89 protein-coding genes and 1 pseudogene are annotated in these 86,006 nt (G+C 49.9%); 83 read left to right on the forward strand and 7 right to left on the reverse strand.

What is annotated here, in order from left to right; genetic code table 11:
* The 51 genes and pseudogenes from GPK90_RS19065 to GPK90_RS11335 form a co-directional block, all read left to right on the forward strand.
* Nucleotides 1-199: pseudogene (locus GPK90_RS19065) on the forward strand (tripartite tricarboxylate transporter permease); the annotation flags it as partial.
* Nucleotides 200-458: 259 nt separating this feature from the next.
* Nucleotides 459-1,526, forward strand: coding sequence for a tripartite tricarboxylate transporter substrate binding protein (locus tag GPK90_RS11090; RefSeq protein WP_215702998.1), 1,068 nt, complete (start codon nucleotides 459-461; stop codon nucleotides 1,524-1,526).
* Between the two features lie 97 nt (nucleotides 1,527-1,623).
* On the forward strand, nucleotides 1,624-2,088 hold the full coding sequence (locus tag GPK90_RS11095) for a tripartite tricarboxylate transporter TctB family protein (protein ID WP_215702999.1): 465 nt from the start codon (nucleotides 1,624-1,626) through the stop codon (nucleotides 2,086-2,088).
* 16 nt (nucleotides 2,089-2,104) lie between these two features.
* Nucleotides 2,105-3,574 carry a tripartite tricarboxylate transporter permease gene (locus GPK90_RS11100; protein ID WP_215703000.1) on the forward strand — a complete coding sequence of 490 codons (1,470 nt, stop codon included), beginning with the start codon at nucleotides 2,105-2,107 and terminating at the stop codon, nucleotides 3,572-3,574.
* Nucleotides 3,575-3,881: 307 nt separating this feature from the next.
* A complete protein-coding gene (locus GPK90_RS11105) occupies nucleotides 3,882-4,154 on the forward strand; it encodes a YabP/YqfC family sporulation protein (protein ID WP_215703001.1) in 273 nt (90 codons plus the stop codon).
* On the forward strand, nucleotides 4,147-5,403 hold the full coding sequence (locus GPK90_RS11110) for a sporulation protein YqfD (protein ID WP_215703002.1): 1,257 nt from the start codon (nucleotides 4,147-4,149) through the stop codon (nucleotides 5,401-5,403). Before GPK90_RS11105 ends, GPK90_RS11110 begins: the two co-directional genes overlap by 8 nt.
* Nucleotides 5,390-6,412, forward strand: coding sequence for a PhoH family protein (locus tag GPK90_RS11115; protein WP_118297927.1), 1,023 nt, complete (start codon nucleotides 5,390-5,392; stop codon nucleotides 6,410-6,412). The genes GPK90_RS11110 and GPK90_RS11115 overlap by 14 nt, the downstream gene beginning before the upstream one ends.
* Entirely contained in the window at nucleotides 6,409-6,906 is a 498-nt protein-coding gene (gene ybeY, locus GPK90_RS11120) for an rRNA maturation RNase YbeY (protein ID WP_021904350.1), read from the forward strand. Before GPK90_RS11115 ends, ybeY begins: the two co-directional genes overlap by 4 nt.
* Complete coding sequence (locus GPK90_RS11125; protein ID WP_215703003.1) at nucleotides 6,903-8,033, forward strand: DUF3048 domain-containing protein; 1,131 nt, start codon at nucleotides 6,903-6,905, stop codon at nucleotides 8,031-8,033. Before ybeY ends, GPK90_RS11125 begins: the two co-directional genes overlap by 4 nt.
* On the forward strand, nucleotides 8,023-9,687 hold the full coding sequence (locus GPK90_RS11130) for a polysaccharide biosynthesis protein (protein WP_215703004.1): 1,665 nt from the start codon (nucleotides 8,023-8,025) through the stop codon (nucleotides 9,685-9,687). Before GPK90_RS11125 ends, GPK90_RS11130 begins: the two co-directional genes overlap by 11 nt.
* Before the next feature lie 106 nt (nucleotides 9,688-9,793).
* On the forward strand, nucleotides 9,794-10,201 hold the full coding sequence (locus GPK90_RS11135) for a hypothetical protein (protein WP_118297931.1): 408 nt from the start codon (nucleotides 9,794-9,796) through the stop codon (nucleotides 10,199-10,201).
* Nucleotides 10,202-10,350: 149 nt separating this feature from the next.
* A complete protein-coding gene (locus GPK90_RS11140) occupies nucleotides 10,351-11,787 on the forward strand; it encodes a BaiN/RdsA family NAD(P)/FAD-dependent oxidoreductase (protein WP_215703005.1) in 1,437 nt (478 codons plus the stop codon).
* Nucleotides 11,699-13,306, forward strand: coding sequence for an NAD(P)/FAD-dependent oxidoreductase (locus tag GPK90_RS11145; protein ID WP_215703006.1), 1,608 nt, complete (start codon nucleotides 11,699-11,701; stop codon nucleotides 13,304-13,306). Before GPK90_RS11140 ends, GPK90_RS11145 begins: the two co-directional genes overlap by 89 nt.
* A gap of 70 nt (nucleotides 13,307-13,376) precedes the next feature.
* Nucleotides 13,377-14,222 carry a glutamate 5-kinase gene (proB, locus tag GPK90_RS11150; RefSeq protein ID WP_118297934.1) on the forward strand — a complete coding sequence of 282 codons (846 nt, stop codon included), beginning with the start codon at nucleotides 13,377-13,379 and terminating at the stop codon, nucleotides 14,220-14,222.
* A 150-nt stretch (nucleotides 14,223-14,372) separates the two neighbouring features.
* Entirely contained in the window at nucleotides 14,373-14,600 is a 228-nt protein-coding gene (locus GPK90_RS11155; RefSeq protein ID WP_118297935.1) for a DUF896 domain-containing protein, read from the forward strand.
* A complete protein-coding gene (locus GPK90_RS11160) occupies nucleotides 14,578-15,201 on the forward strand; it encodes a 5-formyltetrahydrofolate cyclo-ligase (protein WP_215703007.1) in 624 nt (207 codons plus the stop codon). Before GPK90_RS11155 ends, GPK90_RS11160 begins: the two co-directional genes overlap by 23 nt.
* Nucleotides 15,195-16,436, forward strand: a complete 1,242-nt coding sequence (locus tag GPK90_RS11165) for a glutamate-5-semialdehyde dehydrogenase (protein WP_252197431.1) — start codon at nucleotides 15,195-15,197, stop codon at nucleotides 16,434-16,436. Before GPK90_RS11160 ends, GPK90_RS11165 begins: the two co-directional genes overlap by 7 nt.
* 83 nt (nucleotides 16,437-16,519) lie before the next feature.
* Entirely contained in the window at nucleotides 16,520-17,950 is a 1,431-nt protein-coding gene (gene miaB / locus GPK90_RS11170; protein WP_215703009.1) for a tRNA (N6-isopentenyl adenosine(37)-C2)-methylthiotransferase MiaB, read from the forward strand.
* Nucleotides 17,951-18,045: 95 nt separating this feature from the next.
* Nucleotides 18,046-20,679, forward strand: a complete 2,634-nt coding sequence (mutS, locus tag GPK90_RS11175) for a DNA mismatch repair protein MutS (protein WP_215703067.1) — start codon at nucleotides 18,046-18,048, stop codon at nucleotides 20,677-20,679.
* A gap of 34 nt (nucleotides 20,680-20,713) precedes the next feature.
* Nucleotides 20,714-22,813, forward strand: a complete 2,100-nt coding sequence (gene mutL, locus GPK90_RS11180; RefSeq protein ID WP_215703010.1) for a DNA mismatch repair endonuclease MutL — start codon at nucleotides 20,714-20,716, stop codon at nucleotides 22,811-22,813.
* Nucleotides 22,813-23,763: a tRNA (adenosine(37)-N6)-dimethylallyltransferase MiaA gene (miaA, locus tag GPK90_RS11185; protein ID WP_118529787.1), complete on the forward strand. Its 951-nt coding sequence runs from the start codon at nucleotides 22,813-22,815 to the stop codon at nucleotides 23,761-23,763. Before mutL ends, miaA begins: the two co-directional genes overlap by 1 nt.
* Nucleotides 23,764-23,774: 11 nt before the next feature.
* On the forward strand, nucleotides 23,775-25,055 hold the full coding sequence (locus tag GPK90_RS11190; protein WP_118529789.1) for a methionine gamma-lyase family protein: 1,281 nt from the start codon (nucleotides 23,775-23,777) through the stop codon (nucleotides 25,053-25,055).
* A gap of 110 nt (nucleotides 25,056-25,165) precedes the next feature.
* Nucleotides 25,166-25,417: a DUF4321 domain-containing protein gene (locus tag GPK90_RS11195; protein ID WP_118297943.1), complete on the forward strand. Its 252-nt coding sequence runs from the start codon at nucleotides 25,166-25,168 to the stop codon at nucleotides 25,415-25,417.
* Nucleotides 25,418-25,527: 110 nt separating this feature from the next.
* Entirely contained in the window at nucleotides 25,528-26,235 is a 708-nt protein-coding gene (gene radC / locus GPK90_RS11200) for a RadC family protein (protein ID WP_118297944.1), read from the forward strand.
* Nucleotides 26,232-27,077, forward strand: coding sequence for a rod shape-determining protein MreC (gene mreC, locus GPK90_RS11205; RefSeq protein ID WP_118297945.1), 846 nt, complete (start codon nucleotides 26,232-26,234; stop codon nucleotides 27,075-27,077). The genes radC and mreC overlap by 4 nt, the downstream gene beginning before the upstream one ends.
* A complete protein-coding gene (mreD, locus tag GPK90_RS11210) occupies nucleotides 27,070-27,600 on the forward strand; it encodes a rod shape-determining protein MreD (RefSeq protein WP_346011246.1) in 531 nt (176 codons plus the stop codon). The genes mreC and mreD overlap by 8 nt, the downstream gene beginning before the upstream one ends.
* Entirely contained in the window at nucleotides 27,593-30,472 is a 2,880-nt protein-coding gene (locus GPK90_RS11215) for a penicillin-binding transpeptidase domain-containing protein (RefSeq protein ID WP_215703011.1), read from the forward strand. The genes mreD and GPK90_RS11215 overlap by 8 nt, the downstream gene beginning before the upstream one ends.
* A 115-nt stretch (nucleotides 30,473-30,587) precedes the next feature.
* Complete coding sequence (locus tag GPK90_RS11220) at nucleotides 30,588-31,253, forward strand: septum site-determining protein MinC (RefSeq protein ID WP_215703012.1); 666 nt, start codon at nucleotides 30,588-30,590, stop codon at nucleotides 31,251-31,253.
* A 230-nt stretch (nucleotides 31,254-31,483) separates the two neighbouring features.
* Complete coding sequence (gene minD / locus GPK90_RS11225) at nucleotides 31,484-32,275, forward strand: septum site-determining protein MinD (protein ID WP_118297949.1); 792 nt, start codon at nucleotides 31,484-31,486, stop codon at nucleotides 32,273-32,275.
* Nucleotides 32,276-32,560, forward strand: coding sequence for a cell division topological specificity factor MinE (gene minE / locus GPK90_RS11230; protein WP_118297950.1), 285 nt, complete (start codon nucleotides 32,276-32,278; stop codon nucleotides 32,558-32,560).
* Nucleotides 32,561-32,563: 3 nt separating this feature from the next.
* A complete protein-coding gene (locus GPK90_RS11235) occupies nucleotides 32,564-33,694 on the forward strand; it encodes an FtsW/RodA/SpoVE family cell cycle protein (RefSeq protein WP_118529795.1) in 1,131 nt (376 codons plus the stop codon).
* Nucleotides 33,695-33,705: 11 nt separating this feature from the next.
* Nucleotides 33,706-34,101, forward strand: coding sequence for a methylglyoxal synthase (locus GPK90_RS11240; RefSeq protein ID WP_118297952.1), 396 nt, complete (start codon nucleotides 33,706-33,708; stop codon nucleotides 34,099-34,101).
* Nucleotides 34,101-35,069, forward strand: a complete 969-nt coding sequence (locus GPK90_RS11245; RefSeq protein ID WP_215703013.1) for a D-alanyl-D-alanine carboxypeptidase family protein — start codon at nucleotides 34,101-34,103, stop codon at nucleotides 35,067-35,069. The genes GPK90_RS11240 and GPK90_RS11245 overlap by 1 nt, the downstream gene beginning before the upstream one ends.
* 22 nt (nucleotides 35,070-35,091) lie before the next feature.
* Nucleotides 35,092-35,319 (forward strand): hypothetical protein, encoded by a 228-nt coding sequence (locus tag GPK90_RS11250; protein WP_215703014.1) that lies wholly within the window; start codon nucleotides 35,092-35,094, stop codon nucleotides 35,317-35,319.
* Between the two features lie 20 nt (nucleotides 35,320-35,339).
* Nucleotides 35,340-35,759: a twitching motility protein PilT gene (locus tag GPK90_RS11255; RefSeq protein ID WP_118297955.1), complete on the forward strand. Its 420-nt coding sequence runs from the start codon at nucleotides 35,340-35,342 to the stop codon at nucleotides 35,757-35,759.
* 168 nt (nucleotides 35,760-35,927) lie between these two features.
* Nucleotides 35,928-36,269, forward strand: coding sequence for a YlxM family DNA-binding protein (ylxM, locus tag GPK90_RS11260; protein WP_015554334.1), 342 nt, complete (start codon nucleotides 35,928-35,930; stop codon nucleotides 36,267-36,269).
* Between the two features lie 18 nt (nucleotides 36,270-36,287).
* Nucleotides 36,288-37,652, forward strand: a complete 1,365-nt coding sequence (gene ffh, locus GPK90_RS11265; RefSeq protein WP_118529801.1) for a signal recognition particle protein — start codon at nucleotides 36,288-36,290, stop codon at nucleotides 37,650-37,652.
* A gap of 77 nt (nucleotides 37,653-37,729) precedes the next feature.
* Nucleotides 37,730-37,972 (forward strand): 30S ribosomal protein S16, encoded by a 243-nt coding sequence (gene rpsP, locus GPK90_RS11270; RefSeq protein WP_015554336.1) that lies wholly within the window; start codon nucleotides 37,730-37,732, stop codon nucleotides 37,970-37,972.
* Between the two features lie 14 nt (nucleotides 37,973-37,986).
* Complete coding sequence (locus GPK90_RS11275) at nucleotides 37,987-38,214, forward strand: KH domain-containing protein (RefSeq protein ID WP_015554337.1); 228 nt, start codon at nucleotides 37,987-37,989, stop codon at nucleotides 38,212-38,214.
* A gap of 153 nt (nucleotides 38,215-38,367) precedes the next feature.
* The gene (rimM, locus tag GPK90_RS11280) at nucleotides 38,368-38,883 is read left to right on the forward strand and encodes a ribosome maturation factor RimM (RefSeq protein ID WP_118297957.1); all 516 of its coding nucleotides are present in this window, start codon (nucleotides 38,368-38,370) and stop codon (nucleotides 38,881-38,883) included.
* A 12-nt stretch (nucleotides 38,884-38,895) separates the two neighbouring features.
* Entirely contained in the window at nucleotides 38,896-39,645 is a 750-nt protein-coding gene (gene trmD / locus GPK90_RS11285; RefSeq protein WP_118297958.1) for a tRNA (guanosine(37)-N1)-methyltransferase TrmD, read from the forward strand.
* Nucleotides 39,646-39,837: 192 nt separating this feature from the next.
* On the forward strand, nucleotides 39,838-40,185 hold the full coding sequence (rplS, locus tag GPK90_RS11290; protein ID WP_118297959.1) for a 50S ribosomal protein L19: 348 nt from the start codon (nucleotides 39,838-39,840) through the stop codon (nucleotides 40,183-40,185).
* A 132-nt stretch (nucleotides 40,186-40,317) separates the two neighbouring features.
* Nucleotides 40,318-40,863 (forward strand): signal peptidase I, encoded by a 546-nt coding sequence (gene lepB / locus GPK90_RS11295; protein WP_215703015.1) that lies wholly within the window; start codon nucleotides 40,318-40,320, stop codon nucleotides 40,861-40,863.
* A gap of 24 nt (nucleotides 40,864-40,887) precedes the next feature.
* Nucleotides 40,888-41,736, forward strand: coding sequence for a ribosome biogenesis GTPase YlqF (gene ylqF, locus GPK90_RS11300; RefSeq protein ID WP_118297961.1), 849 nt, complete (start codon nucleotides 40,888-40,890; stop codon nucleotides 41,734-41,736).
* Between the two features lie 41 nt (nucleotides 41,737-41,777).
* Complete coding sequence (locus GPK90_RS11305) at nucleotides 41,778-42,422, forward strand: ribonuclease HII (RefSeq protein ID WP_215703016.1); 645 nt, start codon at nucleotides 41,778-41,780, stop codon at nucleotides 42,420-42,422.
* Between the two features lie 127 nt (nucleotides 42,423-42,549).
* Nucleotides 42,550-42,897: a YraN family protein gene (locus GPK90_RS11310; RefSeq protein ID WP_118322637.1), complete on the forward strand. Its 348-nt coding sequence runs from the start codon at nucleotides 42,550-42,552 to the stop codon at nucleotides 42,895-42,897.
* Nucleotides 42,898-43,050: 153 nt separating this feature from the next.
* Nucleotides 43,051-43,917, forward strand: a complete 867-nt coding sequence (gene pgeF / locus GPK90_RS11315; protein ID WP_118298056.1) for a peptidoglycan editing factor PgeF — start codon at nucleotides 43,051-43,053, stop codon at nucleotides 43,915-43,917.
* A 151-nt stretch (nucleotides 43,918-44,068) separates the two neighbouring features.
* Nucleotides 44,069-44,284 carry an alpha/beta-type small acid-soluble spore protein gene (locus tag GPK90_RS11320; protein WP_118297964.1) on the forward strand — a complete coding sequence of 72 codons (216 nt, stop codon included), beginning with the start codon at nucleotides 44,069-44,071 and terminating at the stop codon, nucleotides 44,282-44,284.
* 485 nt (nucleotides 44,285-44,769) lie between these two features.
* Nucleotides 44,770-45,324: a 16S rRNA (guanine(966)-N(2))-methyltransferase RsmD gene (gene rsmD / locus GPK90_RS11325; protein ID WP_118322725.1), complete on the forward strand. Its 555-nt coding sequence runs from the start codon at nucleotides 44,770-44,772 to the stop codon at nucleotides 45,322-45,324.
* Nucleotides 45,325-45,467: 143 nt separating this feature from the next.
* Entirely contained in the window at nucleotides 45,468-45,965 is a 498-nt protein-coding gene (coaD, locus tag GPK90_RS11330; protein ID WP_118322729.1) for a pantetheine-phosphate adenylyltransferase, read from the forward strand.
* Nucleotides 45,966-45,986: 21 nt separating this feature from the next.
* Nucleotides 45,987-46,580: an ATP synthase subunit B family protein gene (locus GPK90_RS11335; protein WP_118297966.1), complete on the forward strand. Its 594-nt coding sequence runs from the start codon at nucleotides 45,987-45,989 to the stop codon at nucleotides 46,578-46,580.
* 87 nt (nucleotides 46,581-46,667) lie between these two features.
* Here GPK90_RS11335 and GPK90_RS11340 read toward each other — a convergent pair whose 3' ends face one another.
* Nucleotides 46,668-47,762: a hypothetical protein gene (locus tag GPK90_RS11340; RefSeq protein WP_215703017.1), complete on the reverse strand. Its 1,095-nt coding sequence runs from the start codon at nucleotides 47,760-47,762 to the stop codon at nucleotides 46,668-46,670.
* A 270-nt stretch (nucleotides 47,763-48,032) separates the two neighbouring features.
* Here GPK90_RS11340 and GPK90_RS11345 point away from each other — a divergent pair, with 270 nt between their 5' ends.
* From GPK90_RS11345 to GPK90_RS11395, 11 genes are all read left to right on the forward strand, one after another.
* Nucleotides 48,033-48,779, forward strand: coding sequence for a pseudouridine synthase (locus GPK90_RS11345; protein ID WP_118322720.1), 747 nt, complete (start codon nucleotides 48,033-48,035; stop codon nucleotides 48,777-48,779).
* On the forward strand, nucleotides 48,776-49,432 hold the full coding sequence (locus tag GPK90_RS11350) for an HAD family hydrolase (protein WP_215703018.1): 657 nt from the start codon (nucleotides 48,776-48,778) through the stop codon (nucleotides 49,430-49,432). Before GPK90_RS11345 ends, GPK90_RS11350 begins: the two co-directional genes overlap by 4 nt.
* Before the next feature lie 195 nt (nucleotides 49,433-49,627).
* The gene (locus GPK90_RS11355) at nucleotides 49,628-51,736 is read left to right on the forward strand and encodes a YgiQ family radical SAM protein (RefSeq protein ID WP_215703019.1); all 2,109 of its coding nucleotides are present in this window, start codon (nucleotides 49,628-49,630) and stop codon (nucleotides 51,734-51,736) included.
* 64 nt (nucleotides 51,737-51,800) lie between these two features.
* A complete protein-coding gene (locus GPK90_RS11360; RefSeq protein ID WP_215703020.1) occupies nucleotides 51,801-52,565 on the forward strand; it encodes an SDR family NAD(P)-dependent oxidoreductase in 765 nt (254 codons plus the stop codon).
* A 105-nt stretch (nucleotides 52,566-52,670) separates the two neighbouring features.
* Entirely contained in the window at nucleotides 52,671-53,243 is a 573-nt protein-coding gene (locus GPK90_RS11365) for an O-linked GlcNAc transferase-like protein (protein WP_243022229.1), read from the forward strand.
* An 11-nt stretch (nucleotides 53,244-53,254) separates the two neighbouring features.
* Nucleotides 53,255-54,253, forward strand: coding sequence for an RluA family pseudouridine synthase (locus GPK90_RS11370; RefSeq protein WP_215703021.1), 999 nt, complete (start codon nucleotides 53,255-53,257; stop codon nucleotides 54,251-54,253).
* Nucleotides 54,254-54,353: 100 nt separating this feature from the next.
* Nucleotides 54,354-54,911, forward strand: coding sequence for a Holliday junction resolvase RecU (locus tag GPK90_RS11375; RefSeq protein WP_118599784.1), 558 nt, complete (start codon nucleotides 54,354-54,356; stop codon nucleotides 54,909-54,911).
* On the forward strand, nucleotides 54,908-56,071 hold the full coding sequence (hflK, locus tag GPK90_RS11380) for an FtsH protease activity modulator HflK (RefSeq protein WP_215703022.1): 1,164 nt from the start codon (nucleotides 54,908-54,910) through the stop codon (nucleotides 56,069-56,071). Before GPK90_RS11375 ends, hflK begins: the two co-directional genes overlap by 4 nt.
* Nucleotides 56,072-56,947, forward strand: a complete 876-nt coding sequence (hflC, locus tag GPK90_RS11385; protein WP_015554456.1) for a protease modulator HflC — start codon at nucleotides 56,072-56,074, stop codon at nucleotides 56,945-56,947.
* 164 nt (nucleotides 56,948-57,111) lie between these two features.
* Nucleotides 57,112-58,353 (forward strand): peptidase T, encoded by a 1,242-nt coding sequence (gene pepT, locus GPK90_RS11390; protein WP_215703023.1) that lies wholly within the window; start codon nucleotides 57,112-57,114, stop codon nucleotides 58,351-58,353.
* Nucleotides 58,354-58,512: 159 nt separating this feature from the next.
* Nucleotides 58,513-59,262, forward strand: coding sequence for a YoaK family protein (locus tag GPK90_RS11395; RefSeq protein ID WP_215703024.1), 750 nt, complete (start codon nucleotides 58,513-58,515; stop codon nucleotides 59,260-59,262).
* Nucleotides 59,263-59,439: 177 nt separating this feature from the next.
* Here GPK90_RS11395 and GPK90_RS11400 read toward each other — a convergent pair whose 3' ends face one another.
* Nucleotides 59,440-60,327: a LysR family transcriptional regulator gene (locus tag GPK90_RS11400; RefSeq protein WP_215703025.1), complete on the reverse strand. Its 888-nt coding sequence runs from the start codon at nucleotides 60,325-60,327 to the stop codon at nucleotides 59,440-59,442.
* 177 nt (nucleotides 60,328-60,504) lie between these two features.
* On the opposite strand from GPK90_RS11400, the gene GPK90_RS11405 reads away from it, so the two are divergent.
* The 8 genes from GPK90_RS11405 (at nucleotide 60,505) to GPK90_RS11440 (ending at nucleotide 70,157) form a co-directional block, all read left to right on the forward strand.
* The gene (locus GPK90_RS11405; protein WP_117469570.1) at nucleotides 60,505-61,899 is read left to right on the forward strand and encodes a YfcC family protein; all 1,395 of its coding nucleotides are present in this window, start codon (nucleotides 60,505-60,507) and stop codon (nucleotides 61,897-61,899) included.
* Between the two features lie 18 nt (nucleotides 61,900-61,917).
* Nucleotides 61,918-63,666: a M28 family peptidase gene (locus GPK90_RS11410; RefSeq protein ID WP_215703026.1), complete on the forward strand. Its 1,749-nt coding sequence runs from the start codon at nucleotides 61,918-61,920 to the stop codon at nucleotides 63,664-63,666.
* Nucleotides 63,663-64,847, forward strand: coding sequence for a M20 family metallopeptidase (locus tag GPK90_RS11415; RefSeq protein ID WP_215703027.1), 1,185 nt, complete (start codon nucleotides 63,663-63,665; stop codon nucleotides 64,845-64,847). Before GPK90_RS11410 ends, GPK90_RS11415 begins: the two co-directional genes overlap by 4 nt.
* Nucleotides 64,848-64,943: 96 nt before the next feature.
* Nucleotides 64,944-66,245, forward strand: coding sequence for a CitMHS family transporter (locus tag GPK90_RS11420; protein WP_215703028.1), 1,302 nt, complete (start codon nucleotides 64,944-64,946; stop codon nucleotides 66,243-66,245).
* Between the two features lie 102 nt (nucleotides 66,246-66,347).
* Nucleotides 66,348-67,040, forward strand: a complete 693-nt coding sequence (locus tag GPK90_RS11425; protein WP_117483142.1) for a response regulator transcription factor — start codon at nucleotides 66,348-66,350, stop codon at nucleotides 67,038-67,040.
* 9 nt (nucleotides 67,041-67,049) lie between these two features.
* Nucleotides 67,050-69,209 carry an ATP-binding protein gene (locus tag GPK90_RS11430; RefSeq protein WP_215703029.1) on the forward strand — a complete coding sequence of 720 codons (2,160 nt, stop codon included), beginning with the start codon at nucleotides 67,050-67,052 and terminating at the stop codon, nucleotides 69,207-69,209.
* Between the two features lie 138 nt (nucleotides 69,210-69,347).
* A complete protein-coding gene (locus GPK90_RS11435) occupies nucleotides 69,348-69,497 on the forward strand; it encodes a hypothetical protein (RefSeq protein ID WP_182432913.1) in 150 nt (49 codons plus the stop codon).
* Nucleotides 69,498-70,019: 522 nt separating this feature from the next.
* On the forward strand, nucleotides 70,020-70,157 hold the full coding sequence (locus tag GPK90_RS11440) for a hypothetical protein (RefSeq protein WP_215703030.1): 138 nt from the start codon (nucleotides 70,020-70,022) through the stop codon (nucleotides 70,155-70,157).
* A 760-nt stretch (nucleotides 70,158-70,917) separates the two neighbouring features.
* Here the strand turns inward: GPK90_RS11440 and GPK90_RS11445 are convergent.
* Nucleotides 70,918-71,073 carry a hypothetical protein gene (locus tag GPK90_RS11445; RefSeq protein ID WP_215703031.1) on the reverse strand — a complete coding sequence of 52 codons (156 nt, stop codon included), beginning with the start codon at nucleotides 71,071-71,073 and terminating at the stop codon, nucleotides 70,918-70,920.
* Nucleotides 71,074-71,827: 754 nt separating this feature from the next.
* Here GPK90_RS11445 and GPK90_RS11450 point away from each other — a divergent pair.
* Both GPK90_RS11450 and GPK90_RS11455 read left to right on the forward strand, forming a co-directional pair.
* Nucleotides 71,828-72,148, forward strand: coding sequence for a hypothetical protein (locus tag GPK90_RS11450; protein WP_215703032.1), 321 nt, complete (start codon nucleotides 71,828-71,830; stop codon nucleotides 72,146-72,148).
* Nucleotides 72,149-72,150: 2 nt separating this feature from the next.
* Entirely contained in the window at nucleotides 72,151-72,633 is a 483-nt protein-coding gene (locus tag GPK90_RS11455) for a hypothetical protein (protein ID WP_215703033.1), read from the forward strand.
* A gap of 56 nt (nucleotides 72,634-72,689) precedes the next feature.
* Here GPK90_RS11455 and GPK90_RS11460 read toward each other — a convergent pair whose 3' ends face one another.
* Nucleotides 72,690-73,412: a hypothetical protein gene (locus GPK90_RS11460; RefSeq protein ID WP_215703034.1), complete on the reverse strand. Its 723-nt coding sequence runs from the start codon at nucleotides 73,410-73,412 to the stop codon at nucleotides 72,690-72,692.
* Nucleotides 73,413-73,705: 293 nt separating this feature from the next.
* Between GPK90_RS11460 and GPK90_RS11465 the strand changes: the two genes are divergently transcribed.
* Nucleotides 73,706-74,491: a ParA family protein gene (locus tag GPK90_RS11465; protein ID WP_215703035.1), complete on the forward strand. Its 786-nt coding sequence runs from the start codon at nucleotides 73,706-73,708 to the stop codon at nucleotides 74,489-74,491.
* The gene (locus GPK90_RS11470) at nucleotides 74,481-75,398 is read left to right on the forward strand and encodes a ParB/RepB/Spo0J family partition protein (RefSeq protein ID WP_215703036.1); all 918 of its coding nucleotides are present in this window, start codon (nucleotides 74,481-74,483) and stop codon (nucleotides 75,396-75,398) included. Before GPK90_RS11465 ends, GPK90_RS11470 begins: the two co-directional genes overlap by 11 nt.
* Before the next feature lie 206 nt (nucleotides 75,399-75,604).
* Here the strand turns inward: GPK90_RS11470 and GPK90_RS19580 are convergent, their stop codons facing one another.
* The 3 genes from GPK90_RS19580 to GPK90_RS11480 all read right to left on the reverse strand — a co-directional run bounded on the left by GPK90_RS19580 (nucleotide 75,605) and on the right by GPK90_RS11480 (nucleotide 77,686).
* Nucleotides 75,605-75,988 (reverse strand): hypothetical protein, encoded by a 384-nt coding sequence (locus tag GPK90_RS19580; protein WP_346011249.1) that lies wholly within the window; start codon nucleotides 75,986-75,988, stop codon nucleotides 75,605-75,607.
* 77 nt (nucleotides 75,989-76,065) lie between these two features.
* The gene (locus GPK90_RS19585; RefSeq protein ID WP_346011250.1) at nucleotides 76,066-76,311 is read right to left on the reverse strand and encodes a hypothetical protein; all 246 of its coding nucleotides are present in this window, start codon (nucleotides 76,309-76,311) and stop codon (nucleotides 76,066-76,068) included.
* Nucleotides 76,304-77,686: an AAA family ATPase gene (locus tag GPK90_RS11480; RefSeq protein WP_215703037.1), complete on the reverse strand. Its 1,383-nt coding sequence runs from the start codon at nucleotides 77,684-77,686 to the stop codon at nucleotides 76,304-76,306. Before GPK90_RS11480 ends, GPK90_RS19585 begins: the two co-directional genes overlap by 8 nt.
* A 442-nt stretch (nucleotides 77,687-78,128) precedes the next feature.
* On the opposite strand from GPK90_RS11480, the gene GPK90_RS11485 reads away from it, so the two are divergent.
* The 9 genes from GPK90_RS11485 to GPK90_RS11525 all read left to right on the forward strand — a co-directional run bounded on the left by GPK90_RS11485 (nucleotide 78,129) and on the right by GPK90_RS11525 (nucleotide 85,781).
* Complete coding sequence (locus GPK90_RS11485; RefSeq protein WP_215703038.1) at nucleotides 78,129-78,425, forward strand: hypothetical protein; 297 nt, start codon at nucleotides 78,129-78,131, stop codon at nucleotides 78,423-78,425.
* 311 nt (nucleotides 78,426-78,736) lie between these two features.
* Nucleotides 78,737-78,910, forward strand: a complete 174-nt coding sequence (locus GPK90_RS11490) for a hypothetical protein (RefSeq protein WP_215703039.1) — start codon at nucleotides 78,737-78,739, stop codon at nucleotides 78,908-78,910.
* Entirely contained in the window at nucleotides 78,907-79,299 is a 393-nt protein-coding gene (locus GPK90_RS11495) for a hypothetical protein (protein ID WP_215703040.1), read from the forward strand. Before GPK90_RS11490 ends, GPK90_RS11495 begins: the two co-directional genes overlap by 4 nt.
* Before the next feature lie 15 nt (nucleotides 79,300-79,314).
* A complete protein-coding gene (locus tag GPK90_RS11500; protein ID WP_215703041.1) occupies nucleotides 79,315-81,576 on the forward strand; it encodes a hypothetical protein in 2,262 nt (753 codons plus the stop codon).
* Nucleotides 81,577-82,214: 638 nt separating this feature from the next.
* Nucleotides 82,215-82,361 carry a hypothetical protein gene (locus tag GPK90_RS11505; RefSeq protein ID WP_215703042.1) on the forward strand — a complete coding sequence of 49 codons (147 nt, stop codon included), beginning with the start codon at nucleotides 82,215-82,217 and terminating at the stop codon, nucleotides 82,359-82,361.
* 354 nt (nucleotides 82,362-82,715) lie between these two features.
* The gene (locus tag GPK90_RS11510; RefSeq protein WP_215703043.1) at nucleotides 82,716-83,564 is read left to right on the forward strand and encodes a hypothetical protein; all 849 of its coding nucleotides are present in this window, start codon (nucleotides 82,716-82,718) and stop codon (nucleotides 83,562-83,564) included.
* Nucleotides 83,565-83,662: 98 nt separating this feature from the next.
* Nucleotides 83,663-83,926: a type II toxin-antitoxin system prevent-host-death family antitoxin gene (locus tag GPK90_RS11515; RefSeq protein WP_215703044.1), complete on the forward strand. Its 264-nt coding sequence runs from the start codon at nucleotides 83,663-83,665 to the stop codon at nucleotides 83,924-83,926.
* Nucleotides 83,923-84,276, forward strand: a complete 354-nt coding sequence (locus GPK90_RS11520) for a type II toxin-antitoxin system RelE/ParE family toxin (RefSeq protein ID WP_215703045.1) — start codon at nucleotides 83,923-83,925, stop codon at nucleotides 84,274-84,276. Before GPK90_RS11515 ends, GPK90_RS11520 begins: the two co-directional genes overlap by 4 nt.
* 149 nt (nucleotides 84,277-84,425) lie before the next feature.
* On the forward strand, nucleotides 84,426-85,781 hold the full coding sequence (locus GPK90_RS11525) for a transposase (protein WP_215703046.1): 1,356 nt from the start codon (nucleotides 84,426-84,428) through the stop codon (nucleotides 85,779-85,781).
* Nucleotides 85,782-86,006 lie beyond the last annotated feature (225 nt).

Consider the following 86,006-nt stretch of genomic DNA (forward strand, 5'->3'; position numbering starts at 1 on the left):
CCCGACAAGCCCGGCGATCCTTGGCCTGATCCTTGGACCGATGGCGGAGAAGAACTTCCGTACCGCACTCTTAAAGTCCAGCGGTAATGTCGGCGTATTCTTTAATACCCCGATCTGCTGGTTCTTCCTGGCACTGATCGCATTTACTCTCATCGGTGCAGTGCGCAGCCAGATAAAGCTAAAGAAGAAAGCAGAATGACAGCTGAAAAAAATATTGCATAAAAATTGACCATGTTCTGCCCGGATCCGGAATTCATTTCCAGCGGGCAGAACATTTTTTTGTCTAAAACTTACAAAAATCATGAAAAACAAAGGAAAAACGAAACTATCTTTTGTAAATAGCGCCAGAAAGGCGTTGACAATTTGTTCACAAACGGCTAAAATATCTTTTGTAAAAATTTCATAAAGAATCCTAAAAAATCGTTAAGAAAGTATTAGGAAAGAAAAGGAGTAGTTTTATGAGAAAAAGAGTAGTATCGCTCGCAATGGCAGCAGCTATGGCTCTCTCCCTGACAGCTTGCGGAAGCAGCTCCAGCAAAACAGAGACAACTGCAGCAGCGACAGAGGCAGCAAAAACAGAGACAACTGCAGCAGCTGAGGGGGCAGCAACAGAGGCAGCAGCTTCTGGCGTTGACACATCCGCATGGAAGGATAAAACAGTTACATGTATCGTTCCTTACGATGCAGGCGGCGGTACCGATACAGTTATGCGTGCTTTAGCAGACGCAGCGAAGGGTTCCTTCAAGAACATCTCCGTAGAGAACCGTTCCGGCGGCGGCGGAGCAACCGGTATGCTCGCTGGTGCAAACGCTAAGGCTGATGGCACAACCGTTACCATGATCACTGTAGAGCTTGCAACTCTTGAGGCTATGGGAACAAACGCTGGTCTTACATATTCCATGTTCAAACCGATCATGATGGTAAACAGCGCATGCGCAGCTATCACAGTAAACGCTAAGGATGATCGCTTCAACACGATCGAAGACTTCATCAACTACGCAAAAGAGAACGAGGTTTCCATGGGTAACTCCGGTAACGGCGCGATCTGGCACCTTGCAGCAGCAGGTCTTGCAAAAGAGACAGGCGCTCAGTTCAAACACGTTGCTTATGATGGAGCAGCAGGTGCGATCACAGACCTTCTTGGTGAGCACATCGACGCAGTAGCAGTTTCCTACGCTGAGGTTGCTAACTACGTTGAGTCCGGTGACTTAAAGGTTCTTGCAGTTATGAACGACAAACGTCTTGATTCCATTCCGGACGTTCCGACATGCCAGGAAGCTGGTTACAATGTAGTTCTTGGTACATGGAGAGGTCTTGGCGTTCCGAAGGATACTCCGGACGAGGTTGTTGAACAGCTCTATGAGATCTTCTCTCAGGCAGCAGAGTCTGACGCGTTCGTTGACTTCATGAACAAGTCCAACAACGTGATCGACGTTCTTGACGGCGCTACATTCGAGGAGCGTATCAAATCTGACCTTGAGACATACACAGCTCTGGTTACAGATCTTGGTCTGAAAGTACAGTAATATCAAACCGGCTCAAAGGGGAGTGGGGAACCACTCCCTTGTTTTGTCCGGAGCAGCAAACCGCTGCCGGACAGTTGTTTTAGAATGGAGTTTCAATATGAGAAAAGGAAATATTATTGCAGGTCTGATCTGCGCGGCAGTCGCTGTCTATGTGATCGTTACCTGTCTCGGATATCCGAGAGCAGAAGTTTACGGCACAGGTGTTCCGGGCCCGGGACTCTGGCCGGGGATCATCGCGGCGCTTCTTCTGATCTGTTCCGTTGGTCTGATCGTTGTGACACTGATGATGAAAAAAGACCAGTTCCCGGAGCTTCCGATGTGGACACCGGGTACAAAACGTGTATACATTTCCATGGCGATCCTGCTTGTATACATGCTGGTATTATCCACACTTGGATTTATCATTCCGTCCGTTATCATGTTATTCGGCTTTATCCAGTGGTTCCATAAGGGAGCGATCTGGAAAAATGCACTGATCTCTGTGATCGTGATCCTGGCAATCTACTTTGTATTCAAGAACTTCCTGAATGTGCCGATCGACTTCGGTATGTTCAGCATTTAAAGAAAGGGGTAGCAGAATGAGTTTCTTTTTAGAAGTATTTCAGAGCGCGTTCAGCCCCATGGTACTGTTCTACATGATCGTAGGTGTAGCAGCCGGAATCTGTATCGGAGCACTGCCGGGACTTACCGCAACTATGGGTGTAGCCCTTCTTCTGCCGCTTACATTCGGTATGGATGCCACAGCAGGTATCCTCATGTTACTTGGAATTTACGTGGGAGCAATCTATGGCGGATCTATTTCCGCGATCCTTTTACATACACCGGGTACACCGGCCTCCGCTGCAACCGCTATCGATGGATATCAGTTCTCCAAGCGCGGTGAGGCAGGACGTGCACTCGGTATCGCAACACTTTCCAGTTATGTGGGCGGTGTTGTCAGCGTTCTCTGCTTATGGCTCATCAGCCCGCAGCTTGCGAAGCTTGCATTAAAGTTCAGCTCTGCTGAGTTCTTCTTACTCGCGGTATTCGGACTCTGTATCATTGCCAACATCTCCGGCGAGAATATGGCAAAGGGCCTGATCTGCGGATTCTTAGGAATCTTAACAGCTACTGTCGGTATCGACAGTGTAACAAGCTACATCCGTTTCACAGACAACGCAAACCTTCTCTCCGGTATCCAGTACATCCCGGTTATGATCGGTCTCTTCGCGATGAGCCAGGCTTTCGAGACCATCGAGGATATCTACAGCACCGATGAGATCGATGCGAGCGTAACAAGACTTCTTCCGACAAAGGAGGATGTGAAGACGATCCTTCGCGTTGCTCCGGTTACCGGTCTCATCGGAACCATGATCGGTATCATCCCTGGTGCAGGTGCCGATATCGGATCCTTCGTTGGATACAACACAGCCCGCGGAATGTCAAAACATCCGGAACTGTTCGGTAAAGGAAGCCCGGAGGCCGTTGCTGCTTCCGAGGGCGGAAACAACGGTGTTACCGGCGGTGCAATGATCCCGATGCTGACACTCGGTGTTCCTGGTGATGCCGTAGCAGCGATCATGATCGGCGCACTGACGATCCAGGGTCTTACCCCGGGACCGATGCTTTTCAAGACAAACAAGGTTCTTGTATACACGATCTTCCTTGGAATGTTCGTTGCCAACACGATCATGGTACTCCTTGGATTCTCCTGCATCCGCCTTTTCACAAAGGTATTGAGCGTTCCGAAGACGATCTTAACTCCGATCATCTTCATCCTCTGCGTAGTCGGAAGCTATGCGATGAGAAGCAACTTCTACGATGTAGGAACGATGCTGATCGCAGGTGTCATCGGCTGGCTCATGGGTAAAGTAAAGATTCCGACAAGCCCGGCGATCCTCGGTCTGATCTTAGGGCCGATGGCTGAGAAGAATTTCCGTACTGCACTGTTAAAGTCCAGTGGTAACCCGGTCGTATTCTTTAACACCCCGATCTGCTGGTTCTTCCTGGCGCTGATCGCATTCACACTTTTTGGTGCAGTGCGCGGACAGCTCAAGAAGAAAAACTAACGGAAAAACCGCATTTTACGGTTGAAAATGAACATTATAACCGCATCTGCTTTTCGGCTATGTGCCGGAGAGTGGGTGCGGTTTTTTTATTTAACAGGAAATTCCGATGGAACTTCCTGTTAAACAAAAAGGCACTGCGTGCCTAAGATGCGCACTCGCGCGAAGATGAAGGTTGTCGCAAGCGACCGCGCTCGGCGCGAGAATGTGCCAAGGCACATTCTTATTTAGGAACATTCTTTGTTCTCCTGGAATAATAAAAAGGAACTGTACATAAACTTCTGTAAGGCATGATCCGGCGGAGCATGATATGAGAGAGCAGAAAAAGGGCGGCTTTCCCCGGCTGGACTCCGCGGGTGTGTTCGCGGATGCGGTGGGCGGGGAGACACTCCTGACGTTCATCGGGACGCGGGCGGTACATATTGAAAATTACAGGAGTATTCTTGTATACACGGATACGGAGATCCGGATCCAGTGCAGGCATTATATTCTCTTTGTTTCGGGAAAGAAGTTAAAGATCTGCTATTATGATAAGGATGAGATGAAAATATCCGGCCGCCTGGAGGTGATCCGGTTTGAATAGATTAAAAGATATGCGGGAGGGAAGCGTGAAAGTCCGGATCGAGGGGAGAGGGATGGAGCGCTTTTTTAATATTGCGGCCCAGAGAGAAATTGAGATCTGGGACATCGAGACTGAAGAAAGAGAGAAGAAGTGCGGAGGAAAACGGTCCGTGTACTTTAAGATCATGCCTCGGGATTTTAAACACTTAAAATCTATTGCCGAAAAGACCGGGGTTCGCCTGAGGATCACAGAGAAACACGGACTTCCCTTCTGGATGATCACCGGCCGCCGCCGGAGCCTCTGGGTCGGAGGACTTGCTGCTTTTTTTCTGCTGATCTTCGTCTCATCTTTTTATGTGTGGGACATCTCCTTTGACGGAAACTGCCGGTTTACGGATGAGACACTGCTGCACTTCATAGACGCAGTCCCGGTCCGGTGCGGGATGAGAAAGAGCGAAATCTCCTGTGCGGACCTGGAAAACAGGATCCGGAACGCTTTTCCGGAGATCAGCTGGGTGTCCGCGGAACTCACCGGCACAAGACTTACCGTCCATATCCGGGAAAATGACGGGATCCTGAAAGCAGAAAAAGAGCCGGAGACGCCCTGTAATCTTGCGGCGAAAGCGGACGGTACCGTGATAAAAATGATCGTGCGAACCGGGATCGCGTGCGTGAAAGCCGGTGACACGGTGGCGGCTGGTGATATCCTGGTATCGGGGAAACTTCCGATCTACGACGACTCGGAGACGCTCGTAAAGACAAATAAGGTGCATGCGGATGCGGAAATATATGCTGAGACGACAAAGACTGCCGGGTGGACGATCCCGGAGACGGAGGAGATCCGTGCAGCGACGGGAAAGAAACGCCGGGGACTCTTTTTGAAATTTGCCGGCGCAGAATTTTATTTTCTGATGCCGGACTTAAAAAAAGAAAGCACCTGGGAACTTTTTATGGAGGAGACCCAGCTCAGACTTTCGGAAAATTTTTACCTTCCGGTCTACGTCGGGATCCTCACCGCCAGGGAATATGTCCCCTATGAAAAAGTCCTCACAAAAACGGAAGTATCAGACGCTGCGGACCGTTATTTGAACGAATATATGCAAAATCTTACGGAAAAAGGTATACAAATCCTTGGTAGTGATGTTAAAATAGAGAGAAGTGGATCCCACTGGAAGATCCATGGAACACTGACGGTGGTGGAGGACATCACGAAAAGCTCCCCCATCCCGGAAGATCAGGAGGAGATTCAGACATTAGATGAGCATCATTGAGACAATCATAGACATTCCGGCAGAACATGAACGGAAAGTCTGCGGACAGTTTGACAGTTATCTGAAAAAAATTGAGCGGACACTTCACGTATCCATGGTGGCGCGTGACGGAGAGATCAAGGTCATCGGACCGGATCACGCAGTAAAGCGCGCAAAGAGCGTGTTTTCGACACTGCTGGAGCTCTCGAAGCGCGGCGAGGAGATCGGGGAACAGAACGTGGACTACGCTCTGGCGCTCTCCTTTGACGATAAGGATACGGAAATGCTTTCCCTGGACCGCGATATCATCTGCCATACCATAAACGGAAAACCGGTAAAACCGAAGACATTGGGACAGAAACAGTATATCGACCTGATCAGGAAAAAGATGATCGTGTTCGGCGTCGGCCCTGCGGGAACCGGAAAGACATACCTCGGTATGTCCATGGCGATCCAGGCCTTCAAAAACGGGGAGGTTGGCAGGATCATCCTGACGCGCCCGGCGATCGAGGCGGGAGAGAAGCTTGGCTTTCTTCCGGGCGACCTGCAGAGTAAGATCGACCCGTATCTGCGCCCGCTCTACGACGCTCTTTACCAGATCATGGGCGCGGACAGCTACCTCCACAATTCGGAGAAAGGCCTGATCGAAGTGGCGCCTCTCGCGTACATGCGCGGACGAACCCTGGACAACGCGTTCATCATCCTGGATGAGGCCCAGAACACGACCCAGGCCCAGATGAAGATGTTCCTGACGAGGATCGGTTTCGGTTCCAAGGTCATCATCACCGGCGACCAGTCCCAGAAAGACCTGCCTGCCGGTCAGGTGTCGGGGCTTGATGTGGCGCTTAAAGTATTAAAGAATATCGACGATATCGGGATCTGCCGTTTCTCAAACGAGGACGTGGTCAGACATCCGCTTGTTCAGAAGATCGTAAAAGCATATGATGAATATGAAGGCCGTGAGAAACCGGAGAGAAGATCTCGCGGGGAACATCAGAAGGACGGCCGGGAAGGACGGGAACAGAGATGACAGTGACAGTGGAGTACGAAGCGGAAGAAAAGCTGGATCTCCCGTACGAGGAGATCATAAAAAATGTGATCGAGGAATCCCTGGATTACGTGGAATGCCCGTATGACGCGGAGGTGAATGTCCTCCTGACGGACAACGCCGGGATCCACCAGATCAATCTTGACATGCGCGGGATCGACAACCCGACAGACGTTTTGTCGTTCCCGATGTGTGATTTTGAGACACCGGGCGACTTTTCCCATCTGGAAGAGACGCCGGAGGAATACTTCGACCCGGATACAGGGGAATTACTTATGGGGGATATTGTAATTTCCGTGGATAAGGTGAAAGAGCAGGCTGAGAAGTATGGCCACTCTCAGACGAGAGAACTGGCATTCTTAGTAGCGCACAGCATGCTTCATTTATCCGGCTACGACCATATGGAGGATGAGGAGCGGATCCAGATGGAGGACATGCAGAGAGAAATTCTGGAACGGAGAGGTTACAGGAGATGAGAAAACGGGGCAGAGCATTTATTATTGGTATTGGAATCATGATGGCAGCGGCAGCGCTCTCCGGATGCGGGAAGAAAGCGGAGGAAACAGCCGCGACGACGGAGGTGGAGACAGAGACGCCAGAGGAGACAAAAACGATCGTCCTCGAGACAGAGCCGACGACGGAGGCGGAGACGGAACCGGAAGGTCCGGAGGAACGCAAAGAAGTCGACGGAAAGATCCAGAGTTACCTGACCGGTGAGATGGTGGATGTGGCGAAAGCTAACAGACGCCCTGTTGCGGTCATGATGAGCAATGATAAAGCATCTCTGCCCCAGTACGGCATCAACCGGGCGGATGTTGTCTACGAGGCGCCGGTGGAGGGCGATATGAACCGCTACATGGCGATCTTCGAGGACTATGATGATATCGAGCGGATCGGTTCCGTCAGAAGCTGCCGTACCTACTATACATATTTCGCGAGAGAGTACGATGCGATCTATGCCCACTACGGACAGAGCACCTTCGCAGTTCCGTATCTGAAAAATGTGGACAACATCAACGGTGTCGATGGCACAGGCGGAAATGCGTTCTACCGCACAAAGGACAAGAAGGCACCGCATAACGCCTACACAAGCGGCGCGAAATTAAACAAGACCATCGGTCAGCTGGGCTACCGCACTTCCTACAGCGATACCTACAGCGGACACTTCCAGTTCTCAAAAAACGCTTATGTCCCGGCAGAATCAGACGCAAAGGACGCGTATAAGTTCTATCCGTCCTATGCGATGAACAATCCGTGGTTTGAGTACAATGAGGGAGACGGAAAATATTACCGGTTCCAGTACGGCGGAAAGCACAACGGAGACGGCGGCCAGATCGCTGTCAGGAACGTGATCTTCCAGTACGTGGAGTGGGGACATTACGCCAGCACCGATTATCTCAACATCAACGTCCACAAAGGCGGAGCGGGTTATGTCTTTACAGGCGGAAAGTGCGTTCCGGTCTCCTGGAAAAAGGATGGGGACTTCGGACCGACCCGCTACTATGACTCTGAAGGAAAGGAAGTTATGCTTAACAAAGGAAAGACCTGGATCTGCATTGTAGGAGCAGACAGGTTCGATAAAGCTGAAATTTATGGAAAGTAACAGACAGAAAAAGAAGAAGGAATCCAATTTCGTCGTCCAGGGAAGTATCCTGGCGGTGGCGTCCATCGTGGTGAGGATCATCGGTATCGCGTACCGCATCCCGATGATCAACATCATCGGCGATGAGGGAATGGGGTATTATGGAACTGCGTTTAATGTATACAATATTGCGCTGCTCCTGTCCTCCTACAGCCTGCCGCTCGCCGTGTCGAAGATGGTTTCCGCGAGACTTGCAGGAAAACAATACCGGAACGCCGCGAGGGTCCTGCGCGCGGCACTCTGCTATGCAACGATCGTTGGTGCATTTGCGGCCGCAGTGATCTGGTTCGGCGCTGATTTCTTTGCGAGAGACGTATTCTTTATGCCTTATGCGGCATTTGCATTAAAGACATTAGCCCCGACGGTCTGGATCATGGCGTATCTCGGTGTGTTCCGCGGATATTTCCAGGGACAGGGAACCATGGTGCCAACGGCCTTTTCCCAGGTCTTTGAACAGATCGTAAATGCCATCATCAGCGTGGCTGCAGGAAGCTTTCTCTTTAACGAGGCGTTAAAGACAGAAGTATTAAAGAACCAGACAGGAACCGGCTATTCCAACGCCTGGGGAGCTGCCGGAGGAACGATCGGTACAGGTGCGGGCGCCTTCACGGCGCTGATCTTTCTGCTTTTCCTCTTTGCGATCAGCAGAAACGTCCGCAGACGTCAGATCCGCAGGGATCAGACGGAATTTGTGGAGAGCTATAAGGAGATCACGAGAGTCCTGTTCTTCACGGTCGTTCCGGTTATCCTGAGTTCCGCGATCTACAACTTAAACAGCGTGCTGGATAACGGGATCCTCGCATACAACTTTAAGACTCTCGGACAGGGAGATGAATTTGCCTCCATCTGGGGAGTGTATACAGGAAAATACCATCTGCTGATCAATGTGCCGATGGCGATTTCCAATGCCCTTTCGTCCTCCCTGATCCCGTCCGTATCCAGGGCAGTGGCGATGGGAGACAAAAAGCTTGTGAGAGAGCGCGTGGCATCTGCGATCCGTTTCTCCTGCTTTGTGGCGATCCCGTCCACTGTGGGACTTACGGTACTTGCGGGACCGGTGAATAACCTGCTGTTCTCTGGAGATAATACTCTGGCGATCCGGATGACGATCTACGGTTCTCTTGCGGTCGTATTTTACTCCGTCTCTACGGTGACGAACGCGATCCTTCAGGGAATCGACAAAATGCGTCTTCCGATCTTTCACGCGGTGATCTCCCTTGTCCTCCATCTGATCGCACTTGAGATCATGGCGCTGGGATTCCATATGGGAATCTACAGCATGGTATTTGCGAATATCCTGTTCGCGGTGTTCATGTGCCTGATGAATGCGAGATCCATCCGGAATCTTCTCGGTTACCGGCAGGAGATGAAAAAGACCGTTGTGATCCCGGTGATCGCTTCTGCAGTGATGGGACTCTTTGCGTTTGGCTCCTATCAGCTTGTGCATCTCGCGGTAAAGAGCAATGCGCTTTCTACGATGTTTGCGATGATGGTTGCAGTGATCGTTTACGGTGTGCTCCTGATCAAGCTTGGCGCCCTGTCTGCGGCGGAACTTAAGACCATGCCGGGCGGAACGAAACTTCTCAGGGTGTTCAGAAAGCTTCATTTAATGTAAAATTTTTATTTAACGGGAAGTTCCATCGGAATTTCCTGTTAAATAAAAATATATGTTTAAAAAAGAAAAAGAAAGCAGATACTTTCATAAAAGGAGGAATATTCCTATGAAAAAGTATGTATCCTGCTTTCTTTTCTTTTTCTTTCTGACATCCGCCAGCCTGATCACGCTGTTCCTTATGACTGCGGGGGAGGAAGCCCGGGGAACAGAGGAGGTACAGATGCAGCAGTCTGTGGAAGAGCCGGTCTTCGCGAAGGAGACGGAGGAGATCCATGTGGTCTTAAACCAGGAACAGGTGGAACATGAGACGATGGCGGAGGACGAAGAACGATATTTTCTTGTTGCCGAGGAAGGATATCTGATCGTATACGATAAGGGAAAAGAGACCACGGATCTCTTTACCCACATGCCGCTCGCAGAATTTCCGGAGGAAGAACAGGAACGGCTGATGACCGGGATCTGGTTTCCGACAATGGCAGAAATATTCAGTTATCTGGAATCTTACAGCAGTTGATACTTGAAATTTTGCGTTCAGGTCGATATACTAATATAAATTGTAACCGTTCGGCGGGATGATCCCCGGATGATCTGTGATCGGGTTCCATGCGCGGATCGTCGCACAGATGAACGGTTGCCGTAAATCAGGTACAGGGGAGAGATAGAATGGCGGAAAGTTTCAGAGGACGGAAAGGGATCATCATCGGCGGCGGTGCATCAGGACTTATGGCCGCGATCACTGCGGCAAAACAGGGTGCGGATGTGACGGTCCTGGAGCACACGGCCCGACCGGGGAAAAAGATCCTGTCAACGGGAAACGGCAAGTGCAACCTGACAAACCTCTATATGGATCCGTCCTGCTACAGGAGTGATCAGAGCGGATTTGAAACAGCTGCCATCCGGAATTTTCCACCGTCAGCCGCGACAGCGTTCTTCCGGGAACTTGGTGTCCTGACGATGGACCGCGGCGGCTATATATATCCGATGTCCGGTCAGGCGCAGACGGTCCTCGATGCACTGCTCCGGGGAGCGGACCGTGCGGGAGTCCGGATCATTACGGAATGTGAAGTCCGGAACGCGAAAAGACAGAAAGACCGTTTTTCGGTCGAGACAGACCGTGGGATCTATACAGGTGATTTCCTGATCTTGGCGTGCGGTTCCATGGCGGCGAAAGGAACAGGATCCGACGGAAGCGGCTATGAGCTCGCGAGACAGTTTGGACACCGGATCATCAAGCCGCTCCCGGCGCTTGTCCAGCTGAAATGCGAAGGAAATCTCCTCCCGAAAGCCTCCGGAGTCCGGACGGACTGCCTTGTGGAGATCCGGACCGGGGACGGAAAGACAGCGGCAAAAGACCGGGGAGAACTCCAGATCACGGACTACGGGATCTCGGGCATCCCGGTATTCCAGGTGAGCAGGTATGCGGCGAAGCTTTTGGATCGGAAGCAGAAGGTGTCTGCAGTCCTGAACTTTCTGCCGGATCTGGATGAAGAAGAAGTCCAGGATCTTTTGAAGGAGCAGAGATCCTGCCTTTCGGGGGAAACTGCCGAGACATTTTTAAACGGTATTTTTAATAAGAAACTCGCGTCGGTGCTCTTAAAAGCGGCAAAGATCCGGCCCGAAAGACAGGCGGGACTCTTGACGAAAGAGGAGCTGAACAGTCTGGTTTCTGTGATTCGGGAGTTTGTGATCCCGGTGAAGGAGACAAATCCTTTTGAACAGGCCCAGATCTGTGCCGGCGGTGTCGATACAACAGAGATAGAAGCGGAAACTATGCAGTCAAAACGCGTTCCCGGACTTTACATGGTCGGGGAGCTTCTGGATGTCGATGGGATCTGCGGCGGATACAACCTGCAGTGGGCATGGTCATCCGGATATGCAGCCGGATCTCATGCAGCCGCAGGGGTCGTCCAAGGATACAGAAAAACTGTCCGGGGACAGGAAAAACAGGTGAAATTCTCCGGATCGGAAGGGAACAGAGCCCGGGGAAGACAGGAAAGGAAAAAACATACATATGATCCGGATCAATCAGCTCACACTTCCCGTGGATCACGCGGAAGAGGCGATAAAGAAAAAGGCGGCAAAGCTCTTAAAAATCGATGAATCGGCGATCGGGGAGATCCAGATCGTCCACCGCTCCATCGACGCGAGAAAGAAGCCGAATCTGCTGTTCAGTTATATTGTGGATGTGACACTTGCAGGCGGAAAAAAAGAGGCAGCAGTCATCAAAAAGGCGGCAAACCAGAATGTCCGGGCAGAAGACTCGAAACTATATGCGTACCCGGAACATGGAACGCAGGAGATGAGAAAGCGCCCGGTGATCATCGGGGCAGGTCCTGCCGGGATGTTCGCAGCGCTGGCACTCGCCGAAAACGGCTATGCCCCGATCCTTTTTGAACAGGGAGATGCCGTTGAGGAGAGAACGAAAAAAGTAGAGGATTTCTGGAAAAACGGGGATCCGGCGCTCGATATTCGCTCGAACGTCCAGTTTGGTGAGGGCGGAGCCGGAACATTCTCAGACGGAAAGCTAAATACACTTGTAAAAGATACTTCGGGAAGGAACGGAAAAGTCCTCTCCACCTTTGTGGAGATGGGGGCGGATCCGTCGATCCTTTATGACCATGCACCTCACATCGGGACCGACGTGCTGAGAGAAGTGGTCAGAAATTTGAGAAACAGGATCATCGCCGGAGGCGGAGAGGTCCATTTCCGCTCGGAAGTCACGGAGATCCTGGAGGAAAACGGCAGAGTTTCCGGAGTAAAGCTCGCAGATGGGACCGTGATCGGGACGGAGCAGGTGATCCTCTCTGTGGGACACAGTGCCAGAGATCTTTTTGAGAAACTTGACAGGATGAAGGTCTTTATGGAGCCGAAGCCGTTTGCGGTGGGACTCAGGATCCAGCATCCGCAGGCGCAGATCAACCGGAACCAGTACGGGCTGGAGGACGCCGGAAAACTCGGCGCCGCGCCGTATAAAGTGACCGCGAAGACAACCAGCGGCCGCGGCGTCTACTCGTTCTGCATGTGTCCGGGAGGAATGGTGGTGAATGCCTCATCGGAAAAAGGGCGACTGGCGGTCAACGGAATGAGTAATTTTAAGCGGGACAGCGGCATCGCAAACAGTGCCCTGATCGTGGCGGTCACTCCGGCGGATTTCCCGACAGCCGGTCCTTTGGGCGGCATCGCATTCCAGAGAACCCTGGAAGAGCGTGCATTCGCGCTCGGCGGAGGAAAGATCCCCGTCCAGCTCTACGGCGATTTCGCCGCAAACCGACCGACGGTGGCCCTGGGAGATGTGAAACCTGTGTTCTGCGGGGGATATTCCTTCGCGAACCTGCGGGAACTGATGCCAGAGGCCTTAAACGGAGCGTTTCTTGAAGGGATGGAGCAGTTCGGAAGACGGATCAGAGGATTCGACCGGGCGGACGCTGTCCTTGCAGGAATCGAGAGCCGTACGTCATCACCGCTCAGGATCTGCCGCGATGAGAGCCTTCAGAGCAGTTTAAAGGGGCTTTATCCATGCGGCGAGGGAGCCGGGTACGCCGGAGGGATCACATCGGCGGCCATGGACGGCCTGAAGGTTGCGGAAGAGATCATCAAGCGGTATGCAGCGGTAGGTTAAACTGTAAAAGCGGCAGTGCGCCGGAGAAAAAGGCGGTACTGCCTGATTCCGTTGGAAAGGGGACTTTCATATGACAGAGAGAGAATTATTAAAAGATAAAAAGAGGATCGTGATCAAAATCGGATCTTCCTCATTGACACATGCGGAGACCGGAGACCTGAACCTTGCAAAGATCGAGAAACTGGTCCGCGTCATCAGCGATATGAGAGGAATGGGAAAAGAAGTGATCCTTGTCTCCTCCGGTGCGATCGCGACGGGGCGCCAGACGCTCGGCGGAAAGAAGCCGGAGACGGTTGCCGAGAAACAGGCTTACGCGGCGGTCGGTCAGGCACGCCTCATGATGGTATATCAGAAACTCTTTTCCGAGTACAACCAGACGGCGGCACAGATCCTGATCACAAAGGCGACGATCCTGGACGATACTTCCCGCGCAAACGCGAAAAATACGTTCAATGAACTTCTAAAACTCGGAACGGTGCCGATCGTAAACGAGAACGATACCGTATCTACATATGAGATCAAATTCGGTGATAATGACCGCCTTTCCGCCATCGTTGCGGCTCTTGTCGAGGGAGATCTGTTATTCCTTCTCTCCGACATCGACGGGCTCTACACGGATGACCCGAAGAAAAATCCGGATGCAAAATTTATCAGCCAGGTGGATGACCTGACTGATGAGTTTATGGCGATGGGAAAAGGGACCACAGGAAGCGACGTCGGAACCGGAGGAATGGCGACAAAACTCCACGCGGCAAAGATCGCGACAGAGAGCGGTGCCGACATGGTGATCGCGAACGCAGACGATGTGGAAGTCATGTGGCGCATCTTAAAGGGTGAGGAGATCGGAACACTCTTTAAAGCAAATAAGAGCAGCGAATTTGCGCTGTTGGATTATATCCAGAGTATTCACGCGTAAAAAAGGTATCCCGGCATATTCGGGTGCCTTGCGCAGTCGCTTGCGTCGATCATCATCTTCGCGTGAGTGTGCATCAGATGGCAGGAACCTGCCTTCCGGAAGCGGGGAAACCGCAGATCCCGGAAACAAACAGAGAGGACAGAAAATTACATGAAACAGGAACAGATCGACAGAATCAATGAACTTTACCATAAATCCCAGTCCGTAGGACTTACGGATGAGGAGAAAGAGGAGCAGGCGGCGCTCAGAAAGCAGTATGTCGCTGACATCAAGGCAAGTCTCAGAGGCCATCTGAACAACATTTCGATCGTTGAGAAGGACGGCTCCGTGACAGACCTCGGAAAGAAATACGGAAATGTGGGAAACACAGAAAGCTGAGCTCAGAAAAGACATACGGAGCCGTCTGAAAGCGATGCCGGAAGAAGAAAAGAGGATCCTTGACAGGGAGATCGCGGAACGCGTCCTGGGTCTTCCGGAGATTGCAGAAACGAAAGCTGTGTATGGATATGCGTCCCTGAGCTGGGAGGCGGGGACCGGGGAGATTCTAGAGGAACTCCGGGCACAAAAATACATCATCTGTCTTCCGAAAGTTACCGGGGAGACGATGGAGTTTTTTGTGACGGAGTCGGAGCAGGATCTCTCGGAAGGGTCATTTCATATCATGGAACCAAAGAACGGATGCCGAAAAGCGGATGAGACCAGATCAGAAATCCTCCGGACGGCGCCGATCCTGGTCCCGGGAATGGGATTTGTGGAAACCGGTGCCCGTCTGGGAAAAGGCGGCGGATTCTATGACCGGTATCTGGAACAGCATGACGGTCATATGACGATCGCGCTGGCCTATGAGTTCCAGATCCTCGGGGAGATCCCGGTGGGACCGTATGATAAGAATGTAGATTTGATCGTGACAGAAAAGCGTGTGATCCGGTGCAAAGACCGGGATGCCGGAACACGGATCAGGGAGGAACAGCCATGTTAACAGAAATCGGACAGAAAGCAAAGGAAACTTCCTATGTTCTCGGAAAAATGGGGACAAATTTAAAGAATGCAGGACTTCTGGCAGCTGCTCAGGAGATCCTGGATGAGGAGAACGAGATCTTAAAGGCAAATGCGGCGGACGTTGCGAGAGCGAAGGAGAGAGGAATGGCTCCGGGACTTGTGGACCGCCTGGAACTGAACCATAAACGCATCGAAGGCATCGTGGAAGGCATGCGCCAGGTTGTCGGACTGGACGATCCGGTGGGTGAGGTCATCTCCATGAAAAAACGCCCGAACGGACTGCTGATCGGACAGAAACGCGTCCCGTTAGGCGTCATCGGGATCATCTATGAGGCGAGACCGAATGTGACGGCGGATGCGTTCGCTCTCTGCTTTAAAGCAGGAAATGCTGTGATCCTCCGCGGCGGGAGCGATGCACTGGAATCCAACAAGGCGATCGTCGCAGCGATCCGGAATGGACTGAAGAAGGAAAATATCCCGGAGGATGCGATCGCCCTGATCGAAGATACGAGCCATGAGACGGCGCGCGAGTTCATGCGGATGAACGGATATCTCGATGTCCTGATCCCGCGAGGCGGGGCCGGACTGATCCGCACGGTCGTGGAGAACAGCACAGTGCCTGTGATCGAGACCGGAACCGGAAACTGCCATATCTATGTGGATGAGAGTGCAGATCTCGATATGGCGCTCGACATCATCTTCAACGCGAAGACCCAGAGGATCGGCGTCTGCAATGCCTGCGAATCCACACTGGTGCACCGGAAGATCGCAAAGGAATTCCTGCCGCTCATGAAAAAGCGTCTGGATGAGAAGAACGTGGAGATCCGCGCAGATGAGGACGCCCGCTCGATCGTACCGGAATTTACGGCGGCGACGGAGGAAGACTGGGGGAAAGAGTACCTGGACTATATCCTTTCCTGCAAGATCGTGGATTCCGTGGACGAGGCGATCGCTCACATCAACCACTACAATACCGGTCACTCCGAGGCGATCATCACGAAGGATTACGAGAATGCCCAGAAATTCCTAAATGAGGTGGATGCGGCAGCTGTCTACGTCAATGCGTCCACAAGATTCACCGACGGCTTCGAATTCGGATTCGGAGCTGAGATCGGGATCAGTACCCAGAAACTCCACGCGAGAGGTCCGATGGGACTTCCTGCGCTGACGTCCACGAAGTACATCATCTACGGAGACGGGCAGATCCGGAAGTAAGGTGAAACAACAAGGTTGCATTTTCGGAGAATCTTGGTTATAATCATTCAGGATTGAATTTAGAAATTTGGAGAAACATAAGAATGACAGATAAAAATATCATCGCAGGGGCTCCGACGGAGGAACCGGCGAGACAGCAGTACTTTATGGAACAGGTGAAAAAGCTCGTGGAGGCGGAGAGCGCGAAAAAAGGACGCCCGCTCACCTGTTTTATCAATACATTCGGGTGCCAGATGAATGCCAGAGACTCCGAAAAGCTCCTTGGGATCTTAAAAGAAGCGGGATATGTGGAGGGAGCCGATGAGAACTCGGATTTCGTTCTTTACAATACATGTACCGTGCGTGAGAACGCGAACTTAAAGGTGTATGGCCGTCTTGGATATCTGAGCGGCGTGAAGAGAAAAAATCCGGATATGATGATCGCACTCTGCGGCTGCATGATGCAGGAGCCGGAGGTTGTCGCAAAGATCAAAAAGAGTTACCGCCATGTTGACCTGATCTTCGGAACCCACAACATTTTCAAACTTGCGGAGCTGCTCTACGAGCGCTTCATGGAAAAGAAGATGGTGGTGGATGTCTGGGAAGGAACCAATGAGATCGTGGAGGAACTCCCGGTCGAGAGAAAATATCCGTTCAAGTCCGGCGTCAATATCATGTTCGGCTGCAATAACTTCTGCAGTTACTGCATCGTGCCGTATGTGCGCGGACGCGAGAGGAGCAGAGAGCCGGAGGACATTATCAAAGAGATCGAAGAGCTTGTGGCTGACGGTGTTGTGGAAGTGATGCTTCTCGGACAGAACGTCAACTCCTACGGAAAGAATCTGGAACATCCGATCACCTTTGCGGAGCTCTTAAGAAGAGTCGAGAAGATCGAAGGACTGGAGCGCATCCGCTTCATGACTTCCCACCCGAAGGATCTCTCCGACGAGCTGATCGAGACGATGCGGGATTCGAAGAAGATCTGCAGCCATTTACATCTGCCGCTCCAGTCCGGCAGCAGTGAGATCTTAAAGCGCATGAACCGGAAATATTCGAAGGAACAGTACCTCGCACTGGTGGAGAAACTGCGCGCGGCGATCCCGGATATCTCCCTGACTACGGATATCATCGTGGGATTCCCGGGGGAGACTGAGGAAGACTTCGAGGAGACGATGGACGTGGTGCGCAAGGTCCGCTACGACAGCGCCTTCACCTTCATCTACTCCAAGCGCACCGGAACTCCGGCGGCGGCCATGCCGAACCAGGTTCCGGAGGATGTCGTAAAGAACCGTTTTGACCGCCTGTTAAAGGAAGTCCAGGACATTGCGGGAGAGGTCGTAAAGCGCCATGAGGGAACGGTACAAAAAGTCCTTGTGGAGGAGATCGATACCCACGAGTCCGGCTTTGTGACAGGAAGACTTTCCAACAACACAGTCGTACATTTCGCCGGGGACGCGTCCCTGATCGGAAAGATCGTGGATGTCTCTTTAGACGAGGCAAAGGGATTCTACTATATGGGTTCCCTTGTTAAATAATAAGGATGAAAAACATGTGACGCCCGGAGCCGAGTGCTTCGGGCGCTGTGGGCATGTTATGGAATAGGAGAAAAGACGTGGGACAGATTTCACCAATGATGACACATTATCTCGAGACAAAAAAGCAGTATCCGGACTGTATCCTTTTTTACCGGCTGGGTGATTTCTACGAGATGTTTTTTGAGGATGCGAAGACGGTTTCGAGAGAGCTGGAGCTGACACTGACGGGAAAGGACTGCGGTCTGGAAGAACGGGCTCCGATGTGCGGAGTCCCGTTCCATGCGGTGGAAGGCTATCTCACAAGACTCGTCCAGAAAGGTTATAAGGTTGCGATCGCGGAGCAGATGGAGGATCCGAAGCTCGCGAAAGGTCTTGTAAAGCGTGAAGTCATCCGCGTTGTGACGCCGGGAACGATCACGAGCTCCCAGGCTCTGGACGAGACAAAGAACAACTACTTGATGGCAGTTGTGTATACCGGAAACAATTACGGGATTGCGACGGTCGACATCACGACCGGCGATTTTTTTGTCACGGAGGTGACGAGCGAGCGGGCGCTTCTCGATGAGATCAACAAGTTCACGCCGTCGGAGCTTGTGTGCAATGAGGCACTCTTCATGTCCGGACTTGATATGGATGAGTTAAAAGAGCGGTATCATTTTGCCGTGACGGCACTGGAGAACCGGTTTTTCTCGGATGATGACTGCAGGAAGATCTTAAAAGAGCATTTCCATGTGATGAGTCTCGAGGGACTTGGACTCGGAGATTATGAGAATGGAATGATCGCATCCGGTGCGGTCCTTCAGTATCTCTATGAGACGCAGAAGAATGACCTGTCCCATCTGACGAAGATTACACCGTACACAACGGGACAGTTCATGATGATCGATACCTCCACAAGACGAAATCTGGAGCTTGTGGAGACTCTGCGTGAAAAACAGAAGAGAGGCTCCCTTCTCTGGGTCCTCGATAAGACAAAGACGGCCATGGGGGCGAGACTTCTCCGCTCCTTTATCGAACAGCCGCTGATCGACAAGACGGAGATCGAGCGCCGGCAGCAGGCGATCGAAGAGCTGAACATGAACTATATCTCCAGGGAGGAGATCCGGGAGTACCTGAATTCCGTCTATGACCTGGAGCGCCTGATGGGGCGGATCAGCTATAAGACGGCAAACCCGAGGGACCTTCTTTCCTTTAAGAATTCCCTGGAGATGCTGCCGTATATCAAAGATATTCTCGGGGAGTTTTCCTGTGAGCTTTTAAAGAAAATGAACGAGGATCTGGATCCGCTGCGGGATCTCTACGAACTCATTGACCGGTCCATCGTCGATGAGCCGCCGATCTCGCTCCGTGAGGGAAACATCATCAAGGACGGATACAGCGAGGAAGCCGACAAGTACCGGAAGGCAAAGACGGAAGGAAAGGCATGGCTGGCGGATCTTGAGACCGAGGAGAAGGAAAAGACCGGCATCAAGAACTTAAAGATCAAATACAACAAGGTGTTCGGATACTACTTTGAGGTAACAAACTCCTTCAAAGACTTGGTCCCGGATTACTTTATCCGCAAACAGACTCTGACAAATGCGGAGCGCTACACGACAGACCGGTTAAAAGAGCTGGAAGACATCATCATGGGTGCGGAGGACCGCCTGTACACTCTGGAATACGATCTGTTCTGCGATGTGCGCGATAAGATCGCTGCGGAGGTCCTGCGGATCCAGAACACTGCGAAAGCGATCGCGGGCATTGATGTCTTTACCTCCCTGTCCACAGTGTCCATGCGGAATAACTACGTGAAGCCGAAAATCAACGAAAAAGGACTGATCAACATCAAAAACGGCCGTCATCCGGTTGTCGAGAAGATGATCAAAGACAGCCTGTTCGTCGCGAACGACACATATCTGGATAACGGAAAGAACCGGATCGCCGTCATCACGGGACCGAACATGGCGGGCAAATCCACTTACATGAGACAGACGGCACTGATCGTCCTCATGGCGCAGATCGGAAGCTTTGTTCCGGCTGACGAGGCGAACATCGGGATCTGTGACAGGATCTTCACGAGAGTCGGCGCCTCCGATGACCTGGCATCCGGACAGAGTACCTTTATGGTCGAGATGACGGAGGTTGCAAATATTTTAAGAAATGCCACGAAGAACAGTCTCCTCGTCCTCGATGAGATTGGCCGCGGCACGAGTACCTTTGACGGTCTCTCAATCGCCTGGGCAGTCATCGAACACATCAGCAACCCGAAGATCCTCGGCGCGAAGACGCTGTTTGCGACCCATTATCATGAGCTCACGGAGCTTGAGGGGACCATCAGCGGTGTCAACAACTATTGTATCGCCGTCAAGGAACAGGGGGATGATATCGTATTCCTCAGAAAGATTGTAAAGGGCGGGGCAGATAAGAGCTACGGAATCCAGGTCGCGAAACTCGCGGGTGTTCCGGAGCCGGTGATCGCCCGCGCGAAGGAGCTTGTTGAGGAGCTCGCGAGCGCCGATATCACAGCCCAGGCAAAAGAGATTGCCCAGATGAGCGCGTCCCCGCAGCATAAGGCGGTGGCGAAGCCGGACGAGGTGGATCTCAACCAGATGTCGATCTTTGATACCGTGAAGGACGATGACATTATAAAAGAACTCGGGGATCTGGAGCTTTCCAGCATGACCCCGATCGATGCGTTAAATACCCTGTACCGGCTGCAGACGAAGCTGAAAAACCGCTGGCAGTAGCAGGGATTGAAAAAGAAAGAGAGGGAGAGAGACTATGCCGATTCAGGTTTTGGATCAGAGTACGATCAACCAGATCGCCGCGGGCGAGGTCGTGGAGCGGCCGGCCTCCGTGGTGAAGGAGTTAATGGAAAACGCCATCGACGCCGGTTCCACGGCGATCACTGTGGAGATCCGCCAGGGCGGCATCGGGTTTATCAGGATCACGGATAACGGCTGCGGGATCAAAAAGGAAGAACTGCCGTTGGCTTTTCTGCGCCACTCGACAAGCAAGATCCGGACGGCAGAAGATCTTCTTACCGTGTCTTCCCTGGGATTTCGCGGTGAGGCGCTTTCCAGTATCGCGGCAGTCTCCCAGGTGGAACTGATCACAAAAACCTCCGGAAGTCTCACCGGATCGAGATACCGGATCGAAGGCGGTGAGGAGAAAGGTCTCGAGGAGATCGGCGCACCGGAGGGGACCACGTTTATCTCCAGAAACCTCTTTTTCAATACGCCGGCAAGGCGGAAATTTTTAAAGACGGAGGCCACGGAGGGCGCTCATGTGGCGGATCTCGTGGAAAAGATCGCCCTGTCCCACCCGGGGATCTCGATCCGGCTCATCGTGAACAACCAGAGCCGTCTCCACACCTCGGGAAACCACAACCTGAAGGACATCATCTACACGGTCTACGGGCGGGAGATCGCGGCAAACCTTCTTCCGATCGAGGTGTCGACCGGGATCGTGAAGATCTCGGGCTTTATCGGAAAGCCGGTGATCGCCCGGGGAAACCGGAATTTTGAGAATTATTTTATCAACGGGCGCTATATCAGGAGCGGACTCGTCTCCAAAGCGATCGAGGATGGGTACAAGAGCTATATGATGCAGCATAAATACCCGTTCACGCTGCTGCACCTCACGGTGGAGCCGGAGTATATCGATGTGAACGTTCATCCTTCGAAGATGGAGCTTCGATTCAAAGACGGCGAGAATATGTACCGAGTGATCTCGCAGGCGGTTCTCGACGCGCTTTCCGGGAAAGAGCTGATCCCGAATGTGAGTCTTATGTCGGAAAAGGAAGAGCGCGAGCTTGCAAAGGAAGAAGCTGCCGTGGCACGGAATCCGGTGCCGGGGAGCGGAATGAATACGGTGGCGAAAAACGCCCATGGACCGGAGCCGTTTGAACACCGCCGCATGGAGGCGATGGGCATCCGCGAAGAACGCCCGACCTACGGGGAGAAGAAGCAGGAGAGCAAATGGATCCTGCCTCCGAAGCCGCTCACGAGGGAACTGAAACCGGAGCCGGCGGCCGGACAATCGACCGGACAGACGGCAGAGCATATCATGGCGGGTCTTCCTGGAATGGATCCGGCAGAAAGAAAAGTGGGAGCGCTTCCTCCGGGAGCCGGAATTTCCGGTGCCGTGACAAAGAGTGCTGACTCTGCGGACAGAAAAGATAGTCAGGAAGTACGGTCTGAACAGGACCAGCCGGGAATCACACCCCGGGCGGAAAAAACAAAAGACCTCCAGCCGACCCAGATGGAGATGTTCGACAACCGTCTCCTCTCGGAATCTGCGAGAAAGCGCCACCGCCTGATCGGGCAGGTCTTTGAGACTTACTGGCTCGTGGAATATGACGGTAGCCTCTATATCATCGATCAGCATGCTGCCCACGAGAAAGTGCTCTTTGAGAAGAATTTTGCGTCATTAAAGACGAGAGAGTACACTTCCCAGCTCATAAGCCCGCCGATCATCCTGACACTTTCCCTTCAGGAGGCGGACCTCTTAAAGCGCCACATGAAGGTGTTTACGGACATCGGGTTCGAGATCGAACCGTTCGGCGGAAATGAGTACGCGGTGCGCGCAGTGCCGGACAACCTGTTCTCCCTGGCAAAGAAAGATCTCCTGATGGAGCTCATCGATGGCCTTTCCGACGACAGCATGGGGAAGAATGTGGAGTCCGTCTACGACCGGATCGCCACCATGTCCTGCAAAGCTGCGGTAAAGGGAAACAACGAGCTGTCCTTCGCGGAGGCGGATCAGCTCATCGATGAACTGTTAAAACTGGAGAATCCATATAACTGCCCGCACGGGAGACCGACGATCGTTGCGATCAGCAAATATGAGATGGAAAAGAAATTCAAGAGGATCGTATGATGAAAAAGCCTTTGATCATAATCACCGGGCCGACAGCGTCCGGAAAGACCGCCCTCTCCGTGGAACTCGCGAAAAAGATCGGCGGGGAGATCATCAGCGCCGACTCCATGCAGGTGTACCGCCACATGGATATCGGATCCGCGAAGGTGACGAAGGAGGAGATGGACGGTGTCCGCCACCACCTGATCGACGTTCTGGACCCGTGGGACGAATTTAACGTTGTCGTATTCCAGAAACTCGCGAAAGAGGCTATGGAGGAGATCTACGCGGCCGGGCATATCCCGATCATCGCCGGAGGGACTGGATTTTATATCCAGGCGCTGGTGAATGACATCGACTTCACGGAAAACGACGGGGATACGGGATACCGGGAGGAGCTGGAGCGCCTGGCGGCAGAGAAAGGAGCTTCCGCTCTCCACGACATGTTAAAGGAAGTGGATCCGGAATCAGCGGAGGCGATCCATGAGAACAATGTAAAGCGTGTGATCCGCGCCCTGGAGTTTTATAAAAAGACCGGGACAAAGATTTCCGCCCACAACGAGGCGGAGCGCAAAAAGGAATCGCCCTACAATTTTGCCTACTATGTGCTCAACATGGACCGCGGCCGCCTGTATGAGAGGATCGACCTGCGGGTGGACCTCATGATGAAGAACGGGCTGCTGGCGGAAGTGGAAAAACTGAAAGAGATGGGCTGCACGAGGGAGATGGTATCCATGCAGGGGCTGGGATACAAGGAGATCCTGGATGCCCTGGACGGGACGATCTCTCTGGATGAGGCCGTCTACATCATCAAGCGCGACACGAGACATTTCGCGAAGCGCCAGCTTACCTGGTTTAAGAGGGAAAAAGAAGTGACCTGGGTGGACCAGGGGAACTTTGATTTTGACAGAGAAAAGATCCTCGCGTGGATGTTAAAAGATCTGCAGGACAGAGGAATCGTGATAAAGTAAAAGGAGAAGACATGGAACTTACAAAGATGTACGGAGAGCTTGGAATCTCTGAGAAAGTTTTAAATTACGGAAGAGAGATCGAAAAGAGTCTGCATGACCGCTTTGAGGCGATCGATAAAACAGCGGAGTACAATCAGCTGAAGGTCATCAAAGCCATGCAGGAGGCGAGAGTCAGCGATATTCATTTTGCCGGAACGACCGGTTACGGTTACAATGACCTTGGCCGTGACACGCTGGAAGAAGTATACGCAAAAGCATTTCATGGTGAGGATGCCCTTGTGCGGCCGCAGCTGATCTCCGGAACCCACGCGCTTACCATCGCCCTTTCCGGAAATCTCCGCCCGGGCGATGAGATCCTCTCCCCGGTCGGAAAGCCGTATGATACGCTGGAGGAAGTCATCGGGATCCGTGATTCCGTCGGCTCCTTAAAGGAATTCGGCATCACCTACAGTCAGGTGGATCTTCTTCCGAATGGAGATTTCGACTTCGAGAACATCAGAAAAGCGATCAACGAGCGCACAAAGCTCATCGAGATCCAGCGCTCCAAGGGATATGCGACGAGACCGACCTTATCCGTAAAGCGCATCGGCGAACTGATCTCCTTTATCAAGTCCATCAAGCCGGATGTGATCTGCATGGTCGATAACTGCTACGGGGAGTTTGTCGAGGAACTGGAGCCGACGGATGTAGGAGCGGACATGATCGTCGGTTCCTTAATTAAGAACCCGGGCGGCGGACTTGCCCCGATCGGCGGCTATATCGTCGGACGGAAGGACTGTGTGGAGAGAGCGGCATACCGTCTGACAGCTCCGGGACTCGGAAAAGAGGTCGGCGCCAGCCTTGGCGTCAGCCAGTCTCTCTATCAGGGACTGTTCCTCTCCCCGACCGTTGTTGCGGGAGCACTGAAAGGAGCGATCTTTGCTGCAAATGTGTATGAGAAGCTTGGATTCGGCGTCGTTCCGAACGGAACGGAGAGCCGTCACGACATCATCCAGGCGATCACCTTCGGCACACCGGAAGGCGTGATCAAATTCTGTGAGGGCATCCAGGCGGCAGCGCCGGTGGACAGCTTTGTGACTCCGGAACCGTGGGCGATGCCGGGATACGATTCCGACGTCATCATGGCAGCAGGCGCCTTCGTTCAGGGATCCTCCATCGAGCTTTCCGCCGATGGTCCGATCAAGCCGCCGTATGCGGTATACTTCCAGGGAGGACTTACCTGGTTCCACGCAAAACTCGGTATTTTGATGTCCCTGCAGAAATTAGTCGATGCTGGTATCGTGACATTGTAAATGTGAACTTTTTCTTAACTCATTGTTTTTGAGCCAGAAATATGCTAAACTTCTGTGCATAAAGTGCCGGGACTGCTATGCGGTCCCGGCGATCGGGAGGAATCAACAGTATGAAAAGTAAAAGCTCCTGGGTCCTGCTTCTCCTTCTGCTTTCCGGGATCGTTCTTGGAGGCTTTATCGGAGAGATGACAGCGAGAGTGCCGGGACTTTCCTGGTTAAATTTCGGGGAATCGTTCGGACTGAACGATCCGCTCGTCTTAAACCTCGGGATCCTTGTGATCACGTTCGGACTCAGCATCCGGATCACGATGGCGAGCATCATCGGCGTGATCGTTGCGATCCTGATCTACCGTTTCCTGTAGGAAGATCTGTTTTCCGGGAAACTTCTGTCAGCCGGGGAATGTACGGATGACAAAAAGGGGATATCTGCCGCACCGTGTACCTGGAGAGATCGGAAAGGCGGGATGTCAGTATGGAAAAGAAATGTGGAAAGACGATGAAGGGGCTGCCGGTCTCGGAGCGCCCTTATGAGAAGGTGCTGGAGAAAGGCCCGGCGTCGCTTTCTGATGCGGAACTCCTCTCCGTGATCCTGCGATCCGGGACAAAGAATATCCCGGTGCGGGAGATGGCGGAGGAGATTCTGAATTCCGGAAATCCACCGGGGCTGGCGGGACTCCTGCATGGCGCCGTGGAGGATTATAAAGAGATCCGCGGGGTCGGGGAAGTGAAAGCGATCCAGCTCGCGTGCGTCGGAGAACTTTCGGCGAGGATCTGGAAAACGGCGGCATCAGAAAAGACAGTCGTTTTTGATGCGCCGTCAAAGGTGGCTGCATTCTATATGGAGGAAATGCGCCATCTGGAACAGGAGAATCTGAAACTTCTGCTTTTGAATACAAAGAACATTCTGTTAAAGGATACAACAGTCTCGATCGGAACGGTGAATGCCTCCTGCGCGACGCCGCGGGAGATCTTTATCGAGGCGCTGCGGTCCAGGGCCTGCGGGATCATTCTGCTCCACAACCATCCAAGCGGGGATCCGACGCCGAGCAGGGAGGACTGCCTCTTTACAGAACGTGTCATGGAAGCAGGAAAGCTCATGGGAGTCCCGCTTCTGGACCATATCATTATCGGAGATAATTCCTATGTGAGCCTGAGAGAACGGGGAATTTTTGAAACATGAAAAACAATACGAAATATTTTCTATTTGGACTGTCGCTTCTCTGTATCTGTATGATCGGTATTACGACGATCAGGGGAAGCATCTTAAATCCGCTGCGGACCGCGGTGGGATATGTGCTGGTGCCGATCCAGTCCGGTGTGAACAGGGTCGGCGGCGGACTCTACAATGAACTGAGCAGCGTCGGAAAACTGAAGACGGCTCTGGCAGAGAATGAGACCTTAAAGACGAGAGTGGATGAGCTGACGGAGGAAAATACGAGACTCCGCTCGGAACAGTTCGAGCTGGAGCGCCTCAGAAGTCTCTATGAACTGGATCAGGAATATATGCAGTACCATAAGATCGGTGCCCGTATCATCGCAAAAGACTCGAGTTCCTGGTTTTCCGTATTCCGGATCGACAAAGGATCCGATGACGGGATCAAAGAGGATATGAACGTCATCGCCGGAGGCGGTCTTGTCGGTATCGTCACAGATGTGGGAGCGAACTACGCGACAGTCCGCTCGATCATCGATGACTCCAGCCGTGTGAGCGCCATGGCGCAGCAGTCCGGGGATTCCTGTATCGTCGCGGGAGATCTTCAGCTGTTTAAAGACGGCCGGTTAAAGCTTTCCTATATGGAAAAGGACGATGATATCAAGGATGGCGACATGATCGTCACTTCCAATATCAGCGGAAAATTCCTGCCGGGGATCCTCGTGGGGTATGCGACGGACATCACGGTGGATTACAACGACAACCTGACGAAATCGGGATACCTGATCCCTGCCGCGAGATTCGACAGACTTCAGGAGGTCCTGGTGATCACAGACTTAAAGGATGCGGGGCCGGAGATCAATGAATAGCAATATGAAGCGGATCATCGCGAGTTTTCTGCTGGTGATCCTGGCATTTATCGTGCAGACCTGTATTTTCCCGCTGCTGCCGTTCCTGGCGGTATATCCGAATCTCATGGTGATCCTTGTCTTTTCCTTCGGGTTTATCCGGGGAAGTGCCTGGGGGATGGGATACGGACTGATCGCGGGACTTCTGATGGACCTCTCGTCCGGAGGTCCGCTCGGATTTCACACGCTGATCTTTATCTGGATGGGCTATGTAAACGGAATCTGCACGAAGTATTATTATGAGGACTATATTACGCTGCCGCTGGTGCTTTCAGCGCTGAACGAAGTGTTTTATAATTTCTATCTTTATGTATTCGGCTTCCTGGTGCGGGGAAGATTACATTTCGGCTATTATTTCATCAACATTATCCTGCCGGAGACGATCTTCACCGTGGTGACAACACTGATCCTGTACCGGCTGTTCCTCTATATCAGCCGCAGACTGGAAGAGATGGAAAAAAGGAGAGACACAACGATTGTTTAACGATTTTTCTGAAATTCTGAAAGAGTTTATGAAAAAGCTGCTGTCGTCAAGACTTGTGATCCTGGCGGTGGTATTTGTGGGGCTGTACGCGATCCTTGGCATGCGCCTGTTCAATCTTCAGATCATGGAAGGAGAGCAGTACCAGGAAAACTATATGGAAAAGACGGAAAAAAAGATCAGTCTTGCCGGTACCCGCGGAAATATTTATGACAGAAACGGGAATCTTCTTGCATATAATAAACTGTCGTACAATGTGACGCTTCAGGATAACGGAGATTACAAAAGATCCAACGACAGAAACCGGATGCTCCTGGAGCTTGTCCGGATCTTAAACCGTCACGGCGAGAACGTGGAAGGAGATTTTTCCGTGGGTTATGACTCCTCCGGGAATATGATCTTCACGACCACCAGCGAGGCGGCGAGAAAACGCTTTTTGAGCGACTATTACGGATTAAAAAAGACGGATGAACTGGATGACGCGGATGGAAAATATCCGTCCGATGTGACGGCCAGGGAAGTCTTTGACGCCAGGGTAAAATATTACGGTCTGGACCAGCTGAAGGATGACAATGACAACCCGATCGAACTTACCGATGAGGAAGCTCTCGGGATCATCAATATCCGCTATACGATGGGACTCACCGCGTACCGGAAATATGAGTCCACCACGATCGCCTCTGACGTCAGCAAGGAGACGATGACGGATGTTCTCGAAAACTCCGCGAACTTAAAAGGCGTCGGCATCGAGGAATCAACGATCCGTGTATACAATGACAGCGTTTATTTTGCACCGATCATCGGATACATCGGAAAAGTCTGGGATGATGAGCTCGAAAAACTCCGGGAGACGAATCCGGACTATGAGCTGACGGACCTTGTCGGAAAGACCGGGATCGAGGCATCCATGGAGACGGAGCTTCAGGGAAAGAAGGGTTCCCAGACTATGTATGTGGACAGTATGGGACGGATCCTTGAAGTCGTTAAGAGAACAGAGCCGGAGGCAGGACATGACATCTACCTGACACTGGACCGGGATCTCCAGATCGGTGTGTATCATATTCTGGAGCAGCAGCTTGCCGGTATCATCACGGACAAGCTCGTGAACCGTGATCTTGATGACAACGATTACAAGAAGGCGGCAAATATCCCGATCCCTGTGAAGGATGTCTACTACCAGCTGATCAACAACAATGTCCTGGACCTTGCAGCGTTTTCCGCGCCGGAGGCGTCCCAGACAGAGAAAAACATCTATGCGAAGTACAGCCAGTCGAGAGAACAGATCCTCGCACAGATCCGGAGCGAGCTCACGGATGGATCCGCGAGAAAGATGGCAGACCTGCCGGAAGACATGTTTGCCTACATGCAGTATATCTATACGTTGCTTTCCGACCGTGGGATCATACAGACAGACAAGATCGACCAGGAGTCTGACACATACAACGCATGGAAGAACGATTCCATCAGCCTCAGGGATTACCTGTACGACGGGATCGCGGAGAGCTGGATCGACACGACAAAGCTGAAGATCGAGTCCAGATACTCTGATGCGGACAGTATTTACCAGACGATCGTGGAATATGTGATGGATGACCTGCAGAACGATGCGGCGTTCACGAAGAAGATCTTCCGCTACCTTGTCAATAACGGCACCGTGTCCGGAAAGGAACTCTGCCTCGCCCTCTATGACCAGAATATTCTGGCTTACGACGAGAATGAAGTCCAGATGCTGGAGGCGGGCGGAGATGAGTACGCATTCCAGTTTATCAGAAACAAGATCTCCGATATCGAGATCACACCTGCCCAGCTTGCCCTGGACCCATGTTCTGCCAGTGCCGTGATCACGGACGTCAACACCGGTGAGGTGCGGGCACTCGTGACCTACCCGAGCTACGACAACAACAAGTTCTCCGGAACCGTGGATGCGGAGTATTACAACAAGTTAAATAACGATCAGTCCCTGCCGCTCTTTAACAATGCCACACAGGCACAGAAGGCGCCTGGATCGACCTTCAAGCCAATCATCGCGGTGGCGGCTCTTGAGGAAGGCGTGATCGGGCTGAATGATACGGTGAACTGTACCGGTATCTACAAGGAGATCACACCGGCGCTGCGCTGCTGGATCTACCCGGGACAGCATGGACCTCTCGATGTGGTCCACGGCATCCAGAACTCCTGCAACGTGTTCTTCTCTGAGATGGGACACCGCCTCTCCATGGATGAAAACGGAAACTATTCACCGGAATTCGGTATCGAGAAGATCCGAAAGTATGCGTCCATGTTCGGACTCGATGAGACATCCGGAATCGAGATTGCTGAGAGAGAGCCGCAGATGACGACGGAGAAACCGGAGGCATCTTCGATCGGACAGGGTAAAAACTCTTACTCCAATATCCAGCTTTCCAGATATATCACGGCAGTTGCCAATAAGGGAACGGTATTCAAACTCAGTCTGCTCGACAAGATGACGGATTCCCAGGGAAATCTCTTAAAAGATTTCACACCGGAAGTACGTTCGACCATCGACGTCAAAGATTCCACATGGAACGCTGTCCACACCGGAATGCGCCGTGTAATCTCGGATGGTTCTGCGAGGAAGATCTTCAGTGACCTGGAAGTCGATATCGCAGGTAAGACGGGTACTGCCGAGGAGATAAAAAATGGACACCGCGTCAACCACGCGTTCTTCGTTTCCTTTGCTCCATACCAGAATCCGGAGATCGCGGTGACGGTGAATATCCCATACGGATATTCTTCCTCCAACGCGGCGACGGCGGCGAAAAATATTTACCGGTTCTACTACGGATATACAGACCTGAATTACATTCTGAATAACAGTGCGCTGAACTCTTCGAACGTAGAGATCGGAGACTAGTCTGCGCACTGCACAGACAAAATGCTGCAGCCCGGCGAAACTGCCGGGCTGTAAGGCGTTGACGGACCGGCGGTCTGGCGCACCTGTCAAAGTTACATAAAAGGGGGATTTCAAGATGAAAGAAGCTGTCGTAATCAAGGGAAATAAAGCCGGAATGGCGGTTTATCTGGAGAAAGACCTGGATTTTGAGAAAGTTCTTCAGGCGATTGCAAAGAAGTTCAAGGCGACGGCGAAATTCTGGGGAGCTGCCCAGATGACGCTGACCCTGGAGGGACGGGACCTGACTCCGGAGGAAGAGTACCGTGTTGTGCAGACGATCACGGAAAATTCCGATATCGAGGTGCTGTGTCTTCTCGACACGGACGGAAACCGGACGAGAAAATGTGAGAAAGCACTCAATGAGAGACTGATGGAGCTGTCTTCCCTCACAGGTCAGTTTTATAAAGGGAATCTCCGGGACGGGGACGAGCTGGAATCAGAGGCCAGCATCGTGGTGATCGGTGATGTGGAAAAAGGAGCAAAAGTCAGCGCAAAAGGGAACATCATCATTTTAGGAGCGCTCCGCGGGGCGGCCCATGCGGGGATCTGCGGAAATGAGGATGCGGTGATCGTTGCTTTTGAGATGGCACCGATATCGGTCCGGATCGCGGGACTTTCCCTGAAAAAAGCGGAGAAAGGACGCCATCTTGGGCGCGGTCCGATGATGATCCTCTCTGAGAACGGAAAAGTTGTCGAAGAACCGATCAAAAAGAGCTTTCTGAGTGCGCTGAATTTTATATAAAAGAGGTCCGTATCAGTTTCCTTTTATAAAGCTTTTATAAAATCTATTTTTTACTGGAATTTTTTGCTTTTTTCATGTAAAATATATCTTGTGGTACCAGGGGCAAAGATCAGAAAATGGGTGCAGGTCTGCCCGCAGGAAAATTTTTGAGCTTTTGCCAATCCGGTATCAATCTCTGAAAACAGAGGAGATGCGAGTACATTCATAACTTAATACAGGAGGATATTCTTATGAGTGAAGTCATTGTTGTTACATCCGGAAAAGGGGGTGTTGGCAAGACGACGACCTCAGCGAATGTCGGTACAGGACTTGCCATGCTCGGGGAGAAAGTGATCCTGATCGATACAGATATCGGTCTCAGGAATCTCGACGTGGTGATGGGACTGGAGAACCGCATCGTCTACAACCTTGTGGACGTCGTGGAGGGGAATTGCCGTCTGAAGCAGGCACTGATAAAGGACAAAAGATATCCGAACCTGTTTTTACTTCCGTCCGCCCAGACCAGGGACAAGTCCTCCGTGACTCCCGGTCAGATGCGAAAGCTGGTGGATGATCTGAGAGAAGAGTGTGATTATGTACTGTTAGACTGTCCTGCGGGGATCGAGCAGGGATTTAAAAACGCCATTGCCGGAGCGGACCGTGCTTTTGTCGTCACGACTCCCGAGGTATCGGCGATCCGTGACGCAGACCGGATCATCGGCCTGCTGGAGGCGGAAGAAATCTCAAAGATGGATCTCATCGTGAACCGGATCCGGATGGATATGGTCCGGAGGGGGGATATGATGTCGATGGAAGATGTGACGGATATCCTTGGAATCCCGATCCTCGGCGCGATCCCGGACGATGAGGAGATCGTGATCTCCACGAACCAGGGGGAACCTCTGGTGGGAATGAATTCCTTTGCCGGACAGGCTTATCTTAACATCTGTAAGCGGATACTTGGTCAGGAGGTGCCGCTTATGGGGCTTGAGAAAAACAAAGGATTCTTCCATATGTTTAGCGGCCTCTTAAAGAGGGCATAAATGAAAAAGAGACTGTTCCATATCCTGACAGGGAGAAATTCCGGAAGTATCGCGAAAAAACGGCTTGAATTTCTGCTGATTGCGGACCGGGCCGGATGTACGCCGGAAATCCTGGAGATGTTAAAAAACGACATGATAAAAGTCATATCAAGATATATGATGATCGATCCGGAACAACTGGAGGTCAAGGTGATCCACATGGATCAGAGAAAGGCGGGAGAAAAGCTCCCGGTCCTGTATGCCAGTGTTCCGGTTCGGGAACTGCTGGTTAAGGGGACATTTTAATACATGCTTTCAGAATACAATTTTAAAAACTTCAATTTCCGTCTGTTGTTCTACGCCCTGGCGTTAAATGTGATCGGGCTTCTTGTGATCAACAGTGCGGTAAACGGAGACAGAAGCTATATCAACCGCCAGTTGATCGGCCTTTTTGGCGGACTGGTGATCATGATCTTCCTGGCTCTGATGGATTACCACAAACTGATGCGCTGTACCGGCGTGATCTATCTTGCCTGTGTGGCGATCCTGCTGGCGATCATTGTCGCAGGACAGTTTGGAGGAGCCGGAACGGGTGCGAGACGCTGGATCACACTTCCTGTGATCGGACGCTTCCAGCCGTCGGAATTTGTTAAGATCGGTCTGATCATTTTCTTCTCCTGGTTTCTGCAGCGAAATCAGGAGAAGATCAACGATCCCCGCACATTGATCATCGTCGGGGCTTTTGCTGCGGTTCCGCTGCTTCTCATTATGAAACAGCCGGACCTGTCCACGAGTATCGTTATCGTGTTCATTATTGTATGCCTGATCTTTGTCGCAGGACTTAGCTATAAGTGGATCATCGGCGCGGCTGCTGTTGGGATCCCGGGGCTGGCACTCACGGTATTTCTTGCTGAGCGGGGCGCTGTTCCGTTCCTGACAGGATATCAGGTAAACCGAATCCTCGCCTTCATCAATCCGGGAAAATTCGCAGACTTAAATGTCCAGCAGGATAACTCAAAGATGGCGATCGGATCGGGAATGCTGTATGGAAAAGGTCTGCTCAACGAGACGGCCATTTCCGTAAAAAACGGAAATTTCTTATCTGAGGAACACACCGATTTTATTTTTGCCGTGATCGGTGAGGAGATGGGGTTTGTGGGCTGCATGCTTGTGCTGGTCCTCTACCTTCTCTTCGTATTTGAATGCCTGCGAATGGCAGGGAGAACGAGAGATCTGACCGGAAAGCTCCTCTGTACGGGGATGGCTGCTCTCGTTGGATTCCAGGCATTTACAAACATTGCGGTTGCCACCGGGATTTTCCCGAATACCGGACTTCCGCTTCCATTTATCAGTTATGGTGTAAGTTCTCTGGTAAGTCTTTATATCGGCATCGGCGTTCTTTTAAACGTCGGACTGCAGCAAAATAAACTGGAATTCTAGGAGGTATTCTTATGAATGTTGGACTGATCGCGCATGATTCCAAAAAGAAACTGATGCAGAACTTCTGTATCGCGTATAAAGGGATCTTAAGTAAACATAACCTCTATGCGACCGGAACGACCGGAAAACTCATTGAGGAAGTCACAAATTTAAATATCCATAAATTCCTTCCTGGCCACCTTGGCGGGGAGCAGCAGATGGGAGCACAGATCGAGAACAATGATATCGATCTTGTGATCTTCCTGAGAGACCCGCTGTCACCGAAGTCCCACGAGCCGGATGTCAACAAGGCGGTGAGACTCTGCGATATCCACAACGTCCCGCTTGCGACAAACCTTGCGACAGCAGAGCTTCTGATCAAGGCTCTGGATCGCGGAGATCTTGAGTGGCGTGAGATGTATAAGTAATGAGTAAGAAGAAAAGATGGATCCCGGGGATCGTGGGGTTCTGCCTGATTCTTGGCGCGACTGGCTGCGCCGGACTTGCAGATACGGGAAATACTTACGCCCTGGATCAGAGGATCGAGACGTTCGCATCTTCAGGCAGCGGAAGAACGGCGGACGGCTTTGCGGCAGACCTGGCGGTGGTAACGGATGGGATCGACGGAGACGGAACACTCACAGCGCAGTCTGCCGGGGTATTTCCGCTCGATGGGGGAAATGCCGTATTTGCGCAGGATGTTTTTGAACGCAGAAATCCTGCCAGCACGACGAAGGTTATGACGGCGCTTGTCGCCCTGAAATATGGAAATCTTGAAGATATGGTGACGGTTCCTCAGGAGTCGGTAATCACGGAGAGCGGTTCCTCCATGGCGGGGGTTGTTCCCGGAGATAAGCTGACACTGGAGCAGCTTCTTTATGGTCTTTTGATCCCGTCGGGAAACGACGCGGCAAACGCGATCGCAGTTCATATGGGCGGATCGATCGAAGGATTTGTTGAAATGATGAACGAGGAAGCAGCCCGGATCGGTGCCACAGGGACGCATTTTGCAAATGCCAACGGCTTGACGAACGAGGACCACTATATGACCGCCTACGACCTTTATTTGATGTTCCATGAGGCGTTAAAGTATGAGAAGTTCCGGGATATTATCGGAACGAAGACATACACGGCGTCCTATAAAGGGGCGGACGGATCGGATAAAACCGCATCCTGGAGTGTCAGCAATTACTACATGCTCGGAAAGAGGGAAATGCCGGATGGACTCTCCGTATTCGGAGGAAAGACCGGAACCACCCAGGCGGCGGGCTACTGCCTGATCATGGGGGAGAAGGACGCGGACGGGAAAGAGTACGCATCTGTCGTGATGCATGCGGACAGCCGCGATGCCCTCTATTCGGATATGTCGACGATCATGGAGAAGATCGACCGGTAGCAGAAAACAGGAGGAAGAATACGTGAATGAACAGGACATGAAAGTTTTCGGGGGATCCGAAGGTTTTCATGTCCTGTTTTTACTCCCGGGCAACCGTAAAGAACTGTCGACAGCAGATTCTGCCGGTGTTGGAAGTACATTCTGCTTTTGTATGAAATTATTTCGAAATTTAGAAATAATGGTTGCAAATTTTCAGCAAATAGTCTATAATAAATTTACAAACAAGAGATTTTTTATACAAAATATATAAAATCCAAGGAGGAGTGCATTATGGTTCAGATCATCGCAGGACGGAAGGGAAAAGGAAAAACTAAATATTTACTTGACATGGCTAACACAGCTGTAAAAGAGGCAAAAGGTTCAATCGTTTACCTTGATAAAAGTTCGAAACATATGTACGAGCTTAACAACAAGATCCGCTTAATCAACGTGGCTGAGTTCTCCGTAAGTACGGCTGAAGGCTTTATCGGTTTCATCTGCGGAATTATTTCCCAGGATCACGATCTCGAGGCTATGTATCTTGACAGTTTCTTAAAGCTCGCCGGTCTTGAGGGAGAAGATATCACTGCAACTCTCGCAGAGCTGGATCAGATCAGTACAAAGTACCATGTAAACTTTGTATTAAGCGTATCCATGGATGGTGAAGAACTTCCGGAATCTGCAAAAGATATGGTGCTGGTAGCATTATAAAACAATCGCTCCTTCCTATAAGTAAGAGTACATAAACACCTGCCTGATGGCGGGTGTTTATGTTTTATAAGCCGGAAATTCTACGCTGCGAAAAAAATAAATAAAATGTCAAGCAAAAACACTTGACAACCATCACCGTTTATAGTATGATATCGCAGGTGACCTGATATGGAAAAAATTGTAGCACAGGGTCTTCTGTATGATTTCTATGGAGAGCTCCTGACGGAGCACCAGCGGCGTGTATATGAAGATGTGGTATTTAATGACATGTCCCTCAGCGAGATCGCCGAAGAACAGGGAATCAGCAGACAGGGCGTGCATGACCTGGTGAAGCGCTGTGACAAGATTCTTTCCGGATACGAGGAAAAACTGAAGCTTGTCGAGAAATTCAACCAGACAAAGAAAATGGTAGAAGAGATTAAGGAACTGGCTGGCCAATATAAAAAGGACGGCGACCGATCCCTGATCGACAGGATCGAAGCGATTTCCGAAGAGATCGGGAAGCTGTAAGCCAGAGGGAGAGTTTTCATGGCATTTGAAAGTTTAGCCGATAAATTACAGAATGTCTTTAAAAACTTAAGAGGCAAAGGAAGACTGTCAGAGGCGGATGTAAAAGCTGCCCTGAAGGAAGTCAAGATGGCTCTCCTGGAAGCCGACGTAAGTTTTAAAGTTGTTAAACAGTTTATCAGTTCTGTACAGGAGAGAGCGATCGGACAGGATGTCTTAGAGAGCCTGACTCCGGGACAGATGGTAATAAAAATTGTAAACGAAGAACTCGTAAAACTGATGGGTTCCGAGACCACAGAGATTGCCTTAAAGCCCCAGAATGAGATCACGGTCATCATGATGATCGGTCTTCAGGGCGCAGGTAAAACAACGACTACGGCAAAACTTGCCGGAAAGTTCAAGGCAAAAGGCAGAAAGCCGCTTCTTGCGGCCTGCGACGTCTACCGTCCTGCTGCGATCAAGCAGTTACAGGTAAACGGTGAGAAAGTCGGAGTTCCGGTCTTCACAATGGGAGATAACCAGAATCCGGTGAATATCGCAAAAGCCGCTGTGGAACATGCCAGAAAAGAAGGCATGAATCTTGTATTCCTCGATACGGCAGGACGTCTTCAGATCGATGAGTCCATGATGGATGAGCTCGTCAACATCAAAGAAGCAGTCAATGTCGACCAGACGATCCTCGTTGTCGACGCGATGACCGGTCAGGATGCAGTGAATGTTGCCGGAAGCTTTAATGACAAGATCGGCGTCGATGGCGTGATCTTAACAAAGCTTGACGGTGATACACGAGGCGGTGCGGCGTTATCGATCCGTGCCGTGACGGGAAAACCGATCCTCTACGTCGGTATGGGCGAGAAGCTCTCTGACCTGGAACAGTTTTATCCGGACCGTATGGCTTCGAGAATCCTTGGAATGGGTGATATCCTTTCCCTGATTGAGAAAGCCGAGTTTGAGGTGAGCGAAGAGAAGGCAAAAGAAATGAGCCAGAAACTTCGCAAAGCAGAATTTGATTTTAACGATTTCCTGGATCAGATGCGCCAGATCAAAAAGATGGGCGGAATGAACAGCATCTTGAACATGATGCCGGGAATGGCCCAGATGAAGGGAAATGTTGAAATAGACGAGAAATCCATGGATAAAGTGGAGGCGATCATTCTCTCAATGACGAAGGAAGAGCGGGCGAACCCGTCACTCCTGAATCCGTCGAGAAAACAGAGGATCGCGAAGGGCGCCGGAGTAGATATTGCCGAGGTGAACCGGATCGTCAAACAGTTTGAACAGTCGAAAAAGCTCATGAAGCAGCTTCCTGGAATGATGGGAGGCGGAAAGCGGAAAGGGCTTGGCGGACTGGGCGGTATGCTTGGAAAGATGAAATTACCATTCTAAGTACCGCATTATGATAAGAAGGCAAATGCGATTCCCGCATGGCTGATAAACGAAAAAACCAAGGAGGTGAAATTGTCATGGCAGTTAAGATGAGATTAAGAAGAATGGGTCAGAAGAAGGCTCCTTTCTATAGAATTATCGTTGCAGATTCCCGCTCCCCGAGAGACGGTCGCTTCATCGAAGAGGTTGGATACTACGATCCGAACACAGAGCCGAGCACCATCAAATTCGACGAGGAAGCAGCTAAGAAGTGGTTAGGAACAGGCGCTCAGCCGACTGAGACTGTTGCTAAGCTCTTAAAGGCAGCCGGTATCCAGTAATCGAGGTGGATTCAATGAAGGAATTGGTAGAAGTTATCGCCAAAGCGCTGGTTGATAATCCAGATGAAGTTGTTGTTACGGAATCTGAAAAAGAAGAAGAGATCGTCATCGAGCTCAAGGTTGCCCCGACCGATATGGGAAAGGTGATCGGAAAGCAGGGAAGGATCGCGAAAGCCATCCGCTCCGTTGTGAAGGCGGCTTCTTCCAAGATGGATAAGAAAGTGATTGTTGAAATTCAGTAATCGTGAGGGACTGTGGACAGGATTTTTCCCGGCTGCAGTCCCCTTTCTGTTATCAGAGCCGGTTTCTGCGGGCAGGTATCAGCCGTGCCGTGCTTGATAGAATGACAGGAGCTGACTGCCCGGGTTCCCTCACAGTTACGATAGGAGACAAATATGGAAAAATATCTTCGTGTAGGCGTCATTACCTCCCCGCACGGCGTGCGCGGCGAGGTGAAGGTCTATCCGACCACCGATGACGCGATGCGCTTTAAAAAATTAGATCATGTGATCCTGGACCTCGGAAGAGGAGAAAGCCGGGAGTTAAAGATCCGTCAGGTAAAATTCTTCAAAAACATGGTCATCCTGAAATTCGACGGGGTTGACACTATGAACGAGGTGGAAGGATGGCGCCAGAAGGACCTTCTGATCACAAGAGACCAGGCAGTGCCTCTTCAGGAGGACGAATTCTTTATCACCGACCTCATCGGACTTACTGTTGTCACGGACGAAGGGGATACGCTCGGAACGCTGACGGATGTGATGGAGACAGGAGCAAACGATGTCTACTGTGTAAAGACACCGGAGGGAAAGGAACTTCTTCTCCCGGCGATCCACGACTGCATTCTCGATGTGGATCTTGATAAGGAAGAGATGCTTGTCCATGTTCTTCCGGGACTTCTGGATCTGTAAGGGGAGGCCGCGATGAATTTTCATGTACTTACCCTGTTCCCGGAGATGATCATGAACGGTCTGGAGACCAGCATTCTCGGCCGCGCGGCAGCGAAGGGGATCGTATCGTTTGAGGCGGTGAATATCCGCGATTATACGCTGGAGCGCCACGGAAAGGTGGACGACTATCCTTACGGCGGCGGCGCCGGGATGGTCATGCAGGCGGAGCCGATCTACCGCGCTTATGAGGCACTTGTCGAGAAGATCGGAAAGAAACCGCGTGTGATCTACATGACTCCCCAGGGAAAGACTTTCAATCAGAATATTGCGGAAGATCTCGCGAAGGAGGAGGATCTGGTGTTCCTCTGCGGTCACTATGAGGGGGTCGATGAGCGCGTTCTGGAGATGATCGCGACAGATTACCTCTCCGCAGGAGATTATGTCCTCACAGGAGGAGAGCTTCCGGCGATGATGATGATCGACTGTATTTCAAGACTTGTCCCGGGAGTGCTGAACAACAATGTGTCTGCGGAGTTCGAGACATTCCACGATAACCTTCTGGAGTATCCGCAGTACACGCGCCCGGAAGTGTTCATGGGCAAAAAAGTGCCGGATATCCTTCTTTCCGGGCATCATGCAAATGTCGAGAAATGGCGCAGGGAGCAGTCGATCATCCGCACACTGAAGAACCGCCCGGAACTTTTGGAGGACGCTGTCCTTTCGAAAAAGGAGCAGAAGTTCCTGGATGAATTGCTGAGACAGCAGGAGACCGAAAAACCGTGACTAAAAAATTGCACGATATATGAGAAAACCGCTTGCATTTTGGCTTGCGGTATGATAAAATACAAAACTGTGGTATCCGAAAGACGGGAGAACCCTGTCAATACGGAGACTTAAATCATAAGAGATGTTCCGCTGCCGCAGGAAAAGAAGATGCGGGTAAGAACATCGAATACTTTAAGGAGGTTCATATCAATGAACGACATTATCAAGAATATCGAAGCTGCACAGTTAAAAGAGTCTGTACCGAGCTTCAACGTAGGTGACACTGTAAGAGTATCCGCTAAGATCAAAGAGGGAAACCGTGAAAGAATCCAGATCTTCGAGGGAACTGTTATCAAGAGACAGAACGGCGGCGTTAGAGAGACTTTCACAGTAAGAAAGAACTCCAACGGTATCGGCGTTGAGAAGACATGGCCGCTTCATTCTCCGTCTGTTGAGAACGTTGAGGTTGTAAGAAGAGGTAAAGTTCGCCGCGCGAAACTTTACTACTTAAGAACAAGAGTAGGTAAAGCTGCAAAGGTTAAAGAATTAGTAAAATAATTCATAACAACTGTACAGAGAGTCAGTAGATCAAAGGGGCAATGAAAATTGTCCCTTTGTTTTTACTAAAACAGCAGGAATTCCCCTTGCATAAAGTACAGATGTTCTGTCATGGATTCAGGAGGTCCCTTCATGGAATTTTTTGAGAAAAAGGAACCGAACAGACTTCACCGGATCACGGAATGGGCGGTCGACTGCGCAGTCATGATCGCTCTTGCGTGCTATCTCGTGTTTTGTTTTGGGAGCAGGGTTGAGATGAATGGAAGTTCCATGAAACCCGTGCTGGAGTCCGGAGATGTGGTGCTGATAAACCGGCTCGCATATGATGTCGGGAAACCGATACGATTTGATGTTGTCGTCTTTGAACGGGAAGGACAGCAGCCGGGGATCAAGAGGATCATCGGACTTCCCGGTGAGACGGTCCAGATCAAAAATGGATCCGTCTATATCAATGGGGAACTCTTAAAAGCGGAAAACGGACTTGCCGAGGCGACGATCGCCGGGGCAGCCGAGTATCCGGTCGAGCTCGGGGATGATGAATATTTTCTCCTGGGTGACAACCGTGAATCAAGTGAAGACAGCCGGTTTTCCGGCATTGGAAATATAAAACGGGAAAATCTCATCGGACGCGTCTGGCTGCGGTTTCAGCCATTTTCCAGACTTGGTTTCGTCCGGTAGCAGGAAAGGACGGAGACGATTACTATGAATATACAGTGGTATCCAGGCCATATGACAAAGGCGAAACGCGCCATGAAAGAGGACGTGAAACTTGTAGACCTCGTGATCGAGCTTGTGGATGCGAGAGCGCCGCTTGCCAGCCGCAATCCGGATATTGACAGCCTCGCAGCCGGAAAAGGCCGTGTGATCCTTTTAAATAAGGCGGATCTTGCTTCTGAGAAGGCAAATGCCGCATGGATCTCCTATTTTGAGGGACAGGGCTTCCAGGTCATGAAGATCGATGCAAGAGCGAAAGCGACGTTAAAACAGCTGAATGCCCTGATCCAGGAGGCATGTAAGGAGAAGATCGAGCGCGACAGAAGGCGCGGTATCTTAAACCGCCCGGTGCGTGCGATGGTGGTCGGGATCCCGAACGTCGGAAAATCCACGTTCATCAACAGCTTTGCCGGAAAAGCAGCTGCGAAGACGGGAAACAAACCTGGCGTCACAAAGGGAAATCAGTGGATCCGTTTAAATAAGCAGGTGGAGCTTCTCGACACTCCGGGTATCTTATGGCCGAAATTTGAGGACCAGAAAGTTGGTCTTTTACTGGCGTTTTTAGGCTCCATCAACGATGAGATCCTGGAGAAAGATGAACTGGCTTCCGAACTTGCGGGATATCTTAAGGAGATCACTCCTGGTCTCTTAAAAGAGCGTTACGGGATCGAGGAGGAAGGAAAGAAGCCGTATGAGCTCCTCGATGAGATTGCAACGGCGCGTGCATGCCTGACAAAGGGAGGCGTGAATGATCTGACAAAGGCGGCGAGACTTCTTCTTGATGAATTCCGCGGCGGAAAGCTCGGAAGGATCACGCTGGAGATGCCGGCGGAATAAAGTGTGGAACATGAATACGCAGGGATAAGGAGTAAAGAGATATGGCAAGACGTGTGCTGACCGGAGAAAAACTGGAAAAGGAGCTGGAACGCCTCTCCCTCATGCGGGAGTTCGAGAGACAGTATGAGAACTGTGCGTTTATCTGCGGGATCGATGAGGCGGGCCGCGGACCTCTTGCAGGGCCGGTTGCGGCCGGTGCGGCGATCCTGCCGAAGGACTGCCAGATCCTTTATTTAAACGACTCGAAAAAGCTCTCTGAGAGCCGGAGAGAGGAACTGTTCCTGGAGATCAAGGAGAAAGCGATCGCCTGGTCGGTGGGGATCGTGGGTCCTGAGCGGATCGATGAGATCAACATCCTGCAGGCGACTTATGAGGCGATGCGCCAGGCGATCGCGAAACTTGACCCGGCGCCCCAGATCCTTTTAAACGATGCGGTGACGATCCCGCAGGTTGCGATCCCGCAGGTGCCGATCATCAAGGGCGATGCGAAGAGCGTTTCCATCGCGGCGGCAAGCATCCTCGCAAAGGTCACCAGGGACCACATGATGGAAGAGTATGATAAGGAATACCCGGAGTATGGGTTCGCAAAGCATAAGGGATACGGAACTGCCGCACATATCGCGGCGCTGAAAGAGTTCGGACCGACCCCGATCCACAGACGGACATTTATTACGAAGTTTGTGTGATAAGCAGCCATTTTTCGAAGAAAAATGAGCGGATTATGAATGCTTTTGAGCATTGCGGGAGCACGAAGTGCGGAGCAATGCGGTATCAGAGAAACAAAGCTGAGCGAGTCATCGATGGGGGATTTTTGTGACAAGAAATAATCGGGCAGTGGGCAGCATCTATGAGGAAAAGATCGCAGCCTTTTTAAAACAGAACGGATTTGTGATCCTGGAGCGGAATTACCGCTGTAAACAGGGCGAGATCGATATTATTGCGAAAGATGGAAGCTATTTCGTGTTTATCGAGGTGAAATACCGTGCCAGTGGTTCAGCTGGGTTTTCGCTGGAAGCGATCGACCACAGAAAGGCTCTTCGGATCCGGAATGCGGCAGTCTATTATCTGTATTCCCACCAGCTTCCGGAGGAGACACCGTGCCGGTTTGATGCGGCGGGGATCGATGGGGATGAGATCACATATATCAGGGATGCATTTTAAGGTTCAGGCCGAATGTATGTGGGACTCGCAAAAATCCATTATGCTTTTGATCGTGTATCCGGAACAAGCATGCGTACTTTCCGCATGGCTGAGAACGGCGCATATCGTTGAATGAAAAAATTCTGCATGAGATATCTCGGAAAGGGGAAAATTATGGATCAGTGGATCAGAAAAACAGATGCGGCGGATCATATGAAGGAAGTGACAAATAACGGTGTCACCTACCTGACATTCCCGGCACTTGATGCAACCGGGATCGTCACTCACGCGTTTTCCACGCGGATGGGAGGTGTCAGCGAAGGCTGGTATTCGACCATGAATTTCTCTTTCACACGCGGTGACAACCGGGAACATGTGCTGGAAAATTACAGCAGGATGGCGGCGGCGCTCGGCGTAAAGCGGGAAAAGATGGTCTTAACCTGGCAGACGCACACGACAAATATCCGCGTTGTATCGGAAGATGATCTTGGAAAGGGAGTTGTGAAGGAACGGGATTACCGGGATATTGACGGTCTCCTGACCAATATGCCGGGTGTGACGCTCGTGACGTTTTTTGCAGACTGTGTGCCGTTATACTTTGTGGATCCGAAGCATCGTGCGATCGGACTCGCCCATTCGGGCTGGAGAGGAACCGTGAACCGTATGGGAGAAAAGATGGTGGCGGCCATGAAGCGGGAATACGGAAGCCGGCCGGAGGACCTTGTCTGCTGTGTGGGACCGAGTATCTGCAGTGACTGCTACGAGGTTGGAGAGGATGTTGCGGACAAGTTTTATGACGCGTTTTCTAAGGAAGACTGCAGGGCGATCGTTCTGCCGTCGAAGACAGGCATGATTGGAAAGAGGCAGCTGGATCTCTGGGAGGCGAACCGACGGATCCTTCTGGAGGCCGGAGTCCCGGAAAAAAATATTTCCGTCACTGATATCTGCACGAGATGCAATCCGGATAAGTTGTTTTCCCACCGGGCGATGGGAGAGAAGCGAGGGAATCTCTGCGCGTTTCTTGCGCTTAAAGAGAATTAGGCGTGTGAGAATGCGGGGGTTCGCAAAAAATGACATTTGACGAAAAACCTTCCAGTGTATTATTTTTCAGGACGATCATACTAGGAACGTACCATCAAACATGCCCGATGCGAGAGCAGGAAAGGCATTACACTAAAAGGAGGCGTATCTTATGTCTAACACAAGCAGTTCTTCTTCTAACCGTGTAGTAGTTCCGGAAGCAAAGGAAGCGATGGACAAATTCAAAATGGAGATCGCGGATGAGCTCGGAGTGCCGCTTACAAACGGCTACAACGGCAATCTGACTTCTTACCAGAACGGCAGCGTCGGCGGCTATATGGTTAAGAAGATGATCGAGGAGCAGGAGAAGAAGATGGCGGGCAAATAAGGGTTAGAGCCTGAGCATCTGAGGGAGAGGCCTTCGCGATGGGATGGGATTTCAGAGATTCTATCTGATCGCGGGGGCTTTTTTCTGTGTAAAATTGGTTGGCGAGGGGTACGCGGTGAGCTTCCGCCTGGGAGCGCCCGGGGATGCGGGGATGGTTCCTCTAAGCTTGCGGGAGATTGCTAAAGGCGGAAAAAAGATGATACAACTCGCTGCGCTCAAACAAGTATCATCTTTTTTCCAACGCAGTCACCCGCGAGCTAAGAGGAAGCCAGATCCCCGGATCAAGGCGCTCCCAGGCGGAAACTCACCGCTGTGGGATGGTGGGGCGAAAAGAGTGGGGGTGTGACAGCGGGGAGGAAGTTTATCGCTGGTTTATGCAATGTCTGAAAAAGGCTCAGAAAACACTTGTATAATAGAAAAAATACGATTATAATGGGGCGGAGAATAAAAATTGCAGTGGTATTTTATGAGTTAGAGGTTGAGATATGAGAGTAATCGCAGGCAGTGCGAGACGGCTGCTTTTAAAGACGGTCGAGGGAATGGAGACGAGACCGACTACGGACAGGATCAAGGAGACTCTGTTTAATATGCTTCAGAATGATCTTTACGGGGCGAGATTTCTGGATCTTTTTGCGGGAAGCGGGGCGATCGGGATTGAGGCGCTGAGCCGTGGGGCGAAGGAAGCGGTCTTTGTGGACAAGGGAGACGGACAGATTTCCTGTATCCGGGATAATCTGAAGACGACCCATTTGGAAGAGAGGGCTCGTGTGATGTCCGCGGATGTGACAGAGGCGATCCGGAAGCTTGACCGGGAAGGAAAGGCGTTTGATTTTATCTTTATGGATCCGCCGTACCGGATGGATCTTCCGAAGAAGGTGCTGGAAGCGCTGAGGGACACTTCTCTTGCGGATGAGGAGACGCTGATCATCGTCGAGGAAGCTCTCGATACTGATTTTTCCTGGGCCGGAGCGCTCGGGTATGAGATTGAGAAGAGTAAGGAATATAAGACGAATAAGCATGTATTCCTGAGAAAAAATTAAGAATCATCTGTTCAGGGGACTGAAAAAGGGAAGACAGATCCGGCGGTCAGAGACTGAAGGCTGAAGCCGGGTCAAAATACAAAAACGGAACGATATAAAACGAGGAGAAAAACCGCGGGTTTTCGCGGTGTGAGACAGAAATTATGAAAAAAGCAATTTATCCGGGAAGTTTTGACCCGGTTACACTGGGACATATCGACGTGATCAGACGTGCGTCAAAGCTGTTTGATCATCTGATCATCGGCGTTCTTAATAATCGTGCGAAAACGCCATTGTTTTCCGTGGAAGAACGTGTTAAGATGTTAAAAGAGGTCACAAAAGACATTCCGAACGTGGAGGTAAAAAGTTTTGCGGGTCTTACCGTTGACTTCGCGAAAGAATGCGGCGCGAACGCCGTTGTCCGCGGACTCCGCGCGATCACTGACTTTGAATATGAGCTCCAGATCGCCCAGTTAAACCGCGTGATGGATACGAGTATCGATACAGTATTCCTGACGACAAGTCTCGAGTACGCGTATTTAAGTTCCAGTACCGTGAAAGAGGTAGCGGCTTACGGCGGCGATATTTCAAATTTTGTAACGCCTTATGTGGCGGATGAAGTACATAAGAGACTGCGTGAGAGACAAGGCAGTCAGGCGTAAGGGAAAGGAAAAGGAAACAACATGAGCAGAATTGAACAGTTAATCAATGAAATTGAGGAATACATCGACAGCTGTAAATTTCAGCCGTTATCTACATCAAAGATCATCGTAAATAAAGAGGAACTGGACGAGCTTTTAGTCGAGCTCCGTTTAAGAATCCCGGATGAGATCAAGCAGTATCAGAAGATCATCAGCAATCAGGACGCAATCCTTTCCGATGCTCACAGCAAAGCGGATGCGATGCTCGCAGAGGCAACTGCTCAGACAAACGAGCTTGTAAATGAACACGAGATCATGCAGAGAGCCTATGCCCAGGCAAATGAGATCATCGAGCAGGCGCAGGCGCAGGCTCAGACGATCGTTGACAATGCGGTCGCTGATGCGAACAGTGTCCGTCAGGGTTCGATCCAGTATACCGATGATATGTTAAAGAGTCTCCAGACGATCATGAACCACACGATGGAGGGCGCTCAGGGCCGCTTCGACGCATTCATGAATTCCATGAAGTCCAGCTACGATATCGTCTCCTCCAATAGAAAGGAGCTTTCCTCCGGGATCATCACTGAAAAAGAGGAGAGCGCTGAGCCGGAAAAACAGGATTCCACTGAGGCTTGATTGCAGAAACGCTGTCGACGGCGTACCGGCCTGACCGGACCGGATCTGCGAGAGGATGCGGGAGTGGTATTTTATGAGAACCGATATTTAAAAAAAGTGAAATTCCAGAATGCCGGTGAGAACTGCCATAAATGCAGCAGCCAGGGCGGAATGGGCAATTTTCCAGAGAAGATACTGCCGGATGGAGAGTCCGGCAGTTTTTTTTATTCGCTTATTGTTTAACGGGAAATTTCCATGCACCGGAGAACTTTCTTCTTTATCTGCCGGAAAGTTCTGATGGGACTTCTCGCTTTGGATCACCGCATTTGTCTGCGACAGGGCGGAAAAGCCTCCGAAGGAAAAGATGGCAGCTGCGGCGACGGCGGAAACCGGATACGGAAGGGAGCCATGAACCGTCCGGATCCCTGTGGTGATCTCCAGACTGCCGCAGAGAAACAGCCGGACCGGGGCAGGGATCCGGGGAGTGTTCCGGACAACGAGGATCAGGATGGAGTAAAAGATAAGATATCCGCCGATTTTTACGAGAATCTCCGCGGAATTCATGATCGCGGCGTCGAGTGTGATCGCGGGTCTGGTCAGCCTGCTGACAGATGGGGCGTCAGGATTCATGATCGCGGCGTTGAGAGCGATCGCGGAATGCTTCGTCTGTGCCTTTGCGGTGATGCTGGCCGGAAAGGAGGCCCGGACGTGTTCTCTCCGGTAGATCAGGCTGGCCGGGACCGCGAGAAGGAGCAGAGGCGCGTAGATAGAAAAGACAAAATATGACAAAGGGACCTGGGAAGCAAACATGGGACAGACGAAACCTGCGAGAAACATGGGACTTGGATGATTGCAGAGTGCAAAGAGAAATTTCGCCTCCCCGGAGCTGATCCGCCCTTCCGCGTAAAGATCGGCACATGTCTTTGCTCCCATGGGGCAGCCGCAGAGAAGACCGGTGAGGAGAACATACCAGCCGTCCGCCGACAGTCCGGCAAAGCGGAAGATTACCGGGAACGGACGCATGAGTGCCTGGACCCCGCCGGAGGCGGAGAGAACGGAAGACAGTACCATAAACGGAAAAAGCGCCGGGACGACGGAGGAATACCACAAAAGAAGTCCGGACACAGCCCCTTTTGTTACGAGATCCGCGTGAAAGATCATAAAGATCAGGCAGAGCAAGATCAGAAAAGCTCGTTTTATCATAAACACTCCTTTTTACAGAATTTTTTCAGGATTCATGGCCGCATCCGGATCTTACGAAAAAAAGCACTGCCCGCGTACTGTAACCTGCCCGCCGATGCTGCAGAACTCTTTCTATTATTTTCATTGTACTTTCCCCGGAATTTTGATATGATAAATATAGTGCGCTTTTCTGTTTAAAATGCATTTCCGGGATAAAGTCCGAAACCTGGAAAGTCTGCGGGTGCGGCTGTGGAAATGTCGGAGAGCGCGTGATCGGAAGGAGAGAAATATTTGGAAAAAGCAATCCGGCTGGACAAATATCTGGCTGATATGGGAAAAGGTACGAGAACGGAGCTCAAGGAGATGATCCGGAAAGGACGGATCAAGGTGAACGGCGAGGTCGTGAAAAAACCGGAGACAAAGATCCGGAAGGGCGAAGATACGATCCTGCTCGACAATGCGCCGGTGGAGTACGTGGAACTGGAATATTATCTTTTGAATAAACCGCAGGGCGTGATCTCGGCGACGGAGGACCGCCGCAGGGAGACGGTCGTGGACCTGATCGATGAAAAGCAGAGGAAAGATCTCTTCCCGGTGGGACGTCTTGATATCGATACGGAAGGTCTGCTCCTCATCACAAACGATGGGGCGCTTGCCCACCGCCTTCTTGCCCCGGGTCACCATGTAGATAAGGTCTACGAGGCGAGATGTGAGGGACTTGTCCCGGATGAAGCGGTACAGAAGTTCCGTGACGGGATGGAACTCTCGGACGGACTTTCCTGCATGCCGGCGGAACTCGAGATCCTGGAGAGGAAGGCCGGGGATCCGGAGACAGGGACGGAGGCGGAGAGTCTGGTGAGTCTGACTCTTCACGAGGGAAAATTCCATCAGGTAAAGCGTATGATGGAGGAAGTCGGCTGTCCGGTTGTCCACCTGAAACGCCTGTCCATGGGACCATTGAAGCTGGATGCGACATTAAAACCCGGTGAGTACCGGAAACTGACGGATAAAGAACGGGAGTTGTTGGAAAACTTATGATAAAAAATTTTTTGGATCATAAAAAAGCGATGCTTTTTGACCTCGACGGGACCCTGGTGGATTCCATGTGGATGTGGGAAGCCATCGATATCGAATTCCTTGGAGCGTATGGTTACGAGTGCCCGGAGGATCTTCAGAGAGCCATTGAAGGAATGAGCTTTTCGGAGACGGCCGTGTATTTTAAGGAACGGTTTAAGCTTCCGTTAAGCCTGGACGAGATCAAGGCAATCTGGGTTCAGATGTCGATCGACAAGTACCGCTATGAGGTCCCGCTGAAGCCGGGTGTGCCGGAGTTTTTAAAATACTGCAGAGAGAACAGGATCCGCACGGGGATCGGGACCAGCAACGGAAGCGAGATTGTGGACGCGGTCCTGACTTCCTTAAATGTGAAGGAATATTTCGACGTGGTGGTGACGGCCTGCGAGGTGGCTCACGGAAAACCGGAGCCGGATATTTACCTGGAAGTGGCGAAGCGCCTTGGCGTAAAGCCGGAGGAGTGCCTCGTATTTGAGGATATCCCGGCCGGGATCATGGCGGGCAAAGCGGCAGGAATGCCGGTGATCGCCGTGGAGGATGATTTCTCAAAAGACCTGATGGACGAGAAACGAGCACTCGCGGATGCGGTGATCGCGGATTACAGAGAACTTTTATAAAGCTGCAAATATTTCAGTGAAAACAGTGACTTTCCTAAGCTGGAAATTCGCTGGAGATGCAGAAAGAAATACAAAAAACATAATAACGGCGGGGGATAAAAGTTTGGGTTCTCCGCCTACGGCAGACCACGGTAAGTTCGGAACAAATATGTCAGACTGGCGGTGGCTGGAAACAATATATGAAGGACATAGAATATGATACATGATTTTCTCCCGGTATGCCGGGCAGATATGGAAAAAAGAGGCTGGGATCAGTGCGATTTCGTCTATGTGTGCGGGGACGCCTATGTGGATCATCCGTCGTTCGGATCGGCGATCATCAGCCGTGTGCTGGAATCCTACGGATATAAAGTCGGGATCATCGCCCAGCCGGACTGGAAGGATAAGGAGAGCATCCAGATCCTCGGAAGACCGAGACTCGGCTTCCTCGTGAGCGCCGGAAACATGGACTCGATGGTAAACCATTATTCTGTCTCGAAAAGAAGGCGCGATAAAGATTCCTACACGCCGGGCGGTGTGATGGGAAAACGGCCGGATTACGCGGCGGTTGTCTACTGCAACCTGATCCGCTCGGTCTACAAAGACATCCCGATCGTGATCGGTGGGATCGAGGCGAGCTTACGTCGTCTCGCACACTACGATTACTGGTCAAACAAAGTAAAACACTCGATCCTCGTGGACTCTCAGGCGGATCTGATCTCCTACGGAATGGGGGAAAAGTCGATCGTTGAGATCGCGGACGCCTTAAATTCCGGGCTTGATGTGAAGGACATCACATTCATCGACGGAACCGTCTATAAAACGGACAGTCTGGATTCCGTCTACGATGCGGTGATCCTGCCGTCCTATGATGAGATCAAAACGGATAAAAGACGGTATGCGGAGAGCTTCGGGATCCAGTATAAGAATACGGATGCGTTCTCCGGAAAACGCCTGGTGGAGCCGTACCGCGACAATTTATATGTGGTCCAGAACCCACCGGCAAAACCGCTCTCCATCCAGGATATGGATGATGTCTACGCGCTCCCGTATATGAGAAAATGGCATCCGTCCTACGACGCGGCGGGCGGGATCCCGGCGTTCTCTGAGGTGAAATTCAGCCTCATCAGCAACCGCGGCTGTTTCGGCGGCTGCAGCTTCTGTGCGCTGACCTTCCACCAGGGCAGGATCATCCAGGTTCGGAGCCATGAGTCTATTATCGAGGAGGCCAAATATCTGACAAACGAGCCGGATTTCAAAGGCTATATCCATGATGTCGGCGGTCCGACGGCGAACTTCCGCTTCCCGGCCTGCAAAAAACAGCTGAAATACGGAGCATGTCCGGGAAAACAGTGTCTGTTCCCGAAGCCATGCGAGAACCTGATCGCGGATCACACGGATTATATCGCACTCCTCAGGAAACTCCGGGCGCTTCCGAAGGTCAAGAAGGTCTTTATCCGTTCCGGAATCCGTTTCGATTATGTGCTCGCAGATAAAAAGAAGGATTTCCTCCGGGAACTCTGCATGTACCATGTCAGCGGACAGCTGAAGGTCGCGCCGGAGCATGTCTCCGACCAGGTCCTCCGCCTTCTCGGAAAGCCGGAAAATGCGGTCTACGAGAAGTTCGCGCAGGAATATAAAAAGATGAATGAGAAGCTCGGGTTAAAGCAGTACCTTGTCCCGTATCTCATGTCCTCCCACCCGGGTTCCACGCTGAAAGAGGCAGTGGAGCTTGCGGAACACCTGAGAGACCTCGGCTACATGCCGGAGCAGGTACAGGACTTCTACCCGACACCGTCGACGATATCGACCTGTATGTACTACACGGGACTCGATCCGCGGACGATGGAGCCGGTCTATGTGCCGACGAACCCGCATGAAAAGGCGATGCAGCGCGCCCTGATCCAGTACCGGAATCCGGACAACTACGATCTTGTGAAAGAGGCGCTGATCAAGGCCGGACGAGAGGATCTCATCGGATTTGACCAGAAATGCCTGATCAAGCCGCGGAAGATGGCGAAAGACATGGCGGGCGGAGACCATTCCGGTCATTCGGGAAAGGCAGCTTCCGGCAGAGGCGGTTCCGTCCGGAGAGATGGCGAAAGACATGGTGGAAATAACGGCCGCGCTGCGTCACGGTCCGAGAAGAGCAGAAATGACAGCCGCTTCGCATCGCAGACCGGAAAAACCAGAAATGACAGCCGTCAGGGCGGCTCAGCAGGAAACAGCCGTCAGGCCGTATCCGGCAGGGCGAAAGGGATGGCAGGCCAGACCGGCGGCAGGAAGCCGAAACCAAGACCGCAGCAGGGAAGAAACAGGAAATAAAGAACGGTCCGGGATCATATCAGAACAGATACCGGTCAACATTTCATTCAGAAAGGCAGATCACATGAGCGGAAAGAAAATTGCGATCGTGACCGGCGCGTCATCGGGAATGGGACGGGAGATGGTGTATCTTCTCGCAGATCATTTCGCAGCGCTGGAGGAGATCTGGGTAGTCGCGAGGAGAAAAGAGAGACTCGAGGAGCTTGTCGGAAAGGTTCCGGTCCGTCTTCGGATCCTGCCGCTTGATCTCACGAGTGAGGAGGACCTCGGCGTACTCTCCGTCCTTTTAAAGAGAGAGCAGCCGAACGTCAAGATCCTGGTAAACGGCGCAGGATACGGAAAGACCGGGGCAGTCGGAACGATCCGGCGGGACCTCTCGGTCGGCATGGTGCGCTTAAACGATGAGGCGCTGGTTACCGTGACGGAGATGGTGCTTCCGTATATCTCAAAGAACAGCAGGATCATCCAGTTTGCCTCCGCGGCGGCGTTTATGCCCCAGCCGGGCTTTGCTGTCTACGCGGCATCAAAATCCTTTGTGTTAAGCTACAGCCGGGCGCTGGCCGTGGAGCTGAAGAAGAAAAATATCTATGTGACGGCAGTATGTCCGGGGCCGGTGGAGACGGAATTCTTCGGGATCGCCCTGGACGGGGGAAAACTCGCTCCGATCAAGAAGCTCACGATGGCGGAGCCGAAAAAGGTAGTAAAAAAGGCACTCATGGACAGCATGAAAGGCAAACGGATCTCAGTGTACGGACCTTGGATGAAGGCGTTTTACGTTCTCTGCCGGATCGTTCCCCACGAGATCTTAATGGGGTTTATCAACTGGTAACTGCCGGACCGCACACCGCATGCGGGCTGGTCTTACGCATCACATACAGCAATAGAAAAAGGGACTGCGGACATCTGAGCAGTTCCCGGAAAAGAGGAAAAAGATTTGAAATTACGACTGGAAAAAGGAACCTATGGATACAGGACTGCCTACAAAAAGCGTCAGCTTTTCTTCGTTGTCCTGTTCATCCTGGCGATCGTGGCACAGCTTATCTTAAGAAATTTTGTCACGGAGCAGATCTATAAGAATCTCGTCACGATCAGTGCGATCCTCACGGTACTCCCAATGGCGAACCTGGCATCACCGCTTGTCGTCGCATCGAGGATCCCGGAGGTCCCGGAGGAGCTCCACAAGGCGTGTCTCCCGTACGAGGACAAATTCCCGATCTTATATGATCTGGTCATCACCTCCAACGATCTGATCATGCCGGTCGATGCGGCGGTCGTTCATCCGACCGGAGTGTATCTCTACTGCACGAACCCGAAAGTGGACCGGAAGAAAGCGGAGAAATTTTTAAACGAGATGTTAGTCGGCTGGAAGCTGGACGGAAATGCGAAGGTCATGAACGAGGAGAAAAAGTTCCTACGGAGGCTTTCTGAGCTTAAGACCGTCACAGAGGAAGAGGATGACGGAAGCGCTCCGCATGTTTTAAAATTATTAAAGAGTCTTTCCATGTAGGGGAATAAAAGATGAGAGAGATCGTGATTGAAAAGAACGAGGCGGGACAGCGACTGGATAAATTTCTCGCGAAGTACATGAATGAGGCGTCGAAGAGCTTTTTCTATAAGATGATGCGCAAGAAGAACATCACGCTGAACGGGAAAAAGTGTGAGGGAAATGAAAAACTCGCCGAAGGCGATGTCGTGAAGCTGTTTCTTGCGGAGGACACCATTGAAAAATTTTCCAGTGTTCAGGTGCAGGAGGTAAAGAAAGTAGATCTCGATATTCTCTATGAGGATGACGAGATCATTCTGGTCAACAAACCGGCGGGTATGCTGTCGCAGAAGGCTAAGGAGACCGATGAGTCTCTGGTGGAGTATCTGATCGATTATCTTTTGGGGAGCGGCAAGCTCACGGAGAGCGGGCTGCGCGCGTTCCGCCCGTCGGTCTGCAACCGTCTGGACCGGAATACCAGCGGTATCGTGGCAGCAGGAAAGTCTCTGGCGGGTCTTCAGATGCTTTCCGGCGTGTTTAAAGACCGCTCGATCCACAAGTATTATCAGTGTCTCGTATCCGGTGTGATCCGGGACGTGAAGACGGTGGACGGCTGGCTTTTAAAGGATGAGAAGAAGAATCAGGTGCGGATCCTCACGGAGGCGGAGGCAAAGCGATTTGGAGGAAGAAGCGGAGACGAGGAGCCGAAACGGATCCGGACAAAATATGAGCCGATCGCGACGGACGGAAGGTTTACGCTGCTCAAGGTGACACTTCTGACCGGACGTTCCCATCAGATCCGCGCCCATTTAGCGTCTCTTGGGCATCCGATCGTGGGAGATTCCAAGTACGGCGGAGTTTCGAAGGTGAACCCCTCAGGGCGGACCGTGAAGTATCAGCTTTTACATTCTTACCGTCTGGAGTTTCCGAAGCTTGCGGAACCGTTTGCCTATCTTTCCGGGAGGGTGTTTGAGGCGCCGATGCCGGGATATTTTTGTTCGGTACTGAAAGAGACCGGGATCAGGCTGCCATAAAATCTGGCAGCGCCGGACAGGAATGTGGCAAGCAAATGGTTGACATAAAAAACTTATGTAAATCACTCGAAAATATTTGTATTGATGATAAGGAACAGCTATGGGAACATGGAAAACCAGGGGCCTTCGTGGTTCCACGTTGGAAGATCTGATCAACCGGACCAATGACAGCTACCGGGAAAAGAAGCTGGCACTGATCCAGAAGATCCCGACCCCGATCACGCCCATCGAGATCGACAAAAAGAGCCGCCATATCACGCTGGCGTACTTCGATATGAAAAGTACGGTCGACTATATCGGCGCGGTTCAGGGGATTCCGGTCTGCTTTGACGCGAAGGAATGCGCGGTGCGGACGTTCCCACTTCAGAACATCCACCCGCACCAGATCGCGTTCATGAAGGAATTTGAAGCCCAGGGCGGAGTTGCCTTCATTATCCTCTCCTTTACAGCGGAGAACGAGATCTATTATGTTCCGTTTGATGTGGTGAACCGTTTCTGGGAACGGATGGAAGAGGGCGGAAGAAAAAGCTTTACCTATGATGAGGTGGTGCCGGAGGCGTACAGGATCCGGAGCCACCGGGACATGTATGTCCATTACCTGGAAGGGATCCAGCAGGATCTTGACCGGAAGGAAGAAAAAGGAGGATACGGCGAATGATTGAAATGGTCATATGGCTCGTTGTGATCGCAGCGTTCGTGTTCCGGGCGTTAAAACAGAACGGGACACTGGACGAACTCTTTGCGGGGGCAAAGAAGCGGAAAGAAAATCAGGAAGAGCGCGTGGTGTATGAACAGCCGGAGGAAGGTTCCGGGAAGAAGGAGAAGAAGAAGGGACCGGGGATCCGGGTTCCGAAGCACACAGGTTTTGCGGTGACTATGGCTGTGATCGTCCTTGTGGCGGCAGTGCTTTCCTTTGACAGCTTCTATACACTTTCCGAGGAGGAGATGGCGGTGGTTACAACGTTCGGAAAACCGGCAGTGGAAGAGGCATCGGGTCTTCACTTTAAAATTCCCGTGATCCAGCGCGTGACCAAGGTTTCGAAGGCCATTACAGGCATGCAGATCGGCTACACGACAGACCCGGCCCGGGCGGACGGCGCGTCCATAGACAATCCGGTATCCATCGAGAACGAGAGTTTGATGATCACAAAGGATTTTAATCTGACAAACGTGGATTTCTATGTGGAATACATGGTCACGGATCCGGTTCAGGCGGTGCGCCACAGAAGTGTGTACGAGTCTATCATCAAGAACCTGGCTCAGAGCTACATCCGCGATACCGTCGGAGTTTATAATGTTGATGATGTGATCACTACCGGAAAGACTCAGATTCAGGAGCGGATCAAAGAGCAGCTCACAAACCGTCTTGTCGAGGAAAATATCGGATATGGAATCTACAACGTGTCGATTCAGGATACGGAAATGCCGAGAGATGATGTGGCGAATGCGTTCAAGGCGGTTGAGGATGCGAAACAGGGCATGGAGACGGCGATCAACTCCGCAAAGAAATATCAGTCTGAGAACATTCCGGAGGCGAAGGCAAAGGCCGATAAGCTTTTGCAGGATGCTGAGGCATACAAGGAACAGCGGATCAACGAGGCAAACGGTCAGGTGGCGCGTTTCGAGGACACATACGCGGAGTATGTGAAGTACCCGCTGATCACAAAAAAGCGTATGTTCTATGAGACGATGGAGGAAGTTCTTCCGGATCTCAAGGTCATCATCACCGGTGGAAACGGCACACAGACGCTGCTGCCGTTAGAACCATTTTCAGAGACAGCTTCCGGCAGCGCAGCACAGACGGGGGGAGGGAACTAAATGAAAAAGACAGGAAAAAGAATCATAGGGATCGTTGTTCTCCTTCTGATCGTTGTTCTGCTTCAGGGCAGTATGGTGAGCACATACAATGATGAGTATAAGCTCATTCTCCAGTTTGGGAAAGTGGTCCGGGTGGTGGAGACACCGGGTCTCAGCTTTAAGATCCCGTTTCTTCAGACAACACAGTCGATTCCTAATTATGAGATGATCTATGACCTTATTCCGAGTGAGGTTAATACGAGGGATAAAAAGGTGATGGTAACGGATTCCTTCGCATTGTGGAGTGTCACAGATCCGCTGGCATACCTTTCCAGACTCGGGGCAAACAAAGCAAATGCGGAAAGCCGAATTTCTGTTGTCGTATACAATGCTGTGAAAAATGTCATTTCCTCCACGGATCAGGCAGATGTGATCTCCGGCCGTGACGGAAAGCTGGCAGAGATGATCACGGAAAAGATCGGTTCTTCTCTGGACAGCTACGGAATCAAGGTAAAAAAGGTGGAGACGAAGCTCTTAGACCTTCCGGATTCCAACAAGGAGGCTGTTTACCAGCGTATGATCTCTGAACGGCAGAATATCGCTGCCGGATATATCGCAGACGGTGAGTACCAGTCCAATGTCATCAAGAACAGCACAGATAAGGAAGTCTCCATCATCATTTCCGAGGCGCAGGCCCAGGCGGAGAAGATCCGGGCGGAAGGCGAGGCAGAGTATATGAGGATCCTTTCCGGCGCGTACAATGACGAGGGAAAGGCCGATTACTATAATTATATCCGCAGTCTGGACGCGTTAAAGGCGAGTCTCAAGGGAGATAATAAGACGATCATTCTGGATGAAAATTCAGAGCTTGCGAAGATCCTCAGGGGAAACTATTAAGGAACGGCCAGGATAAAACCGCAACAGCGGAAAATTCCTGTGAAGCAGTGATGCTGTGGACACGGAACGATCCGGACGAAGCAGGCTGCTGCGGGACATAACCGCGGTCAGTAAAAAAGATCGTGGATGTCTGATAAATAATGATACGGTAAAGGAGAAGGGTTATGTCAAAAGTAGTTGATTATTTCCTCAAGTATGTAGCATTCGATACGCAGTCCGCAGAGGATGCGGGAACAGTTCCGAGTACGGAAAAACAGTTCGCTCTGGCGAAGCTTCTGTCCGAACAGTTAAAGAATATCGGGGTGAAGGACGTCTCCATGAGTGAGCACGGTTACGTGTACGGAACGATTCCGGCAAACGGGGATTATAACTGCCAGACCGTCGGCTTCCTCGCGCATATGGACACTTCACCGGATTGTCCGGATGAGAATGTCCGTCCGCAGCTCGTCAAACACTACGACGGAAAGGATATCACTTTAAATAAGGCGCTCGGAGTGAAGATGACAACAAAGATGTTCCCATTCTTAAAAAACTATGTGGGGCAGGATCTGATCACTACCGATGGAACTACACTGTTAGGTGCAGATGATAAGGCGGGAATTGCCGAGATCATGACCATGGCGGAGACACTTCTGACACACCCGGAGATCCCGCACGGAACCATCAAGATCGCTTTCACACCGGACGAGGAAGTCGGACACGGTGTTGACTTCTTTGATGTTCCCGGCTGGGGCGCAGATGTGGCTTATACCGTTGACGGTGGCGCCTGGGGCGAGATGGAATATGAGACCTTCAACGCGGCATCCATGAAAGTCACGATCCATGGAAGTAACATTCATCCGGGCAGCGCGAAGAACAAGATGAAAAACTCAATCCTGATCGGTCTGGAATTCCAGTCGATGCTGCCGGAGAACGAAAAGCCGCAGTATACTGAGAAGTATGAGGGATTTTTCCACTTAAACCACATCGGCGGAAATGTGGAGAATACGACTCTCTACTATATCGTCCGTGACCATGATATGACGCGGTTTGAGGAGAGAAAAGCACTCGGCAATAAGATCGGCGAGTTCCTGAACGCGAAGTACGGTGAGGGAACAGTCGAGGTGGAGATCGCAGATACCTACTACAATATGGCTGAGAAGATCCGTCCGCATATGTACCTGATGGATGTGGCTGCTGAGGCATTTAAGGAGCTTGGCATCGAGACTCCGGCGATCAATCCGGTCCGCGGAGGCACGGATGGATCGAGACTTTCCTACATGGGACTTCCATGTCCGAACCTCTGTACCGGCGGACATAACTATCATGGAAAGTATGAGTTCATCTGCATTCAGTCCATGGAGAAGACAGTGGAGCTGCTTCTTAAGATCGCAGAAAAGTTTACGAAGGTTGAGAAGCAGGCATAAAATCTGGATCAGGATATGGCTGTTTAGAAAATGCGGGAGGCGCTGGATGTCGCTTCCCGCTTTTCTTTTTGGATGTATGAATGTAATTTAGAACATGTCTTTATATTGAAGGGGCAGAGCATTCATGATATAATCATGCGCAGAAAGGCGGTACAGATTATGATAAAAATGATTCAAAGACGTCTGGACGCGATCCTGCATTGGAATATTTCCTTTGTGGGCGGTTTCCTCGGCGGTTATGCAATCCTTTCCCATGCCGGAGTCTTCGGCTCCGCACAGACGGGAAACCTGATGGAGATGGCTTCGAACGTCCGATTTATGGAATGGGAGGAAGTGGGACTCCGTCTGCTGGCGATGGTGATCTTCGCCTGCGGTGTGATCGCCTCCTATATGCTGACAAACTATACAAACTTACATATGCGGAAGCTGGCGATCTGGGTGGATGCGGCCGGTCTCGGACTTACGGCCCTGCTGCCGGATTGGTTCTCGCCGATTGCGGGTGTTTACCCGATCTTCTTTTGCTCGGCATTCCAGTGGGGTGTATATTCCGGCGCAGATGGTTTCAACAGCGCGACGGTCTTCATCACAAACAACTTCAAACAATCCGTCCTCGGCTGGACGCAGTATGCGTTGACGAAAGATAAAGAATTTAAGAGAAAAGCGGTGCTCTACAGCAACACGGTACTTATGTTCTTCCTCGGCGCTCTCCTCGGTGTCACCGGTGTAGCGGCCTTCGGCAACGCGCTCGGCGCCTGTGTAGGTTTTATTCCCCTTGCTGTCGCGCGGATCTTTATCAGCATCGGTGAACTTCCGGTAGAAGATGAGACTCCGGAGGAGACAGAGGAAGAGGCAGAAGAGATGCTGGAAGAGGCGAAGATTTTGGAGAAGGAAGAGAAGAAGAAAATTTAAAAATTGGATATTTGATGAATGGGAATGGGCAGTTGATTCAGGGATGGGTCGGCTGCCTGTTTTGTATATACTTAGAATATGAGTGGATAGATGCAGCCGCTATGTGTTGGACATTTTACCTGCCGTAGTTGAACGGGGCACTATCCACTCTTTATGCTTATGAACAATCAGTAGCCCTCACGCGGACTCCCGCAGCAGCCGGATCAGCTCCTCCATCGCTGGAAGTGTCTGTTTTCCTTTCAGCGTAACGATGGAGTAGCTGGTAGTATCAGCCGGATTTCCGATCCGGAAGCAGCGGACCGGCTTGGGATAGTGGAAATTTTTCATGTACTGGTAGAAGTTGAATGCGATCCCATAGCCCTCCGCGGCGAGCTGACAGGCAGATTCAAGATTTTCGAGGAGAAAGACCTGTCCCGGTTCGGCGTGATCATAAGCGATGGCAAGGTCTGTGTAGTGCCTGGAGGACTGATCCGGCTTTTGCAGGATAAAACGTTCCCCGTTAAATTGTTTGAGATCGATCCTCGGACATGGATCTTTCCGGCTTTTCTTTGTTGTGCCAACGCATAACGGGTGGTCGGCGGAGACAACAGCGACCATATAGTCCTCATAGAGAGGACGGTATTCCAGCAGCGGATGGCTGGAGGATTCGTTTACGATGGCAAAATCAAGCTCTCCGGCAAGTAGATGCCGGATCATCTGCTCAGTAGATTCCTCGTATGGGACCAGCTTCACGTCCGGATAGCGGGCGGAAAAAACAGGCAGTGCCTTCGCAAGAAGATAAAGTGTTCTTCTGGGATGGATTCCGAAACGGATCGTTCCCGAAGAGCCACCCATGTATTTTTGAAGCTCATTTTCATAATGGGCTTCTATTTTTATCATTTCTTTTGCATGTTCCAAATAGATCTTTCCAGCCTCGGTTGGGATAAACTGTTTCCCGATCCGGTCGAAAAATCTTGTCCCGGTGCGTTCTTCAAGATTTCCTAAAAATATGCTGAGGGCAGGCGGAGAGATATGCAGGGCTTGCGCCGCATCCTTAATTCCCCTGTGTTTTTCAATTTCAAGCATATAGAGCTGTTCCCGCATATCCATGGCGTTTCGCTGGTCCTTTCACTGAATAAATATTTGCAATTTCGCATAAAAATAAACAATATTAAATAAAACAATAAAAATATTAAACTTGCTTTAATTTTATATCTTGATTATAGTCTAAGAAAGAAAACAAATCAAGGAAGGATTGGAAGTATGAAACCATTAAAAGAAAAAAAGCCTTTTCAGGCGCCGCACACATTTGTGATCCTTGTAGTGCTGATCCTTCTGGCAGTCGCAGCCACTTATGTTGTGCCTGCCGGAGAGTATACCCGGTATACGGATGAGGCGACAAACAGAACCCTCGTGGAAGCGGGGAGCTTCCATTATGTCGAATCTCACCCGGTAAGCTTTTTAACCGTTCCGGCACTGATCTACAGGGCGATCGTAAAGGCGGCAAGCACAGTTACGTTTATCCTTATCATCGGCGGCTCCTTTGAGATCATCACATCCACAGGGATCCTCACAGTTCTCTGCAAGAAGATGGCGAAAGCCTTCCGCGGCCGCGAGTATTTTGTGATCCCTGCATTTCTGCTGTTATTTTCTGTTTTTGGAACAACGATGGGAATGTCTGCGGAGGTCATGATCTTTGTGCCGATCGGAATTGCCCTTGCGGCATCTCTGGGACTTGACAAAGTGACAGGTACCGCAATGATTGCTATGGGCGCCGCATCCGGATTTACAGCCGGAATCCTGAATCCCTTCAATGTCGGTGTTGCTCAGGATATTGCGGAGATCCCGATGTTTTCCGGTATGGGATACCGCATTTTTATTCTCGGAGTTCTTCTGGTGATCGATACGGTCTACATTACCTGGTACGCAAAGCGCGTGAAAGCGGACCCGACAAAGAGTATCATTTACGGAGAGCCTGAGGATCAGGAATTTACTTTCGATGATACAGAAGAAGCGCTGAACCTGACCCATGGTCTGACTCTGGCAGTGATCGTAGCCGGCTTTGCGGTCCTGATCTATGGACTCAGTAAGCTCGGATGGTATTTTGAGGAGATGTCTGCGATCTTTATCGCGATGGGTGTGCTCTGCGGTATCGTGAACCGCTATAGCCCAAACAAGATCGCCGCTACGTTCGGAAACGGAGCGAAGGGAATCGTTGTGGGAGCTCTGATCGTCGGAATTGCCCGCGGTGTTGAGCTTGCATTATCTGACGCGATGATCCTTGACACCATCGTCCATGCGATCGCAAGTATCGTAAACATTCTTCCGCAGTCCTTAAAAGCCGTCGGAATGTTCCTTGCACAGTCACTTGTCAACTGTGTGATCACCTCCGGTACCGGACAGGCCGCGGTTACCATGCCGCTTATGGTACCGGTTGCGGATCTGATCGGTATCACGAGACAGACAGCCGTCCTTGCGTTCCAGCTCGGAGACGGATTTTCAAACTCTGTTCTTCCGACATCCTCTGCGCTGATGGGTTATCTCGTCGTTTCGAAGATCCCGTATGTAAAATGGTTAAAATTCATGATGCCGTTATTCCTGATCTGGACATTCTTCGGATGTCTGTTCATGCTTGGGGCACTCATGATCGGCTATTAAGACGGAGGAAAAGAGAAGATGCAGGATTTTGAAGTGAAGGAGCGTTTAAGAGAACATCTGGAGTACCTTTGTTCGTTCGACAAGCTTTCCGGTGAACCCGAGGCGTATCGCGCGGTCGAGTATATTCTTGAGGTATTGGAGAAATCCGGGATCTCCTGCCATGAGGAGGATTTTCCGGCTTATCTGAGCAATCCGGTGAGCAGTGTCCTTATCGCAGATGGTGAGGAGTTCCCATGCCGTCCAAGGTCTTTCTCGGAGAGCACAAAAGGGAGGATCGAGATCCCACTGATTTACGATCCCGGAACAAAAACGGAAGTCTCCCTTTCAGAACAGAAACAGTTTATGGAAACGGTTGCCGGAAAGCTTGTCCTCGGGTACGGATTTGATGAGCGTTACGCAAAATTGCTGGAGCAGCATGGAGCGGCCGGGTGGATCCAGATCTGGACCTCCGACGAGGACGCGGTCCATGAGGACACGGTAAGTCCTGTCTGGGGAACTCCGGATATGGACTCATCTCTGTTCCAGTTACGGATGCCGGTGGTCGCCGTCTCAAAGCCCTGCGGGGAGAAATTGATCCGGAAGCTGAAAACATATGAGGCAGAAGGAAAACAGCTTTTTGCGCAGCTTTCCAGCGAGGTGGACACATGCGTAAAAAACGTCGCGCTGCCGATCGCCGAGATCCCGGGAAAGAGCAGGGATTTTGTCCTGCTCTCCGGTCACTATGATACCTGGTATCGTGGCGCTTTTGACAACTGTACGGCAAATGCGCTGGCTCTGGAGCTTGCTCGTTATATGAAAGAACATCAGGATGAGATGTTCTATTCCCTGCGGATCGCCTGGTGGCCGGGACATTCCAATGGGCGCTATATGGGGTCCACCTGGTATTGTGATCACCACTGGGATGAGCTTGAGGAGCACTGCATCGCTCACCTGAACCTTGATCTCCTGGGATCAAAAGGAGCAGACCACACGCTTGCGATCCGGACAGCGGGGCTTGAGGGCGAGGAATGGCTGAAAGAGCAGGTGCGGAAGGTAGATCCGGCGGCGGAAATGATGTTTGGGCGTATCGGGCGGGGAGCGGACCAGTCGCTCTGGGGCGCAGAGATCCCCTATCACATCAATCCCCGTTATGAGGCGAAAAAAGAACGAAAGCAATCGGATGCTCCGGGTCCCGGCGTGTACTGGTGGCATACGATCGACGATACCTTTGATAAGATCGATCTTGACGGGCTTTTGCGGGATGGGAGAGTCGTGGGCGTTCTGCTGTATGAACTCCTCTCGAAGGAGAAGCTTCCTGCCGATTATCGCGGCTATGCAAAAATCTGGCTCCCATACTTTGAGACGTTAAAAAATTCAGAGGAGCATGAACAGGCGGCGGATGAGATCGAAACACTTCTAAAAGAGGTTCTGGATCGTTGTGAAACGCTTGAACATATATGGGGAACGGAGAAGATCGAAGAACATAATCGCCTTTGCCGTCTCGTCGGAGGAGTTTTCAGCCGTCTTATGCACTCCACAGGCTCCGCGTATGAACAGGATACTTCTTTTGCATATGGTCCGCTACAGCTTCTTAAAGCTTCCGCGAAGGCGCTCCCTGAAAACAGTCCCGCGGATTGGAGCCTGTTCTATCAGACAACATTCGTGAGACAGAGAAACCGGATGGTGACGGAGCTTAGAAAACTGCTGAAAGAGATCGATCTGGAATTCAGGAATGGATCGGATCGCTTTGGATCTTCACGAAATTGTGACAGGAGAATGGAGATATGAAGAAAGAAACAATAAAGCAGGCCGTTGCGCCTTACATGGCAGAGCTTACCAAAATGGCAGACAGGATTTATGATCTGGCTGAGCCGGGGCTTGAGGAAGTCCGCTCCAGTACGATCCTTACAGATTATCTGGAGAAAAAGGAATTTCAGATCGAGCGTGGGATCGCAGGTCTTCCGACCGCCTTCCGTGCTGTCTATGAACAGGGAAACGGAGGACCTTCCTTTGGATTCCTGGCAGAGTACGACGCACTGAAAGGGATCGGTCATGCCTGCGGTCATCACATGCAGGGACCGTCTGTGATCGGAGCTGCTCTGGCACTTCGGGATCTCTGTAAGGATCAGCCCTATAAGATCGTGATCTACGGGACACCGGCGGAGGAGACGGTCGGCGGAAAGATCATTATGAAGGAGAAAGGGTGCTTTCAGGATATCGATCTTGCACTCATGATGCATGCAGCTCCCAATACCTGCGTCGATGTCCGCTGTATGGCACTTGAGTGCTTTTATGTTACCTTCCATGGGGTAGAGGCCCATGCCGCCATGAGCCCGCACAAAGGGAAGAGCGCCTTTGATGCCGCGCTTCTTTCCTTTCAGGGGATTGAGTTTATGAGGGAACATGTCCTTGAGGATTCCAGAATGCATTACACGATCCTTGACGCCGGCGGTCCATCGAACATCGTTCCCGGGACGGCAAAGGCAGAGTATACACTTCGCTCTTATAGTACGGATTACTTGGAGAAGGTCATCGTTCCGAGATTTCAGGACATTATAAAGGGGGCATGCCTGATGACGGGAACGACCTGTGAAATAGAGAGAAGCTACCCGTTTCAGGCAAAGATCCCGTGCCTGACCCTGAATGACCTGATCATGGAAAATGCAAGAAAATTTGAGGCACCACAGCTCGCCGGACCGCGTGAAAAGACGGGATCCACGGACTTTGGAAATGTTATGTATGATGTGCCCGGATGCTGCATCCGCACAGCGTTTGTGCCAGAGGGTACCGCGGCGCATTCGCAGGAATATCTCGATGCGGGAAAGACGGAGCGGGCCCATGAAGCGATCCGGTCCGGTTCGGAGATCCTTGCGGGAACATGCATCGACATGATTGAAAGACCAGAGCTTTTGGAACAGATCAAAGAGGAGTTTCGGAAGCGGAAACAGGAAGAAACCGCAAAAATATGACAAAATTGTCATTTTCCAGTCATGAACAATTAAACTGCTGTCTGTAAAATATGAATCTGTAAGGAATTTAACAAATATCCAGAAAGGAAGATGATTATGACAGCAGCTATTGGTTTTCTGATGATCATCGCGATCGTAGCACTGCTCTTAAAGGGCAAAATGTCTCCGATCGTGGTACTTGCGGTGATTCCGGTCATTGCAGCCCTGATCCTTGGCTTCTCCCCGGTAGAGGTCATGGACTTCATTGCGGATGGAATCAAAACCACCACAAGCAATGGTATCTTATTTATCTTTTCAGTAATTTATTTTGGTGTTCTGGCAGACACCGGACTCTTTGATGTTATCGTAGGATGGCTGGTAAAAAAAGCCGGAAACAATGTGATCGCGGTCACTGTAGTTACAGCGCTGATCGCAACGATCGCTCATCTGGACGGTACTACGGCTGTCACCGTTCTCATTACGATCCCGGCGATGTACCCGGTATATAAGAAGATGAACATTGACTCCCGTATCCTTCTCTGCCTGACAGGTGCCTGCATGGGTGTTATGAACCTGCTTCCGTGGGGCGGTCCGACAGCGAGAGCGGCTACGGTACTCGCTATGGATGCCACCGAGTTATGGCACATGCTGATCCCGCTTCAGGTTGTCGGCCTGATGATGAACATCGTTCTTGCTGTACTTCTCGGCATGTTTGCGATCAAGCATGGTGCCGGCGCTGGAAAGGGCGTAGAGGTGGAGTCTGATGAGAAAGAGAAGAAAGAGGCGGCTGATTTAAGAAAATCCAACGCTTACCTGATCTTCAACTTCTTACTTACAGTAGGTGTGATTGCCCTGTTATCCACAGGTATCGGTAAATCCTATGTAATCTTCATGCTTGGTCTCTGCATCCTTCTGGCTGTCAACTACCCGAACCAGAAGACTCAGGACAAGCTGATCAAGAAGCACGCTCCGGCGGCCCTGATCATTTCCGCAACACTGTTTGCCGCAGGTGCTATGGTAGGTGTCTTCGACGGAACCGGTATGCTGGAAGCAATGGCAAATGCGATCATGGCGATCATTCCGGCAGCTCTCGGAAAGTACGTTCACATCATCTTTGGTATTCTTGCGCTTCCGCTTGGTCTCTGCGTTGGAACAGACGCATACTTCTATGGCATCATGCCGTTAGTTATGCAGGTAGGCGAGACCTATGGCGTGGCTTCCCTGAATACTGCTCTGACCATGCTGATCGGTAAGAACCTCGCGTTAATGGTAAGCCCGTTAGTACCGGCAACTTACCTTGCGATCGGTCTGACCGGAACAGAGCTGAAAGATCATATGAAATTCAGCATTCCGCCGTACTACATTATCAGCCTTATAATGCTGGTATTCGGTGTGATTCTTGGCATTGTTGCCATCTAAATGATACATAACGAATGAAAACCCTGTTCTGCAGTACGGATCTTGTACCGCAGAACAGGATTTTTTGCTATAATGAAAGAAAAATGATGCAGGAGAAAGTTTATGAATACAGAAAAAATCCTACTGGTGGACGATGAGCGGGCGATCCGGCTGGCTGTGCGGACCGCCCTGACCCGTGAAGGAATGCAGGTGACGGAGGCAGCCGATGGAAGCGAGGCTCTGGAACTTTTAAAGAAACAACAGTTCCATCTGGTGATCCTGGACGTAATGATGGAACATGTGGGTGGTTATGATGTGCTGCAGGCAATGCGCGCCGCGGGAGACCACACGCCGGTCATGATGCTGTCGGGAAAATCCGATGAGATGGATCAGGTGCTGGGGCTGGGCTTTGGCGCGGACAGTTATCTGACAAAGCCGTTTCATACTGCGATCCTGATCCAGACAGCAAAGGCACTGATCCGCAGAAGTCAGATCTATAGTCAGGGAGCATCCGGAGACGCCGGGATCCGCAAGGGCCCGTTTACGGTAGATACCTTAAAGATGGAGTGCCTGAAAAACGGTGAGCCGTTAAATTTTACTGCCAGAGAGATGACCTTGTTCCGGTTCCTGATGGAGCATCCGGGACAGGTGTTTACGAAGGAACAGCTTTATACTCAGGTGTGGAATGAGGCAGTGGTGGATGACAATACCATCACCGTCTATGTGAAACGAATCCGGAACAAGATCGAGGATGACCCGAAGCAGCCCCGGTATCTGAAGACGGTGCGTGGAATCGGATATATGCTGAATGTGTAGGGATAAAAAATGAAGAAGACAGAAGAATTCTTAAATCGATGGAAACTGAAGCTGATGGCAGTTGGGGTGTTGATCGCTTTATCCCTTGTGGTGGTGCTTGCAGGCTTCAGATTTTACAGCCGGTACCGGGAGCAGGTGATCCGGACAGAGGAGAGCCAGCTTTTGACTATGGCCGGGATCGTAGGAAACAATCTCGATTCCTATCTGGAACAGCAGCTGGATGAGATCGATCTGTTTTATTCACAGCGCGGGATCCCGGAAGAATGGGCAGAGTCCAATGGGATCAAGCTGTGGACATCATATTTTTTAAAGAAGAATGCAGATGTCTATAACTGGATCACAGTGACGGAGCCAGACGGGACAAGGTTTAAGTATGAATCGGGAAAGGAAGCAGTTCAGGAATCTTCAGCTGAGAAGACGATGAGCGTGGCGCCCGGGAACAAAGATCAGAAGGCCAGGATCACCGGAAAGGAAATTTCGGACCGGACGGGCTGGTATGAGCTTTATATTGAGAAGAAAGTTTCTTCCATGTCCGGAATCTGTACCCTTACATTTGCCATGGATCTGAAAGCACTGTACGAGAAGATCGTCGCGCCGGTAAAGATCGGTGAGGCCGGATATTCCACGGTAAAGGATCAGAACATGAATATCATCATGCACCATGCGAAGAATCAGATCGGTCTGGAGGCAGTTGAGGGGCGCATCCAGAAATATCCGGATTTGGATCTGAGCAGTCTGGAAACCTGGATCTCCAGACAGGAAAAAGAAGATTCCGGAACCGGTGTGATCGATACATATGTCTGGGATGATCCTGGATTAAAAAGAGTCCGCCGCGTCGTTGCATTTCAGGCGATCTCGATCCAGGGAGAACGATGGATCATTAATTCCACACTTCCGCTCCAGGAACTTTCGGGGCCACTGGAAAGCATGATGACGATGATGATCGGGGTTATGATACCTTATGTCCTGATTCTTGTGGTGGTCACAGTGTTCTTTCTGAGAAACCGTTTTCTGGCGGAATCCCAGCAAAAGGAGATCACGTACTTAAAAGAGATCAATCACGGAATGGAGATGCTGGTCCAGAAAAACAACGAGATCCGGCATTACCAGCGGATCCAGTCTCTGGGAATGATGGCGAGCCACATTGCGCATGAATTCAACAATTATCTGACACCGGTGCTGATCTATGCGGAGCTTCTTGAGAATGATGAGTCCATTTCTTCCGAGAATCAGGAGATGATCCATGAGATCACGAAGTCGGTGGATCAGGCATCGAATCTGTCGAAAGAACTGCTCGCCTTTTCCAGACAGGATACCGGTGTGCGGCTGGAACTGCTGAACTTTACGGAAGAAGTCGGGAATGCGGTGTCCATCGTGCGGCAGCTTGCTCCGGCGGCGCTCACGTTGAAAACAGAGATCACGGAGGAGCCACTGTATGTTTTAGGACGCAGACGGATGGCAGAACATATCCTGCTGAATCTGAGTAAAAATGCCTTTCAGGCCATGGAAAAGACGGAGAGAAAGGAACTGCTGATACGGCTGGAGGCAAAAGGGAACGATATGATCTGTCTGCAGGTGTCCGATACCGGCTGCGGAATCGGGGACGATGCCATGCAGAAGATTTTTGAACCGTTTTACACGACAAAAGGATCCAGACAGGGTACCGGACTTGGTCTTTCGGTGGTTCAAAATATGGTAACATCCGTGGGTGGAACGATCCGTGTGGAGAGTAAGTCGGGAGAGGGAACCACATTTATCCTGGAGATCCCGCAGAACAGCACTGAGGTAGAAGATGATGGCCGGAAACGGTTGAAGCATGTCCAAAAGATCGCGATTGTCTCCAGCGAAGAGTCAGCAAAGACCTGGAAAGCGGCCGCATCTCACAGCCGGAAGACGGTAGATCTGTACGCACACCCGGCGGCCCTTATCGACCGGGTCCAGAAAGATCCGTCAGCCTATGATCTTCTGATCGCGGAGTACACATTACCGACCATGAACGGAATCGAACTGTGTGAGGTGGTTCGCCGCATCAATCCGGAAATTCGCCTGATCCTGATCGCGGAACAGGGAGGAGCCGATTTCGAATGGTACCTGAACAACGGCATGATCGACCGGTTTATGCTGAAAGATGAGTTCGCGGAGGAATTTGCGGAGATGTTTGAAGGGTGAACCGAGAATAATCCCTTGCGGAAAACAGGAAAATAACGTATAATGATGCGGATTGACTACGTTTCTGCGGGTTCGTGTGTCCGCAGCAGGATAGATAGAAACAGCAAACTTTAAATAAGACAGGAAAAACAGGTAATTATGAGAAAATTAGCATTGCCAGAAGAGATACTCTTGAGTATCCAGCAGCCCGCCCGCTACATCGGCGGTGAGGTGAATATGGTGAAGAAGGATCCGTCCGCTGTGGACGTCCGGTTCGCCATGTGTTTCCCGGATGTTTTCGCGAAATAAGGGGATATATTGTGATATATGCACAAAATAGTGCGCATGATATACTGATAAAATTGTGCATAGTGAAAAAGAAAACGGACAATCCAACACAAATCAACGCTGTCGTAATGCCTGCAAAAAACTGTTTTGTCGTAATGAAAGAAAGGAAAAAGCGCAGAAATCGCTTCGTAGCCACTGGCCGTCAGAATATTATTCTGGCGGTCTTTTTATATTTGGAATTGTGAGACGGGCAGGATTGAGCTTTTCTCATGTATTCCGGAGATAATGCAGCAAACATATGATTGTCTTGAATGGAATGCAGCAGTATAATGGTATCATATAAAAAACTGAAAAAAACAAGAGAAAGAGAAAAAAGAAAAAGAAAAAACGGATGCGTATGTACGCCTAGTACGGACGGTGAAAGAAAATACAGAACAGGAAAATGCTTACCGGAAAAGCAGAGTGGGATAACAGGCGGTAAGTTGCAGCTGTTTTTGCGGTCAACAAAAAGTGGTATGGCATTCACAATTTGGAGGCGATTCTATGAGAAAACTATTGAAAAGAATATATCTGTATTTTAAAGGAAAAGAAATCTGGGACGCAAAAATGTCAGAGCACCTTGAAATAACGATTGTATCTACACCGAAAGATAAGGGAAAAAGTTCGGGAGGAAATGTATGATTATTACGGAAGAAGATATGAAAGTTGCAGAGCAGAGCATTTCCGCTTTACGCATCATTTGCCGAGCGGTATAATGGAGACGTAAGATTGATTCGCGTGGAAAGAGTCAACTCATGGTTGGATATGATGATACCTACTTAGAATTTGCAGAAAATGATGATCGATTGAGCTCTGTGGGGCGAAATATTTGCGAAGATATCTGGAATATATTATTCCGGAGTGCGCAGAAACAAAAACAAAAAGGAATGTGAACGAATATTTGTGGCTTCACATGTGATACCGAAATCGCATACGGATCATGTAATTAGACATGAGGAATTGAGAAAGGGAAGCAACTATGAAAAATCAATAAATTAGCCAGAAATTCAGTTTTTCTGTTTCTGGTGAAAAGGCGTCAATGCGTTTGGGGCATGACATCCAAACCGCCCGCTCCATTTCGTCATGGAGGAAATCGTAGCGCATAAAATCATGGAGGTGTATATTTATGAGTGGACTGACGATAAAGTGTAACACTGCAAAAAATCGTACAACCGTAGATCAGTGTCTCTCGATGTTCAATCCGTACGAAAGTAGACCATCAATCGCGATTGATTTGGTAGCGCTTACCAGATACGCAAAAAAGCACGGTAAAGCCGTAAAAGATCTGAGTGATGACGAAATTGCGGCGTTTCGCACGCAAAGATAACGAGCTCTAAGTTTTTCTCAACAGGCGGCGGAGTGATTCTGCTGCCTGTTTTTCTTAGAGATATGCGTGTGTTGGTCATGCTTTGTTAGTTCCAAATAATTTTCCAGCTTTCTTACAAGTTTCCAAAAATTCGGTTGATACTTTGCTCTCATTAAAATGCTTAATGAAAGCTTTTGTATCTTTTTCCTTAATTACTGGCATTGTGCGAACCGGTTTTGCCAATATAGTCATATGCTCAACCTCCTTTTTATTGTCATTCGCGTCTCTTTGCTGTTTACACATATTTTACCATCCCAGGGAAAGTATATGCAACTTCTTCTTTTCTATTCCTTTCGATTTTTGTGGGTTCCCGTGTTTTTCTCTGCGCTACTTCCATGATTTAATGCCTCCCTTCCTTTTTTTGTATTCGCTCAATACCGGATGTGCAATGTCATAATCAGTATGTAGTTCCAGACGCGACAAGGAAGGCACAAATCGTAAGGCTCAGCAATGAGGGCCTTCCTGACAGCCTCTTTCAGGACAAGAGGGGGCGTTCCCGGGGCCCCCCAAGAAAAGAACACTCCAGACGTCCAACAGCGTCCGATCCATAAAAACTAGCCCAGAAATCTGACGGAAAATAACCAAAAAGTGTTATCCGCAATTTTTATCCCTCGCGATTTTTACGCCTAAAAAATAGCAAGCTGTCGACATACTGATAGTATCCCCCGATCGCTTTGATTGCAGGAAAACATCATTATTATTAAAGGAGGCTACTTATGGTAAGCAAAAAAAACAATGGCAGTATGCGGTGCCGTTATGGTCGCTGCAAGTATCTTGGCATCTGTCCCGGCTTATGCCGAAACCAGACAGGATGTGATCGCAGTTACCCCAGGAGATGAGAAACTGGCCGTTTTATTCGAATTTCCAACGGAAGTGGGTGGACTTCACGTTGATTTCCCCATCCGGCAAACGGTATGATTTGGACAGCCTGGATGTTATAGGCCACATGGACGAAGAACAAAGATGGAGAAACTATTGCGTAGAGAATGCGGAAGCCGGGCCGTGGTCCGTAGAATATGACCTGAAGAGTAATGATTATATTTCTTATGAGATTTTCAATCCGGATTATATCTATACATATGACTTTGCGTTGAGTGCTTTCAGGCTGCTGTCTAAAGATAACGCTCATGCGGATCTTGTATTTGCCGCCAAAAGCGATGAACTGGTAAAAGACGAATACAACTATCAGATCAGTGCTTATAACATGGATACGCATGATTATCTGGAACTATCCAGAGGTACTAAATTAACGAAGAAACGATCGTAACTTTGGATTACACGGCTGTACCGGAAGGAAAAAGGATCGCGATTCTGCGTGTGACCTGTCAGGATGGAGAGGAGATCCTGTACGACGAATATTATTCTAAAACATATACGTACAGCAAAAATGGTGGCGTTGATGTATCTGATGTGTATGTGATCAGTACAGGAACCTTGACGCCGAACGGCGTTGTTCGTGATCCTGATGTTCCGGGAGAAACCCCTGAAACGGAAGCCTCTCAAGAGAGCACTGCCGCTACGGTAACAAGCACTGCAGAATATCAAGAGGAAAACGAGACGGTCTATGCGAAAGAGAATAACGAGACCGTTCAGCTGGATGATGTGGATGAAGCAGTGGACATTTCAATTCAGGAAAAAGAATTAGAACAAATGGATGTGATTTTAAAAATTATAGCAGTAATGATTGTTGTTATTGGAGCGATAAGCGGTGCGGGAATCTGCCTGCTGTGGCAGAAAAGGAAAAAGAAGTAGAAAGTAGAAAGGAGCCTGGAGCATTTTGCCCTGGCTCGCGTTTTAAATACCAAAATTTAATCCATTCCTTCTTTCTGGTATTGTGCAATAGACGCATCCAGAAAATTCGCCAACTCCTGATCATCCTGAAAATCAAACGCTTCTCCGTCATTTAAGAGGGTGAGTCGGATCACATAAAATGGGATTCTGGCTTCCCGCATCACGCATTTCATATATTCATAATGCTGTTCCTGATTCATACTGGTTGCACCGTAAATGTCATGCCGGTAAACGTCGATGCAGCAGATGATATCGTTATTTTCACTGTTTAAAACAACCAGGTCCACATGCTCATTTCCTAAATCATCCGCAAACGCATGATGACCGGATGCCGGGTCCAGAAAGCGTTGGTCCATAAGAAAAGCAGTCTTTAAGCGGTATTGCGGTTCCACCTTTAAAGGGACGTCCGGCCAGAGCCTTTTTAAGTATCCGGAGATGTGGTCACACAAAGATTTTCCATGTGGGGGCTGTTTGGCGTTTCTTGCCCGCCGTGGTTTATAAAACGGCGCAACATCCGGTACCTGGTTTGCAATCTTATCGTCAATGGCAGAAAGGATAAATGCCTGCAGGGACATATGAAAATTATCTTTAACGATCCTGTTTAGTTCATCCAGACGTTCTTTTGGGATCCGGATCCTGAGAGAGTGCATCTTTGCTTGGTAACGGTCGTAGGCGGTTTCTTTCTTTTCCGGCTTTTCTTCTATATCCTGAAAATTCGTTGTTTCCTTCCAATCATTCATTTTGTCGGCCTATTCCTTTCACGTTCTGGCACCATTTTAAACGATAAAATGGGTTCCCGCAAGGATTTTAAAATATTCTTCAAAATATCTTGACATATAGGTGTACATATATTAAGATTGCGACATGAATATATAGGGGTACATATAATTCAAGACACATTACAAAAGATAACCGCCGCTTACTGGTGTACGGGATTTTTTCATTTCATCCTATGCCGGTTCGATTCCGGCAGGCGGCAATACAAAAGAAAAAACGAAACTTATCCATTCATTTTTAATACAGGAGGACAACTATGTCAAAGGTCATTGCAATCGCAAATCAGAAAGGCGGAGTCGGAAAGACCACATCTGCCGCAAATATTGGTTTTGGTTTTGCCCGTGAGGGGAAACGCGTTCTGTTAATTGACGCAGACCCGCAGGGAGACTTAACAAAGTCTCTGGGGTTTGATGATCCGGACAAATTATCGGATTCCTTGACAACCGTGATGACAAAGGTGGTAAACGGGGATGATATTGCTCCAGACTACGCAATCTTAAAGCACACAGAGGGCGTTGACCTTCTGCCGAGCAACATCGAGCTTTCCGGTATGGATATGACGCTTGTAAACGTCATGAACCGGGAACACGTCCTGGAGGCTTACGTGGAACAGCAGAGAGAGCATTATGACTACATCATCATTGACTGTATGCCGTCCATAGGAATCATTACGATCAATGTCTTAACCGCTGCGGATTCCGTCATCATTCCGGTAGAAGCGGCATTCCTTCCGGAAAAAGGTCTGGAACAGTTAATGAGGACCATCAGCAAGGTCAAAAAGATGTTAAACCGTGACCTTACCATCGAGGGCATCTTAATCACCAAGGTGGATAAGCGTACCAAATTCGCGAAGTTGATCTGTGAAGAGATTCATCGTGCGTACGGGCAGGAGCTTCGCGTATTTAAAAACAATGTCCCGGCATCTGTAAGGGCGGCAGAGACGCCGGCCATCGGTATTAGCATTTATAAGTATGATCCGAACGGCATGGTGGCAAAGGCATACCAGAACGTGGTCGAGGAGGTGTTAAGCGATGAGCAGTAAATTTGATTTCGGAGCCAGAATCAAGGCGACCAGCTATGACGACTTAACCGGAGCTTCCGGCGCTCAGCCGTCAGATGCAGTGAGGACCATTCCGATTGCTAAACTTCACCCGTTTAAGATGCACCCGTTTAAGGTGTTGGATAATGAGGATATGGAAGCACTCACGGAGAGTGTAAAGGAAAACGGGATTCTGACGCCGCTTACGGTTCGGAAAGACTGCGGAAGCGACGGATATGAGATCATTTCCGGGCATCGCAGAAAATATGCGGCAGAACGCGCCGGACTTACGGAAGTACCGGTCTTTATCGTTAACATGGACACGGATTCTGCAGTGATCAACATGGTCGATTCCAATTTACAGCGTACAAAGATCATGCCGTCTGAAAAGGCGTTTTCCTGCATGATGAAATACAATGCTTTAAAACGTCAGGGAAAGAGAACAGATCTTGGAGTGGATGCAGAAACCATGGATGCCGCGGAAAAGGTCGCAAAGGACTACGGGGACAGTAAGATGCAGGTAAGACGCTATATCCGTTTGACGCATCTGATCCAGGAGTTGTTGGACCTGGTGGATGCAGGCACATTAAAGCTGGTTCCGGCAGTGGCGGTATCCTATCTTTCTACCGGAAACCAGCGCGAACTTTATAAATACATGAACGCAAACCATATCAAAAGCATTTCCATGGAACAGGCGGATCGGTTAAAAGAACGTGGGAAACAGGATGATTTAACCGTCACCGTGATCAACCAAATTTTCAATCCGGTATCAAACCGCCCCAGAAAATTTAAGGTTGCCCTGGATGATACCGAGGTAAAGGCTTATTTCAAGCCGGACACATCCGAAAAGGAAATGCACGATACAATTCTGATGGCACTGGATGAATGGCGCCAGACCCATCCGGAATAAGGTGATGCATGGCTGAATAACAAGGGCTTATAGCCCTAGAGCAAATGGAGTGTTTAGAGAGCAGAAATAGGATGGTGGCTAGAGACGCACTTACAATTTTATGGGTATAGGCCACGCAATACTAATTTAAAGGCATATAAGACATCAAGGCAGGGCGAATATAGCCCTGCCTTCGTTTGATTCAAAACAACACACGCTTGTGATTTTTAGTTATGAGCAGGAGTACTCAGGCCCTCAGAATCGAAAATTAAATGCATATTTGTATGTCGCTGTAGAGAATGTTTGTCCTTTGCAATAAACTTCCAAGTCTCCCGGTATGTTCCGGACACTGCGATATCTGGGTCAGAGATAAAGCTTATAAACTCTGGAAGATGGCCTTTGTATTTTTCAGCAAAAGCATCGGACATTTCTTCTTTTTCGTCATCAGAAAAGTCCTTTAAAGCATTATGCAGGACATGTTCCAGGTTACAAGAATTAAAGTAAAACCGGTAATCGGTACTGTTAATTTTATTGGTGGAAGATAGCTTAAACATGACCTCGGCTTTATTCGCATTTCTTTGCTGAGTAACTTCTACATTAGCTGATTCCATGTGATCCTCATAGTATTGTATTGATTTTACATCCGCCTTCACGACGCAATCTTTCGTAAAAGTTCCATCTGTATCCGCTATATGAATAATACGGATGAGATCTTTCCATTGATAGCCATACTTGGTTCTGACCGTATCAATCTCGGTTTTGAGCTTTTTGTGATTACGTTTGCTGGGGTGACGCCATCTCTGGAGGTAATATCACCTCTGGTGATAACAAACTGCGTTTCAGTCGAACTAAAATACTCTTTCAATATGGTGCCGATGGAAGCCATATCGCTATATCCTTCAACGACGACAATAACCGCTGATTTCTCAGTCATTTTGCACGCTCCTTCCGGCCTTTCGGAAGGCTCTGGCAATTTCCAGACTGTCCGTTTCTTCGTAAATTACTTCATCTTGACCGCCCAGAGTGATGCTGCGGATATACATGCTTCGTAAATTGTTGCTTCCCTTAACATTTTTCATGTGAATATAGCGGTTTTCTGGATTCGTTGTAGAGAACATAATGCTTTCCTTGTCAAGCATTTCCAGAGCACGAAGGTTGTGAGAAGTAAAGATCAGCTGGCCTTTTGCGCTGTTCTGGAAGATATCCAATAATTCGCCAAGCATATATTCAAAGATGCCAGCGTCTAACTCGTCGATGGCCAGGCAAATAGAAGGATTCCCAAAAGCCTGAATCAGAGCATTTAAAATAGTGATAATCTTAATAATTCCTTCCGCTTCCATGCGGATGGGAATAGGGCGGTGCCCTGCTCTGACAGACATTAACTCGACTTTCCATCCGTCTTCTCCGGAATCAAGTGCCTGCTTTCCGTAGTCGCGAACCTCAATATTCATACCTGGAATAATCGTATATAATACGGTGTTGATCTGCTCCACGATAATGCCGAGCAGGTCTTTGCGCTCCTGGTCGAGAGTAACCGGAGCTATCAATGGGATCGCAAAATCACCCTTAGCCTTCATCTGGTCTTTTTCAATATGGAACGCCATTGGAAGCATGAAATTTGCGGTAATCATTCCGGAATGCGTGTTACGGATAACAAATAGATCCCTAACCGCAAAACGAAAGAGTGAACGGATAACAAATGAATAGTTCTCAAAAGGAGTGGCATCAGATCGGCAGAATATTTCGCGGCTGCTTTCACCAAAAATATAGGAGCAGTTGCTTTTTTCGGCAATTTTTCTGGCAACAATCAGGTCCGTCAATAAATTTTTGTCCTGTGAAACTAATTCATCTAACCGTTTTTGCGGTTTAAATATGTTATCAGAAGCTTCCCTCTGATAATCCATGAAAATGTTTTTATTGGAACGAATCCCGTTTTTGGTCACAGAACAATTTAAAAATTCTCGGTTTATCCATACCCTGGAATCCGCTTTTGCCAGCTGTACATGATAACCCACTTCATAAAGCACTTTTTCGCTACTGGATATGATAAATTCAGCAGTGATTTCAGCATGATCTGAGTCAGAATCCATATAATCCGCGATCTCTGGCTCTAACTCGCTTCCAATCATGATTTGCTGTAAAAAATATAATGCATCAATAATAGCTGTTTTACCGGAGCCATTCTGTCCATAAATGCCAAGGACACCGGCTTTTGTTATGCCGGTTATCGGAACGCAAACGGTTCCTTTTTTAACGTTCTTAATATTTTCCAACGTTAATGAAGACAACCGTACAATGAGATCATTCATAAAATACTCCAAAAATAAGCGGTCTAATATATGTATATTCTACCACGATTCATAGTAAATATCAAATTATAAATGCTAAAATGGTATTTTTTATTCCGTATATAAGATTATATTTTAGCATAGGGCGTAGGGACATACTGACGGTGTAATTGTTAAGACGAGGTATTGAGGAAGGAGGAATGGCGATGAGAGCGCAAAAGGGCAATCTCAATGTGCGATGATTGTGGGACGGATAATGCAAACAACAAGAAAAGAAAAAGGAGATAAAAAGAAATACCGCTGATACCTTGAAAAAAACACGGTATACCGTTATAATTCATATATAAAATAGAAGAAGAATGCGAACGCTGATGCGATACAAAACCAGGAAAATATGATCTGCCATCCTGCCTAAGAAATATCTGTCAAGCATGGATATGATGGATTTGTGTATGGAGACGCAATGGATCGCGAAATATATCAATACTATGTTGGCCGAGTTCCGAATATCAGTATCGTTTTATGCTGTCTGATGATGCAACACAAAAAATCAGGGAGGTATATGATTGTGTGTGGAGTGACGAATGCATTTGAAAGTGATAAAATCGCTAACGATTTTATCAAAAAGAATGAGCATAACATCTATAGCGGCGGATTTATGGAACCTTTTGATGTACGCGGATATGCAAGGTTTATTAAAGAACATCAGTTATCAGCCAAGGATATTACGCCTGAAATTATGCAAAAATTTGTTAAGTAGCCCTAATATTAACTGATTTTATGGCCCATTCCATTACGAGGGAATGGGCCATTTTTTGCCAAAAAGTGTTAAGGCATTATAACCCAAAGCTTCATCAACAAGCTGGATCACTTCAATAGACCCATATTTGCCTTGTCCTTTGTAAAAAATAAAGAAAAAGCGATGCATTTACCAATCAGGCTCTGACCACATTTTGTGGTCAGTTTTTTATTGGGTAAAAAAATTAATGGGATGCCATGCGTTTTCTGCCGGCGATTATTCCGCTGCGTGCCACATACTGAAGGAAACAAACACCAAGGGAGGAAATTTCTGTGGCAGCACCAGATTCGGAAGAACGGAAACTGATTGAACATTGTAAGAATTATATCGTGGCCTGTGGGGTCCTGCGCGGGATCCAGTATGAAAATATCGCTTCCATGCAGGACGCGATCAAAAAGATTGCGGATGCCTACCAGGTGGATTTGATGGTCGGTAGGGCCGGATGAAATTTCGGGAGAGCTGCAGGAAAGAAGCATATGAATACCTGGAGGGAGAAGGGATCATCGCAAAGGACGATGTTTTAAAGAAAAACCCGGATGGAACCGATAAGGTTACCTACCATATCGTACCGGGAAAGGAACAGGATTACAAAGACGCCATCTACCGGGCGGAGCATCAGCGGAAGAACGCGAGGAACCTGGGGCATTTCCTTGCCGCGGCGGAAAAGGCAAAGGATACGGGCGATCTCCTGATGAAGTGCGTCCATGTCCTGGGACTGTCTCCGCAGCCGGCCATCCGGCTCTTTGGTCATGTGACGGCATTCGCTTCCAAGATATCCGATATGGCGGACCAGTTCGATGAGACGAAAGCGGATATTGTAAAACGTGCCGCATAGGCAGCGTCGGATGCAGTGTACGGGACGGCAGACCATGCCGAGGAACTGCAAAAGGGCATCGGAAACGCAAAGGATGTTGCTGCACAAATCGCAAAATCCGCAGTTGAGATTCTATACAAACAGACATGCGCCCCGACGAATTCCATTCAGGAAGCCCGTTTCACGAAACGGATGGGGAAATCGGCTGATAAAACGTATGAACGCGTCATGACACCGCATCCGGAACGGAGACAGAAGCACTGGGAGATGGCAGAGACGCTGCGCCATATCACGGACGGACGCCAGGAGGATATCTTTGCGGCATTTGCGGATCTGGATGAAGTGCTCCGCCCCGGACAGAAAAAGATCACAAAAGACGATATCAGCCAGGCAGCGAAGGACGATACCCGGTTCCGGCTGGGCGATGTGAACCCGTTTTTAGAATCCGTCTGCCGAACACCGGAACTGCTCAAAAACGAACTGATGGCAATCCGGAGTTTCCGCTTCTTAGACAAGCTGACAAAACGGCGGTCGGAGCGCCTTGCAACGTGTCTGATGCCGGAGCCTGTATTCCTCTGGTATCGGAACCGCCTGGCAAGAAAGGAATCCCTCCATTATGAACGTACCATGCAGAAAGAATCCGTCAAAAACAGCTGTTTTGACAAGGCACAGATCGGGATCGCGCATTTCAATTCCACTCATCAGGAGCAGGGCAGTGCCCAGGCCAGGGGAGAGAACTACGCGTACGAATACGCAGGCTTAAACGTATACCGGTGCGGCCGGTCCGGGTTCCTAGTATCCTCCATGCATCTGTTTCGTATGAATACCCTGGACCGGATCTGGGCGATGGCATACATGAAAGCCGGGATGATCGAAAGCGTGCAGGGTGTCCGCTACCTGGGAAGGCCAAAGGATGAGGCCAGCATGGGGTATGGACGCAGTGAGGTACGCCGGAGAGCGGAAGAAGTCTTCCATTCCTACGAAGACGGGAAACCGATGCATGAATTAAGCCGGGTCTGCGATCAGATGGAAGCGGACTTTATCGGAGAACATTCCGCCATGATCGACCGGATCGCGGAGGAACTGGAACGGCAGGGCCTGACTCCCTTGCAGGAAGTGTCCCACCTCAATGAGAATTTCGATAATGCCCGGGATGACGGCAAAAAAGACCATGCGGATGTGGAAGTCGTGGACGCGGCAGAGATTGGCGGGCTGGATGTCACGGCTCTTCGCAAAACACTCGGGAAGGATGGCTTTTTCATCCGCGACAACGGAAGCGTGGCGCTTTATCTCTTCCAGGAGGATAAAGGTGTGGTCGCACTCGTGGATGAATGGGAGAACGTCACAGACATGCGCCTGACCCTGGACGGATACCATTGGGACAATGAGACAAAAGATGTGTTCAAGAAACGCTATGCAGAAACAAGGGATGGCCTTTTGACTGATAAAGCCCTGCACTGCGTAGGTACCAGGATCCACGAACAGAGTGTTGCGCGGATCCTGCGTGGACGCTGGGAACCGTTTATCGCAGATGCACTGAAAAACGGATGCGAAGCGCAGGCCATAAGCACAGAGCGGGGGACGGTCTTGGAACTGACGGACAAAAGGACCGGAGTATCCATGGAAGTCTGCGAACAGGATCCGGAGCCCGGATACCATGGAGCGACCGTGACGCGCTTTGCAAAGGAAATTGCCGGAAAAGAATTCCAAACCATCATCCGGGAAGCGGGGCTTACAGAAGGTGACGTAAACCGTTGTATGGTTTCGGCTGAGCCTCTGTCACCGGCAGAACAGAAGATCCTGGCGGTAGCTGATCCGCAGGGACGGCTGGGAGCATTCACAAAACAGGCGGAACGCTTCTTAACCCATGTGGATGCGAAAGAAATCTTACATACGGATCAGAGGGGGAAGGCAATCTCAAGGTTAAAGGAAATGCTCGCACCGGAACGCGTGGATGAATTACGTACGATTGTGGATCATTATCAGCAAAAGCTGCGGGATTATCAGGAGTTAAGTCGGACGGATCCTATTTTAGCCTGCTGCCGAATTGTGGTCCAAAACTGTAAAAGAACAGAACGCGGAGTCATTGGGCGTACAAATGATGGTGCTGAATTTGGTTTAACGGAAAATGGCCGTCCATTATTTGGCAACGACTGCCCACCACAGGTTTTGCAGAAAATTGTAGAAATGCAGGAGGTGGTCGTTCAGCTGGGGGTAGCGTCTTATGACGCACATGGGTGTTTTGTGTGCGATGAGATCGCGCCTGAAACGGAGGAATGCAAAGGCGCTGAACGATAAGTTTTTGTGAGGGCGTGCGATACAATCAAGATATTTTTGCAAGTATGGGCACTGTGTCTGCGTCCAACGGTTGCGCATTTTGGGCCATTTTTGACCACAGGAGGACATGCTGCCAGGAGGTCCGATCAACAGTCGCGAAGGCGGAAAAACATATGCCATGATGGCGCAATGCCTGAATGAGTTTAAAAAGGCGTGCTGTTTAGGGGGGTTCCCCGGGAACACCCTGTGGCATTCTTTCAAACATCTAATTTACCAAACTAAAATTCGTAACCTCGAAAGAATTCAGTAGATGCCGATTCTTCTTGCTTCCATGATAACGAAATGCGTTTTGTCGCAAAAATTGTATAGAAAATGCTACAGAACACTGGAACGCATGACTATTATGCACTCCACAACCGGCTGCATTCCGACACAGTCAATTGCTTCAACACCGCGATAGCTGATCAACGCCGCTATCCTCTAACTCCATTATATCACAAAATGGGAAAAAGCACTTTCTAGAACGTATGATCTATGATACAATGACAGAATGAGATGTCACCATAACGGTAGGCGGCTTGGACCCTCTGGCTTTGCAACTGATAACCAGGAGGGTACATATTTTTGAGCCCTCCTTTTTGTATATGGAGGGTACAGATATGGATATGATTAAAATAATCAAGGCGGTTTTAGAAATCGCCGGCGGACTTGCGCTGATCGGTGCATGCGTCGCCATTTCCGTAAATGTCAAAATCGTAATTCACCTTGAAAAACCAAGAAAAACACGAAAAAAGTCAAAAAAATAACCGCCCAGCCTCGCAAACTAGCGGTTATTTTTTAATCAATTTGTGAGGGCCAAACCGTCTATCGGTGGCATCTCTTCTGTTATCTATACTATACCATCCCAATCGGAAAAATGCAAGTCTTCAAAAAAATCTCCGGCAAATTTCTGTTGCCAAAAAGTGTTATCCGCAAAACCAAGATCAAAAAACCATCTCGTATTCACCATCTGCGTCGCCATACTATTTATGCGACTATTGAACTTAAGGATATCGAGAAAGGGCAAATGCAAATGTTTAGAGTGCGAGGACCATGATGCTGATATAGAGTGAGATAAAATGCTCATGCTTTCAAATGAAAATTTCGAGGGAGAAATGAAAATGAAAATAAATATAGCTGAACTGACCAGTAAAATGAGTGATAAAATCATGGAAATATTATGGTGGTTTTTTAAACCATTGCTCAAAATGCTCCTTACCTTTTTAATGGTAGCATTAACAATAAGTATTTATTGCGTAGGATATGTTTACGATGCCTTTTTAGGAGACAGTTTTATTCGTCTTGGACATTTTATTGGGAAGAAATGCCCTAAAATTAAAAAGAAGGATCTAATCCAACAAATATGGAGTGAAATTCAACCAAAGGATTTATACTTACGTTATGAAACACCGTTACTTACGTACGATTTGTGCTATACGACAATCATCGTATCAGGGATGGTATTCGTTAACAAAGGATTTTGGGGCATGATGGCGGTGAATTTTTTATATGTATTTATTTACCTCGTCGGAATGATTCGAAGATGCGGACGGAGGGAGCAGTATTTTGAAAAAATTCTTAATAACAATAAAGAGTTTTTGTCGCTATCATTTTTGCCGTTGGGATTTTTAGTCGCATCTTTAGGAGCCGCTATTTCAATTTTAGAGTTTATTGCTCCAGCTTTCGACGTCAAAATGGTAGATTTGTGGAGAGTGGCAGAAGAGATACTAACTCTTTTTTTAGGCAGCTATGCAACAGCGAATGCATTGGCGGTGCTATTAGAGATTGCTCTCGTGATTATGCTATTTTTCATAATGTGTTATGTTTTAAGTTTGCCGGTTCAGTTGATTGCGTACCTGGGTCTCTCGATTATTGATCATTTCAATAAATATAAAACGGGATATAAAGTTTTATACGGTACATATATGAAATTGTCAGCCCCAATTCTGAAGTTGCTGCATTCTTCTTAACCATGATTTCACGATCCTGCAAATTCAGTTCACTCTTAATATTGACTATATAAAGAAATTTATGTATAATTTTGTTATCATGTAAAGGGGGTGTTTTTATGCCAACAATCAGATCCAGTGCCGATCTAAGGAACAATTACAATGAGATTTCTACTCATTGCCACACTTACAATGAACCAGTTTTTATCACTAAAAACGGAAAAGGTGACCTTGCCGTGATGAGTATTGAAGCCTACGAAGCCCTAACAAGTCGCTTTGAATTATACGATCAGATCAACGAAGGAATGGATGATATTAAATTCGGAAACACACGACCATTTTCAGACGTATTATCAGAGATCCGGAAAGGACGTCGTAGATGAGTTACAAAATCCACATCACCGCAACAGCAGAGAGAGATCTTTTGAGAGCAGCCGACTATATAGAATTTTCCCTAAAAAATCCAGATGCTGCAGACCGCTTACTGGATACTGCAGATGAGCAAATTTCTTCTTTATCCGAAATGCCTCAGAGATACCAGATCGTAGATGATCCTGTCTTATCCAGTTGGGGGATCCGTTTTATAAAAGTCAATAACTATCTAGCATTCTATACTGTAGATGAAAGTAGGCAGTTAGTAATTATCGTGCGTTTTTTGTGTCAAAAAAGTAACTGGGCTTTCATCCTTCATCACGGGATTTTACTTGAAAATCCATCCGCCGCATTCTCGTGACTTCAGTCATGAGTTAGGCGAATGGGTGTTTTTGCGTCTTAGGAAGCTTTTCTATGCTCTGATGACCAAAAAGTGTGATCCGCAAAGATACCGTCTGGAAACATGTTCCATACTGACGGTGTAATGATTTTTGGAAAGGAGGCTGTGGCATGAAATTAAGTATGACATATTCCGTCAAGATTAAACGGCTGAACCACATCTTTATGGATACCGTCCGCTTATACCGTCAGGCAGTCTCCTTTTTTATGGACGTATGCCTGCAGGAATGGGATACCGTATCTTCCGGGAAGGACCAGAAGGAACGGGTCAACCTGGTGGAATCCTTCACGGTAGTCAGCAAGAAGAATCCATCGGTTTCTTATGACTTCGGTGCGGATTTCTACAAGTTCCCGTCCTATTTGCGGCGTGCTGCCATTGCGGAAGCCATCGGCAAGGTTTCCTCCTACCGGAGCAACCTGGCCAGATGGGAAGCCGCCGATCCGGCTTCCCGTGGAGAAAAACCGGGACTGCCGCAGGCAGGGACTGTTTATCCGGCCATGTACCGGGAGAACATGTTCATCCGGATCGGTACGTACCAGGCCGCCTTAAAGGTGTTCATCCGGAATACGTGGGACTGGATCCTGGTGGATTTAAGGAAAAGCGATGTGGATTATATCTTGCGTCACTGCAGGAACCACAAGGAATGCATCCCTACGTTACAGAAACGCGGGAAGGAATGGTTCCTGGACTTTGTGTTCCAGACTACCGTAAAACTACTGGAAAAAGCGGCGGAACGGGTCCTGACGGTAGACTTAGGGTTAAACAGCGCATGTACGTGCAGTGTCATGGACGCAGAGGGCACGGTCCTTGGAAGGGAATTCTTATCCCTTCCAAGAGAATACGACTCCCTGTCCTATGCCATCAGCCATATCAAGCATGCACAGAAACTCTGCGCCGGACGTACTCCGAGACTGTGGGCACAGGCAAAAGGTATTAACGATGACATCGCGGTAAAAACCGCACAGTTCATCATGGATATGGCAGTCAGATATGACGTAGACTGCATCGTCATGGAGCGTCTGGACCTTACCGGAAAGAAACGGGGAAGCAGGAAGATGCGTCTCCATCTCTGGAAGGCACAGTACGTCCAGTCCATGGTCATGGAGAAGGCCCGCCGGAATCTGATCCGTGTCGCCAGGGTATGTGCTTGGAATACGTCAAGGCTTGCCTTTGATGGTTCCGGACGGGTATCCAGGGAAAAAGAAGCAGACCTTCCAAGTTACAGTTTATGCAGGTTCGCATCCGGGAAGCAGTATAACTGCGACCTGAATGCTTCCTATAACATCGGCGCCCGGTATTTTATCCGCGAGCGCTTAAAGACCCTGCCGGCAACGGTGGGGCAGGCAGTTACGGCAAAAGTCCCGGAACTGGCCCATAGAAGCACAAATACCTTATCCACGTTGATTAGGCTCATTGCGGAACTGCAGGGACTTACTCCTGCAGCTGACGGTGTCACAGCCGGCTGAGATGAGCCCGTATGGTGGAAGGGCAGTCTGTTTCCCCTAAAGGAAAACCGCGACAGGAAAGCGTCTTTTAATCGGCTTTGCCCGACATGGATGCGTCAATCCATGAAAGGATGCTTGTGACTTCCAGTCATGAGAGGCTTCACCGAACTAAAATTCGTAACCTCGAAAGAATTCAGTAGATGCCGATTCTTCTTGCTTCCATGATAACGAAATGCGTTTTGTCGC

Source organism: Clostridium sp. MCC344 (assembly GCF_018785365.1).
Lineage (GTDB): Bacteria > Bacillota > Clostridia > Lachnospirales > Lachnospiraceae > Pilosibacter.

What these genes read in the sequence shown, in the direction of transcription:
- mutL (WP_215703010.1), top strand. Translation starts at nt 20,714, where the DNA reads ATGCCGATTCAGGTTTTGGATCAGAGTACGATCAACCAGATCGCCGCG.
- mutS (WP_215703067.1), top strand. Translation starts at nt 18,046, where the DNA reads ATGATGACACATTATCTCGAGACAAAAAAGCAGTATCCGGACTGTATC.
- ylxM (WP_015554334.1), top strand. Translation starts at nt 35,928, where the DNA reads ATGGAAAAAATTGTAGCACAGGGTCTTCTGTATGATTTCTATGGAGAG.
- GPK90_RS11395 (WP_215703024.1), top strand. Translation starts at nt 58,513, where the DNA reads ATGATAAAAATGATTCAAAGACGTCTGGACGCGATCCTGCATTGGAAT.
- rsmD (WP_118322725.1), top strand. Translation starts at nt 44,770, where the DNA reads ATGAGAGTAATCGCAGGCAGTGCGAGACGGCTGCTTTTAAAGACGGTC.
- GPK90_RS11195 (WP_118297943.1), top strand. Translation starts at nt 25,166, where the DNA reads ATGAAAAGTAAAAGCTCCTGGGTCCTGCTTCTCCTTCTGCTTTCCGGG.
- radC (WP_118297944.1), top strand. Translation starts at nt 25,528, where the DNA reads ATGGAAAAGAAATGTGGAAAGACGATGAAGGGGCTGCCGGTCTCGGAG.
- GPK90_RS11135 (WP_118297931.1), top strand. Translation starts at nt 9,794, where the DNA reads ATGAAAAAGTATGTATCCTGCTTTCTTTTCTTTTTCTTTCTGACATCC.
- GPK90_RS11430 (WP_215703029.1), top strand. Translation starts at nt 67,050, where the DNA reads ATGAAGAAGACAGAAGAATTCTTAAATCGATGGAAACTGAAGCTGATG.
- GPK90_RS11410 (WP_215703026.1), top strand. Translation starts at nt 61,918, where the DNA reads ATGCAGGATTTTGAAGTGAAGGAGCGTTTAAGAGAACATCTGGAGTAC.
- GPK90_RS11450 (WP_215703032.1), top strand. Translation starts at nt 71,828, where the DNA reads ATGGACGAAGAACAAAGATGGAGAAACTATTGCGTAGAGAATGCGGAA.
- GPK90_RS11400 (WP_215703025.1), bottom strand. Translation starts at nt 60,327, where the DNA reads ATGCTTGAAATTGAAAAACACAGGGGAATTAAGGATGCGGCGCAAGCC.
- hflK (WP_215703022.1), top strand. Translation starts at nt 54,908, where the DNA reads ATGATTGAAATGGTCATATGGCTCGTTGTGATCGCAGCGTTCGTGTTC.
- GPK90_RS11155 (WP_118297935.1), top strand. Translation starts at nt 14,373, where the DNA reads ATGAAACAGGAACAGATCGACAGAATCAATGAACTTTACCATAAATCC.
- GPK90_RS11105 (WP_215703001.1), top strand. Translation starts at nt 3,882, where the DNA reads ATGAGAGAGCAGAAAAAGGGCGGCTTTCCCCGGCTGGACTCCGCGGGT.
- GPK90_RS11435 (WP_182432913.1), top strand. Translation starts at nt 69,348, where the DNA reads ATGAGAAAATTAGCATTGCCAGAAGAGATACTCTTGAGTATCCAGCAG.
- hflC (WP_015554456.1), top strand. Translation starts at nt 56,072, where the DNA reads ATGAAAAAGACAGGAAAAAGAATCATAGGGATCGTTGTTCTCCTTCTG.
- GPK90_RS11245 (WP_215703013.1), top strand. Translation starts at nt 34,101, where the DNA reads ATGAGTAAGAAGAAAAGATGGATCCCGGGGATCGTGGGGTTCTGCCTG.
- GPK90_RS11495 (WP_215703040.1), top strand. Translation starts at nt 78,907, where the DNA reads ATGAAATTTCGGGAGAGCTGCAGGAAAGAAGCATATGAATACCTGGAG.
- minD (WP_118297949.1), top strand. Translation starts at nt 31,484, where the DNA reads ATGAGTGAAGTCATTGTTGTTACATCCGGAAAAGGGGGTGTTGGCAAG.
- GPK90_RS11415 (WP_215703027.1), top strand. Translation starts at nt 63,663, where the DNA reads ATGAAGAAAGAAACAATAAAGCAGGCCGTTGCGCCTTACATGGCAGAG.
- GPK90_RS11405 (WP_117469570.1), top strand. Translation starts at nt 60,505, where the DNA reads ATGAAACCATTAAAAGAAAAAAAGCCTTTTCAGGCGCCGCACACATTT.
- GPK90_RS11160 (WP_215703007.1), top strand. Translation starts at nt 14,578, where the DNA reads ATGTGGGAAACACAGAAAGCTGAGCTCAGAAAAGACATACGGAGCCGT.
- GPK90_RS11115 (WP_118297927.1), top strand. Translation starts at nt 5,390, where the DNA reads ATGAGCATCATTGAGACAATCATAGACATTCCGGCAGAACATGAACGG.
- GPK90_RS11305 (WP_215703016.1), top strand. Translation starts at nt 41,778, where the DNA reads ATGGCAAGACGTGTGCTGACCGGAGAAAAACTGGAAAAGGAGCTGGAA.
- rplS (WP_118297959.1), top strand. Translation starts at nt 39,838, where the DNA reads ATGAACGACATTATCAAGAATATCGAAGCTGCACAGTTAAAAGAGTCT.
- GPK90_RS11140 (WP_215703005.1), top strand. Translation starts at nt 10,351, where the DNA reads ATGGCGGAAAGTTTCAGAGGACGGAAAGGGATCATCATCGGCGGCGGT.
- GPK90_RS11190 (WP_118529789.1), top strand. Translation starts at nt 23,775, where the DNA reads ATGGAACTTACAAAGATGTACGGAGAGCTTGGAATCTCTGAGAAAGTT.
- miaB (WP_215703009.1), top strand. Translation starts at nt 16,520, where the DNA reads ATGACAGATAAAAATATCATCGCAGGGGCTCCGACGGAGGAACCGGCG.
- GPK90_RS11350 (WP_215703018.1), top strand. Translation starts at nt 48,776, where the DNA reads ATGATAAAAAATTTTTTGGATCATAAAAAAGCGATGCTTTTTGACCTC.
- rpsP (WP_015554336.1), top strand. Translation starts at nt 37,730, where the DNA reads ATGGCAGTTAAGATGAGATTAAGAAGAATGGGTCAGAAGAAGGCTCCT.
- mreC (WP_118297945.1), top strand. Translation starts at nt 26,232, where the DNA reads ATGAAAAACAATACGAAATATTTTCTATTTGGACTGTCGCTTCTCTGT.
- GPK90_RS11445 (WP_215703031.1), bottom strand. Translation starts at nt 71,073, where the DNA reads ATGACTATATTGGCAAAACCGGTTCGCACAATGCCAGTAATTAAGGAA.
- GPK90_RS11515 (WP_215703044.1), top strand. Translation starts at nt 83,663, where the DNA reads ATGCCAACAATCAGATCCAGTGCCGATCTAAGGAACAATTACAATGAG.
- GPK90_RS11235 (WP_118529795.1), top strand. Translation starts at nt 32,564, where the DNA reads ATGCTTTCAGAATACAATTTTAAAAACTTCAATTTCCGTCTGTTGTTC.
- lepB (WP_215703015.1), top strand. Translation starts at nt 40,318, where the DNA reads ATGGAATTTTTTGAGAAAAAGGAACCGAACAGACTTCACCGGATCACG.
- GPK90_RS11510 (WP_215703043.1), top strand. Translation starts at nt 82,716, where the DNA reads ATGAAAATAAATATAGCTGAACTGACCAGTAAAATGAGTGATAAAATC.
- ybeY (WP_021904350.1), top strand. Translation starts at nt 6,409, where the DNA reads ATGACAGTGACAGTGGAGTACGAAGCGGAAGAAAAGCTGGATCTCCCG.
- GPK90_RS11520 (WP_215703045.1), top strand. Translation starts at nt 83,923, where the DNA reads ATGAGTTACAAAATCCACATCACCGCAACAGCAGAGAGAGATCTTTTG.
- GPK90_RS11320 (WP_118297964.1), top strand. Translation starts at nt 44,069, where the DNA reads ATGTCTAACACAAGCAGTTCTTCTTCTAACCGTGTAGTAGTTCCGGAA.
- miaA (WP_118529787.1), top strand. Translation starts at nt 22,813, where the DNA reads ATGAAAAAGCCTTTGATCATAATCACCGGGCCGACAGCGTCCGGAAAG.
- GPK90_RS11220 (WP_215703012.1), top strand. Translation starts at nt 30,588, where the DNA reads ATGAAAGAAGCTGTCGTAATCAAGGGAAATAAAGCCGGAATGGCGGTT.
- GPK90_RS11130 (WP_215703004.1), top strand. Translation starts at nt 8,023, where the DNA reads ATGGAAAGTAACAGACAGAAAAAGAAGAAGGAATCCAATTTCGTCGTC.
- GPK90_RS11255 (WP_118297955.1), top strand. Translation starts at nt 35,340, where the DNA reads ATGGTTCAGATCATCGCAGGACGGAAGGGAAAAGGAAAAACTAAATAT.
- GPK90_RS11525 (WP_215703046.1), top strand. Translation starts at nt 84,426, where the DNA reads ATGAAATTAAGTATGACATATTCCGTCAAGATTAAACGGCTGAACCAC.
- GPK90_RS11460 (WP_215703034.1), bottom strand. Translation starts at nt 73,412, where the DNA reads ATGAATGATTGGAAGGAAACAACGAATTTTCAGGATATAGAAGAAAAG.
- trmD (WP_118297958.1), top strand. Translation starts at nt 38,896, where the DNA reads ATGAATTTTCATGTACTTACCCTGTTCCCGGAGATGATCATGAACGGT.
- ffh (WP_118529801.1), top strand. Translation starts at nt 36,288, where the DNA reads ATGGCATTTGAAAGTTTAGCCGATAAATTACAGAATGTCTTTAAAAAC.
- GPK90_RS11090 (WP_215702998.1), top strand. Translation starts at nt 459, where the DNA reads ATGAGAAAAAGAGTAGTATCGCTCGCAATGGCAGCAGCTATGGCTCTC.
- GPK90_RS19585 (WP_346011250.1), bottom strand. Translation starts at nt 76,311, where the DNA reads ATGACTGAGAAATCAGCGGTTATTGTCGTCGTTGAAGGATATAGCGAT.
- rimM (WP_118297957.1), top strand. Translation starts at nt 38,368, where the DNA reads ATGGAAAAATATCTTCGTGTAGGCGTCATTACCTCCCCGCACGGCGTG.
- GPK90_RS11340 (WP_215703017.1), bottom strand. Translation starts at nt 47,762, where the DNA reads ATGATAAAACGAGCTTTTCTGATCTTGCTCTGCCTGATCTTTATGATC.
- GPK90_RS11375 (WP_118599784.1), top strand. Translation starts at nt 54,354, where the DNA reads ATGGGAACATGGAAAACCAGGGGCCTTCGTGGTTCCACGTTGGAAGAT.
- coaD (WP_118322729.1), top strand. Translation starts at nt 45,468, where the DNA reads ATGAAAAAAGCAATTTATCCGGGAAGTTTTGACCCGGTTACACTGGGA.
- minE (WP_118297950.1), top strand. Translation starts at nt 32,276, where the DNA reads ATGAAAAAGAGACTGTTCCATATCCTGACAGGGAGAAATTCCGGAAGT.
- GPK90_RS11505 (WP_215703042.1), top strand. Translation starts at nt 82,215, where the DNA reads ATGGATATGATTAAAATAATCAAGGCGGTTTTAGAAATCGCCGGCGGA.
- GPK90_RS11240 (WP_118297952.1), top strand. Translation starts at nt 33,706, where the DNA reads ATGAATGTTGGACTGATCGCGCATGATTCCAAAAAGAAACTGATGCAG.
- ylqF (WP_118297961.1), top strand. Translation starts at nt 40,888, where the DNA reads ATGAATATACAGTGGTATCCAGGCCATATGACAAAGGCGAAACGCGCC.
- pepT (WP_215703023.1), top strand. Translation starts at nt 57,112, where the DNA reads ATGTCAAAAGTAGTTGATTATTTCCTCAAGTATGTAGCATTCGATACG.
- GPK90_RS11100 (WP_215703000.1), top strand. Translation starts at nt 2,105, where the DNA reads ATGAGTTTCTTTTTAGAAGTATTTCAGAGCGCGTTCAGCCCCATGGTA.
- GPK90_RS11095 (WP_215702999.1), top strand. Translation starts at nt 1,624, where the DNA reads ATGAGAAAAGGAAATATTATTGCAGGTCTGATCTGCGCGGCAGTCGCT.
- GPK90_RS11335 (WP_118297966.1), top strand. Translation starts at nt 45,987, where the DNA reads ATGAGCAGAATTGAACAGTTAATCAATGAAATTGAGGAATACATCGAC.
- pgeF (WP_118298056.1), top strand. Translation starts at nt 43,051, where the DNA reads ATGGATCAGTGGATCAGAAAAACAGATGCGGCGGATCATATGAAGGAA.
- GPK90_RS11360 (WP_215703020.1), top strand. Translation starts at nt 51,801, where the DNA reads ATGAGCGGAAAGAAAATTGCGATCGTGACCGGCGCGTCATCGGGAATG.
- GPK90_RS11440 (WP_215703030.1), top strand. Translation starts at nt 70,020, where the DNA reads ATGAGAAAACTATTGAAAAGAATATATCTGTATTTTAAAGGAAAAGAA.
- GPK90_RS11125 (WP_215703003.1), top strand. Translation starts at nt 6,903, where the DNA reads ATGAGAAAACGGGGCAGAGCATTTATTATTGGTATTGGAATCATGATG.
- GPK90_RS19580 (WP_346011249.1), bottom strand. Translation starts at nt 75,988, where the DNA reads ATGGAATCAGCTAATGTAGAAGTTACTCAGCAAAGAAATGCGAATAAA.
- GPK90_RS11470 (WP_215703036.1), top strand. Translation starts at nt 74,481, where the DNA reads ATGAGCAGTAAATTTGATTTCGGAGCCAGAATCAAGGCGACCAGCTAT.
- GPK90_RS11355 (WP_215703019.1), top strand. Translation starts at nt 49,628, where the DNA reads ATGATACATGATTTTCTCCCGGTATGCCGGGCAGATATGGAAAAAAGA.
- GPK90_RS11465 (WP_215703035.1), top strand. Translation starts at nt 73,706, where the DNA reads ATGTCAAAGGTCATTGCAATCGCAAATCAGAAAGGCGGAGTCGGAAAG.
- GPK90_RS11275 (WP_015554337.1), top strand. Translation starts at nt 37,987, where the DNA reads ATGAAGGAATTGGTAGAAGTTATCGCCAAAGCGCTGGTTGATAATCCA.
- proB (WP_118297934.1), top strand. Translation starts at nt 13,377, where the DNA reads ATGACAGAGAGAGAATTATTAAAAGATAAAAAGAGGATCGTGATCAAA.
- mreD (WP_346011246.1), top strand. Translation starts at nt 27,070, where the DNA reads ATGAATAGCAATATGAAGCGGATCATCGCGAGTTTTCTGCTGGTGATC.
- GPK90_RS11165 (WP_252197431.1), top strand. Translation starts at nt 15,195, where the DNA reads ATGTTAACAGAAATCGGACAGAAAGCAAAGGAAACTTCCTATGTTCTC.
- GPK90_RS11485 (WP_215703038.1), top strand. Translation starts at nt 78,129, where the DNA reads ATGGATCGCGAAATATATCAATACTATGTTGGCCGAGTTCCGAATATC.
- GPK90_RS11145 (WP_215703006.1), top strand. Translation starts at nt 11,699, where the DNA reads ATGATCCGGATCAATCAGCTCACACTTCCCGTGGATCACGCGGAAGAG.
- GPK90_RS11480 (WP_215703037.1), bottom strand. Translation starts at nt 77,686, where the DNA reads ATGAATGATCTCATTGTACGGTTGTCTTCATTAACGTTGGAAAATATT.
- GPK90_RS11425 (WP_117483142.1), top strand. Translation starts at nt 66,348, where the DNA reads ATGAATACAGAAAAAATCCTACTGGTGGACGATGAGCGGGCGATCCGG.
- GPK90_RS11420 (WP_215703028.1), top strand. Translation starts at nt 64,944, where the DNA reads ATGACAGCAGCTATTGGTTTTCTGATGATCATCGCGATCGTAGCACTG.
- GPK90_RS11370 (WP_215703021.1), top strand. Translation starts at nt 53,255, where the DNA reads ATGAGAGAGATCGTGATTGAAAAGAACGAGGCGGGACAGCGACTGGAT.